Origin of the sequence: Thalassospira sp. HF15 (assembly GCF_011806525.1) — a bacterium.
Lineage (GTDB): Bacteria > Pseudomonadota > Alphaproteobacteria > Rhodospirillales > Thalassospiraceae > Thalassospira.
Window position 1 is genome coordinate 1 of the sequence record NZ_JAAVKI010000006.1, and the last position, 115,343, is coordinate 115,343.

A 115,343-nucleotide genomic window follows, 5' to 3' on the forward strand; every position below is an offset into this window, starting at 1 on the left:
GCACCGATGGCCATGGAGGCAGCATCGTCGCGGGCCGAAACAACACGGGTACCAGAAGACAGTTTGGAAAGGGAACGAGTCGCCATCTCATCGGATGCCGACAAGTTACGGTGCGCAACGTTCGCTGCATAGTTGGAAATAATATTAAGAGCCAAGATTTTTCTCCTACATGGATACTTCAGCAGGGGGTGCCTGCTGATTTGTTCCCGACTAAATGTCGGCAACTTCTCTACGAGCACTTTGATCGCAAAGAAAGTCGGATTATAACCTGCACCGTAGGTTGGGTATTGTCCAGAAAAAAATTAACTGATTGTTAATTGGTGATTTCAACATCTTGTCTGATCTTTTTGAAAGACGTTTGACGATTACTATCGTTTTCCGGGTGACGAATTACATAGTTCAAAGATTAGAAGCGCTAAATTTCGGATGATATGCAGGAATGATTCCCGCGATAAAAAAAGAGGGCGATCCAAAGATCGCCCTCGTAAAATTCCCCAAAATGAGAAATTCTTACCCTTGTAGCAGACGCAGCAGGTTCTGCGGCATCTGGTTTGCCTGTGCCAGCATGGCGACACCCGACTGAACGAGAATCTGCTTTGACGTAAAGTTCGTCATCTCAGAGGCAACATCCAAATCAAGCAGTGTGGAGCGTGCGGATTCTGTGTTTTCCTGGGTGGAGGCGAGGTTCTGAGCCGCAAAATCCAAACGGTTCTGATAGGTGCCGATGTTGGCACGCGAACGCTGGAGATCGTCAATTGCACGTGAAACCACCTCAACCGCACTCTGGGCGTTTGCGGCAGTATCAATGGCATTGTCGGTTAGGTCGGCGATACTCGTCTCTGTGCCTGCTGAACCACCACCCAGCGTGTCAGAGTCAACTGCTGTAAATGAGATGGCGAGGCGGTCATTTGCGGTGTTTCCTGCCCCAACCTGGAAGTCGACTGTTTGCTGCAATTGCTGCCCGTTATCGGCTGCCATGGTGACGATGTTACCGGTCGCCGAGTTAAGGCCGCTACCATTAAAGTCAGTTGCGGTGCCGAAGTCGGATGCACCGGTGTTGTCACCGCGGACGGTAGCAACCGAGGCCGAGAAGTTGGTGTTGACCGTAAAGGTCAGACCCAGTTCATCGAAATTCAAGGTGGCATTGTCGCCAGCACTGATTGCCGTGGTGCCGCCTGTGCGGTAATCGGTGATATCAATCGACTGGGTACGGTCAGCTGCGCCATCAATGGTGCTGGTAACGGTCATGATGACCTGATCACCTGCGGCGTAATTGATGTTCACTTCAAAACTGTTATCGGTAACTGTGTTCGTGTTGGTGTCAGTTGCCCAGTAGTTGTTGTCAGTTATGTTGAAGTTGTCAAAACCGTTGACTGGAACAAGAGCTTCACCAGAGCCGGCAGCAGCTAGATCACCAAAATCAAGGGCAACGTCGCCACCATCACCGAGCAGCTGAATCCCGTTGAAGTTGGTCGAAGAAGCGATACGGTCAATTTCTTCGCGAAGCTGAACAAACTCGTCGTTCAGGAAGCCGCGTTCAGTATCGGACAGGTTGCCCGAGGAGGCCTGAACGGCCAATGTTTTCATGCGGACCAGAATGTTATCAATGGTTGCCATGCCACCATCGGCAATCTGGAGCATCGAGTTGGCCTGGTTAACGTTAACCGTTGCGGTTTTAAGAGATTCTGTCGTTGCATTCAGACGTGCACCGATGGCCATGGATGCAGCATCATCACGTGCCGAAACAACGCGGGTACCAGAAGAAAGTTTTGCAAGCGATCGCGTCGCCATCGTGTCCGAAGCAGTCAGGTTTCGATGGGCGACGTTCGCTGCATAGTTGGAAATAATATTAAGAGCCATTTTATTCCTCCTACACGGATAAGATAGAATGGCTCAGGCCATTCAATCTTTCGGCGACATTGCCTTGCGGAACGTTAAAGCAATGCGCGTGCCAAGCTACTAGGCAAAAATTACAGGTCATGCTGCACAGAGTATTTTTCGTTGGGTAAGATGTGCTGCCAGGCTACCTGCCGTGCAGTGTCAACAAGAATGGGTGCGCGCAAATTGGTCGACATCGTAATGCCCTGACCACCGGGAGCGCTACGAATGGTGACAACCATAAGGATCGCCATATCCGCACTTTCGATGGCCAAGCTTTTTTGCGCAGCCAGCAAGTCCTTTTCTGCGTAAACGCCACTTTCCATATTGTACGGCGCAACGATGAAAGACAGGCTTGCATCTGTCAGGCTTTGATAAAGCTTGAACTGATCGAGCGATGTGTTGGGGATGTTTGCCAGTCCGAAGACATGGTGTTCCGGAAAGCCGAGAAGACCGACAGGCATGTAAATGCCTTTATCCCAGCTGAACTCGATGTCGCCGAAGCGTGTTTCCACGACAACGGATTCTGGTGTTTCATTCTCGGCGACGTTTTCGGTTTCCATTCCCGCAATTCTCCGACGGTCGAAAGGTTCTGTCGTGCATACTACTTAAAGTATCACCCTGACAAAACAGTTAATGACGCAATACTATCTATATCACAATCAACGCAAATAGTTAGCCAAAGATAAATCTGCGGCGCGCGAGATGGAAATAAAGCTTGCTTGCAAGGCTGTCTCGTATTGGCCCAGTTCCGCAAGTGTCAGAGGAACGTCAACGGTTTCGATATCGCTGATTGCTTGTGCAGCAAAAACCTTGAAGTCCTGGTGGCGTTCTTCGAAGCGCTCCACATTTGCGATATCAAGGCCGATCTGTCCCTGAACGTTCGGGAGGTCATTAATTGCGTCGTTAATAAAACCAAGTGCAGTCGAAAGTGCATCCTGATTTTCGGTGCTTGCAGCAATACCAAGACCCTGGACCAGTTTCTGGAATGCCGGATTATCAGCCAGAATACCATAGGAAACGTCATACTGCTCGTCGACACGCAGCTCCATGATCTGATGATCACCGCTATAGTAATCTGCGTCAGGACGCGGATTACCGATTTTCTCCATGCCAAGTGTGGAGAGCAAATCGCCTGCACCGGTTTCAGTAATGGTAATCGAGCCATTGCCGACATTTTCGATATTCAAAAGTGGCGTGCCTTCACCGCCAAGACCGCGCAGAGTTGCAATCGCGCGGTTGGTCGTGACGTTGTTAATGGCGTCCATGATGTCGCCAATATCGTCGGTTGCCGCGTTATAGTTGACGGTCGAGGTCGAGCTATTGCCATCAATATCGGTGCTGACGATCTGGATCTGACCAGTCGTGACACCAAGTGATGCCAAGGTCGTCGTTGTCGTCAACGCTCTATCAAGATCACTTAGATAATTGTCCGGTGCGCCAATCTTTTCGATATCAACAGCCGGTTCTTCGGAGCGTCCACCAGCAAACAGGTACCGTCCATCAAGGTTGGTATTGAGCAAATTGGCAATCTGTTGCAATGCCTGATCAGCTTCATTGCGGATGTTGACATCATCGGCCTGCTGAGCGGAGCTTGCCTGAATCAGCAGCGTTTTCATCTCCGTCGCAATGGTCAGCATGCTGTCGACAGCCGTTTCCATGCTTTGCAGGCGCAATTTGCCCTGCGTCGTATTGCGAAGATACTGTTCCGTGCGGGAATACTCGCCCTCAAGATTGAGCAAGCGCTGTGTACTTTCTGCGATACCGGCGTAGTTTCGAGACTTATAGCCGCTCGACGCCTGGTTCTGAAGGTCAGTTACACGCGATGCGTTTCGGAGCGCAAGGTCCGAGAGCAATGTGTGGTTCGTATAGGTCGCGACACGAGTTACCATGACAGCCTCACTTTACAAGCGTGCAGTTTAAACTGCATTGAGCAATGCATCAAACATTTCATCAACCGTGGAGATCACCCGCGCGGTTGCCGTGTATGCACGCTGAAAAACAACCAGATCAGACATTTCCTCATCAAGGTTGACGCCAGCCTCGTTCTGGATACGGGTGTTGAGGTCAACGACAAGGTTGTCCTGGAAATCAAACGAACTTTCAGCAACACGGGCCTTGGTCGCCGCCGTTGCGACGATACCTGCGGCATAATCGGTCAGGGATGTACGCTCGCCTGACAAACCGTCGGTTGCTTCAAAGTCGATATCGCTACGCTCGAAAGCGTTACTGATCGAGTTTGCAGCAGAGTTGTCGCCCTCGTGGACACCAAAATTGATGCCAAGACCCAGAACAGTCGTAAGAGCGTCCGCATTTGGAAGTCCGTCATCAGAGAAATAGAACGGATCGCCATCAGCGTCGATCACATGCAGTTTATACCCACCAAGCTGACTGTCGAATTTTACTTCAGCAGTGATGTTGTTGTCGGTCAGAGTGGCGCTGTTGTTGATCGCATCTGCAATATCCTGCAGCGACGTGTTGGTGTCATAGTTGATATTAACGTCGGTAAAATTGCCACTTACGGTCAACGTATAGTTAAGCGGTGGCGGAACAGTTGGGCCTATGCCGTTAATCGCTGCATCCGGGTCAACGACAGCGTTCGAAGTATTATAAGTATCCGCGTTCATCTGTCCGCGCACGATGCGGGACGGATCATTCTTGATCGATGCTGCAACGTCCATGTTCCCTGAAAGCGAAGGGCGATCTTCGGTGAAACCGATTTTTGAAGACATCGTCCCGGAGTCAGTGACAGTCATGTTCGCATTGTATTCGATAACAAGACGATAGCGGTCACCGTCTTCGACAATGAAGGCTGCTTCTTCTGAGGCGGCCGCTGTCATGCCTGCCCCCTGAAGGGCAGTACGAATGCTGTCACGGACGTCTTCAAGTGAGTCTGTTGCGGTGTAGTTAACCGTGATGCCAGCACCGGCCAGAACGCCGGTACCTGCTGTTAGTGTAAATGAACTGGCCGTTACGCCGAGCGCATCGGTCGAACTGCTTTGCGCTGCAGACGTAATCGCGTCCGAGCGTTTGGTGGTCGCAATAAAATCATTCAGGCCAAAATAGTGCGATGCGCCCTGTTGGCGACCATCGCTTAGCGTGATCTGGCTGTCCATCTCGTTGATAGCGACCCGATTGCCATCTTGGCCCTCAATGACCAATCGATTGTCAACCAGGGATGCTGTCAGATAGGCGCTTGCATCCGATGCGTTAATCGCATCAACAATGCCCTGAACCGTTGCCGGTGTTGTCGGCAGGTCAATATCAGCCCAACTGTCACTGGCAACAAGGTCACCATTCTGATCAAGGGCGGCAACGCGAAAGGCCCCGGTTGCGGTCAGCGGGTCGCTGCCGTCAACTGTACGTGTACCCGAAAGGTTGGCGGGTGGCGGGAAGGAGGTGCCTTTGTTGTGTTCCTGATTGATGGCATCGCGCAGTTCACCTGCCAGCTCGTTGATCTGATCATTCAGAGCCGGAATTTCGGAATCTCGCATCTCAAACAGGCCCTTGAGGGTCCCGGTACGCAGCGTGTCAGTGATGTCTTCACCGTCAAGCGAAACGCCTGAACCACCCGTGCCGGGTTCAAACCCGGCGGTCTGGGTAAAGGTAAGTTCGTTGGGGGCACGATCCAGAAGCGTGTTTGCGCCTGCTGCTGAATAGACAACGATCGAACCGTCGCTACGGCTGAAGGTCGTAATGTCGATAATTTTGGCAAGCTGATTCAGTTTCTGATCACGCTGATCTTCAAGTTCTGTGGTCGGCTGTCCAAGGTTGTTCAGACGGATAATGCCGCTATTGAGCTCAGAAATCTGGTTGAGCAACGTGTTTGCCGAATTTACTTCATCGGTGATCTGATCATCAATGTCATCACGCAGATCCTGAAGCTGGCTTGAGAGCTTCTCGAATGATTCCATGACCTGGATCGCGCTTTCGATGGCTTCGATGCGCGGAGAATTCTGATCTGGCGTAACGCCCAGTTGCTCAAAGGCATCGGCCAAATTGTTGATGCGTTGACTGATCGCAGCGTCAGACTGGGTGGTGCCAAAAAGGGTCTGGACGCGCATGAAGAATTCGTAGCGGGCTTCTTCGCGACCGGCTTTACCCAGTTCGCCGCGCATTTCACGTACCAGGCCTTCATTGACGTTTCGATAGATGTCCGCAACCTGAGAGCCGGCACCGATACCGTCAAGTGTCAGGGTTTCCTGACCGGCGATCTTCTTGGAATAGCCTTCGGTATTCACGTTCGAGATGTTCGAAGACGTGATCGCAATACGGGCTTGTGCCGTGTTAAGGCCGGAGATCGCAGTATTAAGTGCCTGAGTAAGTGACATGATACTTGCCTTTACCCTTAAAGCGTTTCGTTGACGCTATAGGCGCCACCAGATTTGTTTATCGTACGACCATACCCCCCCAGCGAAGCCTTGCTGGTCGTTGCCGAGCGGTTATAGGTCGTGCACTCTTCCTTGGACTTTTCATTGACCGCGCGCACGATCGCCTGGACCACGCGTTCGTTGGTTTCCTTGGCAGCCTGCAGGGTCGTCATGTTGCGCCGTGCGGCTTCCTGGAATTCGGCCTGCAGTTCACGCAGTTCTTCGCGTTCGTCTTCGGACAGGGCGCGAAGTTCCTTGCCACGGCTGCGCAGTTTGACAACCAGTTGTTCATACTGCATCGACAGGGCAGATTTTTCCGACAGGAACTGCTCATATTCGTTTGATGTCAGGCTGCGCAGCTCGTTTGACTCGCGCTCCAACAGGGACAGAAGGTCATATGTGACGCTTTTAAGTTGGGTAACCAGCTCTTCGGTGGTCATTTTCATCCCTCCTGGACTTTGAGGATTTCACGTGTAACGGCATCTGCAATTCCGATGCCACCCGCACGGGTCATTTCTTTGGCGTATTCATCAACCAGCATGGAGCGCATCATCGTCTCGCCATGCCCGCCGCCAAACATTTCGTTGGTTTCAATCCCGGAAAACATGTGGCTGAGCATCTGGCCAAGGAACATGGATTCAAATTCCTCGCCGGCCTTGCGTGCCTCTGCTTCGGTCTTGATATGCCCGTCGGTCAGTGAGTTCATCCGGGCGGCGATGTTGTTTTGTTTGCCGTACTGTGCGCTGGCCTGCGCCTGCGCCATGATTGCGGCAGATCCGTCGGTCATCATTACATCACCTCGATTTCAGCCTGAAGTGCACCAGACGTCTTGATGGCCTGAAGAATGGTGATCATGTCGCGCGGACCAACGCCAAGGCTGTTAAGACCGTTCACCAGTTCCTGAAGGCTGACACCACCATCCATGATACCAAGCTGGTTGTCTTCGCCTTGATCAACCTCAATGTTGGTTCGATCAACCGTTTGGGTCGTGCCCGCCTGCGCAAACGGTGAAGGCTGCGATACCTGCGGGGTTTCCGTTACACGAATTGTCAGGTTGCCTTGGGCAATCGCTACACGGTTGATGCGGACATTTTCGCCCATAACAATCGTGCCGGTGTTTTCATCAATCACGACACGGGCGATCTGATCTGGTTCGACACGAAGCTGTTCGATATCGGTCAAAAGGGCGACGATATTTTGGTCATAGCGGTCCGGGATGTTCAGGCGCACCGTGCCAGGATCGCTTGCGCGGGCCGCAACTTCGCCAAGATAGGCATTAATTGCATCGGAGACGCGGCGTGCGGTGGTGAAGTCCGGGTTGCGCAAAACAACCGACATGTCCTGCATTGAATTCAGGTTAAAGTCGATTTCGCGTTCAACAATGCCGCCATTGGCAATACGTGCCGAGGTCGGGACACCCTTGACGATGGTTTCGGCATTACCGCCGGCCGAGAAGCCACCAACCGCCAAATTCCCTTGCGCAACCGCATAAACTTCGCCGTCGGCACCGACCATCGGGGTGACAAGCAGTGTGCCGCCCTGAAGGCTTTCGGCAGTGCCAATCGCACTGATATTGACGTCGATGCGCGATCCCTGGCGCGAAAATGGCGGCAGGGTTGCGGTTGCCATAACTGCTGCGATGTTATCGGATTCAAGATCTTCGATCTGGTCGCGCACGTTAATGCCAAGGCGTTCAAGCATCGCCACCATGCTTTGACGGGTAAATTCTGCATCACCCAGATCATCGCCGGTACCATTCAAGCCAACCACAAGACCATAGCCAACCAGCATGTTGTCACGTACGCCCTCGAAATCGGCGATGTCCTTGATACGTGATTGTGCATGTGCAGGGGTAAGCTGCATCAGGGCAAGCATTCCCAGCGCGAGCGTTGCGAGCGCATTGCGTGCTATTTTGCCAAGACCTGTGATCATACTCTTACTTCCGCTTTTACGTTGAATGCATGGCATCCGGTAAATGAGGCGATTGATCGGATTAATCGCGTTTGCAAACTTATTTGCGAAAACCGTGCCAACTGAGGCTTTCTGCAGGTACAAAGCTACGAGAGCCGCAGGACCGCAGAAATCTGGTCCTTTTTTGAGGGGGCGCAGTAGTTTTCGGGATGCAATCGAGACAACCCGGCATTTTTTTCCCGTTGCGCCTCCAGCGCGATTGAGGGAGACTCTCGTCTGAAAGTCATGTTGATGGTGTTCCATCAATGCCTTTTATGGCTGACGCCAGCATGTAATATATGCCCTGCATATGTTCATTGAACGCGTCTACAACAACTGAGCGGAAACGGATCATGAAGGTTAGCGGTTCCAAGGCGACTGGAGCGGGGGCAACTTCCCGCAAAAAATCTTCCGGTACGTCTGGCGGAAGCGGTTTTGCCGATGCCATGCGTTCGCTCGACTCTTCTGGTGATGCAGGTGGGGCGGCTGGTGTTCACAGTAGCGGGTCTGTCAGTGCGCTTGATGCGTTGCTTGCGCTTCAGCAAAGTGGGGATGCGCTGGATTCGCCAAAAAAGACGGCGATGCTTCGCGCCAAAAGCATGCTGGAACAGCTGGAAGCCGTGCGCGACGGTTTGCTATGTGGTCAGCTATCACCTGCACGCTTGCAGCAACTGGTTGGTTTGCTTGATCAGCAGCGTGAAACGATTGATGATCCGGAACTTACTGCTGTTCTGGACGAGATTGATCTGCGCGCCCGGGTCGAGCTGGCGAAACTGGAAGTTTCCGGCCTGATCTGACTGTTAAATTTACAGTGTTATTTTCTGAAAAATCGCAGATTTCTGCGGTGTTGAGGGGTGATTGACAATTATTTGTTCAATCGGCTTGCACCGTTGGCGTGCGCCATCTATATTGCCGCGCGATCGATGAGTCCTGTATAGAGGGCATACATGACTATCACTTTACCACCAGACTATCGTCCTGCTGAGGACGAAGAGTTCATGAACCCGCGTCAGCGGGAATATTTCCGGCAGAAACTTCTGACCTGGCGGGCAGAACTTCTGCACGAATCTTCGGAAACATTAGCGAACCTGCAGGATGGCGGGCTTCAGGAACCGGACCTTACCGACCGCGCGTCGGCCGAAACGGACCGGGCACTTGAACTTCGTACTCGTGACAGGGCGCGCAAGCTTATTTCAAAAATTGATGCTGCTTTGCGTCGAATTGAAGACGGATCATACGGTTACTGTGAAGAAACCGACGAGCCGATCAGCTTGAAAAGACTTGAAGCTCGTCCGATTGCGACCCTGAGCATCGAAGCCCAGGAACGCCACGAACGGATGGAGCGCACACGTCGCGACGATTGATCGCGCCGGGTGGAAAAAAATACTTTGGATCTGGCTTGGCCGGTCCACGTCATGCAACGACATGACATTGTGGGAGATTACTGGTTAGGGATAACCAAAATCAAAAAAGCCCGGCCTTCTGGCCGGGCTTTTTCCTTTGGGGCTGTCAATTTACGTCAAAGGCCACCCGAAGGTGGCCTTTGACTGACGTTGCGTGAGGTCAACCGGAACCCGGAAAACGGGATTGAACCACACTGCTTCGCTCGATTTAGAACGGCAGAATAATGTCGAGAACTTCGCTGCCATAGCGCGGTTGCTGAACATCGGAAATGGTTCCGCGGCCGCCGTATGAAATACGAGCCTCAGCAATCTTGTCATAGTCAACCTCGTTAGCCGAGCTGATGTCGGCTGCACGAATGACGCCGGCAATTTGAACTTCGCGGATCTCGCTGTTTACACGAATTTCCTGACGACCATGAATGACATAGTTTCCGTTTGGTAGAACCTGAATAACGATGGCCGCAACCCGAAGGCTAATTGCCTCGGTGCGATCAAGCGTGCCATTGCCGCGGTTTGACGTGTTGCTAGACATATTAAACGCATTGGTCGGATCAATGCCTTCTGGCAGAACTTTTGTTAGTTCTGACTCCAATCCAAACAAGTTCGGCACGCCGAGGTCTTCAGTGTTGGTACGTGCTCGCAGAGTATTGTTAGACAGATTGGCGTTGTCTGACATTTCGACGACGACAGTGAGGATATCACCAACCTGGTTGGCACGCTGATCCTTGAAGAAAGATCGGGCACCAGCACGCCACAGCGAATTCGGGTTGCGCTCTGCGACCTGCGGGGCAGGCATCGGCAAGCTCACCGGGCGATAGGATTCTGACTGGGTCGGGTTGTCTATGCTTGAAAGCTTCGGTGGTTCACCGACTTCGGAAAGTCGTTTCATTGCGTTGCAGCCTGACAGCAGTGCAGTGGCACCGATAAGGGTGCTGACAAGCGCGAAGCGCCGCCATGATATCTGTACATTTTTACCGGGCATGAATTCCTCCTGGGTTCCTAACCGTTATTAACGCAAGGACCGTGCCAGTTATGAGGCGGTAAAAGAGGAAAAGCTTGCCGGGTTGTGTCGAGTTTCGTCGTGCAGATTATTGTGACATGGCGGGCAGGGCGCGGACTTCATTTTCGGCAACGACTTCGACCTGAATGGTCTTGTTGCTGGACTGGTTGACGACGCGGATGACGTCACCCAATGATCCGTCTTCCATGGCCTTGCCACGCGCTGTTAGCGACATGTTCGCTGTAACCAGACGAATGATCACAAGTGATCCACGCCGGACCAGAATGGGGTTGCTCAAATCCCTGAACATCAGCGGCTCGTTGGGGTTGCTGGGTCGTGTGACTTCCTTGCCAATGACATCATTGATGTCACGAATGGCCCCGGCCGGTACCCGTTCAGATCGAAAATCGCGATATTCAACCTGATCGGCACGAATGACAGATCCGCGTGATACCGGTTCGACCAATACCGGCACACTTGTCAGCGGGTAATATTTGCCGCTGATCCGATAGGTACGCTGTTGGGCCGTTTGAGCGCCGGTGGTGACACTGGCGACAAAGCGCTGGGTGCGTGAATTGATTTCAAGCGCACTTATATCAACGCTATTGCGTGCATCGACGGGGAGATGGATCTGAAAATTGTCACTCGACAGGTCGACCGTGAACGGGCGCTGAATACCGTGATCCACCAGTGAAACTTCGACTGCATCGCGGATTTCATCAATGGTAATAACCTGACTGGCCCTGGTAACCAGAACCTGATCTGCGGTGGTGCGCGGTCGCCATTCAATATTGTGACGCTGCGCAATGCCGTAAAGCCAGCGATAATCAAGAATGGTCTGTCGCCCGGGCTGGGGCGCATGCGCCACGGCAATATCTTGCTGTTGGGGATCAATACCGGAAAACAGATCGCCCAAGGTCACATACTGACCTTCGACCAAGGCATCCGGTTTGAGGAAGATAGAAGAAGTCGTCTGCTGATTGTTTGGCAGGTTGCTGCCTTGCGATGATTGCGCCTGAGCGCTCTCTGACAAAAGGGGCAGAGATGCAAGTGCGGGCAATATCGCGAGCGCAAGGATTATGTTCTTTATCTTCATCCGCCTACTATACCACGGAACGGTATACATCGCGTAAATACAGTTTGCGCAAGTTCGCGTGTCATCGAACCGCGACTTGCGCAAACGAAAAGCCTTTTCACACGCTGCTATTAACGCAGGTTGCTGACGGCGCTCATCATTTCATCCGTCGTCGAGATGGATTTGGAGTTCATTTCATAGGCACGTTGTGCCTTGATCAGGTTGGTGATTTCCTGAACCACGTTGACGTTAGAGGATTCAAGATATCCCTGCTGAACCGTGCCATAGCCGACATCGCCCGGAGCGCCGACATTGGCCTGGCCGGATGCTTCGGTTTCAAGGAACAGGTTGTCGCCCAGCGCATTCAGGCCGGGCGGATTGATAAAGGTCGCAAGCTGGATCTGGCCCAGGTTCTGAAGGGCAACCTGACCATCAATCTCGGCAAAAACTTCACCGTTGGCGTTGATTGTGACCGAGCGGGCATTGTTCGGAACCGTGATGCCCGGTTGAACAGCAAAGCCATCCTTGGTTACCAATGCGCCGTTGGCATCAAGTTTGAGCGTCCCGTCTCGGCTATATGCCGTCTCACCGCTTGGCAGGTCAATCTGAAGGTAGCCGCGGCCCTGAATGGCGATATCAAGCTCGTTCTCGGTCATGGTCAGCGACCCCTGACCCATGTAGCGACCAATCGCGGCGGTTTTAACACCAAGGCCAACCTGAACACCGGTCGGGACAATGGTGCCGGTATCGGAGGACGGCGAACCTGCACGGCGCAGATCCTGATACAGCAGATCCTGGAATTCTGCGCGCTGACGCTTGTAGCCGGTGGTGGTCATGTTGGCGATGTTGTGGGAGGTAACGTCCACGTTGGTGGACTGTGCCTGCATGCCCAAAGCGCCGATATCAAGTGACCGCATCTGTCTTCTCCTTCGATTGCGCTAATGCTGCGCGAATATTCCGTGTTATCTGCTGGGCCGCTGCCGTTTAGGCGCGGACGTCACCAAGTTTGTTGATCATGTTGCGCATACGCTCGTTCTCGCTTTCAAGGGAACGGCTGACCGATTGGTATGTGCGCAGAACGTCAATCATCTGCGTCATCGCGCTGATAGGGTTGACGTTGGATTTTTCAAGCGCCCCCTGGACGATGCCCGGGTTTTCAACCAGTTCGACCAGGTCCTGATTGTTTTCGTCTTCCGGAGCCTGATACAGGGTGTTGCCGGTCACGGTCATTTCCTGAACGTTCTCGACAGTGACCACCTGCAGTTTGCCAATCTGACCAATATCGGTGGATATGGTGCCATCACCCTTGATCTCGATCTGGCCGTCTGCCTCGTTGAAGAACAGCGGCTGACCGGCGTCGCTGAGAACAGGATAGCCATCATTGGTGATCAGTTGGCCGCCCGGATCGAGTGAAAAGTTGCCCGAACGGGTATATTGAACACCTGTCGGGGTTTCGATCGCAAAGAACATGTCCGGCCGGCTCAGAGCCACATCAAGCGGACGGTCGGTATGTTCGATGGTGCCGACGGTGGTATTGCGATACTGGGAGATGTCCTGAACCAGGGAGATTTCGCGTTCACCACGGAACGGCGCATCCTTGTTCTTGGCAATCCAGTCGGTGAACATCATGCGCTGTTCTTTGTAGCCGGTCGTATTCATGTTTGCCATGTTCTGCGACAGGTTATTCATCATGCTGCGCAGCGTCTTTTGACGGGACAGTGCAATATATGAAACGTTTTCCATGGTCGAATTTCCCTTTCAGGACTGTAACTTGACCCAAAGGAATGCGATCTGCGTGCCAGTTTTGTTAAACAATTGATTTTAATAGGGTAAAATGATGTTCGGCATTTGTTGCCGGGCGTATTTTCAAGCGAATTGGTAGAAAGTGCCGCAAAAACGACAAAGCGCCGGAAAAGGATTGCCGGGATGGTTGGACAGGATACCGCTATCAGGCAATTTATTCCGGTTGGGATGGTGCGGGCTGTTGTTTTAAGCCGTGGGGCTAAACATATGGCGCAAATATGCGAAAATTTCCGCCTGCCGCAAATCGCCAGTGGACGGAAACGCAACAGATTTTTAACGTGATAGCGTTATGGCTTTTAATCCGGCACAGTGTTTGCTGGATCAGGAAGACAGAACTTTAACCGCAGGAATTCGCGAAGCGATGGGTGACGACGTCGACGAAATAGAAATGGACGAAGGTGGCGGTGGCGGTCGCAGCAAGAAAATGCTGATCGTGGTCATTCTGCTTGTGCTGCTTTTACTGGGTGGCGCTGCTGCAGCGTATTTCACAGGCTTGCTTCAGCCGGTGATTGACATGCTAACCGGAGGCGGTGGCGCGCAGACCGAAGAGGTCATCACCGAAGATTCCATCGAAGATGCACCGGGTGTTCCGGAAAATGTCGGTTTCGTGGATCTGCCGGAGATTCTGGTCAATCTGAATACGGGCGGAGGAAAGCAGAGCTACCTTAAAATCCGGGTTAGTCTTGAAGTTGCCGATCAGGCAATGCTGCCGCAGGTCGAACAGATGATGCCGCGCATTGTCGACAACTTTCAGGTCTATCTTCGTGAACTGCGTCCCGAGGATCTTTCAGGCTCCGAAGGGATGTTCAGACTGCGTGAAGAACTTTTGATCCGGGTGAGTGCTGCGGCAGAGCCCGCAAAAATAAACGACGTTTTGTTCAAGGAAATGCTGGTACAATAAGCTTGTAGCAGCCCGAATGCCAAATTCAGGAAGCAATCGCTGATGGCTGATGATGAAGATGATGATGCTCTCGCCGCTGAATGGGAAGCCATGGCGGGCGGCGATGACGAGGATGGAGACGACGGCGGCGAGGACATGGCCGCCGAATGGGAATCTATGCTCGGCGATGATGATGATGGCGACGAAGGTGGTGACGGCGGCGATGATATGGCCGAAGCCATGGGCGGCGGTACATCTGCGCGCGTTCTGAATCAGGACGAAATTGACAGTCTGCTTGGCTTTGATGACGGTTCGGGTGCCGGAGATCAGTCTGGCATCCAGGCGATCATCAACTCGTCAATGGTGGCCTATGAACGACTTCCGATGCTTGAAGTCGTCTTTGACCGCCTTGTGCGCATGATGTCGACGTCCTTGCGTAACTTTACCTCTGACAACGTCGAAGTCTCGCTTGATAACATCCTGTCTTTGCGTTTTGGCGATTACCTGAACTCGATCCCGCTGCCGGCAATGCTTGGCGTTTTCAAGGCAGAGGAATGGGATAACTACGGGCTGCTGACAGTTGACTCAGCGCTGATTTATTCCATCGTGGACGTTCTGTTGGGCGGGCGACGTGGTACGGCGGCAATGCGTATCGAAGGCCGTCCCTACACGACGATTGAACGGAACCTTGTTGAACGCATGATCCATGTGGTTCTGGGTGACCTTTCCGCGGCGTTTGACCCGCTGAGCCCGGTGACCTTCCGGTTTGAGCGCCTTGAAACCAACCCGCGTTTCGCCACCATTGCCCGTCACGCCAACGCCGCCATCGTTGCCAAGTTGCGCATCGATATGGAAGACCGCGGTGGGCGGCTTGAGCTGCTGATCCCATATGCAACGCTCGAACCGGTTCGTGAACTTCTGCTGCAGATGTTCATGGGTGAGAAGTTTGGTCGTGACTCTATTTGGGAAAACCACCTCGCAAACGAACTTTGGCAGACCCATGTTAATCTATTGGCTGTCCTTGACGAGCAGATCATGGCACTGGGTGATGTCATCAACCTTGAAGTTGGTAACCGACTGGTTCTTAATACTGGTCCGACCTCGCCGGTCGAGGTTCGCTGCGGGGATGTGCCGTTGTTTAAGGGGTTGATGGGCCGCAAGGGTGACAGGATCGCCATTCAGGTTCGTGATCGTGCGCGCATAAACGAGGAAGATAGCTGATGGACTTTGCGTTCTATCTGGATCTTGTGATGATTGTTTTGCTGGTGGCAACGATCATCTATGCGATCATACTGAACCGCAAGCTGGCGGCCTTCCGGCGTAGCCGCGAGGATATGCAGAACTTCCTGACCGCTTTCAATGCGGCCAATGAACGCGCGGAAACCTCGATCACGGCGCTTAAGGAAATGGCTGAGCAATCTGGCGAAAAGCTGCGCGAGGATATTGAAAAGGCTGGCGCGCTGAACGAAGACCTCAGCTTTATGGTTGATCGCGGCGAAAGCATTGCCAATCGCCTTGAAAAGGCGGCGCGCGATGCCAATTCGGCACGCCGCACATCCGGAACGGCAGGTGGGGACGTACAACCGTCCTCGTCTGCCGCAGACAGTGCAAAATCTGCAGGTGGTGCCAGTGCCGGTCTTGGTCGCATGATGGGTGCTAAGAACCGTGATGACGTAATTGATGATCGCGACCGTGTCGGTGTTGAAACCCGGGCCGAAGAACTCGCAGCCAGAATGGTCGGTGAGATCGAACGCGGATCAAGCGGACCGGTTGATGACGGATATGAACGCGACGAACCTGCGCGCAATGGTGGCGCACAGGGCAGCCGGGCAGATGTATCTGATCCCTATGATCAGGACGAGGATGCCGGGCGTTCGGAAGCAGAGCGTGAATTGCTGGCTGCACTTCGGTCGGTTCGATAAGAAGTCGGAAACGGTGCCTTTTGCATCGCTTCCGGCCTTGAGATTATGAGTTTTCTTTTTATCTAAAGGGCAGGACCCCGTTCTGTCGGAATGGAAAGAAATCAATCGTGAAGGAGCATGGGCACTTTGTGCCGACATGCTTGGGTGTGTGAATGTCAGGTGTGCGTATTCTGCCGTTGGTCGTGCTGGTCGGCGTGATGGTGCTGTCGATGCGGGTGGTCAACCTGTTTTCGTACGATTCCGCCGAAACGGAATCTGTCGAACAGACAGGTGTGAGCATGGTGCAGATGGCCCAGGCCCAGGCACCTGAACCGGCGGCTGATCCTGCTGCAGAGCAGGCCGCGACACCTGAAAATGGCGATCCGGGGCTCGATAGCCCGGAAGGGCTCACCATGGAAGGGGAGCCGATTGATGGTGTCACTGGTGACTCCGATGTGCCGCCGATGCTTGGCGGTGATCCCACCCTGTTTACCCAGGAAGAAATTGACCTGTTGCAGAACCTGTCGGTGCGTCGCGGCGAGCTGGACCGCAAGGAACAGCGCCTTGATGAGCGTGAAAGCCTGATTGCCGCAGCCGAAGCGCGCATTGATGCCAAGATTGAGGAAATGAAATCCCTTAAATCGGCGATCGAAGGTCTGGTTGAAACCAAGGAAGCGCAGGAAGACGATCGCATCAAAAAGCTGATCAGCGTCTATGAAAAAATGAAACCGAAAGATGCCGCGCGCATCTGGAACGACCTTGATATGGATATCCTTTTGCAGGTTGCCCTTGGCATGCGCGAAGCAAACACGGCGGCGGTTCTGTCTGAAATGACACCAGACCGTGCACGTGCGCTGACATCCGAGTTGGCTTACAAGCAGGATATCAATATGTTGCCGCTGCAATAAGGGGCATAGTGCAATAGATTGACCGCGCGGTTCATATAGGAAAAAGTGAACTTTGGCGGAAAATTTTGTGAGAAGACAACGTGGTGGCGAATTTAATCTTGGGTTAAACGTCTTGATTAACCAATATTAAATATGTACATCACGATTATTAGGGGCCTTGTCACTATGCGGAAGTATGGTAGGCAAGGGTGGGAGATCAGATAGCTGATGGAGTTGTGAATGGCCGTCGATCCGAATATGCCGATCCTGATTGTGGATGATTACAAAACCATGTTGCGTATCATCCGTAACCTTTTGCGGCAGCTCAACTTTACGAATATCGAAGAAGCGACCGATGGTAGCATGGCGCTTCGCAAGCTGCGTGAGGCTCCTTTCAGCCTTGTGATTTCTGACTGGAACATGGAGCCGATGACTGGTCTCCAGCTTCTGAAAGAAGTGCGCGCAGATGCCAAACTGAAGGATATGCCCTTCATTATGATCACCGCAGAAGCCAAGACCGAAAACGTTGTCATGGCGAAAAAGGCAGGCGTTTCCAACTATATCGTCAAGCCGTTCAACGCAGAGACGTTGAAAGGCAAGATGAAGACTGTCATTGGTGATTTCTGATCAGGAGCGCGGGGCATGTGTCCCGCGATACCGCTATGTCTAAGGCGTCCAAGGACGAACTCCGGCAGTTGTTGAATGATCTTCGGGCACGCCTTGACGGTGACGACCTGAAGGTCGAGCAATTGTCCGAGCTGATGGATCAGCTGTCGCGTTTCATGGGCGACAAGCCATCCGAAGATCAGCAACGTCTGTTTGGCGAACTTGATGAACTTTCCGGCATCATTCGCAAGATGAAATCGGAAATCGCATCGCTCCGTCCAGACGATATCAAGGCCGAATACATTCCCAACGCCACCGACGAGCTCGACGCGATTGTTGATGCAACGGCGGGGGCAACCCACGAAATCCTTGATGCCATGGACGCGCTTGAGGAATTCGCCACGACCTTGCCGCCTGAACAGGCTGAAATCGTGACGGGCGCAACCATGCGCGTTTACGAGGCGTGTAACTTCCAGGATATCACTGGCCAGCGCACCACCAAGGTGATCAAGGCTCTGAAATCCATCGAAGAACGTGTCGAAGGGCTCGTAACGGCGTTTGGCGACGAGATTGCCAAATATGCTGCTGCCAACCCGCGACAGAAAAAGGAAGCCGAAGGCGAGGATGCCTTGCTGAACGGCCCGCAGCTTGAAGGAAAAGGCGTAACGCAGGCCGACATCGACGCGATGTTTAACTAAGTGGCGTTATCATGGCGGAGATAGAGGAAGACGGACCAACACCACCATCCCCCCCTGCGAACGGGGCCGTGGCGTTGTTTCTGGCGCTCTATCTTCTGCTGCTTGCCTTCTTTATTCTGCTCAATACCATTTCGACCTTTGAAGAGGTCAAAACCCGCGAAGTGCAGGAAAGCCTGTCCTCGGCATTTGCGGCCATTCTTCCCCCGACGACCAGTCTTCAGACCGTAACCTCCATCGAAGGTCCGACAGTTTCCGCCCAGGAAACCCAGGCCAAGCTGGGGCACCTTTTTGAAACCGCCATCAAGGTGGTCCGGGTCGAGGTCATTCAGCCGGGCAAGCTGATGGAAGTCATCATGCATGTCGATCAGTTGTTTGATAACAACTCTATTCTGATCCGTGAACGCCAGGCCGATTTCATGCGTCAACTGGCCGAAGTGCTTGCCGATGACGAGGGTTATGCCTCCTATGATATGGAAATGGTCATGGGCAGCCAGATCGAAGACAAAGGCACGATCCAGATCGAAAACAATCTTCAGATCGCGCAGGCCGGATCATTTGCCCGCGAACTGATTGATGCCGGGGCGCCCGAGGACCATTTCTTCGTCGGGATTGACCCGGGTGCAGATCCGTTCATCGTGACATTCCGCTTCTTCTGGAATTTTGGGCCCAAGGAACCGCCGCAGCCGATTGAGCGCAATGGCACTGAAACGCCGTCTGCGACGCCTACATCGACACCGCCGGCATCGGATGGCAATGGCGGGGCAAGTTCCGGTCAGACCGGGGCGGTTGCACCCCAGCAGTTCATGATTCCGCCAGCAGCGGGCAGTGGCCAGCCAGCCGTTTCCCAGCCGATCCCGCTTGGACCCCAAGCATCGGGAGGTGGCGGATGAGCGACGACGCACCACGCAAGGAAGAACACAAGGGGCCACCGCCCTGGATGCTTAGTCTGGCGGATCTGATTTCCCTGCTGCTGACGTTTTTCGTGATGCTGTTTGCCATGTCCAAGGTCAAGATCGACCGCTGGGACGAGGTGGTGGATGCGCTGTCGCAATCGATCACACCATCGCCGGTCGAAGATACCGACGAGCCGATGGCGAACATGAACATTCCGCGTGTTTATCGCAAACCGGCGATGAACCTTGATTATCTCAGTGCGGTGATTGACGACGCCATTGATGACAACCCGGTTCTGGGTGATGCACGCATGTCGCGTGAAGCAGACAAGCTTGTGATTTCCCTGCCGGGCGATCTTTTGTTTGTGGCGGGCAGTTCGGACATGACACCCAAGGCAAAGCAGGCGCTGTTCGTGCTTGGCGGGGGGTTGCGTAACATCGGTAACCGTATCGGTGTTCAGGGGCATACCGATCCGCGTCCGCTGAGTGGTCGCGGACAATACGCATCTAACTGGGAACTTTCGCTGGCGCGTGCAGGGGCTGTTGCCAACGAGTTAAAACAATCCGGTTACACAGATTACATAAATATTTACGGATTTGCGGCATCAAGGTACGACCAGCTTCCCAAACTATTGGATGAGGAGGCGCGATTTGCGATGGCGCGCCGGGTCGACATTGTGATCGAGCCTCATGGGGGAAGCGGGATCGGAGGCACGTAAGTATGGCGAAACTTGCCGTGCGCATCCTGCTGGCGGTCGTGATTGCGACCACCACGGCAATGTTCTTGCCCATAAGCGGAATGCGTCCTGCAATTGCCCAGGTAGCGGACCCTGTCATAATTCGCTCCGGGCTTCATAACGGTTATGGACGAATTGTTCTGCAATGGAACGAACCGGTCGATTACACCGCCGAAATCATCGGCGACCAATTGGTCGTGCGTTTTGATCAGCCGTTGGTTGCCTCTTTGCGAGGCGTTCTGACGCCGGTTTCGCGTTATATCTCCGATGCGTTTTTTGATCCTGATGGTCGCACTGTCGCCTTTGTCCTGAGTGACAACTTTGAAGTGCGCGCGTTTAATGTCGGCAGCAATGTCGTGCTTGATATTCTCGACAAGCCCGAAGCCCAACCGGCCCCGGCAGCTGTCCCGACACCACCCGTCCGCCCGGCACAAAGTGACCAGAACCCTCAAATAACGCCTGCTCCAACCACACCTGTTGAAACAGTTGCGGATGAGGGCGCTGGGTTGGCCGAACTTGATGTGCGTGTCGGTCGTCACCCGACATTCTATCGGCTGGTCTTTGATTGGCCGAACCGCACTGATTACACGCTTGAAGGTGCGCAAGGATCGCAAACCATCGCCTTTGGCGCACCTGCGCGGATCAATGCCACCGATATTTCGCGCCGCTTGCCACAAGGGGTGCGGGTGCGTCAGGACGGTACCAATCCGCTTGATGTGGTTGTTGAAACCACACCCGCGCGGCAATTGCGGCATTTCCGATCCGGTAACAAGGTTGTGGTCGACATCATGGGCGTGCAACGCGCGCCGGCAACCACCACCGCGCAGACACGCCCGGCGGAGACGCCCGATGCAGAGGCCGCGCCTGCACCACCTGCACCTGCTGCCCCCGCGGCAACGGCGCAGACAGGACAGGCTGATGATGCCCCCGCAGATGCTGCGACAGAGGCTGCAAACGCAGATACCCCGGCAGCAGAAGATGGTGAACTTGATCCAAACTCGCCAGAGGCACTTGCCCTGGCAGCACAGAACACAGAAAACACCGTTCGCACCAACGGGCAGGCACCGATCGAACGCGAAAGCATTGGTGACCTTGTTGTCACCGTTGATCAGACTGCAACGGAATTGTCGCTTGATTTCCCGTTCGGCCAACCCGGTGGGGCTGCTGTTTGGTCGCGCGCCGGATTTTTGTGGTTAGCCTTTGATGTTCGCGCCAATCTCAATCTTGATAGCGTGCGTCAGCAAGCGGCCCAGATCATCGGTGTGGTCGAACAGATCGAAAGCCCCTATGCGACGATTGTGCGCATGACCATCCCCGAGGGGATTGGCCTGTATACGACGCAAAGCGATAACGGCGACTGGCGCGTCACGATGCAGCAGGGCATCATGCAGCCGGTGGAAAAACTGGGGCCGTCAATCGAGCTTGATGAGCAGACGAGGGCGCGGCTGATTGTGCCGTTGGGCGATGTCGGTCCGATCATTCCGATTGAAGATCCGGAAGTTGGCGATACCTTGCGCGTGACGACAACAACCCAGAACGGCTATGGCATCGAGGTGGCGCTGCGCTATCCGGAATTTGAAGTTCTGCCATCCGTTCAGGGCGTGGTTGTTGCGCCGATGAATGACAGCGTTCAGGTCGCCGGGCGCGATGATGGCCGGGCTGTGATCGTCACTGCCGAGGACGGATTGAACATCTCGCCCGAAGGGGCGCGTTTGCTGGCGTCGGCCACGGGGGTGCGAGATGGAACCGGAGAAGGGCGCGAAGGCCTGATTTTCGAACTTGATGACTGGCGGCGGGGCGGACTTGATAACTACAACAAGGTTATCCGTGGCCTGCGCCGCAAGGTTGCTGAAAGTGGCGATGAGCATCGTAACAAGGCACGCCTCGATCTGGCTCAGTATTATTTGGCAAACGGTCTGGGACCAGAAGCAGATGCCGTCATCACCGCGATGGAGCACGATGATCCACTGATCGCGCAACGTTTGCAGTTCCGCGCGCTTAAGGCAGCGGTCAAGTTCCTGAACCGGGATTACGAAGAAGCCGAACGGCTGCTTGAAGATGAACGACTGCGTGAAATTCCCGAGATGCAGCTTTGGCGGGCGGTGACGCTTGCTGCACGCGGGCGTCCGAACGAGGGCGCGCGTGACCTTCTTGAAAGTGTTCATATCCTTGATTACTACCCGCCGGAACTGCTATCGCGCATCGTACCGATCGCGACCGAGCAGGCGTTGATTGTCGGCAACCCAGAAGCCGGGATGGATATGATCGAAAAGATGCTGGTGACCCCGGGTCTTTCCGAAAGCAAGATCATGGATATCCAGTATCTGAAAGGCATTTTCGAGGAGGAGGCCGGCGAACTTGAACAGGCGGTAGCGACCTGGGATCAGGTCGCCGAAGGCGAAAACCGCAAAGCCCGGGCACACGCGATCTTTGATCGGACTGAACTTCTGATGCGCTTGGAGCGCCTTACGGTCGAAGATGCGATTGAGCAACTTCAGAAACTTCGCTTTGCATGGCGCGGTGACGCCTTCGAGATGGCGCTGCTAAAACGCATTGGCGAACTGCAGATCGAAAACAAGGATTTCCGTGACGGGCTCAACACGCTGCGTCAGGTGGCAATCTTCTTCCCGAACATGCCGGTGGCAACCGAAGCAACCGACATGATGCACAAGACCTTTGAGAACCTCTATCTTGGCGACGAGATCAACAATATCTCGGCGATCAAGGCGGTCGCGCTCTATGACGAGTTCCGCGAACTCACCCCGGCGGGTGAAAAGGGTGATGAGCTTATTCGTCGTCTGGCAGACCGGATGGTCGATGTCGAACTGTTCGAACGTGCCGAGGAGCTTCTCGAACATCAGGTGAACTTCCGTTTGTCAGGCGTCGAGAAGGCCCGTGTCGGGGCGCGACTGGCGCTGGTTTATCTTCTTGATAGCAAGCCCGAAGAAACCATCCGGACGATTGACGAGACGGAAGAGCCCGGAATTTCCGATGAACTCGCCACCCAGCGCAGACATCTTCGGGCGCGGGCCCTGCTTGATACGGATCGTGGTGCTGAGGCGGTTGCATCCCTTGAAGGTGACTATTCGCGCAATGCCGAACTGCTGCGGATCGATCATTATCGCAATAAACGCGACTACATGTCGGCTGCCGAGACGTTCCAGCGTTTGGTCGGGGACGAACCATTTGATGAAAACGGCGTCTCTGATGAGCGTGGCCGGTATATGCTTAACTGGGCGGTCAATCTGGCGATGGCCGGACAGGAACGCACCCTTAACATGCTTAAACGGCGCTATGGCGAAGTCATGGCCCAAAGCCCCTATGCCGAGGCTTTCAGCCTGATTACATCTTCGCCGACGCAGGGCTTGATCGACTATCGCACGCTTTCTGATCGTGTCGACGAAGTAGAGGAATTCAAGGGGTTCTTGGCAACTTATCGAGACCAGTTGGAAAAGTCTCAGCTTAGTGCTATAAATTAACGTTCGATAAATATATCGTGGCGCCCAATTCGCCCGGACTGGGTGGAAGTGCCATGATTTTACTGGCTTTTTTTGAACGGTGACGAGTGTAGTGCTGTGATGGATCGTGCACTTAAAATGGTCTATTACGACGAGGCGAATGTCGAAAAGGACATTTTCGCCCAGCTTTCGCTTGCCCAAAAGCATTATCTGGGCGACGGGATGCCGCGTGATGAGTCCGCGACCCGCCGCATTCTTGACCAGATTCACCGTCAAAGCCGGGCGTTTGCGGCTGTTTGCTATGGCTATATGCGCAGCAAGGGACTCGGCGTTGCCGAGGATCTTGGCGAAGGTCAGCAATGGTATCGCGAAGCCGCTTACTGGTTTAACGAAGAAGCCGCTGCTGGTGGCCCGGTCTCGGCCAATAACCTTGGCTACCTCTATGCCAAGGGCCTGGGTGTCCAGGAAAATGCCGAAACGGCCGCGCACTGGTTTGAGGAAGCGATTGAGTTTGGCTCTGTCGCTGCCCTTTATAACCTTGGTGTGTGCTATTTGAACGGCTGGGGTGTTGCGCAGGACGACGAAAAGGCTGTTGCCTATTTCGAACGCGCCAGCGAACTCAATGACCCGTCCGCAGCCAGTGTATTGGCATACCTTTATCTCGAAGGGCGCGGTGTTCGTCGCGATCCGTCGAAATCATTTGAATTCAATATGCGTGCGGCCCGTGCTGGCAGTGTTGAAGCCGCGTCTGCGCTTGGTTATGCCCTTGGTGTCGGACTTGGTGCGGAACGTAATATTGCGGAAAGCATCAGTTGGTTTGAACTCGCCGCAAGCGAGGGGGATGCCTATGCGCAGGCCAACCTTGCGATGTATTTCTGTCATTCATCGGATCTGAAGCTGTTTAATCGCGGCTGGAAGATGCTGAGCCATGCGGTTGATCAGGGGGATGCATCTGCGAAATACCAGATGACCCAGATACAGATTTTCGGTGTGCCGCACCGTGAACCTGATTATGCCAATGCGCTTGATCTTGCCATGGATCTGGCGGAGCTCGGCCATCCGGGCGGGTATCACCTGATTGGTGTGATGTACGAGCATGGCCTTGGCGTGCCCGTCGATATGCTGCGTGCGGCAACCTGGTACGAACGCGCGGCCCGCAAGGGATCGGCAAACGGGCAGGCGGCCCTTGGGCGTCTTTATGCGATTGGCAGCGGCGTCGATCAGGACAATATTCTGGCCTATTACTGGCTGAAAATGTCGGCACCGACCGAAGGCAGTCAGGCACAGCGCGAAATGGGGGCGATCCACGCCCGCATGAGCGAAAAGGAACGTCAGGTGGCAGAAAAGTATGTGGCCGATAATCCCGGTCCGCGCCGGGGCAGTTTCGGCCTCAAGCCGCTTGAACAGGATGTTTTCAAAGCCGGCCGCCGCAACGGTTAGGGCCGGATGTTCGTTGGGTATCAAAGCCCAAGTCCAGGGAATACCAAAAGCCGTCCTGCAGTGCAGACGGCTTTTTTATTTGTTCTGCCGACTTCTCTGCCGTTGCTTTTGCAGTTGCACCCTTGTCAGCATACAGGAATGTATTGATATCTTGGAATTCTGGGCTAAGGTTTTAAAATCAAACTGTTAATTCCCAGCATTATTGTCTTGAGCCGTAAGGCCCAGCCACCGAGGTCCCAATGAAAGATGATTTGACATCGCTGTGGGAAGCCACCGCAAGTGATGCCCCCGAAACCGTATCGCCCAAGGGGGAACATGTTTGTGATGTCATGATTATTGGTGGCGGGTTCACCGGCATGTCATGCGCGCTTCAACTTGCCAAGGGCGGGGCATCAGTGATTGTTGTTGATGCCGTGCGGCCGGGCTTTGGTGCATCAGGCCGCAATGGCGGGCAGGTTATACCGGGGCTTAAACATGACCCCGACACGTTAGATCAGCTTTACGGTGAATACACGACCGAGTTTGTGGGTAAGACTGCCGAGACAACCTTTGATTTGATCAAGCAGCACGGCATTGACTGCGATGCCACGCCAAGCGGCTGGATACAGGGTTCGGTAAAGCGCGACCATCTTGGCTGGCTTGAGACCCGTATGCGCGAATGGCAATCGCGCGGGGCGGATGTCAGGATGCTCGACACCACAGAAATTCAGTCTCTGACGGGAAGTGAACGCCTTGTTGGTGGCTGGTTTGACAACCGTGCCGGTCAGCTCCACCCGCTGAAATATATCCGTGGGCTGACCCGTGCTGCACAGGGGGCAGGATGTCAGGTGTTTGCACCGGCAGTGGTACAGCGTGTCAAAAGCGTCTCGGGGAAATGGCATGCCGAGATTGCTGATACCAATGCATCGATCAAAAGCGACCATCTGGTGGTTGCGACAAACGGGTATTCCGGCGATCTGTTCCCGAAACTGCGTAAAAGCCTGATTCCGGTAAACAGTTTTCAGGTGGCAACCGCACCTCTTGGCGAAGAACAGCTTGCGAAAGTACTACCAACCAAAACGCCTGTTTCTGACAGCCGGCGTATAGGCAATTATTTTCGCATCGGCCCGGGCGGGCGGCTGATGATCGGGGGACGTGGCACCTTTACTGATCCTGTCAGTCGTGCTGCATTCCAGGAGATCATCTCGGAGCTTCACGCCTACTACCCGTGGGTGAAGTCAGTACCGCTTGAGTTTTACTGGGCGGGCAGGCTTGCCATGACCTATGACCATTTTCCTCATCTGCATCGACCGGTCGAGAATATGACAATGGCGGTGGGGTATAACGGTCGTGGTGTGGCTCTGTCGACGTCGCTTGGCAAGGCGATTGCCGATAACCTCTTGGCACCGGATACGCCTTTGCCGCTGCGGTTTCGTGACATCAGCCCATTGATTGCACATGACATGCACCGCGCCTATGCCACGATTGCGATCTGGTACTATCGCCTGCGAGATTATCTCGAAAGCTGAGACAGGCTGCTTTTTCTGTTGGTCCGGGATGTAACGTTTTTGGCCCGCCGACCTATCCACCGAAACTCTCGACCAGAGAACCTGCAATCAGATACCAGCCATCCACCATCACAAAGAAGATGAGCTTGAATGGCAGGGAAATGATGACCGGTGGCAGCATCATCATACCCATCGACATCAGGATACTGGCGACGACCATGTCGATGATCAGGAACGGGATAAACAACAGGAAGCCGATTTCGAACGCACGGCGCAATTCACTGATCATGAATGCCGGGATCAGGGAACGCAGCGGGATATCCTCGGGCGCGGTGACTTGTTCGATGCCAGCCAGATTGACGAAAAGCTGAAGGTCGCGCTCGCGCACCTGGGTCATCATGAAGTCATGGACAGGTTGGACGGATCGTTCAAAGCCCTCGAATTCATCAATATTGCCGTTGATCATCGGCTGCAGACCTTCGTCCCAAACCCGTTCAAGTGTCGGCATCATGATAAACAGGGTCAGGAACATCGCCAGGCTGATCAGGACCTGGTTTGGTGGTGACTGCTGAATACCAAGGGCAGTTCGAAGCAGGCTGAGGACTACGATGATACGGGTAAAGGACGTCACCATCATCAGGATGGCGGGCGCGATGCTCAGGACCGTAATCAGGCCGATCAACTGGATCAGACGACCAGATGACGTCACCCCGGGCCCATCGCCCAGATCAAAATTGAATGTCTGTGCCTGCACGGTATCGCCGCCCGCCATGATGGCGATCAGCGGGATCAGGGACCAGATCGCACAGAGCGTCAACCAGCGCGGGGCACGCCAGCCGGTCTTCGCCGGTTTCACATACGGTGTGCGGGCTGATGGGGTATCATGGTTCATGCAGGCGCATTCCTGTCAGTCGGATCGACGTCCTTTGGGGCGTCGGTGGCAATTTCGCTGCCTTCAGGCGATATGGTTTCGTCTGACGGGCCCTGATTGCCAAGTATTTCACTGAAATGGGTGCCGATATTGCGTTCGACCACGGTATCGCCGTTCGGGCCCAGCATCACCAGATGTTCGGTATCATCGCGTTTGAGCAAAACCAGACGGCGTTTGGTATCCACCGGAACAACTTCAACAACCGACAACCGGCGTTTCAAACCACGTCGGTTGATATTGCGCGCACCGGGAACAAACCGCCGGGCCAGAAGCGCAAAGACGCCAATAATCCCCAGCACAAAAAGCAGGGCGGCGACAAACCGGAAATAGGCGCTCAGTTCCATTAGGCAGTTTTCCCCGTCTACAACCTGTGACGCTCAGGTGGCAGGTCCATCACCGCAGTGATTACCCGTCTTCGTGTTTCTGTTTACCGTGCCGCACAAGGTCAGGCAAGGCAGCATCCAGATGCCTTGTTCCCAAAGGCCGGTTTAAACTAAGCACCTTGGGTGATTTTCCTATTTGGTGCGAGCAGCCTGTGCATAGGCATTTGTTGCCTGTGCGGTATTGCTGATGCCGCGTAATTGGCGCTGGATGTCGCTATATTCCTTCTCCATCCGGGCTTCAAACTGTCCGAGTTCCTCGGTCAGTGCGGCAAGCAGCGGGGCGACTTCCTTGCGCTGGTCCGGGGCCAGCGTGTGGGCCTGTTCGCACAGATCGGCAATGCGGCTTTCAAGGGCCGAAAGCTCAACCACTTTCCCGTCTTCAAGATACCGCTGTCCGGTCCGGATCAATGACAGGACACGTTTCAGGTCGTTCTTGAACTGATCGGGCTTGTACTGTTCTGGGCTCATGATCGGCCTTCCCCGTTTACGTCATCTTTTGGTGTGGCCAAGATCTGATCTTCAGGATCGGACTGGCTGCGTGACGGACCACCATAAATGCGATTGATCCGGTATATATAGTTCAAAATCTCGGCGACGGCTGCAAAGGCTTCGAGCGGGATTTCACTTTCGACATCCACAGCCATCAGAATTTCGGCAAGGTCGCTATCCTTGCGGACCTTGATGCCGTTGGCAAACGCCACCTGCAATATCTGTTCCGCGACGCTACCTTCGCCCTTTGCACTTAGCGTCGGGGCGTTATCCCGCCCATGCCGGTACCGCAGCGCGACCGCCTTTTGGTCATGCGCACCCGGCGCGGCAAGATTTTCCGTCTTGCTTACCGGTTGGTCGGTGATGTCATAGGTGGGCTTTTTCCCGTTCATACGGTCCTTCAATTCAGGACGGTTTGCCGCGTCTGCCAGCGCATGCGCCCCAGACAGGTTCGACCATAGACCCGAGATGGTCAACAAATCGTTGTCGAGACAAACGTGACGATCTTGAACAAGGAAAAGCAACTGAAAGCAAACGTGCCAAAAGTCCTGCACGCGTGTGTTGGTTGCTCTGCAGAAAGGTTTAAGGTGTTCAGCTGTGCTGGGGTGGCACAAATGACCTAGTCGTCGCTGGAATCGTCCTTGGCATCCGCATCAGCTTTTTTGTCAGAAGCCGCTTTGTCGGACGGGCCAACAGTACCGAGGTGGCGAATAAGGTCTTCGCTGACTGCGGCCGAACGGTTTTCTTCCTGAATGCGGTCATAGAGTTCGCGACGCAGGACCTGCACGTCCTCGGGGAAGGTGAAGCCAAGCTTCACGGTCTTGCCACGGACCTCAACGACAGTGACTTCAATATTGTCATCAATGACAACGGAGTCGCCGACTTTTCGTGTGAGATAGAGCATGCAAGTTCCCGGTTTTGATAGATTGATGACAAATATTCATCAGACGCGCCCAATATGCCCGGTTTCATAGGCGGGGTCTAGTGCTCGCAGTGATTAGACCTATTTACGGGCGATTTCAACGCTGTTTTTGGTTTTGGCACGCTACGTGCATTTGTGTTTGCAGGATTTATCGGGGCGGCAAAAACGGCCCTTCGGAAAATCCCGGTCCGATCAGGGCGCAATGTTAACTTCGGCTTTACCCGCGCACTTAATACTCGAACCCGCGCAGACAAGGAGCAGGAAATGGATATCGGCAAACTTGGCATGTTCGCCAATCTCAAAGAGAAGATGGACTGGCTGACACAGCGTCAGGAAGTCATCGCGCAGAATATTGCCAACTCCGATACGCCAAACTATCGCGCCAACGATCTCAAGGAATTCGACCCGAAGAATATCGGCCGCGACCGCCAGTTCATCCTTGCGATGCAGGCGACCACGCCGGGCCATAGTCAGGGTCTTAACAAACCGCAGAACTTCAAGGACGAGGAAGTGCGCAAGAACTATGAAGTCGCACCGGGCAAAAACGCCGTCATCCTTGAAGAACAGATGGTCAAGATGAACGAAAATCAGGTCGATTATCAGACCATGACCCGTCTGTATGCCAAACAGAAAACGATGTTCATTTCGGCCCTTGGCCGCTAACCGGTAGAGAGTAAGAACCATGGAACTTTACAAGGCTTTTAAAATCTCTGCTGCTGGCATGCGCGCACAGGGTACCCGTCTTCGGGTTGCAGCAGAAAACGTTGCCAACGCAGACAGTCTGCCGACGGGCCCGAACCAGGATCCGTATCGCCGCAAGCTCCTGACTTTCAAGAATGTCATGGACCGCGAAGTCGGGGTCGAGATGGTCAAGGTCAATAAGGTAATGCTTGATCGTTCCGATTTTGGTATGAAGTACGAACCAAGTCATCCGGCTGCGAACGATCAGGGTTATGTCCAGACCCCGAACGTTGAAAGACTGGTCGAAATGATGGATATGCGCGAAGCACAGCGTTCCTATGAGGCCAACCTCAATGTGATCCAGTCGTCGCGCAGCATGTTGCTCAAGACCCTTGATATCCTGCAGTAAGCAGCCGATATAGTCGGGCAAGAACACGTTTAAGGATTGATACCCATGGTCGGAAGCTTCAACGATGCCATTTCTGCCTACCGCAATGCGGCGGCCGGCAAGACCAATACCGTTACGGAAACCGTGACTGGTACCGGGCAATCCGTGAACCCGGGGGAAAGTTTTGCCGACATGGTCAAGGGCGCGGCATACGATGCCCGCGACACCATGGCCATGAGCGAGGAAATGACCCAGAAGGCTGTTACCGGCGATGCCGAACTTCACGAAGTCGTCACGGCCGTTTCTGCTGCCGAAGTAACCCTGCGTACCGTGGTTTCGGTGCGTGACAAGGCCGTCGAAGCTTATCAGAGCATCCTGAACATGCCGGTCTGATCGGCAGTTGCAGACATGAGTGATAAAGCCGCGCGTTCATTCGTGCGGTTTTTTGTTCTTTTGGGCCGATCCACAACGAAGCGATTGATAAGACAGGAAATCATGGCAAAACCCGTGATAAATCCTGTATGAAGGATAAAGGCCCGATGTGGCCCGCATGACAAGACGGCGAAACAGGAAGACCCGATGGATCAAGCTGAAATCATGGATGTGGCCTATGACGCGGTGTGGACACTGCTGAAAGTCACCACGCCGTTGATGCTGATTGCATTGGGGGTTGGCCTGATCATCGCCCTGTTTCAGGCCCTCACACAGATTCAGGAAATGACACTGACCTTCGTGCCAAAGATTCTGGTGATCTTTGTTGCCCTGCTGGTCTTGTTGCCATGGATGATGACCGAGATGATAGAATTCATGGGCCGGATGGTTGACCACTTTATCGGGTTGCCCAATTAGCGCTAAACCCGCCGCACGCCAGCGTGGATTTGCCAGCGTGAACTTGTAAGGCAGTCGAAGACACATGGATCTTCAAGAACTTCTTACGCTGAATGTTTACGTCGTCCTGATGACTTTCGCCAGGGTGGGGGCGGCCTTTGCCTTTATGCCGGGAATTGGTTCGCGCGCGGTGCCGCCACGTGCCCGGCTTTTATTCGCTTTTTGGGTGGCGGTGGTGATTTCACCACTGGCTGGGCCACTTTTCCCGCCGCAACCGGCTGATGCCGCGTCTCTACTGGTCGGGATCGGCTATGAGGTCACCGTCGGACTGTTCTTTGCCCTGTTTGCGCAGGTTATGATGGCGGGCTTGCAGACTGCCGGCTCGATTATTGCGTACCTCTCATCGATGGCGAACGCCTTCACTGCAGATCCGCTATCTGGGGCGCAAAGTGCTGTGACCGGCAATTTACTGCTGCAGATCGGCCTCGTGCTGTTGTTTGCAACCGGGATGGATCATCTGATGATCCAGGCAGTGTTTGAAAGCTATACTTTGTTTCCGCCCGGTGGAGTCTTGCCGGTCGGTGATATGAGCGAGTTTTTTGCCAATGCGCTCAACAACAGTTTCGTCATCGCCGCGCAGTTGTCAGCACCGTTCCTTGTGGTGGCGATTTGCTTGCAGATCGCACTTGGCCTCCTAAATAAACTGATGCCGCAATTGCCGGTGTTCTTTGTCGCAATGCCCATACAGATTGCGATTGCACTGCTTTTATTGACCTTGGCCCTGCCATCCATGATGATGGTTTATCTTGCATATTTCGAGAACGGGCTTGAGGCGTTTCTTAGTCCGTAAGGCCGTGACGGGCAGATGTTTGCCCGGTATTGCCAAGCATGGGTGTGCCGATGGCAGAAGAAGACGACAGCCAAAAGACAGAAGACCCCACAAGTAAAAAGCTTGAGGACGCGCGAAAAAAAGGTCAGGTGGCGGTTTCCAAGGAAGTCGGTAACTTCATGATCTTGTTCGGCGGTGGTCTTGTCATGACCATGCTGGGCCCGACTATGGCAGCCGAGGTGCGTGATCTGGCCGTCGGTTTTCTTGCGCATCCTCACACATTTGATGTCTCGCAGGCGGGATTCCCTGACCTGTTTCAGGGCGTCATTTTGGGCATGCTCTGGGTGCTGGGTATTCCGTTTGTCCTGTTGATGTTTTTTGCCGCCGCCGGGCATGTCATTCAAAACGGGATTGTTGTTGCGCTCGAACGCATCGAGCCAAAGCCAGACAAGCTCAATCCGCTTAGCGGACTTAAAAACCTCTTTTCGATGAAAAGTCTGGTCGAGTTCGTCAAGAATGTCAGCAAGATCATCCTGGTCGCTGTCGTGCTGACACTGGTAATTATGCCCGAACTTTTCGATGTGGAGCTGTATCCACAGCAGTCGCTCGGTCTGACGCTTGAACGTCTTTATGACATGATCATTATTCTGCTGATCGCGACGGTCTCTTTGACCGCCGTGATTGCCGGGCTCGACTTCGCCTATCAGAAGTACGAGTTCAACGAGAAAATGAAAATGTCGAAGCAGGAGATCAAGGACGAGTTCAAGCAGACGGAAGGTAGCCCGGAGATCAAGGCGAAGGTCCGCCAGATCAGGATGGAGCGTGCCCAGCAGCGCATGATGTCAAACGTGCCAAAGGCCGACGTCGTCATCACCAACCCGACGCACTTCGCCGTCGCCCTGCAATATGACATCGATACCATGGGTGCCCCGATGTGCATCGCCAAGGGCCAGGACAATGTCGCCCTCAAGATCCGCGAAGTCGCCGAGGAACACGACATCACCATCATGGAAAACCCGCCAGTCGCCCGTGCCTTGTTTGCGACCGTTGAGATTGATCAGGAAATTCCGCCTGAACATTACAAGGCCGTCGCCGAGATCATCTCGTTCGTTTTCCGTCAACGCGGCAAGAAGCTTGGATAGTCAGCTTCTTAGGGGCGTCTGATCTATAAAAATTACTTTCTGTAATACTATAATACCTTTTGCTTGCAACGATTTGCCGCGATCGGTAATTGCCGCATAGGTGGTAGAAGCAAATTAGTGGTTCCCATTGCGTGTTTTTGACACTATACGGTCGGCTATAAATGCCTAATCCAGTGCAAAAATATGTGCCTTTTCTAACGGGAATGTCTTTATGAAATTGAGGATTGCCGGGCAGATAGCCCTGTCGAACGCGATTATCGTCGTCATGCTGATCGCGGTAGCTTTTGGTATAGGTATAGTCAACAGCGAGAGCCGTCGTGCGACCCATGAAGCTGCCGATATTGGTGTGGTTGTCAGTACGGATGTTCCAAGCCTGATTAAGGCGATTGAGGGCGCGCGCTTTAATGTTGTTCAGGTTCAGCAATGGTTGACCGATATTTCTGCGACCCGTGGGCTTGATGGCCTCAATGACGGCTTTGACGAGGCCGAAATCGCTGCACAGGCATTGGCAGAAAACTTGGCAAAAGCAAAAGCTCTGGCTGAAAAGCTGGGGCAGGATGAGTTGCTAGCATCCCTTGAACAGGTCGAGGCCGCGTTTCCGGCTTATTATGCCGCTGGCAAGGAAATGGCGCAGGGCTATATCAACGGTGGTCCTGAAGTTGGCAACAAGATGATGGGCAACTTTGATGATGCTGCGGCAAACCTTGCTGCGGCGCTTGAAGTTGCTGTCGAGTACACCGATACCTATAGTATCTCAATCGAACAAGCCCTGGTCGACAAGCTTCAGGGTCTTGAACGCAATGTTGAGTTTGTTTTCGTTCTGACAACTGCAGTGACCATTGCATCGATCATTGTTTGTGCATTGATTGCCTGGGTCATGCATCGCCGCATTTCAGCACCGGTCGCCGAAAGCGTGACCACGCTGGCGCAACTGGCTGATGGCAAATATGACGTCAAACTCACCGAAACCAAGCGTAGTGACGAAGTCGGCGATCTGGTTCGGGTTATGCACGTTTTCCGCGAAACTGGTTTGAACAACCTTAAAATGCGCGAACAGCAAGAAGCTGATCGCTTGGAATCCGAAAAGCAGCGCCGCCAGTCTCTGATGGAAATGGCCGAGCGGGTTGAAAATGAAACCCGCCGTGTGGTCGAAACCATTTCCGGACAGACCGGCGAACTGGCCGAGGCGGCCCATCGCATGTCGAGTTCTGCCGACCTTGTTCAGGGCAATTCCCAGACCGTTGCTGCGGCCTCTGAACAGGCACTGGCGACGGTAGAAGCGGTTGCCGGTGCCGGTGAAGAACTGAACTCTTCGCTGGGCGAAATCAATGGTCAGATTTCACGTGCCAATCGGGTCAGTGAAGACGCTGTTGAGGCCAGCCGCACGACAGAAGCAACTGTCTCGCAGCTGGCAGACAGCGTGCGTGGTATTGGCGAGGTAGTGGAGTTGATCTCCGGCATTGCCGAGCAGACCAACCTTCTTGCCTTGAATGCCACCATCGAGGCCGCCCGTGCCGGTGATGCAGGCAAGGGCTTCGCCGTGGTTGCGCAGGAAGTCAAGAATCTGGCAACGCAGACCAGCCGTTCGACCGATGAAATTACCCGTCAAATTGCGGAAATTCAGGCGGTGACGGATTCCGCCGTTACCGCAGTGGCAACCATCGCCGAGAAAATCCACGAAATGGATGAAGTTTCGACCGCGATTGCGGCTGCCGTCGAGGAACAGAGTGCTGCAACATCGGAAATCGCACGTAATGTAAACGAAACCGCTGATGCATCCCGTGAAGTTTCGAGTCGGATCAATGAGGTTTCCGAAGAAGCATCGGGCACGGGGCGACTTGCCGCCGAGGTTGGCGCTCTTTCCGAGAAGGTCGCACATGCTGTGCGAGATCTTCGCAATGTGCTCGTCGAAGTTGTCCGGACTTCGACCTCTGATGTTGATCGTCGCTCTTCGACCCGTCATCGCGCCTCGAAGGATGTGACTATCAGCTTTGGCGGTAAGGCATCGAAGGCGCGGCTTGAAAACATCTCCGAACGCGGGGCGAAGCTCTCGTGCAATGAGAGAATTGCTTCGGGCACCAAGGTCGAAGTTGAACTTCCTGGTTTGAACAAACCTGTAAGTGCCATCGTACGCAATGTAAGCGACGAGGGAGTTAGCGTTGAATTCGACGGCATCAAACTCGATGAAGCGCAGGTTAAGCGTCTGAGCCGCTAGGTATTGATCACAGCAAAATCGTGACCTGAAACCGCGGGATTGTAATCTTCGAAAGGCAGGACCATTCTTGGTTCCTGCCTTTCGCATATTTTGCGGGCGTTGCGTTCGGTTTGGGTGATTGCCGGGCTGTGTGATGGACGACAAACTTGTCGGTAGCCAGTTGGGCGATAAGCAGCTAAAAGTATAGACTATTTTGTTAAGTTATTGTCGTTAAAGGCGGTCGCGTGCTGTTTCGGGGACTTATCCTTGCTGTAAGTGTCGCATTTGTTGCGTTTGTCTTCGTCCTGATGGACGTGTTGGCAAAGGCGGGTCTTGATGCGCGCCTGATGTGGATTATCGGGGCGATGGTCACCGGTGTCGCTGTTGTGGCGGTTGCGTCGCTGTCCCTGTCGGCAAAGCTGCGCAATGGCGGGCATGATGGCCTTGGGCCGCTGATTTCCGGTTTTGCGAAATCCGACATCGGCGTTGCGTTGATTGATGCCTATGGCAAGACGCTTTATGCCAACCCGGCCTTTTCATCCAAGCTCGGCATTGATGCGGGGTCGGACATGTTGTCCGCGCTTGAGGCACGTCTGTCCTTCCTCGGGATTGGCAGTGACGAACTTGCAGAGCTCCGTACGCGCGCCATGCGCGGCGAAGGCGGACAGATGTTTGTCGATCTTTCGCGCTCCGAAAAACTTCAATCAGACAACGCTGCCTCGGATAAGGATGGCGGCGAAAACGCCGATGATGGCGAACAGGATGACAGCAAGCCTGATAAGTCCAAATCGCCTGCCGGTGCGTGTCTGCGCATTTCGGTGACTGCGGCGAATGCGCGTGCCGGCCAGATGCTGTGGACCGTCGACGGTGTGGATAGTGTCGTTCTCGCCGATAGCGATGCGTCCTTGCTCCTGCCGCCCTCAGACCCCCAGAAGAGCTTTGCCCTCTCAGCACCTCAGGCCACCGAAATGGCGGCCAACCTGCCGGTTGCAGCGGCGCAAAGCGGCTTTGAGCATGCCGATCAGATGATCGAACGTTTGCCGGTCGGGGTGTGCGGGCTGGATGAAGAAGGCCGCATTCTGTACCTCAACCGCCGTCTGGCAAGCTGGCTTGGCGGGGAGCCCGAAGACTTTAACAATGGTTCCGTCGAACTTGCCGATCTGATCGTTGGCGACGGGGTCAATGGCGAGGTCAAGTTCAAGGTGGCCGGTGGCGAGCCCATTCGCTGCTTTGTGACCCATTCGATCAATGCGCCGGGCACCGGTCCGGTACGCAGTCAGGCCGTGATCTTCCCCGATCCGATGCCTGCCCATGAATGGGAACACGCGCTGGCCGAAACCGAACGCCGGGTGCGCTGGTTCTTTGATGAAAGCCCGCTTTCGATTGTTCTGGCTGATATGTCGGGCACGGTGACCGATGCCAACCGGTCCTTCATTGTCACGGCCGGACAAAATCATGACAAGGTTGTCGGGCGCTCCATCCTTGAGTTGATCCTGCCTGAAGACCGCGACGAAGTGGCGCGCTATTTGTCGAAGGCCGTGATGGGCATGGGCAAGGGCGGACAGATCGAAGCCCGCCTTGCCGGTTCACGCGGGGTTGCCGCGCAGATCTATCTGCAACGTGTCGCAGGCCGTTCGGGTGAAGCCGGTGCGTTGCTTTTGAACTTCCTTGATACGACCGAACAGAAGAACCTTGAGGAACAATTTGCCCAGTCCCAGAAAATGCAGGCTGTTGGACAGCTTGCCGGTGGGGTGGCGCACGACTTCAATAACCTTCTGACCGCAATGATCGGGTTCTGTGATCTGTTGCTGTCGCGGCATGGGCCGGGCGATCCGAGCTTTGCCGATATCATGCAGATCAAGCAGAATGCCAACCGTGCTGCCAACCTTGTCCGGCAGCTTCTGGCGTTCTCGCGCCGTCAGACCTTGCAGCCGAAAATCATCAATATCACTGATGCCCTGGCCGAGATGTCCAATCTTCTGCGCCGCCTGATTGGCGAGAAGATCGATCTGAAGGTCAGCCATGGCCGCGATATTGGCTTGGTCAAAGTTGATCCGGGCCAGCTTGATCAGGTGATCATCAACCTTGTCGTCAATGCGCGTGATGCCATGGCGGGCGAGGGTGGAACGCTGACCGTTCAGACCAGCACCGAAATCATCGACGAGCCGACCGCAACCGGGACCGAGGTCATACCACCGGGCGACTATATCGGCATCAAGGTTACCGATACCGGGATCGGCATTCCAAAAGAAAACCTCACCCGCATTTTCGAGCCCTTCTTCTCGACCAAGGAGCGCGGCGAGGGCACCGGTCTTGGCCTTTCGACGGTTTATGGCATCGTCAAACAGACCGGCGGCTTCATTGCGGTCAACAGCGAGGAAGGCAAGGGTACAACCTTTACCATCTATCTGCCGCGTTATGAGGCCTCCGAAGAAGAGCTTGCTGAAACGCAGGCGGTGATCGAGGAAACCCCGTCACGCGATCTGACCGGGACGGGTGCGATCCTTCTGGTCGAGGATGAGGATGCAGTCCGAACATTCGGTGCCAGGGCCCTGCGCAGCAAGGGCTATGACGTGCTTGAAGCCAATAATGGCGACAACGCGCTTGAGGTGCTGAACAACACCGACAAGGTGATTGATCTGGTGATTTCGGACGTTGTCATGCCGGGCATTGACGGCCCGACCCTGATCCGCATGCTGCGCGAACAAAAGCCGGAACTGAAAGTCATCTTTATCTCGGGCTACGCCGAAGATACCTACCGCGATGAGCTTGATGAAGAAAACGGTGTGCACTTCCTGCCCAAGCCGTTCTCTCTCAAAGACCTCGCGACCAAGGTCAAGGAAGTGCTCTAGCCGCGCGGGCGTCGCGGAATACGGAAACAAACAAGGCGTCTGTTGTTCAGACGCCTTGTTTTTTTTGCTTACGCTGCAATGTTTTCGTCGGTGGGGCCGAAGAACTCGTAATGGATGCGGTTGGTTGCAACACCGCGTTGTGCAAGTGCAGTTACCATTGTGCGCAGGAACGGTTTGGGGCCACACAGGAAAAAGTCGGCAGTGTGAAGCGGGGTGTTGGCCGAGAGCCAGTCTGGTGAAATATATCCATCCTGATCATGCGTTTTCCCGCAGACATCATCGTTCGTCGGTTCGCTGTAGAACGTCATGACAGACATCTTTCCATGCTGTTGGGCGATCTGACGGACATGTTTGTCCATCGCATGGGTTCGGCTGTTAAGTGCGCCATGGACATAATAGGCCTCGATATCCGGGTAATGCGCGCCGATGGTTTCTGCAATACTGACCATCGGCGTCAGGCCGACACCAGCCGACAGCAGCACAACAGGACGTTCAGGTTCATCAGGCAGGAAGAAATCACCCGCGGGCGGGGTCAATTCGATGACATCGCCAATCTTTGCTGTTTCATGCAAAAAGCGCGATCCGCCTTGGCCGTTTGGTTCGAGTTTGACCGAAATGCGATAGTGGTCGTTATTCGGCGCGCAGGATATCGAATAGTTGCGCTTTATCGAGCGTTCATCCTTAAGGGTAAGCCGCAGCGTCAGATACTGTCCCGGACGATGGGCCAGAACGGGCAAGCCATCGACAGGCGACAGCGTAAAGGACGTGATCACGTCACTTTCCTGCTGCTTGCTCGATATGGTGAATTCGCGCCATCCATTCCAACCACCCTTGCTGCTTTCAAGTGTTTTGCGAATGTCTGCTTCGCGATTGATCAGGATGTCGGCCAGAAACCAATACGCTTCTCCCCAAGCCGCAAGAACTTCCTGGGAGATATCCGGTGCAAGGACTTCTTCAATGGCAGCAAGAAGCGCGCGGGCAACATATTCGTAATGTTCGGGCAAAATGTGATAGCCGATATGCTTATGGGAGATGCGCTCAACAACCGGGACCACTGCATCCAGATTGTCGATATTCTGTGCATAGGCGATCAGCGCAGCAGACAGGGCATGGACCTGTGATCCGTTTTTACCTCGGTTCGAGTGATTGAAAAGCGCACGGATATGATCATCCTGGAACAGTTTTCCATACATCACTGTCGTAATGTCGCTGCCCCGTGCGGAAAGCACAGGGACGGTTGATTTTACCAATTCAATGGTGCGTGCAGAGAGGGCGTTTGACATTGCAAAAACTCTTTCAGGCTATGGTTGAAGACAGGGGTGACGGTTCGGCGCTTTGCGAAAAGAGCCGGGACATCTGAAAACTTGATGGAAGCAAGCGAAGTTAGGCACCTTGCCGGAGCGCTTGCGGTGATGTGTTAGGGATGAATGTCGACATGCTGGTGTCCGTGACACGGTTCATACATGACGGCCTTTAGCCGGGACGAAATGCGCTGGGCCTTTGTCTGCATGATCATGGCAATGTCTGGTGACAGCATTTCGTTCGTGGTGGCTGTCCATATTTCAAGCCAGCGATCAAACATTTTTGCGGTAATTCGATCAGAATGCAGCGTATGCATGACAAGCGGATTTCCCTTGTAGCGACCCGATGCCAGCATCAGTGACGACCAGAAATCTTCCAGACGGGCGAGGTGTTCGGTCCAATCTTCGACAATGTCGTTAAAGACCGGTCCAAGTTCGGGGTCCTTGCGCACGCGCCCATAGAATACCGACAGCAGCTCTGTGATTCTTTGCGGGGGTATTTCATCAACAGTTTTCATGGCGACCTCTTAATAAGTATTCTAAATGCATATATTACTGTAAATGCGCATTGTAAATACCAATTTTACGGTGTCGCACTTTTAACTGAGTGGATTCAGTCTAATGGTCTGAGATAAAATGATTTATTCGGCGTTCATGCTAAGCAAAAGATCGAACATGCCGCTCTGACGTTTTAAAACATCTGCAAGTGTGACCTGATCGAGCGTCTTGAAAAACGACTCTTCTGCGTCTTTAAGAACGACCGCAAGGCCACAGGCAGCAGCCAGCCGACAGTTGCCACGATCTTCGCGCATACATTCAACAAGGGCAGTCTGGCTTTCAAGTTTGCGCACGAGCGTTCCGATGCAAATCTGATCAGGTTGCCGTGCCAGTGCGATCCCGCCACTGCGCCCGCGGATTGTCTCAATATAACCTTCATTCGCCAGCCACTGGGTGACCTTTGCAAGATGGTTGTATTTGGCGTCATGGATGGCGGCAATTTCGCGTGTCGACATCAGGCGACCATTAGCGGTTGCCAGATGCATCATGACTCTCAGCGCATAATCAGTGAAACGGTTTAACTGCATGAATTCATTCTACAGATAAAAATGCGCATTTGAAATGCAAATAATGGTACGCTGATCAGCGGGTGACGTAGGTCGAGACGGTTAACGCTTTATCGCTTACCCCGCCAAATAGAATGCGGATCCCCCATAAAGTGCCAGCATCGCGACACTTTCCCAGCCGATATTGCCAATGCCTTGCCGTTCGCGGTTCAGCATGCCGAGCAACAATACCCCGCTCATCAGAATGACCAGTGCGATGGTAAACAGGTGCTGGTCGGTAAAGGCGGCGTAGATCGATCCATCGCGATAGGCGAAGTCGGATGCCGCCAGGAACAGCACGTCAAAGGCATTGCCACCAATGATGTCACCAACCGCCAGATTGACCGCCCCCATGCGCACTGCTGCAATGGCCGATACGAATTCCGGGAAGGATGTTGAAATCGCGGTCAGGAATGTGCCGACGGCAGTTTCACTGATGCCGGTTTTATCGACAATCGCAAGTCCGGCCTGACCGATGACGTGACCGGCAATGGCAGTCAGAAGGGCGAAGGCAAGAAACTCCCCCCACAGCCGTGCGGAGCTTTCCGGATGGCTGTCGGCCCCGTCATGTTTGGCGTCTTCTTCGGTCAGGTCGGTTTTCTTGGGGTGCCACATCGGTTCATCGCGGATTTCCGACAAAAGGCTTAGACCAAACCCGTAAATGACAAACAGTAGGATGGAGGCCGGGTGGATATGAAAGATCATCCATTCCGGCCCGGCATAGGCCAGGATCGGTATCGAAAGCATGCTGACAAGCAAGGTTGTCTGGGCAAGTCCGGTCGCGCTGGCTGCGGCATGTTCCAGATTGCCCTTGCGATACACCAGATCGGCAATCGCCAGAAAGGTTGTCTGCGCGGCAATCCCGCCAAGTGCATTGCCGATCGCAAGATCGGTATGCCCCTGCCACGCGGTGGTGACAGACAGAACACTTCCCGGCAGGCTGGTGGACATGCCAACAAACAGCGCACCGGCGATGATTTGCCCCATACCTGTGCGCTCGGCCAATTTAACGGCAATGCCGGCAAGGCGCGTTCCGGCAAACCCGATAATCAGTGTGCAGATTGCAAAGGTCACTATGATGATGCCAAGCGACTGCTGGCCGAGGTCAAAGGGCATGCACTGCTTTCCATGATCAGAGAAGACTACTTTGTGTAACTTCTGGCAGCCGTGCTTGTTCCCTTCGTTTGCTACGGGGGGACGAAAGCCTGTTTACAACATGTCGGTTATCAGAGTCCCCGGTTTGCAAGTTGCGGTAGTTTCAGTTGCAAAAATATCTCACTGAACTGGGTAAAACGGGCTGTTCGCACTGGTCAACGTGCGTGATCCAACCTATCTTTTAGCATAAGAGGTCAACAAGGCCTGAACCAAGTTCCCGACCGAATGCCGTTAAAGCCGTCGGATGCGGCAACAAAGCAAAAATTCAAACGCCGTGGGGGTATGTATGGCGTGCTATTCAAAGCACAGATTTGCCAAAACCTGTGCTTTTGCAACGATTTGTTTTGTTGCCCTTTTGCTGTCTTTCCGCCTGTTGCCATCTGCCAGTGCGGATCCGAATTGCCTTCGGATCGCTTTGCCGGAAATCGACATTAGCCAGCAAAAACTCGACCTGTATCAGCAAGTGATGAGGAATGCAGGGCTGTGTGTTTACCCACAGGCCATGCCGCAAATTCGCGCACTTTCCGCACTGAGATCGGGCCGGATTGATGGCGTTTTTGCCGCGCGTGAAGATTTGCCCCGATTGGTCAACATGCCAATGGTTCCCGGTGATGTTCTTCTTGGTACTCTGGCCGGATATCTGATTGTGCGTGAAGGCCCGGTTGAGAGTGTGGCTGATCTAAGCGACCAGATCCTTGGCGTTCCATTGGGGGCGACATGGTGCACCAAACTTGTTGATGACTATGACAATGTTGTCAAAGTGCCACGCGGAACAAAAATGTTACAGCAGATGCTGGCCGAAGGCCGCATTGATGCAATGCTGGCGGATGCCTATTCCCTTGGACTTTCCGGTGGTGTGCCCGCGGGCTACAAAGCCGTCACGGTTGCTGAGTTTGAAGTGCATAGCTGGCTGAAGGCAGAGTTTGCTGACTTGAAGCCGCAGTTTGATCAAGGGACCAGCGATTATCTCAGCGCACTGCAGAATTAACATTGCGCGCAGCGGTTCTATTGGATGGATATCGTGGGATCCATGCAAAGCTGGCACTTGGTGCTAGGTGATTGACGGACTTCAATATATTCTTCTTTTCAAAGGATCACGAAGATCCGCATGACACGACTTGTGATCCAAGCACAAGCCGAACTTCCCGGGATACGGTCGTTCAACAGTTAGTTGGTGCCGTGGGAGCCTACAATGATGTGTCTTCAATTACGCCGGTTTGTAAGAACCTCTGTTTTTTCGACGATAAGCTTCGTTGCGCTTTTTCTTTATTTTGCATTTTTGCCAAATGCAAAGGCGGAGCAGACCTGTCTTCGAATTGCTTTTCCTGAAGCTGCCATCGACCCGGCCGGAGCGGAACTTTATCGGACAATAATGCGCGAGGCGGGACTGTGTGTGGACCCCGTCCCAATGCCCAATGCACGGGCTTTCATGGCCATGCGCCATCATCAGGTTGATGGCGTGTTTGCCATGCTTAAACAGTTCGAGCGGAAGCTGGGGGTACCTGTTATCCATGGGACAGTTCTTGTGGCTGAGCAGGAGGGTTTTTTGGTGGTTAAAGAGGATGGGCCGCACACTATTTCGGAATTGACCACCGAAGACATTGGTGTCTGGCTTGGTGCCTCTTGGTCAGAAGACTTGCTCGCAGATTACGATCATATCGTGCGTGTGCCGAGGGGACCGACAATGATGAACAAGATGCTCGAGAAAGGGCGTATTGATGGCATGCTGTTGAATGGTTTCTCAATCGACGTTCTCGGTGGCGTGCCTGACGGTTTTGTTCAGGTGCCCGTAACCAAGCTTTCGGTTTATAGCTGGCTTCATGCAGAACATGCCGATCTTCTGGCAAAATTTGACGCTGGTACGGCTAAGTATCGTGACCGAATGATAGCTTGGTACAGTCAGAAAACGTAAATACTTAAATTTTTCGGTCGGCTTTGTCTGCGTTGCCTTGTTTTTCCGCATCGCGATGCATGGCCCCTAGCAACACCAATGCATGAAATGACGTTCGCGTTCGGCACACCAGAATCTTGTGCCGATACCTATACGTTTGAATTGTATTTGGCAGGAAGGCGCGCTTGCAGGGGCTTTGCAATTGCGCTTATAGTTTTCCCATAACGGCAAAAGCCGAAATCAAGAACCAATGAAAATGATCCGACCGCACTCAGTGACGGCGGGCACACAGGAAGGTTAAGCAACATGTCTCGCAACGACGGGACAAATGTTGCCTTGGGGGTGATACCATGGCGCTTCGTAAGCCCACTGCGATCATTCGGTCGTGCATGTATGCTGTCATCTTGCTGGCAGCCGTAATCCTTTCCTTTGAATTGCTGCCATCGGCAAAGGCAGAGGACGACGTCTGTCTCAAAATCGCCTTGCCGGAAATGGCTGATCATGTTCGCTCTGCCGAACGTTATCGCGCGGCGATGGCCGAGGCCGGATTGTGCGTGCAACCGGTCTGGTTGCCCAATAAGCGCACGGCTATCTCGCTTAAACGCGGCGAAATTGACGGTGTTTTTGCCAGTGGCGACACCATTCAAAAGTCGGCCGGCGTGCCGCTTGTTGCCGGTGGTGTCGTTGTTGGTCGTCCGAAAAGTCTTCTGGTTACTGCGGATGAAACCGTGCAGGCGCTGAGTGATCTCAAGGACAAGGAGATCGGCGTCTGGCTCGGTGATGAGCGTGGAGAACAGGAACTGGTCGGACTTGCCCACATTATGACGGTGCCGGGGGGCGCGGGCATGATGTTGCGTATGCTGCGTCATGGTCGGTTGGATGGTTTGTTGATTGACGATTTCTCGCTCAGTCAGACCGGAGGCGTCCCGGAAGGCTATCGCACCATCGAGCTTGAGACGCTCACGACCTATAGCTGGCTGCGCAAGGAATATGAGGCCCTGTTGCCGAAGTTCAATCGCGGTACGGATATCTTTCGTGCGTCCCTTGATCTCAACAGACCGGAAAACAAATCCTGACGACCATGCGTAGCGGGCGACGTCAAACAGCGTGCCTCTGCAAAGCAGGTTTGCCATCATCCGCAGTTCGACCAAGGGCACGCCATGCAATAATAGCCATTGCAAATCATCCCGAATTTGCGCTGTATGAGTGAAAGGGTCGATCCACCACGACCCTGAAACCCAACCGGCCCTGAGGCCGGACAGATAAACTGTTTTGGAAACGCGCCCCATGATCCCCCTGTTTGGCGAGGCTGCTGCCTTTACGGCGGCGCTCTGCTGGGCCAGTTCCAGCATGATTTTTTCCAATGTCGGCGGCAAGGCAGGGGCTCAGACGGTCAATCGCGGGCGTCTGGCCTGCTCGATCTTTTGTCTGACGGTGCTGCATTGGATCCTCGAAGGGCAACCCTGGCCCAATTCCGTGACATGGGAACAGCTTGGCTGGTTGTCGCTTTCCTCGGTGTTGGGGCTGGTGATCGGCGATGCCCTGTTGTTTCAAGCCTTTGTGATGATCGGGGCGCGGCTATCGATGCTTCTGATGTCGACCGTGCCAATCATGGGCACGGTTTTGGCGTGGCTGTTGTTTGATGAAACCCTGCGTCCTGTCGAGATTACCGGGATTGCCTGTGGTGTTGGCGGCATCCTGATTGTCATTTTGGGTAAAAAGGGACGTCCGGTCGGGCTGGTCGGCCGCGATTACGCGGTGGGTATTCTGTTTGGTCTTGGTGGTGCGATCGGGCAGGTGGCCAATTTGATCACCGCAAAATATGCCCTGATCGACGGATATTCCGCCCTGTCGGCCAGCTGGATCCGAACGTTGGTCGCGGTCATCGCGATGTGGGGGCTTGCGGTCATTCTCGGGCGGGTTCGGCGCACGGTCACGGCCTGTATCGCGCCAGATGTGGGCAAGTGGCTTCTGCTTGGTGCGTTTATCGGGCCCGCAGTCGGGGTTTGGTTGTCGATGCTGGCGGTGCAAAACGCCAATGTCGGCATTGCCTCAACCCTGATGGCCCTGCCGCCCGTGCTGCTGATTGTCTATGAAGGCCTGATCTTGCGCAAACCGGTTGGTGTGCAGGCGGTGGCGGGCACGTGCCTTGCGTTCGTTGGCGTGGCCTTGCTGTTCATGCCCTGATCAGTTCGAAGCTTTTCGTGCCATCTGGCGGCGCTGCCAGATTAAAAGTCCCCCGAACAGGTTTAGCAGAAGGCTGCAGCCAAACAGGATGCTGGCCCAAATTGGCAGATCAAGCAGTGCCGGTGTTCCTTGCATGGTGGTTGGCGAGGGTGTTGCAGAGCCTTGTTGCCCACCAGCCGCGCTGTTCGGTTGATAGGTCAATTGCACAACATGACCCATGCCATCGGCCACCTTGATATCAAGATCGGGTTTGGGGTCTTTTAGAGCGGGAAGGTTACCCAGCCCGATGGAAAATTGGCCAACCCGATCCGTGCGCGCCTTTTGCCAGACCTTGCCGTCCTTGGTTGTCACAACAACCTCTGCAAAGGCCATGGGGGAGCCGTCGGTATATCCAAAGCGATAGGTTTTGGTGTTGCCGGTATCTTCAACCTGCCAACCGGCACCATGTGCATTGGCCGGGGCGGGTGCGACCAATGGCCCTGCAAACAGCAGGGCCATCAGAACTGACAATCGGGAAAAAGCGATCCGTGCCATCATTATTCGTCGACGGCAAAGGACAGGGTGGCGCGAATGTTATGACCATTAACGCCTTCCTCGGCATCGGGGACGTCGGTCGCAACACGCACGATCCACAGGCCGGGGGCGGAAACCCGGACCTTCGCAATGCCGCTGCCATTTTCAGTATTCAGCGTTTCGGTCGCATAGGCCCAGGAGGCCGGCGTTTCGGTAAATCCGGCATAGGTCGCCAGAACCGAAGTTGTCAAAGGCTGACCATTGAGAAGAATCTGGAATTCGGCATCTTCGCCAACCTTGGTGTCACGCGGATCGCGAAGCGGGACGATTTCAAGTGTGTCGCCAATCGGTTGGGTGACCAATTCGTTTGCGTCTTGGCCACCGGTCAGAAGCTTGGCAAACTTTTCATAACGTTTCGATGTAACGGCATCAGGATGCTCGTCTGCGCCACCTGCTTGCCAACCATCCGGGGTTTGTGACCAGACAACACCCAAACGATGGGCAGAAATCCAGCCAGCGTTTTTCGGGATGTCAAACGTGCCGATCAGATTGGGGGCATCGTCATTGACCGAAATCGCAATGTCGTTCTTGCCATCCGTGGTAATCAACGTGGCGCGGACATCTTTTTTGCCTTCTGCTTCTTCGGGAAGGCCAAACTGATGGGTCGAATCAAGGGCAAGTGTCGCAGTCTCGCCCGGTTTCGCATTTGCCGGTGTGTGGCTTGCGATGAATTCATGGGCGTTTGCCGACATACCGATCAGGAGCGTTACCGCACCAATCACCATGCTGGTTGCGAACTTTGGTTGAAACATTTGCGATCCTTTGGGAAATTGGTTTAATGGAAAAACAATGTCGGTATGAACTTTTCAAAAAAGATCATACTCGTCAAGCCGTTAGTTGTGAAAGGTAGTCAACATGACCCGTGTGACCGTATCGATTGAAGACGATCTGATGGAGGCGTTTGACACTTTTCTTGATCACCGCGGCTATACCAACCGCTCAGAGGGCTTTCGTGATCTGATCCGCGAGAAGCTTCAGAATACCAAGCTGGAAGACAATGCTGACGGGGTTGGTATCGCTGTTCTGAACTATGTCTATGATCACGAAGAACGCATGCTGGCATCCCGTCTGATGAGCACCCAGCATGAACATCACAACCTTACGGTCTCGACCGTGCATTTCCATGTTGATCACGATACGTGCCTTGAAAGCGTGACCTTGCGCGGACGGCTGTCGGAAATCCGTGCCTTTGCCGACAAGGTGCTGGCACAGCCCGGCGTGCGCCACGGGCAGCTTTATACCGTTCCCGGTGAATTGCATGTCGAAAGCCATCATCACGGTCATGATCATCATGGACATGCCCACAAGCACGAACATCTGAAAATCACCACCTGATAGCACGCTGTGACCGGGCCGAATTAAGGGCGTTATGGCATGGGGAAATCCCAATGTCGGGAGGGAGCTGTTCGATCACCGTGCGACGGCTCTTAAAATCGCAAGGCAGTTGACAACTGCACCTCCCATCCCCTGAGGGATACGCGTTTGGGACGCGATGCAAGAAGCATATAGCCTGCCCGCTGGAATACAATGTGCTCAGAATCCAAATAAATGTGCAGGACGTCCAATTATGTCCGTTCCGCCTGTCCTTTCGGGCTGTCATCTTACGCCATTGGTATCGCTTTGATCTGGTGCCCCTCATCCATTCATTCGGGCTTCAATCATCCTCATTAACGCAGTGCGTGGCGAACGTGCGATTAAACAACTCTCCGCAGTGAGAGGCACATAAATGAGAACAAACTTGCAACATCTGAATTTTTGTGAGAATGTTCGCATTATGTTCTCAACTGTTTTGTCGGCAGGAACACAGTGGCAGGCTGTGAAACAGGCAAAACATTCTAGCGGTGGCGTTCCGCATTTAGGTCCGGGGAACCGCCTGCGTTGCATCCAACCCGGCCCTGTGGAATAAGAGAGTTCGAGCAATGATTCAGACCGCGCTGCATTTGGTGGATAAGGATACTATGGATAAGCAGAAGGCACTCGAAGCCGCCCTTGGGCAGATCGAACGGGCATTTGGCAAAGGTTCGATTATGAAGCTGGGTCAGCGGGAAAGCGCCGTTGATATCTCCGCAATTTCAACCGGTTCGCTCGGTCTTGATATCGGGCTTGGTATCGGTGGTTTGCCGCGTGGCCGTATCGTCGAAATCTACGGTCCGGAAAGTTCGGGTAAAACCACACTTGCCCTCCATACCGTTGCAGAGGCGCAAAAACTTGGCGGTACCTGCGCCTTTGTTGATGCCGAGCATGCCCTGGATCCGGGATATGCCCGCAAACTGGGCGTAAATACCGACGAACTCCTGATTTCTCAGCCCGATGCCGGTGAGCAGGCGCTTGAAATCGCCGATACGCTTGTGCGTTCCGGTGCAATTGATGTTCTGGTCGTCGATTCGGTTGCTGCCCTTGTACCGCGTGCCGAACTCGAAGGCGAAATGGGTGATACCCATGTTGGCCTTCAGGCCCGCCTGATGAGCCAGGCACTGCGTAAACTGACCAGTTCGGTCTCGCGGTCGAACTGCATGGTCATCTTCATCAACCAGATCCGCATGAAGATCGGTGTGATGTTTGGCAGCCCGGAAACCACCACCGGTGGTAACGCGCTTAAATTCTATGCGTCGGTTCGTCTTGATATCCGCCGTATCGGTCAGATCAAGGACCGTGACGAGGTCGTCGGCAACCAGACGCGCGTCAAGGTCGTCAAAAACAAGATGGCCCCGCCGTTCAAGCAGGTTGAGTTTGACATCATGTATGGCGAAGGCGTCTCCAAGATGGGTGAAATCCTTGATCTTGGCGTCAAGGCTGGCATCGTCGAGAAATCGGGTTCCTGGTTCTCATATAACTCGACCCGTATCGGTCAGGGCCGCGAGAATGCCAAAAGCTTCCTGCGTGAAAATCCGGAAATGACCAAGGAGATCGAAACCAGCATTCGCGAAAGTGCCGGTCTGATCGCCGAAGCCATGACCAATATGAGCGAAGAGGACCCGGTCAACGACGATTGATCCGATCCATCTTGCGACATGATTTCAAAGGGGCGGGGTGCAGACGTATCCCGCCTTTTTTGTTCGCATTCCTTCTGACGGAGCTCCGCCTATGGTCACGTGCTATCTGAAATACATTATCGACAGCCACAAAATCCCTGAATTCGAAACCTATGCCAAACGATGGATCCCGATCGTCAATCGCATGGGCGGGACCCATCATGGCTACTTCTTGCCCCATGAAGGGGCCAGCAACGTCGCCTATGCACTGTTTAGCTTTCCTAGCCTCGCAGATTATGAGGATTACCGCGAACGCATGGCCAAGGATGCGGAATGCCAAGACGTCTTTGAGATGGAGGCGCGCAATCGCAGCATCATTTCGTATGAGCGCAGCTTCATGCGCCCGGTTCTAGATTGACTTTGAAGTCTACCTCAATCGGCTGGTTTCGAACGGCTTATCGAGTTTAGCGCGTGGTAACTGTTTGCTTTTGCCATTGGCTGGGCGTTTTGCCGGTGATGCGCAAGAATTCCCGATTGAAGTTCGATTTGGTGTTAAAGCCGCTGCCCAACATGGTGTCGGTGACATTTTCCCCGGCTTCCAGTGCGCGACAGGCATGCTCGATACGGTGTTTGTTGATATAGCGCGACACGTTTTCACCGGTCTGTGCGTTGATTGCGGTTGAAACCTGTTTTAGCGGATATCCCAGCCGCCGTGCGATGCGCGCCAGTGTCAAATCCGGATCAAGATACAGCTTTTCGCGCCCAACCAGTTCTTCAAGCTGTGCCATGATCTCTGCCACCGGAATGTCGGGATCTGCTTTCGGTTCTTCCCGATCAGTGCTTTGGACTTCCACTGCTTCGTCGCCATCACGCGCCATGGCAATGGCAGGTGACAGGGCAAGAAAGCCGATGGCCAGCAGGGCCAGCGATGAAAAGATGCTAAGGATGATGCCCGGTGCGCGTTCTGCCCCCAATTGCAGTGCCGCCGAAATCAGCGCGTCACTCAGCGCCGAGACGATCAGGGCAATGGCAATCACCCGCCAGATCAAGGCAGGTACCGGGCCAGATGCCAGACGCATATGGGCCAGATCATTACCCTGGCGATGCAGGGCCAGCAGAATGGCAAGCCCGTAACCAACAAACAATCCGCCCAGCAGCGCATCAATCAGGATTGGGACGAGGACCACCACACCCGCCATAACAACCGGTGCGGCAAGATGAAAGATGTCGCTGAATTGAAGACGCGGGCGTACCCCGCCTTCAAGAAAGGCGACCCATGCCAGTGCGGGTATCAAGGATGCGGTGACCGGCTGCACAAGCCGTAAATCCATGACGCCGTAGTAATGCACCAGCGACACCACAATGCTTTGAACAGCACAGGCCAGCAAAAGTGCGCCTAAAAGGCGCGATGTCTTTTCAAACAACACGGCCCGGACAAACAAAAAGCCCAGCAGCAGGGCAACAATCAACGGAACGGGTAAGGCAATCATGGTGGCGGCACTATCCAGACGGGCGTTATCCGGGCGGGCATGTCCCAAAACCGGTTTTGCACGTCCTTAAACCGGTTCGAGGACGCCAGAAACCGCAAAGCACATGCAATTTGATGTCCGTGAAACTTAGAACACGGATTGAAATCATGAAACACGTAACTTCTGCACTGACCCTTGCCATTGGCCTTTTTGCAACCCTGGCGTCCAACCCGGCCCATGCCGGTAAAGACCTTGCGGGCTATGATCGATTTGATGTTGATGCAGCCCATCGGTCGCGACCAATTGCGGCCTCAATCTGGTATCCGGCCGATACATTTATCTATCGCGCGCCGGTCAACAAAAGCGCGCTTTGGCAAAGCATCGATGCCTATATCGGGGCGGCGGTGCAACCGGGCAAGCACCCGTTGATTTTGCTCTCGCACGGCTCGGGCGGGAACATGGATGCGATTGGCTGGTTATCGTCTGAGCTGGCGCTGCGCGGGGCGATGGTGCTCGCGGTCAATCATCCCGGAAGCACATCGGGCGACTCATCCCCGCGCCGCCTGGCTGATCTTGGCCTGCGTGCCAAGGACATGCATGCTGCCCTTGATCAGGTCCTCGCCAGTCCGGAGTTCGAACCCTATATCGATACGGACCGCATATCGGCAGCGGGTTTTTCGCTGGGTGGTGCGACAGTGCTTAATCTTGCCGGGTTGCGCTTTGACCGCGATGCCTATCGCGATTACTGCCTGAAGTTTGGCAATGAGGTTCAGGATTGTGCGTTCCTGCAAAAAGGCGGCGTGCATCTCGATCAACTCTCCAAGGATTTTGAAACTGGATCAAAAGACACCCGCATTTCGCAGTTCGTTGCCATAGAGCCCGGCATGACGTTTGCGGTCAATGATGCCAGCCTTGCCGATGTTGATCCCGATTTACTGTTTATCCGTTTGGGGCGCGAACATGGTTGGAAGGCCGCGGATCTGACAGATACGGGAAGTGGCCTTTTGGGGAAACTCGATAACCCGTCCTATGCCGTTTTTGCCCCGGCCGATCATCTGACTTTCCTGGGGGAATGTGTCCCGGGTGCTGCCGAACTTCTGGCCGAGATGGATGACGATCCGATCTGCTCTGACCCGGAAGGCACGGATCGTGCCCTGATCCACCAGCAGATTATTGATGAAATCAGTCAGTATCTCTCCTTGAGTTCAGAAGCTTCCTGAACCGGCCTGATAATGCATGATTAAGCGCGCGGGGATCGCTTTTGATTCCCGCTTTCGCCAAGTGCCTCAAAATGATCATGATTGCGCAAGGCATTGGAAAACTGTGCGTTTCCAATGCCTTTTTATCTTCAAAACGAAGTGATGAACGGTGTTGTTGGGAACAATCGATGGTTGTCATCGTTAGAATTCCTGTGAGCATCGAAAAGAGTAAACAGGAGAAAGATCATGTCGAATACGATGAAAAAACTTTTCGCGATCCTGATGATTTCGGGCATGGGCCTTGGCCTTGCTGCCTGTGAAACCGCCGAAGGCTTTGGCGAAGATGTCGAAGATGCCGGTGAAGCCATTCAGGACGAAGCTGATTGATTGATAAGTTTGTCCTTACTTGTGTCGCTGACGGACCATTTGGCAGCGTCTGAATAAAGCGCGCCGATGGTCTGTCGGCACAAACCGACAAAGGAGATAAAAACATGTTAGGTTGGGCAGTATTTTGTTTGATTTTGGCACTGATCGCCGCCGTTCTCGGCTTTGGCGGACTTGCCGGTGCCTTCGTTGGCTTTGCAAAGATTCTGTTCTTTGTCTTTATCGCGCTGTTTGTGATTTCCCTTGTGGTCAACGCATTCCGCGGCCGTCGTCCGCCGGTCTGATTTAGACACTTGCATATCTGCGATACGAGCAACGCACCTAGAATGAGGACGCCATTTCGGCGTCCTTTTCGCGTTCCGACCAAAACCAGCCATCGCGATAACAGTTGCACGCAGAGATGCAGCACGCCAAACTGTCGCGATAAACAAAAAGACGGGTGAAATGCCCGTTAGTCGGACTTGAATGTGGAGCATCCTGAAAAGATGGAAACGATCACGAAGCGTCTTCTGGCCATCCTGATGGTTCTTGGCTTTGGTCTTGCCCTTGGTGCCTGTGAAACCGCCGAAGGGTTCGGTCGCGATATGGAAAACCTTGGTAAAACGATCCAGGAAAGTGCAGACGATTAGTCCGGGCACAAGCCGCCTTTACACCGAGCGTCTTGAACTCTCTGTGCCACGGCGGGCTGACATCCCTGATCTTTATGCTTTCCTTGGTGATCGTATTGCGATGCGCTTCACCCATTTTGATGAAAGCTTGCGTGCCTGTCGCAAGCGGGTGCTGGTGCATGAATGGTTCCGGCGCCGCGACGGGTTTGCGCCATGGGTTGTCAGGATACGCGAAACCGGCACCATCATCGGTTGGGGTGGGCTTTATACCGATCCGTTCGATCCCGGATGGGGACCTGAACTTGGCTATTACTTCGCCCCGACCGCTTGGGGGCAGGGCTTTGGCCGTGAATTGGCTGTTGCTGCACTTGAGCATGCCCGTGAAGCGACCACAATCAAGCAACTGACAGCTTTTGCCCATCCTGAAAACGTCGCATCGCGTAAACTGTTGCAGGGGCTTGGGTTCGAGGCTGTCGGGTTTGTTGAGGCGATGAACCGTGACCGATTCACATTTTTGCTTTGATCACGCTGAATTTTGCCTGTGCAAAAGCGGTTTGAAAGCCATCTGATCCCTTATTTTCGGAAAACTTGCGGCAAATGCCCCGGACTCCTTTCGCCTGACTGGACAGGTCAGGGCCGAGCCGCTAAATAGGGCAGTCCGTTCGCCAGCATGGCGGGCGCAGTTGTTCCGCGTTTTCCGGGTTGGAGAGATATGCAGACCGTTAACGATATCCGCACCACGTTTCTGGAGTTCTTCCGCAAGAACGGCCACGAAGTCGTTTCCTCCAGCCCGCTGGTGCCGCGCAATGACCCTACCCTGATGTTCACCAACGCCGGGATGGTCCAGTTCAAGAACGTTTTCACCGGCCAGGAACACCGCGATTATTCGCGTGCCGCGACCTCGCAGAAATGCGTGCGCGCCGGGGGCAAGCATAACGACCTTGAAAATGTCGGTCATACTGCGCGTCATCACACCTTCTTTGAAATGCTCGGCAACTTCTCGTTTGGCGACTATTTCAAGGAAAACGCGATTGAATTCGCCTGGAACCTGATCACGAAAGAATACGGTCTTCCGGCTGACAAGCTTCTGGTTACGGTTTATCACACCGATGACGAGGCACATGGTCTTTGGAAAAAGATCGCCGGGCTGACCGATGATCGCATCATTCGTATCCCGACCTCGGACAACTTCTGGTCGATGGGCGATACCGGCCCGTGTGGTCCGTGCTCGGAAATCTTCTTTGATCATGGCGATCACATCTGGGGTGGCCCTCCGGGCAGCCCGGAAGAAGACGGCGACCGTTTCATTGAAATCTGGAACCTCGTCTTTATGCAGTACGAGCAGATGGCAAATGGCGAACGTGTCGACCTGCCAAAACCATCCATTGATACCGGCATGGGTCTGGAACGTATTGCGGCTGTTCTGCAGGGCAAGCACGACAACTACGACATCGATCTGATGCGTGCGCTGATCGAAGCATCGGCGGATGCCACCAACACCGACCCGGATGGCCCGAACAATGTGTCGCACCGCGTGGTTGCCGACCATCTGCGTTCGACCAGCTTCCTGATTGCCGATGGTGTTCTGCCGTCCAATGCCGGTCGTGGTAACGTTCTGCGCCGTATCATGCGCCGTGCGATGCGCCATCTGCACATGATCGGAACGCAAGATCCGGTGATGCATGAACTGGTCCCGGCACTGGTCCGCAAAATGGGCGGGGCTTTCCCGGAACTGGTCCGTGCACAGGCCTTGATCGAAGAAACGCTGAAGCTTGAAGAGCAGGGCTTTAAAACCATGCTTGATCGCGGTCTCAAGATGCTTGATGACGCGACCGATGGCATGGATGCTGGCGCAACCCTTTCGGGCGAAGTTGCGTTCAAGCTTTATGACACTTATGGCTTCCCGCTTGATCTGACCGCCGATGCGCTTAAAGAACGCAAAATCGGTATTGATGAAGACGGCTTCACCACCGCCATGGAAGAACAGAAAGCCAAGGCCCGTGCGGCCTGGTCCGGTTCGGGCGAAGCGGCGACCGAGGAAGTCTGGTTTGACATCAATGACCGTGATGGCGCGACCGAGTTCCTGGGCTATGAAACCGAAACCGCCGAAGGCGTGATCACCGCCCTGATCAAGGATGGTGCCGAAGTCAAAACCGCATCGAAGGGTGACGAAGTCGCTGTCCTTGCCAACCAGACCACCTTCTTTGGTGAGTCTGGCGGTCAGCAGGGCGATGCCGGTGTGATCAAAACCGAAAACGGCGCAATCATCGAAATCAGCGATACCCAGAAAAAACTGGGTGCCCTGCATGTGCATCTGGGCAAAGTGACCGAAGGCGACGTTAAGGTTGGCGATGCGGCGGAATTCCGCGTTGATCATACCCGTCGTTCAAGCCTGCGTGCCAACCACTCTGCCACCCACTTGCTGCATGCGGTTCTGCGCAAGCATCTTGGCGATCACGTGACCCAGAAGGGGTCGTTGGTTGCAGCGGATCGTCTGCGTTTCGATATCTCGCATCCGAAGGCCGTCACGGCCGAGGAAGCCGCAGTGATTGAGGCCGACGTTAACAGCCTGATCCGCGAAAACAGCGAAGTCACCACCCGTCTGATGACCCCGGACGAGGCGATTGAACTCGGCGCGATGGCGCTGTTTGGCGAGAAATACGGCGATGAAGTCCGCGTTGTGTCGATGGGCGAACCGGTTGCCAATGAACATGCCTATTCGCTTGAGCTTTGCGGCGGTACGCATGTCAAACGCACTGGCGATATCGGCATGTTCAAAATCGTCTCCGAAGGGGCGGTTTCAAGTGGTGTGCGTCGTATCGAAGCACTGACCGGTGCCGATGCGGCGAAATACATGTCGGCCCGTGAAAACGTTCTGACTTCTGTCGCGGCTGACCTTAAGGCTGTGCCGGAAGATGTCCCGGCCCGCGTCAAGGCGCTGCAGGAAGAACGTCGTCGTCTGGAACGCGAAGTGTCTGATTTGCGCAAGAAGCTGGCAACGGCTGGTTCCGGTGCAGCTTCGGGCGGCGATGCGTTCAAGGAAGTCAATGGCGTTAAAATGGCGCTGCGGTCGCTTGAAGGTATTCCGGCCAAGGAACTCAAAGGCATGGTTGACGAGCTCCGCGATCAGATGGGTTCGGGCATTGTCGCACTCGTTTCGGGTGACGGTGGCAAGGCGTCCATCGTTGTCGGCCTGACCGAAGACCTCAAAGACACATACAGCGCAGTCGATCTTGTGCGCATCGGTGTTGAAAAACTCGGCGGCAAGGGTGGCGGTGGCCGCCCGGACATGGCGCAGGGCGGCGGTTCTGATCCGTCACAAGCCGACGCCGCACTGGCCGCGATCGAGGCACATATCGCTGGCTAAGCGATCCCGACGATCAAAAGTCTGATGAATAGAAAGGGCCCCAACCGGGGCCCTTTTTTATGGTGTTTCGAACTACATCGCGCCCCAAAAACTTATCTTTGGGTTGCATGACCAGCGCTCTGAGAGATAACCTTGGGTTGTGTCTAAGGGGGGTAAAAATGAAGCCGGATTATTTGTCACAAGGCGAAGCTGCTCGTCTGTTTCCTGTACTAGCCACTACTTCGAAAGAGGGAAGAACAACTGCCGTTGTTCTAAGTTGCCTGACGAGCATTCATGAACTTGGGCGAAGTCTTTTGAAGTCTGTCAATCTGCGCGTCGGAAAGACGTCATCTGTTGAAGCCTTTACCGAGATCGTTTTTGCAGGAGACAAGACTGCTTCAAAGGACAGACCAGACGGCTTGCTGATTGTGCGAACAGGTAAACGCGAGTGGCGCGCTCTTATCGAGACAAAGGTGGGCTCGAATTTGCTTGATGACGACCAAGTGGACCGTTATCGCAATTTGGCAAAACTCCACGGCGTGGATTGTGTAATAACAGTTTCAAACCAATTCACATCTCGCCCTGAGAACCACCCTTTGCAATCGGTAAGGAAAAGTCGTTCGAGAATTCCCGTTTACCATTGGTCTTGGATGTTCATTCTTACTACTGCTGACCTGTTGATCAGCAACGATGAGATCGCTGATCCCGATCAGCTTTATCTGCTAAATGAGCTTAAGCGGTTTTTGACCCATGAAAGTACGGGCATCAAAGGCTTTGATAGAATGCCGCCAGAGTGGACAGAGTTGAATAAGTTGGTGTCTGCATCAGAAGCCATTCCCGCTAAGTCTGAAGCAGCATTGGCGGTTCTGGAAGCTTGGCATCAAGAAACGCGAGACCTATCCTTAATATTGACCCGTAAAACAGAGGCCTTGGTACGCGAAAAGCTACCTCGCAAGCATCTTGATGATCCCAATTTGAGACTTAAGGAAGAGTTCGCAAGTCTGAGAGAAACAAAGCGTCTCGGCGCAGTTTTGAATGTGCCTGACGCAGCATCTCCGGTGGAGATTTATGCGAACTTGATGACACGCACTATCTCGGTTGAGATGTTCCTGAGGGCACCGGAAGACAAAAAGTCGACTAAGGCCAGAGTTAACTGGCTATTGAGGCAACTAAAAACAGTTAGCACGCCAGACATACATATTCGCCTGATGTGGCCAGGTAGCAGTGAGTCGACACTTTACCCGCTTGAAGAGCTTAGAGAAGATGCTGCGATTTCTGAAACTGGGAAAGAGGGGATGCAAGTCCTTGGTTTCCATATCCTGCTATCGCGCAGAGTTGGTGCCAAATTTACTCAGCAGACTAATTTCATCGCACTGTTGGAGCAGATTGTTCCTGAGTTTTATCAAGAGGTTGGACAGAATCTTGTCGCTTGGAGAAAATCTGCTCCGAAGATTAAGCCTAACCGTGAGGGTTCAACCGATGTGAGTGTGGATGCTCTCGAAGAAGAGGCGGAAGAGATGGCTCTGGACAATTAAGCTAACAAACGTCTGATGAATAGAAAGGGCCCCAATAGGGGCCCTTTTGTTTTGTCTGAGGATTGCGTGCTAGGCCAGCGGCAAAAGGATATCCGTGATTGCCTCGTGTTCGGCGACGTCGGGATAAAATGCGATCCGTTGGAAGATCAATGGGAAGTCACCCGGCGTTTCTCCGCTTTGCGGTAGCCAGTCGCGATAAAGTGCCAATGCGCTGTCGCCAAGTGTCTGATCGCTGCCGGTATGGCGCAATTTGGCGTAACGTCCGGCGGGCAAGGTTATGTTGGTCAGGCCCATTTCGCGGTCTTCGTTTGTCAGGTCCTGATCGGTCGCAACCGCAAGGCCCATGCGGAAGGCGTCGGCTGGGGTATCTTCGGGATTGCACCAGACGATGTTGAATGTTGCATGTTTTGACGGATGTAAATGATGCGCCTTGCGCCAGGCAATAAACCGCTGAATGGTTTCACCAATCCGGGCTGGCGGGCCAATATGATCCATGCAGGCTGTTCGGGTTTCCGGGAATTCGATGATGGTGACGTTGTCAGATTCCGTGCCGGTCATCGTGTTCCTCCGAATATGTTGAAGTTTCTCATACGGGGCTTGCCAGTTATCCCAATCGGGATGGCTGCGAAAGTCTGACGGGCTTTGATCATGGAGCTTTCGAAAGGCGCGCGAAAAGGATTCCGCGTTCTCGAACCCGGCGTCAAAGGCGATATCCGTGATCGACGTATTTTTGCGAAACAACAGGCTGTGCGCCGCACGCCGCATCCGGACCAGTCGCATATACCGGGTTGCGGTCATGTCAAACAGGGCGGCGAATTGACGATGAAAATGAAAGGGTGAATAGGCCGCAATCCCGGCCAGTTCAGTCAAGTCCATCTGGCGATCTGCATTTGCATCGATATGGGCGATGACACGGGCAAACCGGGTTTGCAGGGGATCTTGCGGGCAGTCGGTCATTGGCATGGCTTTCGGGCGGGCTTGGGTGCTGATGTGATTTCATCAGTGTGCCCGGAAATACAAAACATTGCCTGACCATTCTTGCGGTTTATGCGCTGTCTTCGCCGTCGGGATTTTTCGTTGGTTCCTGATGATGCAGAACACGGGTGGCGGCCCGAACGACGGTTTTTCGGTCGTTTTCTTCGGGGATGTCACGTTCGGCGGCACTGGCGATCATGCGGGCGTGGGTGCGCAAGACTTCGCGCTGATTTTCAGTGTGCGCCAGTCGGATCAGGCTTTCCAGGATTTCCACCATCGGCAGCAATACATCGGGCTTGCCGGTGGCAGATTGGCGGATCTGGTCATAGGCAGCGCCCAGCATACCTTCGAAATCCGACATCAGCGCCTGCAGGCGGACTTCGTTCGCATCATCGCGCCAGATGCCGACCGGATAGCGAAACTGCATGGCATGGGGCAGCGCTTCGCCCAGACGATAGATCGCGGCAATTGCGGTAAATGGATCATTGATGCCCGGCGACAGGGCGCGCAAGGCCACTTCAACGATCTGGCGCAGGGCGAACTCGACATCAAGCATGGCCGTGCGATGCGATCCGATCATGATCGCTTCAAGAATGTCATCATGGCATTGCTTGATGCTGTCTTTTGCGTCGTTGGAAAGCTCATTGTTCAGGGGCATGATGTGTCCGACGACATCGCCGACAAGCACATGCTGCCCGGCGCGAATGACAAGCGAGATACGGGTATCGGTTCCCTTGGCGATTTCGCAGAGTTTTTCATAGTCGACACCCTGCACATATCCCGATGACCCGATGGAAATAGCCTGATCCTGCGGAATGTCTTGTGGATCGGGCAGGGTGGTCTTGGCTTTTTCCGCAGCCGTAATCGGATCGGTCAGGGTGGTGCAGGCCGATTGAATGGTTTCTTCAAGGTTTCTGCCGACACGCTGAATGACCTCGTCGGCAACGATCGAGCGGCCAAGGTGGTGCACAAACAGGATCAGGACAAAAACACTGATGACAAACAGCGCGATACCGACCGTGACAGCCAGATGCGGTACCGGCGCAGATTCCGGTTTTTCCCCCATCAGCATCAGGGAGGTGATCAAAAACAGAATGCTGCCGACAAAGATGCCAAGGGCATTCTGGGTTTTGTTATCGCCCATGAAGTTGCGGATCATGCGTGGCCCAAGCGAGCCTGCCGCAAGGGTCAGGACAACCATCGTGATCGAAAGTGCAAAGGTTGTCAGGGTGACCAGCGTACCCAGCAGTGTTTCAAGCAAACCCCGCACGGCCTTGATTTCAGTAAAACCGGGCAAAAGGCCGGGAAACAGGTCGCGCAACAAGTCCTGTGGCAGCGCCATGACACCAATCGCAAAAGCCGCACCGCCCAATGCAAACAGCAACGGCGATACCCAAAGGCTATAGGCCAGAAACTCCCAGACGCGGATCAGGCGCTGAACCATGATGCAAACACCCCTTTAGGGTCAAAGATTGTCGCGTGATCCGGACCGGGGAAAACGCATGGACATCATATGATTAAACGCCGATTAGTGCATGCAGTTCCCGCGCGAACTGTTTTATGCGCAGAAAGTCAGGCCAAACCGATCAAATGTCGATGTCTTCGAACGCGGCCCGGCTGATCAGGGCATCTGCCTCGGCCGTGCCTTTGCGTGCCGCGTCGGGCAGTTTGGCAAGCTGGTCCGCCTGCGCACGGGTCTCGTCAAGCCCGTCAATCTCGTCGCAAACTTCCATCACCCGGTTCCAGATCGCGTCGTGATCCATTCCGCCCATAACGGTCAGCGTAATGGCACGATTAAGTGTTGCCTGCGGATGTTCGGCATTTTGCGACAGGATTTGTTCAAACGCCTCAAAGGCCGCGATCAAATGGCCTTCGCGCAGATTGATCACACCCAGATCGTTTGATGCAGCAAGCGAGGACGGATTGATCCGCAGCAACTGTTCAACCGCACGCCTTTCACTTTCAAAATCCTCGTTGGCGCGATGGCATTTGGCGATCAGGCGGTGGATGGTTTCAGAACCGGGATTATGATGGGATGCCGATTGTAGGGCTGAAAGGGCTGCGTCATAGCGTTCCAGCGCGATCAGTGCCTGCGCACGCAGTGCCAGCATGTCAGGATCAGTCGGTTTGCCACGCAGAACAATATCAATGTGGTTTAACGCCGAACGCGGATCACCGTTTTCAAGCAGGGCGCGTGCAATGTGATGCAGGCAGTCTTCATGACCCCCATCAGATTGCAGCACCGTGCGATACTCACCGATTGCTTCGATGATCGAACCTTTTTCGTGCAGGGCGCGCGCCAGTCCGAACCGGGCATCAAGGTTATCCATATCTTCGCCAAGTGCCTGACGCAGCATATTGATTGCGGCGTCATACTGTCGCTGCTTCAAGGCTGCAAGCCCCATATCAGAAAAGGACATTGCATTCATAGGAGGTCTCCCAATCCAATCGCAATCCGTTGTCCGGATCGCTGAATTTATCGATTAACGATGGGATTATAGTGCGCAAGCCGATCATTACCAGCCCTATGTCATAACGAATTCATGACGCCTGACCCGTGGCGGTTACGAGGCCCAAAACAACAAAGGCCCCGGAACGTGCCGGGGCCTTGATATGATCATGATATGTCTGGCTTAAAGCTTATGGATCATCTTGATTTCCATGAAGTCTTCAAGGCCAAATAGCCCGCCTTCGCGGCCATTGCCCGATTGCTTGTAGCCGCCAAACGGACTGCCCGCCAGCGGGGAGGAGCCATTAAGCAGCACCATGCCCGCCTTGAGCTTGCGCGCAACCCGGTCGGCCTTTTGGGCATCCGGGGTCTGCACGTAGGCCGCAAGGCCATACGGTGTGTCATTGGCGATCTCAATTGCCTCTTCTTCGGTGTCGAACGGGATCATCGACACTACCGGGCCAAAGATTTCCTCACGCGCGATGCGCATGTCGTTGTTCACATCAGCAAAGATGGTCGGTTTGACAAAGTAGCCCTCGTTGGTGCCATCGGGTTTGCCAGCACCGCCGACCAGAACGGTTGCCCCTTCATCGATGCCCGCCTGAATAAGCGTCTGAACCCGGTCAAACTGGATGTGGCTGACCAGCGGGCCGATGTGATCGCCTTCCTTGGTCGGATCGCCAACCGATGCCTCTTCGCCAACGCGTTTGGCAACCTTGAGCGCATCGTCATAGATCGAACGTTGCACCAGCATGCGGGTCGGCGCATCGCAGGTCTGGCCGGAATTGTTAAAGACGGCATTCACACTCCAGGCGATGCGGTCTTCGATATCGACATCGTCAAACACGATGTTGGGTGATTTGCCGCCCAGTTCCAGCGTGACGCGCTTGATGTTTTCCGACGCATCCTTGGTGATCGCCTTGCCCGCCCGGGTCGATCCGGTAAAGGACATCATGGTGATATCGGGATGGCGCGAAAGGGTCGCACCGGCGACCGGGCCTGCTCCCTGCACCATGTTAAACGCACCTGCCGGGAAGCCCGCCTCGTGGATCATTTCGGCATAGAGCATCGCATTGAGCGGGGTAAATTCAGATGGCTTGAGCACACAGGTGCAGCCCGTAGCGAGGGCCGGGATGACCTTGAGCACGATCTGGTTGATCGGCCAGTTCCATGGCGTGATCAGGCCGCAAACCCCGATGGGTTCGCGCAGAAGATGTTCGCCGTTATAAAGCGTTTCTTCGGTTTTAAGCTTTTTAAGCGCGACGATGAAATCTTCGAGATGCGCGGTGCCAGCGGCGGCCTGCTGTTCATGCGACATGGTTTTCGGCGCGCCGAGTTCGGAAGTGATGGTATCGGCGACTTCGCTGTAGCGGCGCTTATAGATCGCAAGCAGGTTTTCAAGCCAGCCAAGACGCTGTTCAACCGTTGTCTGGCTATAGTTTTCAAAGGCGTTTTTGGCACTGGCGACGGCGAGATTCACGTCCTCTTCGCTGGCCAGCGTGATTTGGGTGATGACTTCTTCGGTGGCCGGGTTAATCACGTCCATCTTTTCAGAAGAGATCGGGTCAACCCATTTGCCGTTGATGTAAAATTTGCCTGCGTTATCCATAGGAAGCCTTCCTGATCGTTTGGTTGTGTCAGCCCGGAACATTGATGCCCCGGCACGGGTGACGCTGGTTGCGCGGTTCTCAGGTTCGTTCCCTCAGCCAGTTTTTTATGATTTCGCGATGGCGTTCGCCGCCGTAACTGGCAAAATGTCCACCATGCACGACCCTGACCGGCAAATCGTAAAGCCGTTTCATGGACTGCACATAGTCAGCTGCATTTGCATGATAAGTGTCTTCGATCAAAGGTCCATCATAAACAATGTCGCCGGAAAACAGAATGCCGGTCGCCTTTTCCCAAAGCGCAATGCCGCCCGGTGAATGCCCCGGCGTATGGATCACTTCAAAATGGCGGTCGCCGAGATCAATCACATCGCCATCTTCGACAATCCGGGTGGCCGGTGCCGCCTTGACGGCATAAGTGGTTGAGGAATAGGGAAGCGGCGGCAGTTTTGTGAAAATCTCGTCGGTTACATAGGGATCGGCCAATGTGTTCTTGCGCGTTGGCGCTGCCAGAAGATCGGCCTCGCACCGGTGGCAGACACGGTTTTCGAATTCATGATGGCAGCCGATATGATCAAAATGGGTGTGGCTGGCAACCGCCTGAACGCTGCGTTCAGTCACCAGCGGCACCCATTCGCTCAGCGATACAACCCCCATGCCGCTATCAACCAGCATATCCCCATCGCGTCCGCGCACATGCCAGATGTTGCAGCGGTAAAATTCTTCGATAAACGGTTCGCCGATATAGGTTACGTCGTCACCGACGATTTTGGTGCTGTACCAGTCTTCGGGTTTGGCGCGGTCGATCGTCATAGGGTCGCACTTTCTTGTGTCGGGCGGGGCGGATGACCATGCAACAGCACGACCGTGGTCGGATCAAGGGTCAGTTCAACCCATGCACCGGGTTCAATGATCGCGGATTGCGGCATGTGGGCGGTGATCGTCATGTTGGGGTAGTCAAGCGGGCTTAGATGCGCGCGATGATGGGTGCCGAAGAACGATCCGTCTTCAACCTTGGCCTTGCCCAGCGTAATGCGTGGCCCGGTTCCGGTGCTCGCGCGGAAATGTTCCGGGCGAATGGCAAGGGTCACTGATGCGCCGGGGGCAAAGCCGCTGCATTCGAATTCGGGCAGTTCGACAGAGCCAAGCGGTGTTTTGACGGAAATGGTGCGTTCGGTCGCACTTTCAAACGTGCCGGGGATGAAATTGACTTCCCCCATGAAGCTTGCCGTGAAAATCGTTTTGGGGTGCATATAGATGGTTTCGGGGCTGCCGACATCTTCGATCCTGCCGGCATTCATCACCACGATACGATCGGCAATCGCCATGGCTTCTTCCTGATCGTGGGTGACATGAACGAACGTGGTGCCAACCCGTTTCTGAATGGCCTTGAGTTCGTCCTGCATCTGACGACGCAATTTAAGATCCAGCGCGCCAAGCGGTTCATCGAGCAACAAGACATCGGGTTCAACCGCAAGCGCACGCGCAAGGGCAACGCGTTGACGCTGTCCGCCAGAAAGTTCGTGCGGTTTCTTGTTGGCTGATGTTTTCAGACCGACCATATCAAGCAGTTCTTCGGCCTTGGCGTGGCGTTCGGATTTGCCGACCTTGCGCATCTTAAGACCAAAGGCGACATTGTCGCGGAGCGTCATATGCGGGAACAGGGCATAATCCTGAAACATCGTGGTGGTCGGGCGTTTGGCCGGTGCGACATCACCCATATCCGTGCCATTGATTTCAATCGCGCCACTGGTCGGCGACAGAAAACCGCCCAGAAGAGACAGCAAGGTGGTCTTGCCACAGCCCGACGGACCCAGCAGAACGATGAATTCCCCGGCGGCGATTTCAAGGTTGATATCGTCAAGGGCGGTAAAGTCACCAAAGATTTTGGAGACATTGCGAATGGAGACTGGGGCGGTCATTTCTTTGCCGTCCTTCTAAAGACAATCAGTTCAAGAATAAGCAGCAGCGCAACCGATACAAGGAAGACAACACTTCCGACCGCGTTGGTTTTCGGGTTCAGGCCCGAACGCAGCATGCTCCAGATTTCGACCGGCAGGGTGACGTCAAAGCGCGACAGCAGGAAGGCGATGATGAATTCATCCCAACTGAACGTCACCGACAGGAAAAAGGCCGCAAGGATCGATGGCATCAACATCGGGGCGGATACCTGTGTCATCACCTGCCACTCTGCAGCGCCAAGATCACGGGCCGCGCGTTCGATATTTTTCTGATGATCCCCCATCGAGGCATAGATAATCGCAAAGCAAAGCGGCAGATTTATCACCACATGACCAATGCCAACCGTCCAAAGCGACAGGGAAACGCCAATCCAGTTAAACGTGGTGAGCAATCCAAGCGCGATAATGAGGTAACTCACCGTCATTGGCGAAATCAGAAGGCCACGTTGCAACCGTGATGCTGGCAGGACAAAGCGCGCCAACGCGTAGGCTGCGCAGAAACCAAGGACGCAGGCAACCGTGGCCGATCCGATGGCGACGATCAAAGAGTTGCCAAGGGCTGACATCAGGCGGCTATCTGCAAACACCTCGCCATACCATTTAAGGGTTGCGCCGTTGAATGGCGGAACGGGCAGACGGCCATCCTGAAACGAAAACAGCACAAGGACTGCCACGGGCAAAAAGATAAAGCCGTACAGCGCGATCAGATAGGACCAGGACAGCAGTTTGGCAAAGCGTGAAGAGATCATTTTACGTTCTCTCCATCTTCAGCCAGCGCGCGCAGGCGATGTAGGCCAGGGTGACAACCCCCATCAGAATGATCGAAAGGGTCGCTGCCATCGGGAAATCGGCCCGGCGGCCCAGTTGCAGCATGATGACCTGTGGCAGGGCCAGTTCATTGTTGCCGCCAAGGATTTGTGGGGTGATGTAATCGCCGATGCAAAGCACAAAGGTCAGGAACGCACCGACCATGATGCCCGGCAATGTTAGCGGTAACACAACATGCCAGAAGACCTGAAAACCGTTGGCGCCAAGATCGGCCGCGGCCCGGCGATAGTTTGGCGGCATCTGCACCAGATTGGCATAGATCGTCAGGGTCAAAAGCATGACAAAGAAATGCACGAACCCGATCACGGCAGCCGTGCGCGTGCTGGCCAGTTCTAATGGTTCGGAAATCACACCCAGATAGGTCAGGGTGTTATTGATCACCCCGTTTTGCGCCAGCACCAGAAGCCACGAATAGGATCGCACCACATAGCTTGTCCAAAACGGCAGGATCGCCATGATCAGTGCCATGCGTTGCCATTTTTGCGGCACCCGTTCGGCAATGATCCAGGCCAGCGGATAGGCAAGAATCACCGAGATGATCGTGACGGTGAAGGTGATTTCAAGCGAGACGAAAAGACCCTTAAGCAAATGGGCCTTTTCAAAAAATTCGATGTAATTGTCGAAATTCCACGCCATGACGATTTCGCGCCCCTTGCGGGTCGCAAGGCTGATCGCGGCCATGACGATAAACGGAATAACGAAAAACGCGACGGTCCACAGCAGGGCCGGGGTGACAAAGCCCCATGCGCGGCGATTTTCGCGTTGTTCAAGGCTGGCAGTGGCCATAACGGTATCCTTTTCGCAATCGGCCTGGTGGCGCTGATTGCTTGTAACGCGCTTGGGATGAGGGGCGCCGTTTGGCTGAGTTTAGCGTAAGTTGGAACCGATGCCCCGCAAAAAGCGGGACATCGGCAGGTGGCAGTAGACAAGGGATTGCTTACTGCTGGAGCATCTCGACCCAGGCATCCTGCATCTCGGCATCGAGATCGGCATCCGGGATCGGGTAAAGCTGAGAGTTCTTGAGATAGCCTTCCTGATCATCCCAGCGCAGTGCTGCTTTCTGGGCATCGGTCAGGTTCTCGCCTGCCTTGGCGTTGGCCGGCATCCCCCAGAAGCACGAAGATGTCGCAAGACGCGCCTGGCCTTCGGGGCTCATGATGTACTGAACGAATTTCAGCGCAAGATCAGGCTTTTCAGAATCCTTCATCACCCCGATCGACTGCGCCCAGCGAAGACCACCCTGTTTGGGGATGATCCAGTCAAGATTGGGTTTTTCTTCCGAAAGGACGGCGGTGATCCATTCACCACCACCGACAAGGATATCGACCTCGCCGGTTGCAAGCGCGGTTTGCGAGGAAACAACTTCGCCAACCTGTTTGGAAACCTTTTTCATGGCAAACAGCTTTTCCTTGATCGCGGGCATGTCGTCCGCGCCAAGATCTGCTGTGTCAATGCCAAGACCCAGCCCAACAAGGCCGATCACCGGCAGGTAATAGTCATAAACGGCAATGCGTCCGGCGTATTTGTCCGACCAGATTACCGACATGTCTTCCATGTCTTTGGGGTCAACCTTGGTCTTGTCGAACGAAATGGTGTTGTAGCCAAACTTTTCGGTGACGGCATAGGTCTTGCCATCCACCACATTGTTGTCGGCCATCACGACTTCAGGGAAAATATCGGACGTCGGCAGGGCATCGGCCGGGATTTCCCCTAAAACGCCCATTTCAACTGCGCGGTGGACATCCACCCCATCAATCACAAACACATCCCAGTCACCCGGACGGGATTGTTCAATGATCGAAAGACCGGCACCCGTACCTTCATATTCCTTGAGATTGACTTTGACGTCGTATTTTTCCTCGAACGGCTCAATCAAGGCCGGATCGGTATGATCGCACCAGACAAGCGCATTGAGCTCTTCAGTTGCCTGTGCGCTGTGCGACATGGCAACCGCGCCCAGAATGAAGGTCGCAGTGGTGCTCAGAAACTTATTGCGGGTCTTCCCCGTGGAAACGTGACGAGACATAGGCTCTCCCTGATTTCATATTTGAGGCCTCCCTTGGATTGGGTGTTCGGTACTCGTTCCGGCACCGTTGAAAAAATATTGAACGTGTTCATTTTTTGAGTCAATGTAAATTTTGAACCCGTTCAGTTTTTCTGGAGTGACGATGACAGGACTGCGCGCCCAAAAGAAAGCCGACAAAAACCGCCGTATTCTTGAGGCGGCAACGACCCTGTTTCGCAAAGTCGGTTATGACAGTGCGCGCATCGAAGACATCGCTGAAATGGCTGGCGTGTCTGTCGGGACGTTCTATAACTACTTCAAGAACAAGGGCGATATGCTGATGGCCACGGTCTCGATGGAGGTCGAGGAAGTCTTGGCCGCCGGGGACGCCATCATCGCGCGCGACCATGAAGGAGTGGCTCCTGCCCTGTCAGAACTGATCGCGGAATATTACGATCATTCCCTGACATATCTCTCCAAGGAGATGTGGCGCACGGCAATGTCGCTGTCGATTGCCCAACCCGAAACGCCGTTTTCAAAGCGCTATACCGCCCTTGATCATCGTCTGTCCAAACAGGTCTGTGACCTGATTCGCGCGCTTCAGAAGCGCGGCGTCGTCCGGGGCGAGGTTGATTGCGATGCGGTGGGCGAACTTCTTTTTAACAACGTCAATATGATGTTCATTGAGTTCGTCAAGGACGAGAACATGGATGTTGATGGCCTTAAGGAAGCCGTATCAAAGCAGAATGCCCCGCTGGCATCCATGATGTCTCGTGGCGCTGACTGAAGATTGCCAGCCCAAGTTAAAAACAACCTTCTGATCTTGGATCGTGGGTTAATTGCACACGCTGTTAAGTGCGGAGGGTGTTGGGCTTGACGTGCGCGCTGTCACAGACAACCCGTTGATGTCATGATATCAAACACAAAATACTGTCGGCTATTCTGACGAACAGCACCATCGACAGATACACAAAAATAGCAGAATGGGCACAGCATGCAGGAGACCGGTCAGAGCACGGATGAAGTGTTCGACATGTTTTCGGATCAGGAAGGCGAAGGCGGTATCGGTGAGCTGCGGCTTGCGGATGGGGATCTGTTTGAATTGCCCGGTGCTAGTGGTCGGCTGGAGCGCATTGATTTTGGCAACGGGATCTGTCTGCACCGTGCCGAATTGAATGTGCGTGAAGATTCCCGTTTTGATGTCCAGAATGCCCTGCCACCAGGGTGGTTTTGCGGCTTTGTCAATCTGCTGGGGTGCCTTGATCTGAAATGTCCTAAGGGCTTGCATCACAGAATGTCGCCCGAAACCGGTTTTGCGATGCGCATTGATCAGCCCGGGACACGCTTTTTCATGCCAAAAGGGCAACTGATCCGCCATGTTGGCGTGACGATTGAACTTGAAGCCTTGTATCAGCGTTTTGACAACGAAGTTCCCGATGGGCTGGAGCCGTTTTTCACCGACGAACAGGATCTGGTTGAGATCCGCCCATTGCCGATCAATCACAAAATCCGGCGTCTTGTCAGCACAATGTTCTCACCCCAGGTGACCGGACCCGGGCGAAAACTCAGACTTGAAGGTTTGTCGGCGCTGTTTCTGACCGAGGTGATCGATGCCTATTGTCAGCGCAATCTGGAAGTGGAAACCACACTTGCACCAACGGTTCTGGAACAAACGCTGATCGCGGAAACCATTGCAAAAATCACAGCCCAGCTTGCTCAGCCCTTGTCCGTGCTGCAATTGGCTGATGATGCGGGCATGGCCGAAACCCGGTTGAACAATCTGATGAAGCATGAAACCGGGAAAACCTGTGCAGAATTCATCCGTACCGAGCGAATGGCGCGGGCTCGCGCGTTGTTGGCATCGGGCGAGGCCACTGTAAAACAGGTGGCAACAGAAGTCGGGTTCAACCACGTCAGCAACTTTTCACGGTCTTATCGCGACTGGTATGGGGAAAGTCCGGCTCAGGCTCTGAAGCGTAATAACGCCTGATTTGCGAAGCTGATGTCGCATGAAGCCATGCGCCGCCGGCCCAATCGATCTCCGTGGACACCGATGGGCGCTGCGTGCGCAAAAGGATTGTACGGTTGACGGAACGCGGGTCGTGCGCCTCGTCACAGACAACATGTTGATATCTCGATCATTATGGAAAAGAATTCTGGACGTACAGGTCGTTGGGCCAGAATAAAACTGCAAGAATAATCAAACGAGCAAATCATGCAGGAAACCGGGCAAAGCGCGGACGATGCGTTTGGAAGGCTTTCGGATGAAAATCACGAGGGCAGTATTGGCGAGGTAAGGCTTGCCGATGGCGAACTGTTTGATATTCCGGGGGTGCAGGGACGCCTTGAGCGGCTTGATTTCGGCAATGGTATGATTTTGCATCGTGCTGAATTGAGAGTGCGCGAAAATTCCCTGTTTGATGTCCGTAATTCGTTGCCGCCGGGGTGGCTCGGCGGATCGGCGGTTGTCATGGGCAAAATTGAAATCGAATGTCCGCACGGCAGACGGTATCAAATGACACCCGATGTCGGATTGATCAAGCGGGTCGATCCTTTTGGAACCCGCTATTTTCTGCCGAAAGATCAGATGCTTCGTCATGTTGGTGTGGCGATTCCGCTCGAACCTTTGAAGCAGCGTTTCGCTGATGAGCTGCCCGAAAGCCTGGAACCGTTCTTGTCGGATCGTCAGGATATTGTGGATATACGTCCACTTGCAGTGAACAGCCGCATTCGATCCATCGTTAGCGCCATGTTCTCCGGTCATGTCTCCGGGGTGGGGAGGCACTTGAAGCTTGACGGTTTGGCGAGCCTTTTTTTGGCCGAGATCATTGATCTTCACGCTCAGCAGGCAAAAGAGATCAGCTCGTCATCCGAGTTAACCCAGCTTGAAAAAGCCGTTGTCGGTACCGTGATCGCGATGGTGTCTGAGAACCCTGCTGCGCCAATCTCAATCGAGCAGTTGGCTGCAGACAATCACATGACGCGAAGCCGACTGAACAGCCTGTTTCGTCAGGAAACCGGCAAAAGTTGTTCGGAGTTCATCCGGTCCCAACGCATGATGCATGCCCGTGAATTGCTGGCGTCCGGGGGGGTAACTGTCAAACAGGTGGCCGCTGCCGTCGGGTTCAATCACGTCAGCAACTTTTCACGGTCCTATCGTGACTGGTATGGGGAAAGTCCGGCACAGGCCCAAAAGGGAACCGGTACGTAAGTTGTGACTGTTTGTGCCCTTGCTCAAACCTTTGCGACGTCCTAGGTTAACGCAAACGTCAACTTGTGTTGCAGGGCAAAAATGAAGTTTCAGGGTACGGAAAATTACGTCGCGACCGAAGATCTGATGGTGGCGGTCAATGCCGCGATCACATTGCAGCGACCGCTTCTGGTCAAGGGGGAGCCGGGCACCGGCAAGACCGTTCTGGCCGAGGAAATTGCCAAATCGCTTGGCAAGAAACTGATTACCTGGTCGATCAAATCCACCACGCGCGCCCAGCAAGGTCTTTATGAATATGATGCGGTATCGCGCCTGCGTGATAGCCAATTGGGTGACGAGCGCGTTCACGACATCGGCAACTACATCGTCAAGGGCAAGCTATGGGAAGCCTTCGAGGCGGACGGCGAAGCGCCGGTTCTTCTGATTGACGAAATCGACAAGGCCGATATCGAGTTCCCCAATGACTTGCTTCAGGAACTCGATCGCATGGAATTCTTTGTCTATGAGACACAGCAGACCGTGAAAGCGACCAACCGCCCGATTGTGATCATCACGTCAAACAATGAGAAGGAGCTGCCTGATGCGTTCCTGCGTCGTTGTTTCTTCCACTACATCCGCTTCCCCGACGCTGACACCATGGCCGAGATCATCGAGGTGCATTATCCCGGCATCCAGAAACGTCTGGTATCCGAGGCATTGAACCTTTTCTACGACATGCGTGACGTGTCGGGCCTGAAGAAAAAGCCTTCGACCTCTGAACTTCTCGATTGGCTGAAGCTTCTGATGGCCGAAGACTTGCCGCCCGAAGCACTGCGCGCCAAGGATGCCAAGACGGCCGTTCCGCCGATGCATGGCGCGTTGCTTAAAAACGAGCAGGACGTGCATCTGTTTGAACGCCTTGCCTTCATGGCGCGGCGCGAAGGGCGCTAATCCCGATGTTCACCGGCTTTTTCTATAAGCTGAAAGATGCCCGCGTGCCGGTCAGCCTGCGCGAATACCTGACATTGCTTGAGGCGGTGGAAAAGGGACTGGCGGGCTATTCGGTTGAGGATTTCTATTATCTGGCGCGATCCGCCCTGGTGAAGGACGAACGCCACCTTGATAAGTTCGACCGCGTGTTCTCCGAACACTTCAAAGGTGTGATCGACCTTGCTGAGGGCATGGACGAGGTTGAAAAAACTGAAATTCCCGAGGAATGGCTTAAAAAGCTTGCCGAGAAATTCCTGACCGATGAAGAAAAGGCCGAGATCGAAGCGCTTGGTGGCTGGGAAAAGCTGATGGAGACGTTAAAGCAGCGTCTTGAAGAGCAAAAGGGCCGCCATCAGGGCGGTAATAAATGGATCGGCACGGCCGGGACATCGCCGTTTGGCGCTTATGGTTATAACCCCGAAGGGGTACGGATCGGGCAGGACAAATCCCGCCATCGGCGTGCAGTCAAAGTCTGGGACAAGCGCGAATTCAAGAACCTTGATGACAGCGTCGAAATCGGCACGCGTAACATCAAGGTGGCACTCCGGCGTCTGCGCAAATGGGCCCGCACCGGCGCGGCGGACGAGCTTGATTTGCCCGGTACGATTACATCCACTGCCCGTCAGGGCTGGCTGGATGTCCAGATGCGCCCGGAACGCCATAACGCGGTCAAGGTCTTGATGCTGTTTGATATCGGCGGATCAATGGATGATCACATCAAGGTCTGCGAAGAACTGTTTTCAGCGGTCAAAACCGAGTTCAAGCATCTGGAATACTATTATTTCCATAATTGCCCGTATGAAGGGCTTTGGAAGGATAATGCGCGGCGTTGGAACGAACAGGTTTCGACATGGGATGTGATCAATACCTATGGCGCGGATTACAAGCTGGTGATTGTCGGTGATGCGACCATGAGCCCCTATGAAATCACCTATCCCGGCGGGGCGGTAGAATATTGGAATGCCGAGGCCGGGGCCGTGTGGATGCAGCGATTACTGGATCATTTCGAACATGCCGCCTGGATCAACCCGCAACCGGAAAACTGGTGGCGGCATCATCAATCGATCCAGATCATGCATAAATTGATGGAAGGCCGGATGTTCCCGCTTACCCTTGACGGGCTTGATCGCATGACCGGGGAACTTAACCGTTAGACCGGCGTTCTTGCTGTAACAGTTTGATGAAGATTGCGCGCAAGATGTGGTGACGCTTTCTGTGCTGCCAATCCGCGCCTATAGTCCTCTGCTTAAAAAGGACACTGGATAAGGATACCCGGATGCTGTTACGTAACATGATCAAGTCCACCTTGTTGGCAATCGGCGGGCTTGCGTCGGCAATGCTCCTCCCTATGACGGTTGGGGCGAACAATGCCAATGCACAGGCACTTGATCAGGAAATGGTGGTGATCGCGCATCGCGGGGCGTCGGGTTATTTGCCTGAACATACCCTCCCGGCCAAGGCGTTGGCCTATGGCATGGGGGCGGATTACATTGAACAGGATGTGGTTCTGTCCAAGGATGGCGTGCCGGTCATCCTGCATGACATTCACATCGATACCACCACCGATGTCACGAACAAGTTCCCGGATCGCAAACGCGAAGACGGGCGTTATTATGCGATTGATTTTACGCTGGCCGAGCTCAAAACACTCAATGTGACCGAACGGTTCAAGGCCGATAGCGGTAAACAGGTTTACGCGGATCGTTTCCCCGGTGAATTCGGGATCTTCAAAATTCCGACCCTGGAAGAGGAAATCAAGCTCATTCAGGGACTGAACCATTCCACCGGGCGTGATGTGGGTATCTATCCGGAAATCAAGGATCCGTCTTTCCACCACGATGAAGGGCAGGACATCACCAAAACCGTCATCACAGTGATGGAAAAATGGGGCTACAACAATCCTGACTCAAATGCCTTTGTGCAGTGCTTTGACTGGACTGAAACCAAACGCATCCGGGAAGAGCTGAATTATCAGGGCAAGCTGGTGCAGCTTCTGGGCGAAAACCGCTGGGGCCCGCCCGCAGGCACGGATTACGATTATCTGAAATCCGAAGACGGTATCCTTGAGATGGCCCGTGTGGTCGACGGCATTGGCCCGTGGCTGCCGCAGGTGATTGAGGGCCTCAGTGAAAATGGCACCGCAATCATGACACCAACCCTGATCGCGGCCCAGCGTGCGCAATTGAAAGTGCATCCCTACACGCTGCGTGCCGATCAGTTGCCGAAATGGGCCGGTGATATGAAGATCGCGCTCAAGGCCATATTCGACGATGCCGGGATTGATGGCATCTTTACCGATTTCCCTGATCAGGTCGTGCAGTATCTCGCACGTAATCCGGATGCCTGACGGCGTTCGCATCCGATAACGAACAGACTGTTTCCAAGCTGGCCGTTATCAGCGAAGCGCTTCTAAGTCACTATCGTAGCCGATAAAATTCAACCAAGGAGGATGATGTGGCTAAAGTACTGGTTCTTTATTATTCGATGTATGGACATATCGAAACCATGGCCAACGCTGTTGCCGAAGGTGCACGTGGCGTTGCCGGGACACATGTTGATGTCAAACGCGTCCCCGAAACCATGCCCGAAGATGTCGCCAAAGGCGCAGGTGCGAAGCTTGATCAGGCCGCCCCGGTTGCAGAGGTTTCCGACCTTCCGGAATATGACGCGATCATCTTTGGTGTGCCGACGCGCTTTGGCAACATGCCAGGCCAGATGCGCACCTTCCTTGACCAGACCGGTGGTCTTTGGGCCGAAGGCAAACTGATCGGCAAGATCGGTTCTGTTTTCACCTCGACCGGCACCCAGCATGGTGGCCATGAAACCACCATCACTTCGACCCATACCACCTTGCTTCATCAGGGCATGGTGATTGTCGGTGTGCCTTATAGCTGCTCGGGCCTGACCAATATGGACGAGATCACTGGTGGTTCGCCGTATGGTGCAGGCACGCTTGCCGGTGCCGATGGTTCGCGTACACCCTCCGAGAACGAACTGGATATCGCCAAGTTCCAGGGCAAGCACGTGGCTGAACTTGCTGCCAAACTTGCTGGCTGATTCCAACAGTCGATTGATGCGATCAAGGCAGTGCAGGGTTCCTGCACTGCCTTTTTTGTTTCGATTTGATAAACAATCAGGTGCCTGATTGGGTCTTGTTTGGCGACAGTTTTGTGCGACCATGCGTGTCATGAAAATTTGTCCGGCAACGTTGCCGACAGGCAGAGGAGTTTTGAGATGTCTGAGTCTGTAAAGAACGCACGTGGTGTTGAGCGGGTCTTGCGCGCAATGGATACGTCCGATGGTGCGGGCGTGTCGCTGCGACGGTCCATTGGCACGCCACAGCTTGATATGCTTGATCCGTTCCTGATGCTTGATTCACTTTCGACCGATAACCCGGACGAGTATATCGCAGGCTTCCCGGAACATCCCCATCGCGGCTTTGAAACCGTGACCTATATGGTCGAAGGGGCGATGCGCCATCAGGACAGCATGGGCAATGAGGGCGTATTGCGTTCGGGCGGTGGTCAATGGATGACGGCCGGAAGCGGCATTGTCCATTCGGAGACGCCAGAACAGGAAAACGGTCTTTTGCAGGGCTTCCAGCTTTGGATCAATCTGCCGGCCAAGGACAAGATGATCGACCCGCGCTACCAGAATATGGAGCCCGATGAATTGCCGGAAATCTCGCCGGTGGATGGTGCGCAATTGCGCCTTCTGGCCGGTTCAATGCATGGTGCCACCGGCCCGATCAACGGCATTTCGACCGATCCGGTCTTTGTCGATGCCAAACTTGATGCCGGGGCGGAGCTTACGGTTCCGTTGCCAGAAGGGCATACGGCGGTGGTTTATGTCTTTATCGGCGATGCGGTTGTTGGCGGCACAGATGTCCCGACCCATCATCTGGCGATTTTGAAGGACGGTGATGGCGTGACCCTCAAAGGTGGCGCTGAGGGCGGTCGCATGCTGGTGATTGCTGCACGTCCGATCCATGAGCAGGTGGTGCGGTATGGACCGTTCGTCATGAGCAGCAAACAGGAACTGATGCAGGCGTTTGACGATTACCAGAACGGCAATTTCGTCCGCAAGGCCGCGTCCTGACGCCGCAGATATTACAAAATACCATCTGCCAAAACGCCCTGAGCAAAATGATCGTTCAGGGCGTTTTTCATTCTAATTTTCGGTGAACGGGGTGTGACTGAAACCTAGTCTTTGGCGCGTTTAACGTCGGTACCGGAACTGTTATTCGTGATCCAGGGACGGCCATCTGACAACACATCGACCATGTTGGCAGTTACGTTGTTCACCTTGTCAAACGAACCGTTTGTCGCATTCCATTTTTTCAAAACGTACGCATTGTTTTCGTACAGGGTGACATAGACACTGCCATCCGTCCCGGCACCTATATCTTCCACAGTTACACTTTGACCCAACGGGCGGTTTTCAAATCGTGTTCCGGTGAATTGCTGAACAATGTTGTTGGCGTCCGCGATCCACAAATCACCTGCACGGCCAACAGCCACCTTGCGCACGTCGTCATTGCTGAATTTGGTAAAGGCATTGGTTCCGGGTTTAAGGTGATAAAGCTTGCCGCTGATGACGACATAAACCGTGCCATCCGGACCAATCGATATATTTTGAATGTTGCCCGATGCCACCGAGTAGGTCCGCTGGATCGTGCCCGTTGATGACAGCTTATAGATCGAGTTCGAACTGTTTCCGTTTGTCCAGATGCTGCCATCAGTCGCAACATCAAACTTCTCGACATTCTGGTTAAAGGACAAGGATACTTGTTCGAGCTTCTTTGTCTTGGTGTTGAACTTCTGGAACTCGTTTGCTCCCTGATTTAAGGGCGTGCCATACAGGTAGAAACCATCATCTTGTCCGACGGCAATCTCATCGATTGAATTGAGGTCCGCGGTAAATGTTTCAAAAGTTATGTTTTTTGAAAACGTAAAGGCACTTGGGGATGTAACATTGACCACGGCGGCGGTGGCGCCGGTGCCGGTCGTATCCCCGCCGGTTGATGCCGCGACGAGACGGTCAATCAGCTCATCACGCTCAAAGAACTTTGATGCGAGCACAACAGTGTCATTTGTAATAACCCAGGGAAAGCCATTGGGGCCGACCGCGACGCTTTCCGGGGTGTGCCCCGGTGTTTGAACGACTTCAAAGGTTTTGCCATCCGCACCCAAACGCATCAGGAATTGATTGGCGGAAACGACATAGACGCTGCCATCCGGACCGATAGAGATGCTTTTGGCCTTTTGCGATAAAACCTCGCATGGTGATTTTTCGCATCGCTGGACAAGGTTGTCAGAACGAATTGTCCAGGGGGTTCCTTCCGGGTCGACGGCAACCAAGATGCCCTGACCGGGAATGCGATCAAACCGCGTCATGGCGTCATTAAGCTTGGATAGGCTTCCGCTGGCATCGGCAATGACAACCGATCCATCCCCGCCAATGGCAATGTCTGAACCGGTTGCACCCGGGATTTGCTTCCATAGTTTTCCGGTGTGACGGAATACCCGGCCCAAGGTGGAAATTCCCCACGGGTCGCCATTTGCATCGACTGCCAAACGCACCAGTGTTCCCGGAAAATCTTCAAGCCGTTTGCGGCTGTTGGACCAGCGAAAAACACTTCCGGCCGCGTTCAAAGCAAACACACTGCCATCCCGGCCGATTGCCAAAGCCGTGGCGTTCTCGCGGGTGTTGGTAAAGGTAATGTCCTCGGTCGTTGTTACCGTCGTCGGATCAAGACCGGGATCGTTCCCGGTTGACGGGGCAACGGTTCGACTGGTGCCTTGCGCACCTGCACCTGCACCTGCACCTGCACTTGGTGTAACCGGTGATGCTGCTGCGCCAGTTGCCACCGCGACTGGTGCCATTGACGGTGCTGCTTGTGCCGCGGGTGGTGCAACAACTGCTGCTGGTGGCAGGGGCGGTGCTGTAACATCCGGGGCAATTGCCGCGGGCGCACTATCAACAGGGGCGACGGCATCGGGCGCACGAATTTCAGGTGCTCGCCCTTCTTCGGTTTTGATTTTTTCCGGTGCAACCAGCAATGTCGTTGCCATGATGTCGCCACCGGCGATAACTGCCCACGGCCCGCCATCGGGTGTGGCTGCGATGGCTGTCGCACCACTGATACCGGCGACAATACGCCAACTGCGCCCTGTTTCATTCCAGGTCCTGATCTGACCTTCGGCATCGACAATTACAACCGTATCGTTACCGGCAATCGCAATGTCGAGGGCACGGCCAGGCATGCTTGTCCAGGTCTTTCCGTCATAGGACCGAATGCCGCCATCGCGCGCTACCGCCCATGGATTTCCCGTCCTGTCGAGTGCAATGCGATACGCACTGCCGTCGATTGGTCGCCATTCGCTGCGCAACGGATACCATTTTTTGATTTCGCCACTGACTTTGGCAATGAAGACATTGCCCAGCGTATCGGCAGCAACATCTACAACGTCGGTGTCTTTGTTTTCCCACCACAGCCCGTTATAGCGATAAACCACGCCGTCGGCGCTGATTGCCCAGGGGCGATTTCCCTCGGCTGCGGAAATGCGCACAAAATTGCCCGACATTTTGCGCCAACGCTGTTCTATCGCATCCCAGCGCCACGGCGTGCCATCTGGTGCAACGGCATAGGCCTGCCCGTCACTGTTGATCGATATGTCAACGGCCTTACCGGGCAGTCGGGTCCAGTTTGGGGATGCAGGAGTATCTTGTGCATGCACGCCGTGTATCGGATGAATTGTCGCAAAGCCGATAAAAAGCAGAACAAGACAAGACCGCATGATCAGCAGCGTCATTGGATGACCTCGCATCACAGTTTTTGAAAATAAAATGCTAACTGCCAAGCAATCGGTTCCGCACCATCGCTATATGTTGCTGGCCATTCTCGTCGTTCTGCCAGGACTGAATTTTCACATCTCCATTCCTGAACTCTTCGAAGAATTCGCGCCCCTGAAGCTTTTTAATGACTTCGCTAAAGGTTGCGCGCGGGGTAAACCAATCCTTGTGACGGTTTTCCAGACGTTCGATGTCCCGTTCAAGATCCGACATTTCTTCGATCATGGTGTCACGGTCTTCCTGAGCCCGACGGGCATAAAGCGGACGGCGTGGCGTCATCAGGATCAATACAGATCGTTCGAACTGGCGTTCAATGCGCTGTGAGAACAACAAATTGACAATCGGTATATCCATCAATCCCGGTACACCATCGGCTGATTTGGATGTTTCGCGTTCACTGAGGCCACCCAAAACAAGCGTCTCGCCAAACTTCATGGTGACGGTCGAATTGACATTGGTTTTGGTGGTATCGAGACGGAACTCAAACACAACCGAATTCGACGGATCGGTCAGGAAGGTACGTTCTGCGACCACATGCAAGCGGATCATGTCATCGGGCAGTATTTCCGGCGTAACCGCCAGCTTGACGCCAACCTCCTTTTGCACCGAAACACTGTCGCCATTGCCGCCAGAAACGGCAGCGGCCAAGATTTCAGTCCCCGAGAAGAATTCCGACGTTTGCCCGGTCTGGGCCACCAAGCTCGGTTTGGCCAGGACTTGATTGTCGGCATCGGCGGAGTTGGCAATATTGAGCGAGTACGTCACCGCAGGAATACTGATTGCGCGGGTGATTGTTTGCGTACTTTGTTCCAAGCCGGTGTTCAGATAATCCTTGGTCCGTGTGGATTCATAGCCAAATCCGGACGTCCCGGTCAGCGGATCCCCGAACTGCAACTGCAGCCCGTTCAACAGGTTGATGCCGCGCGAATTGCGGACATCTTCCTGTGTGCCGATCAGGACCACATCCACGACCACCATGCCGGTATCTGCAAAACCCTGTTGTGCAGGGTTTGCCGCACCATACGGGTCCTGCTGCTGAGCGGCATAGGGATCTGGTGCTGCGCCGTAAGGATTGCTGGAACCATAAGGATCTGGGGAACCATATGGATTTGCCGAGCCATAAGGATCACTGCTGCCATAGGGATCATTTCCATACTGCGCCAGCATGACCTTGGCATCACTGTCATAAAACGACTGCCACCCCTGGACGCGGCGTTCGAGATATTTGATGTTTTCCGGTCCCAGAACCGCCTTGCGATAGGCTAGCAAAAATGCCGATGCGCCTGTTCGGTCATCCATTGCCGCCAAAGACAATGCCGCAGCTTTGAGCACTTCGGGCTGTTGTTTGGCCTCGGGTGCCACATCCATCAAACGTTTTAATGCGGCTTCCGCCGTTAGGGGATCACGCGCGTAGTAAGACGCCGAAGCCAGACTATACAGTACTGCTGGGTCGTCATCACGATGAAGGGCGACCGCGGCAAAATAGGCCTGCGCAAGGCCATAGCGCCGTTGGTCCATATACAAAAGGCCCAGTTGGTAACTGGCCGACAGGTTACCCGGATCGAATTTAAGCGCCTGTTTGTAGCCTTGCTCTGCCAGATCAAACTTGCTGGCGTCGCCCTGCACCCCCATCAGGTGGTAGGTCAAGCCATTGAGAAACTGCAAATCCGGGTTGGTGACATCAAGCTTCAAGGCCAGATTGATCAAGCGTGATGCTTCATCCATCTTCTGGGCTTCCAGGGCCAAATTACTTGCGTGCACCAATTCCGAAACAGCATCCGCTTCGACCCCGGAATTAACAACAAACTGATTGCCTAGCTTTGTCTGTGCGTTGTTTAAACCCACCGTCTGGCACCCGGCCATAGTTACCAAGGCACAAACCGCAACCGTGCTGCGAAGAGACGTCATAAACAATCGCATCAAATACCTATTCCTGATGTTTCTTGTGCACGCTAGGTGCATAAAGTCGGCGTGCGTGCGGGTTGGAGCCTCAATGAGCCCCAACCCGTGACCGACTACTGCATTTGATAGATTTTATTGTTTTTGGTCAGCCGCCATACCTGACCATCGCCAGCACCAATCGCACTAGAGTCCGTTTCGTCTACAATCGGATCCCAGTCTTTCTTGGCCGCATTAAACAGGTAGGTTTTACCGTCCGTGCCAATGATCAACGCTGCACCCGGGATATCGACCGCGATATCGACGGCCTCGCCCGGAAGCTTTTGCCACTTCTTGTTATTGTCATGGACAAAGATATCGCCATTTTTGTTTACGACCCACGGTCGACCATTCCGATCAATGTCGATCCGTTTTGCCGTTCCCGGAAGTTTTTGCCAGCGGTTCCCATTACGGGCATGGATGGTGCCGTCAACGGCGGTGATCCAAACTCCGTTGGCACTGGCGCCAATATCTTGTGCCGCTGGGCCGGGGATTTGCCGCCACTTTGATCCTGATTGGGCAAATATCAGGCCCGCGTCGTTGATGACCCATGCGTCTTTATCTGAAACAGCGACACGGATGGCCGCACCGGCCATTTTGATCCATCTTTTTGCGGTCTTAGCGCGCTTGAAGATTTCATATCCACCGCCAGTTTTGCTTACACCGATGACATAGGTGGTTCCGTCCGTACCGATCGCAACATCGGTGGCGTCTCCCGGGATCAAGTCCCATTTCGTTGCACGACCCGCAGCGCCGACTGTACTGGTCGATTCAATCTGGGTTAACGTGATAGTGTCATTTCTAGTGTTATTTTGACCGCTATCAATAGCAGTATCGATTTCGAAGTTGCCGACAACAACCTTGCCGTTTTCAAACGTCACGCCGCTCTGTGCCTTATCAGACGGCATCAATTGCGCCCAGGTCTGTGTGTTCGGTTTGATCGACTTCTGGGTCATAAGCCCCCAGTTCGTTAATACCTCTGTCCGCCCGTTATCGGTCAATAGAAGGCGGGATAAATTTACGGGCTTTTTCGAGTTCGCCATGGCGTCAGTGATAATGGATGCCTGTTTGATCTGATCCAGGGCGATATCGGTTCCGATGCTGGCGACAATCGAGCTTGCGGTCAAAATAATCATTGTCGGCGCCATAAAGGCCATAGAGGTGGAAGCGATATTACTCGTCGTTGCAACTATTCTCGCTGTTTGTTCAATGCCTTCTATCAGGTGGGGAAAAATTGCTTGGCCAACCGTTCCCACCGCTTTGGCGACGGACGTTGATACAAGCGTTGCGGTCCCAAGCCCTACATATGCGACGACAACCGCAGCACCAGGCGCAAGCAACATGATATCGCCTACCTGGTCTTCCATTTGTGGCGGACGAACACCAATATCATTGGGATTCAATCCGTCTGACATACCTGGACGCACGACCTTCAAGCCGCGCTCCCAGCTTTGCCAGACGCTTTGCATTTCTGTCGCCACCAAAAGCCGGGATTTTTGGACGTACAAGGCCATATAGTTCAACAAATCCCTTTCAGGCTTGGTCTTTGGCCCTCTTTTGATCACGTTGAAAACATGCACATAAACGGCCGCCTTTAGGATCACCGATTCCTCGGGTTTCGTCAGGATCAGGTTCCAAGCTTCGGCTTTTAGCTCGTCTGTTTTGGCTTTATTGAGTCCAGCTGCTGCGATGTAATTGGTGATGCCTTCATCGATCAGCGTACGGTCCTTAATCACCTGGGCAACGATCTCATGGGCGCCAGGCAGACCGAATAACCCATTCGGTGTGCGTTTAGCGGGTTCCCAGCGCATGGTAAGGTATTCACAAGCCTGATTGGTCTTAACGCCATAAACCGACCGGACCGAATTCACCGGACATGACCAGCAGGTTCCCCCGTCGATGAAGTCGAAATGTTCCCCGGCCGGACATGATAAAGAGGCCATTTTGGTAGCCGGCACCAATGATTCATTTCGGAAACACGCTTGGTTTCCTGTTACCGCATTGACGGTGCGGCGGAAACCGTCCGGACAGGTGTAGCAGCTGCCATTGAGATCGGGGAACGACCCTTCGGGGCAAACCCGGTCGATGAATTCGGCCCGGCGCGCATCTTCAAAAATCTTGCCGCAGGCATTCCAGTCATCCACAGAGGACATGGTGCGTCCGAACCCGGTCGGGCAAGCCCAGCACTCGCCGCCGTTGCGACCGTCAAAGAACGACCCTTTGGGACAGGACTTATGCTTGCCAGTTCGCGTCGCGCGTGTGTATTGCGCGGAAATTTGCTTGGAACAGGCTTTCGGCGTATCGACCGCGAAACCGGTTCGATTGTAGCCGTGTGGGCAGGAGAAACAGGACCACGTCCCAATATCAAAGAAAGACCCGCTTGGGCAGCTGCCGACGGCATTACGGGTTTTCGTCGCCTTATCAAAACCACAAGGCGGCATAAGCTTACCCGTCTTCAAATCCATCGCACCGCAAATCACATGGCCTTCCTCTGGGGGCGGTCCGGATATGATGTCCAGTGATTGTGTCTTTGCATCAGATGCATTTGCCAAAGCACCGATAATGAAAACAGTCAGGACAAGTAAAGTTCGCCAGACTGTGTCCGCGGACCGAAAACGGGTTCCCATGGGTCATTCCTCAACCAAAACATGTTGTGTTTTTGCGCTCGAAATTTTGCGATGGATCGAAGATCAAAGCGCAAATGCCACGGGATTTTCCCATGGACTGAATTGAGGATGAGATGAGCCGGGATCCCCCGAAATGATTGCCTGACAACAGTTCAATCCGCGACACACCAAGTCTTTGCAGAGCAAGGCCAACGCGTTGAATGCTGTCAAAGAACAGTCCTGACCAATTTCAGGACTGTCCTTTGAACAAACTATTCCCCCACTATCCGTCACGTCTGAAAACAGTGACATGACGGCCCAATCCCCGCACAGAGAATTGAGCAGCAACCTTGATAAGGAAACATGTAATTGGGAGGTCTGATACGTTTGCTGCGTTTAGCGGATATAAGGTGCGCTTTCCGGATACTGCGCCCGAATTTCAGGTGTGTTTGCGGATGGTTTCAGATGGAAGTTCGCCAAACTCCCGGTAATAGTCCTGTGCAAATCGGCCCATATGGGTGAAACCCCATTTTTGGGCGATTTCAGAGACGGTTTTTCCGTATGGTTCCGACTTCAAAATGGCCCGGACCCGTTTTAACCGCACAGTACGTAAGTACGCCATGGGCGTGGTGCCAAAGGCGTCCATAAACCCTTTTTGCAGTCCACGATATCCGCATCCGGCCGCCGCCGAAATATCGGCAAGTCCCAGTTTCTTGTCCGCATGGGCGTGAATGTAATCGCGTGCCCGTTTAACGTAATAGGGCACAACTGCTGCAATAGAGCGACCATTGATGATGTCCTGATAGCTGTTGGGCAACAGGCTGAGGCATTGGGCGGTCAGGATGTCGTTCATCTGGGTCGTCACAATCGGGTTTTGCATCTCGTGCAAGGGCCCATCGAGCGTTTCGGCGACATAATGAACAGTACTGCGGAAAATGTTCCAGCCCGGTGTCGTTGAAACCATCACAGGATCAAACTCCAATCCCGGTAATTCGATATCTTCGCCAACCACAGAGCGCGCATAGTTTTTCAGCTTTTCCTTGGATAAACGAAGAACAAATGCACCGAAGTTATCTTCCTGGGCGCTTATCGGTTCAGCCAAGTCACGCATGAACCCTTGACCAGATGAGAATGTGAACTCTTCGCCGCAATGTTGGGCAATCCCCGAACCGCTGGTAACCATATATAACAGCAGTCCGTCCGGATCCTGTTCAGAAGAGGTTACACTGAGCCGGGGCACATCGAGAGACACATGCATGAGGCCAAGGTCGCCAGACTCTACTGCGGCAACACGGACATTAAGTTCCGCATTCGGCCCCTTGATATCAAAGTCATGTCGAGAGGCCAAATTCATGATGGACTCCCGGACCTCGTCGAGGTCGCCCGAAGATAGTATCGTGTGATTTTGAAGATAGCTCATTGCAGCTCAAGTTCCCCGACATGCATACTTGGAAAATGCCCACTCCGCAGATTACGAAGGCCCAAAAAAGGCTGTTTCCGATGCATGAATATGAGCCAATGATACGCGTTCGCCGGGGGATAATCTATTCCTGATTGATTGATCTTTCGCACAATCGCCGAAGGCAAAAAGTACCCGTCCGATAAATTCCGGCAGGAAATCTGTGTCGTCACAGTTCTGATTACAATTCAGACGGACTGGTCGACCTTATTGCCGGGCAGGTTCAGACACATCATCTTCCAGAACCCAGCCGTCATCCGTGCGGCAGGCCGATTTGACCTGCTGGCTGGTGCGGTTGCGTGCGGTGAGTTCCTGACGATAGGTCCTGCACCAAACGCCTTTGTCCGTCTGCACGGTTTGAAGCGGGGTGACAGCAATATCAAGTGATCCGAGCCGCGCGGTTTCAGCATCCCCCGATGTGTTGTTTTCCAGGGCGGTTTGCACGGTTGCGGCCAGAAGATCCTGCTGGGCTTGCGGTATTTTGGCGGGGGCGGGGCCAAATGTCAGCAATTCCTCGCTATGATCCTGTCCGGAATTCCATGAACGGTCGCGTTTGACATAAAAGCCGATTTCTGGCGCGTACCACCATTTGGTCGTCTGCATCCACCATTGTTTGTAATAGCGCGAACACTCGATCACATAGGTGTCAAAGGTGCCGGCCGGGACAGTGAGTGTTGCTGTTTCAGGCACTTGGCAGGTCAGCCATTGGTCAAATTCATTGACGTCACCGGTATCGGGATCCACATTTGCTGAACTTGTCGAAATCCGCACATGTGTTCCGTATTTCAACGGCCAGACAGTACCAGAGCCGTCTTTGACAAAAGCGGAGCCGGATCGTTTGCGATCTTCCTGATCCGTATAGGACCATTCAAGGATCGGGCCGGTGAAGTCGCTTGTCATTTCAAAAAGATAATCACCGCCACCATTCCAGACGATGCGGTCGTCCTTGATCTCTTCGACATAAATCGCGCGACCACCATCAAAAACAAACGCATCGCCTTTGCCAAATTCCGGCAGTGGTGCCGGGGGCAGGGTGGGCCCGTTGTTTTCAGGACGGTCGGCATACTGGCCAAGACCGTCATTGAGTTCGTTCAGGGAAGTGCCGATCTGATCAAGGGTTTGGCACGCGGGCAGCGAAAAAAGGCCCAAAACGCAAATAAGCGCCCCAAAATGGCGCACCTGTTTCGGCATATCTATGGTTCTGATCCTGCGCATCTTTTTATTTTGGCCGCATCATCGAGATGCGTCCATGTCTTAATTGTATAACCAGCAATGAAGAATAGCGGTGAAGAGCCTTTCGCCGCCATCCTGACGTTCAAAGTTTCTGTTCTGCGGCCGTGGGGGCTTTGGCGTCTGGCAGAGTTGACCCGGGGATCAATCGATAAACGGTTTCCCATTGCCCTTCGCTAATTCGACATGCCCGGCCATAAAAATTGTCTGCGCCGTTGACTCCTGCAACTGTCGGGAAGGTTACCTGATACTCGCGGCAGAAACGCTCCCCCTGACGGAAGGTCCGAAGCGGCTCGATCGAGATGGCGTCGGATGCTGTGTCTTCAACACCCAGAGACACCTTCCGAATTTCGCCACTTAGCGTCCTTTCGAGTGTAAGGCCGATTTCCCGATCAAGAAGTGGATTGTTTACCGGCGAATAGGATGCCGCGAGTGCGACGCTTGTGCCAATTGATGCGTTGGTCACGCTATCGTCTGACATCTGCGCGTTAAACCAGTTCCCGCCAACAAACGCCAGAAGCACAGCTGCGGCAGCACCGATGCCCGTCCAGACCGGTGTGTTGTTATTGGCACTTGTCCGGGGGCGTGCATCAATATCGCTCTTGCCAACGAAGTGCTTGGCTGGTGTCTTTTTCTGATCGAGAATATCTTCGATGTCCTGGGCCAGTTCGGGATAAACCCGATCTGCCAGAAGGCGTTCGGCCTGATTGCGCAGTACGACGGACTGACCTGCCATAACATTGAATTTCTGTGTCATGGCCGGACATTTGGCAATCCGGTCTTCAAGTTCGCGACATTCTGTAGGTGCCAGTTCGCCGTCAATATATGCCGACAGCAAAACATAGTCCCGATCTTCCATTTCTTTGCTCATGACGAACCTCTTTGAATGCTGTCTTTGTCCGTTGCCCTTCCATCATCGTCGTGAAGGGCGGCAAGTGTTTTTCGGGCTCTGGCGACCCGGCTCATGACCGTGCCGTCTGGCACACCCAGAATTTCCCCGGCTTCGCGATAGCTGTATCCTTCGATCAAAACCAGTGTCAGCGCTGCACGCTGTTCTTCGGCAAGGGACGCGAGGGCAGCCTGTAGAAACATTCTGTCGGTGCCGCCATGGCGTTGACCGGGAAGGGCGCTTTCGCGGGCATCTTCAAAAGACACCACATTTCCATGGCGCTGGTCGCGACGTTTTTCATCAATCCAGCTTGTCTGAATGATCCGGTAAAGCCAGCTGTCCAGTCGGGTGCCTTTTTCAAATTGCGCAATGCGTTCAACGGCTTTCGCGTATGCCGTTTGCACCAGATCTTCTGCAGCGACAGCATCGCGCGTCAGTGATCGCGCAAACCGCAATGCGCGCGGCAGAAGTTCTGCAAGCTCTTTTCTTAAAGCAGTGTCCAAACCAGACGTCCCATTCATGATCGCAGGCGCTATTTTTCGGTCTTCTTGTTCATATAACGATGGGGCCTTGGCGTTTCTTCCCCCAGCAGTTAAAAAAATGTCGCAAAAAATAATTTCGACCGCCGGGAAGAAAAAACGAAGTCCGTGCGTTGTCCTGTCAAATGAACGCGAAATTCACTGCCAAGGAAGTGGAGCTGACGATGTTGACCGTGAAAAAGAAAAGTCTGCGCACCAAGATCACGACAGCGGGCATTCTTGGATTTGGCGCCTTTGCGTTGGCTGTAACACCGCTTTCGTTCGACCTTGCCCAATTTGACCTCACCAGCAAAACCGCCATGGCACAAGGCCAGGGCAACGGTGGTGGCAACGGTGGTGGCAACGGTGGTGGTAACGGAAATGGCGGTGGTAATGGAAATGGTGGCGGCAACGGGAACGGCGGCGGAAACAGCGGCGGTCCCGGTGGTGGCAACGGAAACGGAAATGGCGGCCCCGGTGGTGGAAACGGTGGCGGCAACGGCGGTGGCAACGGCGGCGGGAATGGTCCCGGCGGTCCGGATGGCCCCGGAAACAGTGGCAACGCTGGCGGTGGTAACGGCGGTGGCAAAGGCAATAGTGCCGATGCGCCAGGCAAAGGTGCAGCAGCGCGTTCCAACGCCAAGGGTCTGGGTATGCAGGCCGGGGGCGTTGGGCGCGGCGCATCTGCCGCAGGACGCGGTGTCGCTGGTGAAAAAGGTACGCCACCTGGCATATCAACCGCACCGGGTCTTGCAGGTGCTTTGCCGCCGGGGATCCAGCAGGTCTTTGGCGCGGCAACCGGACCTGATGTTGCGCCGGATGTGGAACGCGAGATTATCACTAAAGGCTGGAAAGATCTGACCGCGCCGGGCGCCGGTGACGATGGCGACACGCCTGATGACGGCGAACCTGATTCAGGTGGCACCGGCGATACGGGTGACGCGGGTGATACCGGCGACACGGGTGATACAGGAGATACAGGAGATACAGGTGACACCGGCGATGCCGGAGATACCGCCTCCTAAGATGTCCCAGTTCAAAGCAGCTGATCCTGCTTTGACCGCCGCGGCCTGAGCCTGGGCCGTAGCAACTCGAAGCCCCGCCTGGCCCCCCGCCGGCGGGGTTCTTTTTGTCCGGCTTTTAATCGTGTCAAAACAAAACCCCTGCCAGTTTCCCGGCAGGGGTCTGTTTGATAGGCAAGACTGCCAGTCTGATCAGATCGATCAGCCCATTGCAGCTTTCAGACCTTCGTCCAGTTTGTCGAGGAACTGGTTGGTGGTCAGCCATTTCTGGTTCGGGCCGATCAGCAGTGCCAGGTCCTTGGTCATGAAGCCGGCTTCGACGGTGTCGACACAGACTTTTTCAAGGGTTTCAGCAAACTTGACGACTTCCGGGGTACCATCGAACTCACCACGGTATTTCAGGCCCTGCGACCAGGCAAAGATCGACGCAATCGGGTTGGTCGAGGTTTCTTTACCCTGCTGGTGCTGACGATAGTGACGGGTCACGGTGCCATGTGCTGCTTCTGCTTCGACGGTCTGCCCATCCGGGGTCATCAGAACAGAGGTCATCAGACCGAGCGAGCCGAAGCCCTGTGCCACGGTGTCAGACTGAACGTCGCCGTCATAGTTCTTACAAGCCCAAACGAAACCACCGTTCCATTTCATCGCACATGCAACCATGTCATCGATCAGGCGGTGTTCGTAGGTGATGCCAGCGGCTTCGAACTTGTCTTTGAATTCTTCCTGGAAGACTTCTTCGAACAGGTCCTTGAAGCGACCGTCATAGGCTTTCATGATGGTGTTCTTGGTCGAGAGGTAGACCGGCCACCCAAGGTTAAGACCGTAGTTCATGCAAGCACGTGCAAAGCCCTTGATGCTGTCATCAAGGTTGTACATCGACATCGCAACGCCCGAGGACGGGAAGTCGAAGACTTCGTGTTCAATGGCTTCACCGCCGTCTGCCGGCTGGAACTTGATGGTCAATTTACCTGCGCCCGGAACCTTGAAGTCGGTCGCGCGGTACTGGTCACCAAATGCGTGACGACCGATAACGATCGGCTGGGTCCAACCCGGAACCAGACGCGGAACGTTCGAACAAATGATCGGCTGACGGAAAACGGTACCGCCAATGATGTTACGGATGGTGCCGTTCGGCGACTTCCACATCTTTTTCAGATCAAATTCTTCAACGCGCTGCTCATCAGGGGTGATGGTTGCGCATTTGACACCAACGCGGTGTTCCTTGATGGCGTTTGCCGCATCAATGGTGATCTGGTCGTCGGTCTCGTCACGTTTCTGAACTGAAAGGTCATAGTATTTCAGGTCAATATCGAGATACGGCAGGATCAGTTTGTTCTTGATGAAGTCCCAGATGATCCGGGTCATCTCATCGCCGTCGAGCTCGACGACTGGATTCTTAACTTTAATCTTGCTCATAGAATACTCCCTTGCTGGCCGCGGCCGACATGCAGCGCGGCTGCCATTCAAGATGGTTAAATCTCTGTCTTCCGGCGCGCGAGGGAGCGCCCTGGCCGCGTCGGGAGCCCGCAACATACAGGAAGCCACCAGAAAATCAAAGAGGGCTGGAATACAACAATGTGATGAGGGCCACGAAACGCAGAATTCCGGGCGTTGCCAACGCAAACTTGAGAAGTTTGGCGTGCAAAAAAGTGCAATGATCCTGATCGCTTAGACGATTTTGGCAAAATGTTCGAAAAAACGGTCTATCGGCTTCACCATGCTGATTTTTATGATCCGGATCAATGAACGGATGGTCAGTTAACCGGTAATGTGATGCTATTGCCGCTGGACGGCGGAGACTCCGTTATCATATGACGCCATCAAAGGGGGACTACCATGAACATGACGACTGAAAACATTGCTGTCCTTGTGATCTGCGTCGTGGGTTTCTGCCTGCTGGCAGTTGGCTTTACCAATCGTGACCGCGACTGGGGTGTCGCCATGATGTGGGTTGGCGTCCTGACCATGCTGGGGCCGGTTGCGTGGCGATTATTGACGCTATTTGGATAAGAGCTTGTGCATAACGCGCCCTGAACGGGGCAGGGGGCGTGAACATGCATGTAACCAGAAAGAATTCAGGCTTGATCTGAGCGCTCAGGACGTCATTTTTTCCGGATCAAGCCCGTGGCCGCGCAGGAACATGTCCACGGCTGCAATCACATGGCTGCGCAGATCCTTTTCCTGTGGTTCCCAGTCGATATAGGACATTTGCCGAATATCGTAGTCCGCCTTGATCAGGCTGGAAAAGAACACGGCGGCTTGCCACGGATTGCCCTTCGGGAAGTTGCCATCAGACATCTGACGTTCGAAATAGGACGCGATATAGCGGCGACCGGTCATCAGTCCGCTTTCATAAAAGACCTTGCCCAGTTTCGGGAAGCGCGGCACCTCGGCCAGAAACAGTCGCATATAGCGAATGGTGTCGGGCATGGTCAGAAGCGTCATCAGTGTTTCGCCGTAATGGATCAGGGCCGCGCGAAGCGGCATATCCGACATTTCAAGATCACTCATGACAGAGGTGATTCGACCCGTGCAGTCGCGAATGACTGCTTCGAACACACCATCCTTGTTGCCAAAAAGTTCATAGATCGTACGACGTGATCCCCCGGCCTCGGCTGTGACCATTTCCAGTGTCGTACCGGCAAGTCCATGTTCGCAAAACAATTCCCGTGCCGCTGCGATGATCGCTTCACGGCGTTTCAGGGTTCTTGGATCTATCTTCTTGGTGTCTGACACAGGGGGATTCCGATTCCGGACTTGACGTTTGGTACTGGATAGTACCATAAATACACAAATGGTACTGATCAATACCAAAAGGAAAAATCAGGCGATGAGTGTGAAAAAGATCATTCTGCCCCTGATCGCAGCGGCGATTATCGGTGGCGGTGGATATTACGGGTACTATTGGGTGACCGAAGGTCAGTACCATGAAAGTACCGACAACGCCTATCTTCAGGCGGATGAAGTCGCCGTGTCTCCCAAGGTATCAGGCTATGTTGGTGAATTGCGGGTTGGGGAAAACCAGCCGGTGCATAAAGGCGACCTTTTGCTGACCATCAAGGATGAGGATTTCCGCCTTGAGTTGGCCAAGGCTAACGCGGCCCTTGAGGCGCGCCGATCCGCTGTTGGTACCATGGAACAACAGATTGCCCTTCAGGATGCCGCGATCAAGCAGGCGCGCGCCAATGTCGATATCGCGCGGGTCGAACTGGAACGCACCAGCGACGATTTCAAACGTTACGAAGATCTGGTCAAAAAGGGTGCGGCCAGCCGTCAGAAATTCGATTACGCCAAGGCCGATCGTCAAACAGCACAGGCAGAGGTCGCGGCCGCCAACGCGACCTTGGCGGTGGAAAAGGGGCGCCTTGGTGTGTTGCGCGCCCAGAAAGTCGAGGCCGAGCGTGCGGTAAGTCAGGCCGAAGCCGCGCGTGATCTGGCGCGACAGGCCCTTGATGATACCAAGATTTATGCGCCGTTTGATGGCGTGGTCGGCAATCGTTCGGTTCAGACCGGCGCACTGGTCCAACCGGGTGAGCAGCTTTTGGTGCTGGTGCCATTGCCGGGTACCTATATCGTCGCGAATTTCAAGGAAACCCAGATCAGCCACATGGCCCCGGGTCAGAAAGTCTCGGTCGAGGTTGATGCCTTTCCGGATGCCGAAATTATCGGCCATGTCGCAAGTTTTGCCCCGGCGACAGGCGCGCAGTTCAGCCTGTTGCCGCCGGAAAACGCCACCGGGAACTTCACCAAAATCACCCAGCGTGTGCCGGTCCGAATTGAGCTTGATAACAGCAAATGGGCCAAGGCATTGCGTCCGGGCCTGTCGGTGGTTGTCAATGTTGATACCCGCAATGCCAACGGCGAGGAAGAAACCGCCGGTATTGGACTTGCACAGGGTGTGGTCCCGATCGCGGAACTCTCGGAGCGCAACTGATGGCAACCGCGTCCGAGGCATCGGTTCATCCGGAAAGTCGGCCCATGGAAACCGCCCAGTTTGTTGGTTGGGTGGCGATGGTGGTCGGCATGTTTCTGGCGATCCTCGATATTCAGATCGTGGCCAGTTCGCTTGAAAACATTCAGGCCGGATTGTCAGCAAGCCCGGATGAGATCGGCTGGGTGCAGACCAGTTACCTGATTGCCGAAGTGGTGATGATTCCGCTTTCCGGGTTTCTGTCCCGCCTGATGTCAACGCGTTGGCTGTTCGTGATTTCGGCCCTTGGCTTTACCGTGATGTCGGTGGCGTCCGCCTTTGCCTGGTCGATTGAAAGCATGATCTGGTTTCGCGCGCTGCAGGGGTTCCTTGGCGGGGCGATGATCCCGACCGTCTTTGCCACCACCTATATCATCTTCCCGCCCGAAAAGCGTAATACAGCCTCGGTCATGACCGGGTTGATTGCCACCCTGGCGCCAACCATCGGCCCGACCCTTGGCGGGTTTTTGACCCAATCATTGTCTTGGCACTGGCTGTTTCTTATCAATGTCATTCCCGGCCTGATGATCGCCGCTGTTGTTGCCATGACCCTGCGCGTGGATCGCGGGGATATCGGGTTGCTTAAGGGGTTTGACCTGCGCGGTCTTTTGTCGATGGCAGTGTTCCTGGGCAGTCTTGAATATGTGCTCGATGAAGGCCCCAAGGATGACTGGTTTGATGAAACCGCGATCATTTACGGCACCATCACCTGCGTAATTGCCGGGATTTATTTCTTCTGGCGGATGTTTACCTATGACAAGCCGATTGTGGATCTGAAATCCTTTGCCGATCGCAATTTCACCATGGGATGTGTGTTCAGCTTTACACTCGGTGTCGGGCTTTATGGCAGTGTCTATCTGATGCCGCTGATGCTGGGCCGCGTGCGGGGGTATGACAGCCTCGAAATCGGGATCGTCATGGCGGTGACCGGTATTACCCAGTTCCTCTCAGCACCGATTGCCGGGAAAATGACCGCGAAATATCCGCCGCGTGTGGTGCTGGGCATCGGACTTGCCCTGTTTGCAGCCGGCCTTGCCATGCATGGCTTCAACACCAGCGAGGTCTCATTTAACGAACTGATCTGGCCGCAGGTCGTGCGTGGGGCGGCATTGATGTTTTGTATGTTGCCCGTGACCAACCTGGCACTTGGCACCTTGCCACCCGAAAAGATCAAAAATGCCAGTGGGCTTTATAACCTGATGCGCAATCTCGGTGGGGCAATTGGCATGGCGGCGATCAATACGCTGCTTGATAAGCGGATCGATTATCATTTCTCGATCTTGTCCGACCACATCAACCCGGCCAGCACGGCCTTCAAGGATTATCTTGCCACACTTACCGCACGGTTTGGTGAAATGGGTCTTGCCGATCCGCATGCAGCGGCAATGAAATTCATCGTCAATATCGTCAACCGTGAAGCGTCGATCATTTCATTTAATGACGTCTATCTGGCGATGGCGGCGGCATTTGTGATGGCCTTTATGTTGCTGCCATTTGCCAAGCCAACACGCGCGACAGCCGGCGGCGGTGGCGCGCATTAAAGGACATCCATCGCATCAGGACAGACGAAACAAGCCGCACATTCATCCCCCCGACCCCGCGAGCTTCCCCTGCTCGAGTGCGGCTTGGCCGACCTCCTTCCCCGGAGGTCGGCTTTTTCTTTTCGGTTTTATGATAGTTCGTCGGTCGCGCCCCAAAACGTGAAACGCCCGGGCTTGTGCACCCGGGCGTTTTTGCCTTTCGGGGGGTACACCGAAAGACGCAGGATGTCGGGGGACATTGTGACTGGGGAGGGTCACATGTTCTCTCCGATGGAGGGGAGAGATGCATCCTGCAGGGAGGCCGTAGTATCTGCTTTCTTACTGTCTTGCTTGGTCAGCTCGCGTTTTGAGCGACCGGGTTGTCTGAAGTCGCCACGCGCAATTTGGTCCTTGCGGCGTGGCGGTATTTTGAAACTGTTATCTGGATAATCCCGATCATCACCAAAAGGGAAGAGATCCAGAACACACTGTCATGGACAGGTGTCGGGGTAAGGTCGAGTTTTGCTGCCAGCATCTCAAGGCCCAAAAGGACAAAGGGCAGGATGCTGGTTGAAAGAATGTATTTCTCAACCCCCGCCGTTTTGATCGAACGCAGTGTCAGAACCATTGCTGGTCCGCGAAGCAGAATGCCGATCAAAAGCCCGGCAAGCAGCGTTTCCGTGCCAAACAATCCAGCGGTCGAGATATAGGGGATCGGAACCGGGCTGATGAAATCGATCACAGGCGGTGCGATCAGGAAAAGCGATGCAGTAATCAAAAGCAAGACGCCGGTAAAACGCAAATGCGCCCAGGCATCCTTGATCTGATTGTTCGGGTGAAGTTCTGCCACAACCGATGACGCAACCGCGGTGACTTCAGATGCCAGCATCAACAGGACTGCCGGGTTGGAAAAACCGCCGGGCAGATGCATGGTCAGCCAAAGAGCACCGCCAATCAAAATCGCATGCCCGAACCACTCGGAACGTCCCGGTGTTCGCCCCAAGATAAAGGTCGCGGCAATGGCGGCCAGTGGCATGCCGGTTTGCGACAAAATGCCACTTTCCGGGGCACTGATATACAAAAGTGCTGCCGTCCAGCTTACGCCGGTAAGCACGCGCAAAAAGCCATACATCCAATTGATCGGAAGTGTGAATTGCTGCCAGGGGATCCTTCGACCCGGCGCAATCAGAATAAGTGCCACGCCGCCAAAGACCAGTTGCCAGCAGGTCATGGCATAGGCGTCAACGGCAAAGCTGGTAAGCGCGATGCGGTTACACACCAGCATCAGGGCCCAGACCGTTGTGGTGCTCAATAACAGGATCAATACAGGCATATGAAGAATTTTTAAAAGTTATGATTATTTGCCATGTTGCATCAAACGCGCACAAAGCGCGACAAGATTTTTTGATCAAGGCTGAAAAATAAGTAACGGAACGGGCTGGGTCCTGACCCTAGCAAACCATGGCCAGTGCAGGATTGGGGAAACGCCGACGCATTGTTACCGCATAGAAGGTTTCAACGATGTCGGGCAGAACAAGGGCTTCGATCAGCTCGCCCCTGGCGATTTCGTCCTTGACCACGATTGGGGGAATAACCGCCAGTCCGGCCCCTTCACGTGTCAGAAGTCGCATCATTGCCATATCGTCAACTTCGGCTGCAATTTGTGGCGAGATTTCCAGACGATCACAGAGCGCATCGAAGTCCATGCGCATGCCGCTTGAAGAAGACGGCAGGATAAGCGGTACCGTGCGCAGCAGGTCTTCAAGCTTGTCATCGGACGTGCAAAGCTTTGGGGTGCCGATCAGACCAACAGGTTGGGTATCAACCGTCTTCACCACAAACCCCGACAGGGCATCAGAGTCAGGCGGCTGGTTGGTCAAAACAACGTCAAGCTGATGGGCGGTCAATGCGTTCAGCAGTTCCGCAGAGCTGCCGGAACGCAAGATAAGTTCGATATCGGTGTTGCCCAGAACGGGTGCCAGAAAAGACAGCTGAAAGTTACGCGACAATGTTGAAATGGCCCCGACCCGCAGTGGGCGGCGAACGACGCCAGACTGTTTCAGGGTGTGGAGCAACTCACGCCCGGTGGCGAAAATTGCGTCTGCATGGTCAAGCGCAATCCGGCCTGCCTCGGTCAGGACCAGGGATCGACCGCGGCGTTCGAACAATTTTTGCCCAAGCCGTTCTTCGAGCTGCTTGATCTGACTGGAAAGTGCGGACTGCGACACATGCAGCTTTTCGGCCGCACGGGTCAGGTGCCCTTCATGCGCAACGACGTGAAAATACCGCAGGTGGTGATAATTGAACTCGGCCATATCGTTCACTTAAACAGAACAAAACAATACAATCTATATATTTTTATTCAGTCTGTGTCTGCCCCTATTGTCTGCTGAACGCGTGCAGAGGGGGGATACCCATTGGATTTGTCATTATTTTTACCTGTTCTGACCATCGCAAGCCTTGTGGCTGCCGGTTTGGTCGGGTTCTGGAATGCAGAGCGGTTATCGCGGGCACATGAGCAAGCGATCAAAGCGCTGGCACTGGTTGGTCTGGCAAGTGCCATCGGAAGCGGGATTGTTCTGGCAATCGGTGGCGAGGCGCGTGCGAGCGTGCCACTGTTTGGCGCGGTTCGTTTCGAGCTGATGATTGATATTGTCAGTGTGACCATGCTGTGCCTGGTGGCATTCCTGGCATGGGTTATTCTGGCATATGCCATCAGCTATCTGCGGGCTGAGCAGGGGCAGGGGAAATTTGTCGGCTATCTCGGTTTGACGCTGGCCAGCGTGACGGCCTTTGTGCAATCGGCAAACCTTGTTCAGCTGGGCATCTTCTGGATCACCACCAGCATTCTTTTGCACCGGTTGCTGTTGTTTTATGGCGATCGGCCTGCGGCGAAGCGTGCACAGCGGAAAAAATTCGTCATCGCCCGGCTTGGCGATATTGCGCTGATTTCGGCGATCACCCTGACATATCTTCAATTTGGCAGCGTGGACATTCCAGCGATCACGCAGGCTGTTCAGGCAACTGGTTTTGACGGTTCTGTCGGGTGGATTGTTGGACTGATTGCCATTGCGGCGGTCATGAAGTCTGCGCAATTCCCGACCCATGGCTGGATCATCGAGGTGATGGAAACCCCGACCCCGGTTTCGGCCCTGCTGCATGCCGGGATTGTCAATGCTGGTGGGTTTCTTTTGATCCGGTTGTCTGATCTGGTTGTGGCGGCCCCGAATGTCATGATCGTTATTGCGATGGTCGGTCTGGTGACGGCCGTCTTTGGCAGTGCGGTGATGATTACCCAGCCTGCGGTGAAAACCCGTCTGGCCTGGTCGACCATTTCACAGATGGGGTTCATGATTCTGCAATGCGGTCTTGGGCTGTTTGCGCTGGCCTTGCTGCATATCGTCGCGCACTCGCTTTATAAGGCATACGCGTTCCTTTCATCCGGCGGGACGGTCGAGAAAATCCACGAAATGCGAAAATGCGGACCGCAGAAGTCGGCAAATATCGGAAAGCTTGCGGTTTCCTTTGCGCTTGGATTGGCTGTCGCAGCCGCTGGTGGCGTCCTGTTTGGCGGTGTTTCGCAACCGGCCCTGATGGCGGTCAGTGTTGTGGCGATCTTTGCCAGCCACCAGTTTGTCTTATCTTCCAGTCGCGACACGACGATTTCCCGTGGTCTTTTGATCGGCGCCCTGAATGCGGTGGTCGTCTGTTTGGCCTATTTCGGTTTCCATGCGCTTGCCCACCACGCAGGCGTCGCAAACTTCCCGGTTTGGCAGGGCAGTGCAGCGGCCCTTTGGGTCGTCAGCATCATCACCATCGTCAGTTTTGCCCTGCTTGGCTTTATGCAGATGTATCTGCTGTCAGGCGCGCAGCCTTCGGCAAGATTGGCCCGGTTTTATGTCCATCTCAGCAACGGCTTTTATATCAACCCGGTCATTGATCGGCTTAGCGGCACATGGCGCATTCCGGGGCGCATTCCCGGGCGCATCACGGCAAATGCCCTTAAATCAGGTGGAGAAAAATCATGAATGTCACGGTAAGCGCCCTTGCGTTTGAACACGACAGCAAAACGCATGCCTCCATCAATGAGGCCATCGAGCGGGCCGTGGGCAATATTGCACCTGCCTGGCCGCTTGAAAGCACTGTTGCGGTTAATCCATTTGTCGGGCAGGCGTCGCAGCGTCTGGCAGAAGTCGCAGCCCTGCATCAGAAGCTGATCGGGACCGATACCCTGCAACCAGCAAATTGGTATCTCGACCAAATCCGGTCCGGCGTGATTTCACAACAGTCGCTTGAGGCGGCACTTGCCAACGCGCCGTATCGCAATAAGCCACACTCGATTACGGCCCTTGAAGATTGTCTGCGTCAGGAACAGAAAAGCGGGCAAAAGGTCCCGACACTGGCCGATCTGGCCCAAGAGGTGACCGGTACCGACTGGCCAACGATTATCGAAGACTGCGTCGGACGCTGGGCTGCGGGCTATTTCGACCGTGGCGGTGCGCTTTGGACGGCGGGCACTCAATCGGCAACCGCGTGGGAGGCCTGGCAGTTCTGGGCCAGCACGGATCGCACCGCCGAGATCCTTGGCCTGACCGATTTTCGCACCATCATCGGCGATCTTCCGAATGATGCCATGTCCGCGATAGAAGAAATCATCGCGACCTTGAACGCGCATCATGTCGGTCTTGATGGCCAGTTGCATCAGGCTTTGCTGTCAATCAATGGCTGGGCGCAGCATGGGCGGTATTTGCGCTGGATCGCCGAGCTTGATGGTCGTTCGGATGACACGATCATTGATCTTCTTGCGGTACGGCTGAGCTGGGATTTCGCGCTTTATCAGGCGTTCCAGTCGGGGACTGAGGCCGCTTGGCGGGCGGCGTTGGCCGACCTTGCAAAACCAAATGACCCGTCAACGTTCGATATTGCGCGCGAGATTGCACAGGAAGCCTACGAACGGTCGCTTCAGGGCAAACTTGCCAACCAGCTTGTCGGTTTGGATGAAGGCGCGTCCAAGGATACATTGCCATCCATTCAGGCCGCCTTTTGCATTGATGTCCGGTCCGAGGTATTTCGGCGGTCGCTTGAGTCAGTGTCAGGCGACATCAAGACCCTTGGCTTTGCCGGGTTCTTTGGCCTGCCGGTTGCCCATGGGGCCGCGCATTCGGCCCTGACCGAGGGGCGCTTGCCGGTTCTTTTGTCCCCCGGGTTGCAGACATGTACCTATGGCAAAAAAGATGGGGACGGGATTGTTGAGACGCTGGCCCACAAGGCCACGCGCCCCTGGCATCATGTCCGGACAGCGGCCTTGACATCCTTTGCCTATGTTGATGCGATTGGCCCGACATACATCTGGCAGCTGGCAAAACGCACGCTTGGTTTGGCGGGCGCGAAAAAGGGGACGGAAAATTCGTCAAAGCCCGTCATCAAGGAGGCCCTTGATGACGGCGCAAAGTGCGACATTGCCGAAAAGGTGTTGCGGGCCATGTCATTTACCGATGGGTTCGCAAAAACCGTCCTTTTGGCCGGTCACGGCGCGAATGTGACCAACAACCCGCATAAAAGTGCGCTTCATTGCGGGGCATGCGGTGGTCATGCGGGCGATGTGAATGCGCGGCTGCTCGCCAATCTGCTCAATGAGCAGATTGTGCGTGACGGCCTTGCCGAGCGCGGCATCGTCATCCCGGATGAGACCGTCTTTGTCGCGGGTCTGCATGACACAACAACCGATAGCGTGACGCTTTACACTGCCGATATTGATCGCGCGGTTGACCAGGCGCAGCTTGAGCGGTTGTCAGAAGTCGTTGCACAGGCAGGCGCCCTTGCACGGACAGAGCGGCAAGCGCGCCTGCCCGGTGCACAGTCCGAGCGCGACGTGATCGCACGGGCGGCCAACTGGGCGGAAACGCGGCCGGAATGGGGGCTTGCCGGGTGCAAATATTTCATCGCAGCCCCGCGGAGCTATAGTGCCCATACCAGTCTGGCGGGGGAGAGCTTCCTGCACGACTATGATCACCGGGCAGATCAGGCCAATGACTATCCCGTGCTGGAACTGATCCTGACGGCACCTGTGGTCGTGGCAAGCTGGATCAGCCTGCAATATTACGCTTCAACCGTGGCGCCGGAGCTTTATGGATCGGGCAACAAGTTGCTGCATAACGTTGTTGGCGGGATCGGTGTCTATGAAGGCAATGGTGGGCAGCTTAGAACCGGCTTGCCAATCCAGTCAGTGTCAAACGGGGATGCGTTTGGGCATGAAGCGGCACGGTTGACGGTGTGCATCGATGCACCGACTTCGGCCATCAGTGACGTGCTTGCAAACCATCCCGATGTGCGCGCGCTTTTTGACAATGGTTGGCTTCATTTGCTTGCCTTTGGCGAAAACGGCAAGCTTTCCCAACGTTACGTGGGAAATCTGGGCTGGGAAAGCATCCCTGCGAACACGGGCATCTGACAGGGTCTTGTCAGATGCCCGCGCGGAGCACGACCTGTTAGCTTGGAATATATTCCTCGCTCCAAGACTCACTGAGTTGGCCTGATTTAAGCATCGCCTCAATTGCCTGATCGGCATAGCCCAGTTCCTTCAGAATTGTGCGCGTCGAGGTACCGAACTTTTCCGAGGGTGCAAGGGCGACTACTTTTGAGCGTGTCGTGCGCACGGCATAGGGGTCAAGCTGGATGACCTCATGCCCGCTGGGATGATCGGGATAGACCGAGAAGGAATAGCTTCCCCGATCAGTACCCGGTGTGCCATCCGCTTCACGTGTGTTTTCAGCGCGCAACGCATCAATGTTATCGCATATCGCGGCACCAATATCGGCCGCATGCAGACGTTCAACCCACTCGTTTGCGGTCGTGGTCTGGAATGCTGTTGCAAGATAGACCGCGCGTTCTTCCGGCGGAACATCGGGCAGATCCTCAAGCCCTTCGACCGCGCGGAAACGTGGAAGATCGTCTTCATAGGCGCTCAGCAACACATAGGTGCCCGATGCCGTGCTGTAGAAGCGATTAAGATCATCATTGCCGTTGGTTTCCGGGCCGGACGGCTCGTCAAACAGTCCGCGTCCCCGGTAATCATAGGCAAACGGTATCTGCAAAAGGCCGCTATTGGCGGTCAGTGACGTCCGGCCACGCCCGATCCGGCCAAACCGGTATTTCTGATACAGGGCTGCGGCAACTGCCAATGCACCGCCAAAGCCGCACATGACATCAATCGTCCCGACATGGGCATGTTCTTCGGGGCGGTCCATGGCGCCGCCAAATCGCAACATAATGCCCGTGGCGGCCTGCACCAGATCGTCATAGCCGATATAGTCGGTTCGCACACCACGGTTAACGCCACTGAAACAATCAAGTTTGCAGAAAATGGCGTTGGGGTTGAGTTTGCGCAGGTTTTCCGCATCAAGCCCCATCCGCTTGATCTGGCTGTCTGGTGCGTTCCAGATGATGACATCAACCGATTTCACCAGATCTTCGAACACCTTGCGCCCGTGTTCGGACTTGATGTCGGCCAGGATCGACTTTTTGCCGCGCATCTGTGACAGGCCGTAAATGACAGTATTCCAGCTGTCATAAAGCGGCACGGACGGGTCGAGCTTGATGACCTCGGCACCAAACCGTGCGAGGTAGCAGGCCGAATGCGGCCCGGCAATGACATTGCAAAGATCAAGGATCTTGACCCCGGAAAGCCAGCCTTCCTGCTCAATCGCGTCCTCCGGGTCGGGAATCTCGGTCCGATGTTTCTTGAGGATTTTAAGCGCCTCGTTGAAATCTACCCAGCGGCGCGGTTGGGGTTTAAGGGCCTCTTCACCGCTTTCTTCCATCCAGACAACCGGGCCGGGTGTGGTCATTTCGCCATATTCCGGATCCCATGTATCGATCATCAGGCCGGATCCTTCGGCATATTCGTCATGGATCCATTCCTGCAGCCAGCGTTGCGGCGCGCCCGGAATGCCGCCACGGCCAAACATCTTTTTCCATTCATGCGATGTCCGGGTCATGAAGACTTCCTTCATGCGCGCGGCAATCCTGTCAGCCCATTCCTTGGGCATCGGATAGACGCCAAGGGATGTTTCTGACTCCCATTCGCTTTGTGGCTTATAGGTGTCGTCTTCCGATGTCAGGCCTTCCTCGACCAGCTCATCATAGATCCCCAGAACTTCGAGGCAGCGCTTGGCGTGATGTTTGTGGCTTGGACATACCACATAGAACATTCGGCCATCCTTGCACATGTAGCTTCGGAAAAATGGATCAAGAAGTTCCTGCAATTCTTCGTAGCTGACATTCATCGGCAGACCTTCGATACGTCTGCGTTCGATCTCAAGCTCGCGCTGGGTCAGATAACGTCTGGGAATGTCCGATATCTTGATCGAGTTATAGCAAAGCCCCTCCATGATGGCGGCGGCAAGCGGTACCTCTATCTGATCGCCAAGGCCAGTCAGTTGGCGTGATTGCAATGCCAGAACGACGGACGATGCCGCAATTTGCGACGCATAGGCCGAGGAAAGCGGCAAGGGTGAAAAGGACGGATTCAGCCCCATCAGAACCCGGTTCAACCCCATATCGGTGAACACGCCGGAGCTGGCGGCGACGATGCTTTCAAAGGCACGTTGTTCGCGGCGCTCCGCGTCGTTCGATGCAAATCCGGGGATCGAAAGTGTAATCAGTTCCGGGCGCTCTTTGCGCATTTCTGCGAAGTCAAAGCCAAGCTTGGCAAATTTTCCCGGACGGAAGTTTTCGATGATGATGTCGGCTTCCGCACAGAGTGCGTGCGCCTGTTCCCGGCCTTTTTCTGTTTTAAGGTCGAGATTGATGATCATCTTGTTGCGATTAAGCGTCGCATTTGCCGGACTGTCCCACATCGGCCCGCCGGGGGGATCAATATGAATAACCGTCGCGCCAAGATCGCCAAGCAACATCGCAACAGCGGGGCCGGCAATATATTGACCGAAATCGATAACCTTGACGCCAGTCAGAGGGAGTTGGGAAAACCGGGTGTACATTTTTCCTCCGGGGTCTGCATGTATTTTGGAGCAGGGAGACGCAGATCGCGATTACTGGCCAGACAGGATCCAGCCAGCGGCTTTTTCCGCAATCATCAGGGTCGGGGAATTGGTGTTGCCGCTGGTGATTTCCGGCATCACAGACGCATCGACAACGCGAAGTCCGCTTACGCCCTTAAGGCGAAGATGCGGGTCGAGCACGGCTGATACATCGTCCGCATGCCCCATTTTAACCGTCCCGACGGGGTGGAAGATCGTTGTGGCGATGTCGCCTGCCAGTTTGGCAAGTTCTTCATCGCTTTGATATTGCACGCCGGGCTTGAATTCATCGGGCTGATACTTGGCCATGGCCGGTTTTGACATGATGTCACGGACCTGGCGCAGGCTATCGGCAGCGACTTTACGGTCTTCGTCGGTATCAAGGTAATTGGGCGCGATTTGCGGCGCGTCGCGGAAGTCGCCGGACTTGATGTTAATCGTGCCGCGGCTGGTCGGGTTCAGGTTGCAGACCGAAACCGTGACCGCCGGAAAATCATGAAGATCCCCGCCAAACGCCTCAAGGCTGAGGGGTTGAACGTGATATTCAAGATTTGAATATTGCCGCGACGGATCGGACTTCGTGAAGGCCCCCAACTGGCTTGGTGCCATGCTCATCGGGCCAGAACGGTTCAGCAGATACTCAAGGCCAATCTTCGCCTTGCCAACCAAGCTGTTGGCAAGCGTGTTGAGCGTTTTGGCGCCCTGTACCTTATAGACAGCACGGATTTGCAAGTGATCTTGCAAGTTCTGTCCGACACCCGGTGCGTCCAGCACAACATCAATGCCATGCTGTTTCAGGAGATCTGCTGGGCCGACGCCGGAAATCTGCAAAATGTGGGGCGAGTTGACCGCACCGGCACACAGAAGTGTTTCCTTGCGCGCCGTGACCGTTTGCGAGGTGCCCGCCCGGTTGATGACCGCACCGGTACAGATCTTTTGGCCGTTTGCATCGGTCCCAAAGGTCAGTTTTTCGACCTGTGATTCGGTCCAGACCGTCAGGTTGCTGCGCGATTTGACCGGGCGAATGAAGGCCTTTGACGTGTTCCAGCGCCATCCGGACTTTTGATTGACTTCAAAATAGCCGATGCCGCTATTGTCACCGTCATTGAAATCATCGGTTGGTTCAATGCCGTTTTCACCCGCAGCCTTGATGAAGCTATCAAGTACGTCCCAGCGCAGCCGTTGCTTTTCAACACGCCATTCACCACCACTGCCGTGAATGTCGGAAAATGGTTTTCCATTGCTTGTCTGTGCGGTCGCACCGCCATCAAGCTTGTAGTGGTTTTCATGGCGCTTGAAATCGGTCAGCGAGTTCTGCCAGTTCCAGGCATCCTCACCAGTCAGCTTTGCCCAATTATCATAATCGCGGGCCTGACCACGCATATAGATCATGCCGTTGATGGATGAACACCCGCCAAGCGCCTTGCCGCGGGGATACCGTAAAACACGGCCATTCAGGCCCTTGTCGGGTTCGGTTTCATACATCCAGTCGGTGCGCGGATTGCCAATGCAATACAGATAGCCCACCGGAATATGGATCCATGGGTAATTGTCGGCCTTGCCCGCTTCAAGCAGAAGCACATTGTTGTTGGGATCCGCACTTAGCCGGTTTGCAAGCAGACTGCCTGCTGTACCAGCCCCGATCACGATATAATCGAACGTTGGAATGGTTGCGGTCATTACAATGTGCCTCCCTCTCGTCGCCTTTTATCGGTCGGGCTGTTCGCACAAATAAGCCGTCAAACACAGAGTTCGAAACGGCTGTTCTGATGGTCGCCAGACCTGTTTGGTATCAAATGGTTCTCAGCCAATTTAGATACCGAACGTTGATTAAGACGCGAAGCAATGCAGAAATCTAATGACAAAATGCGAATAGCAATATTAGTGTTTTTTATATGACCCGGTTTTCGAACATCAACATGCTGTTGGCTTTTGTCACCGTCGCGCGCGAAGGCAGTGTTTCGCGCGCCGCGTCGGTGCTTAATCTGACGCAACCTGCCATCAGTCATCAGATCAAACGCCTTGGCGAGGAAACCGGGATTACCCTGTTCAAGCGCACGGCAACAGGTTTGCAGATCACAGCCGATGGCCAGGCCATGCTGACCAAGGCCGAGCAGGTAATTGACGCCATGGACGAATTTCGGCGCAGCGCGCGTCAACGTGCCGGGCGTGTCAGCGGCAAACTCAGAATTGGCACGATCGTGGACCCGGAATTCATCCGCCTTGGCCGCATGTTAAGCCAGTTGCGCACCGACTACCCCGATATTGAGACCGAACTGGCCCACGGTGTGAGCGGTGACATGTTGGCAGGCGTACTGCGCAATCAGATTGATGCCGGGTTTTATCTGAGCGGCCCGGACGTTGCCGGTGATATTGCCGCCGAGACATCGGAAGCCATTCACGCCATAAAGCTTGCCGATTTCAATTATCGGGTGATTGCCCCGGTCGGCTGGGAAAGCCGGGTCGAGAACGCCGATTGGGCGTCATTGTTAAAATTGCCGTGGATTGGCACGACACCGGCATCGGTTCATTCCCGGCTGCTCAAACGCATTTTTGATGAGTTCGAATGCACGCAAAACTCGGTCGCCCTGGTGGATCAGGAAGCATCCATGCTTGAAATGGTCCGATCTGGTGTGGGCTTGAGTTTGTGTCGTGACTCCGTTGCCTTGCATGAAAAGCAAACCTTTGGTCTTGCCGTTTGTAATTCGGTTTCCATCCCCGCCTGTCTCAGTCTGATCACAACCGAGCGACGCCGGGAAACACCAACAATAGCGGCCCTTTTCGAAGTGCTGGATGCAACATGGTAAAGCGTCTCTTTCACATCCCTAGAGCAGTTTCCGTTTAGATCGAAGCGTTTTGTTCGTGTTTGGCGAGTTGTTTGGCAAGGCACAGCGCGCAAGGGCGATGCGGGGCATCGTTCAAGCGGTGTAACGCCGCAAAACATCGCCAAACCGAACCCTGCGGGCCGGGACATTCTTCTGCCCCGCAGCGTCAAGGATCTTGACCGTAGCACCGCTACGCTCGGTGATCCTCTCCTTGCAGGAAAGAAGAATGCCTCCGGTAAAACGTTTCGATCTAAACGGAAACTGCTCTAGCGGATACCGGCGCGCAAAAATGCCTGAATAAACTGGCGCTGGAAGATCAGGAACGCCATTAAAAGTGGCGCGATGGTCATGATGGTTGCGGCACTGATGACTGAAATATCGACCCCGGTTTCAGGTGCACCAAAAAGTGACAAACCAACGGTTAGCGGCCGAGTATCGGGCGAGTTGGTGACAATCAATGGCCACAGGAAATTGTTCCAGTGCGTGGCAATCGACACCAGCGCATAGGCCAGATAAACCGGCTTGGCGGCAGGCATATAGACCTTCCACAGAACGCCCATCCAACTGCACCCTTCGATCCGCGCTGCTTCTTCGAGCTCAATGGGCACGGATTTGAATGCCTGCCTGAGTAGGAAAATGCCAAACGCACTGGCCATATAAGGCAGGCCAATGCCAAGGGCGGTGTCAAACAGGCCAAGTTTGGAAATGATGGCGTAGTTTTCAACAATCAGCACTTCGGGCAGGATGAAAAGCTGCAACAGCACTAGGATAAAGAGAGTGTCGCGCCCCTTGAATTCAAACCGGGCAAAAGCAAACCCGGCAAGGGTACAGAGCACCAGTTGCCCGGCCAGGATGAGAGTCACCAGAATCACGGTATTGGCAAAATACCCGCCCCACGGTACCGCCCCCCAGACATAGGTGAAATTCTCAAACGTCAGCGGGCTGGAAAAATCCAGACCAAGGGCGGTGCCCGATGGCTGCAACGCCGCCCAAGCGGCAAACAGCAAAGGTGAAATCCAGACAATCGCCAGAACCCATGCGCCAAGTGTATCAAGCACCTTGTCAAAATCGGGCAGGGTGCGTTTGTTTGAGACGGCAGTCATCGCATTATTCATCGGTAGTGGGTCCATTTTTCAACCAGTCGGAACTGCGCGACAGCAACAAGGCCAAGCACCAGAAGGACAAGAATGGTCATGGCAGCGGCATGCGGGCTGTCGAAATAGGCAAATGCCATTTCCCAAATCCAGTACAGGATCAGTTTGGAGGCATTGTTTGGACCGCCCTTGGTCAGGATGAACAAATGATCGATCAGCTTGACCGAATTGATCATCGCGTTAACAAAGACAAAGATCGTGGTCGGCATCAAAAGCGGCAACAACACGCGCCGCGTATAGGTCCAACGACCGGCCCCCTCAATCCGGGCGGCTTCGCGCAGATCTGGCGGGATGGTCTGAAGGGCTGCGAGGTAAAAGATCATGAAGAACCCGGCCTCTTTCCAGATCGTCACGATGATGACGGACGCCAGTGCGGTTTCGGGCTGCCCCAGCCAGTTGGTCGGTGAGGCCCCGAAAAAGCCGGTAATCTGATCAATCACGCCAAGGTCCGGGGTGTAGAAAAACAGCCACAGATTGGCCGCGGCAATCATCGGCAGGATGGTCGGCGTGAAATAGGCGCTGCGAACAAACGACCGGGCCGGGATATGCGCATTGGCCCAAAGCGCCATGATCAGCGCAAAGATGATCGAAACCGGGATGGTGACACCGGCGTAAATCAGGTTGTTGGTCGCCACCGTCCAGAAGGTCGGATCCGCAAACAGGTCGCCATAATTTTCAAACCCGGCAAAGATCGACGGGCGGCGCGATGTGCCACGGGTAAACAGGCTGTGCCAGAAGGTCGCGATGGCCGGGTAAAAGGCAAACAAACTCATCAGCGCCAATGCCGGTGCCGCCAGCATCCAGCCATAAAGCGCTAACCTGCGTTGTTGAAGTCGGGCCATTTCGTTCATGGTCGGCACGTCCTGCAAAGAAATTAATTAATCAAATTAATGGGTCCTGACCCTAAACAAAGGTGCCGAAGCGGGGATGTATCCCGCTTCGGCGTGCAGATCGGGCAGTCTTACTGGAAGGCCCGCAGAAGACGCTTGGCTTCGGCCTGGGCATCGCCAAGGGCTTCTTTTGGTGTTTTTTCACCGGTCAGGGCTGCCTGAATGGCGTTGTTCAAACCTTCGCGGACGCGTGCTGTGTCATAGGTCGAGAACTCGGCAACCGAAACTTCAAGCTGATCACGGGCGACAAGTGCCGGCGGGAAGTCTGCCGCGTATGATTTCAGCGCATCGGTTTCATAAGCCGCCGGGGTAACGCCGACATAACCGGTCGCGATTGACCATTCTGCGGCACGTTCCGGTGCCGTCATGTATTTAATCAGCGCCAGCGATGCTTCTTTCTGTTCGTCAGTGGAATCCTTGAACAGATAGAAGTTGCCGCCACCGGTCGGTGAGCCCGGCTGTTTGTGTTTGGGCAGCATGGCAACGCCAAAATCAAATTTGGCTTCGCGTTTAACCGCCGACAGGTTGCCGGTCGAATGCCACATCATTGCGGTCTGGCCCTGCACAAAGGCCTGACGGAGCGTGCCCCATTCAATGGTGCCTTCGGGCATGATTTTTTCTTCGGTCGCCATGTCGCGCCAGAATTCAAGCGCTTCGACAACGGCGGGATCATCGAAATACGTCTCGGTGCCATCACCGCTCATTAGTTCCTTACCATTCTGGATGGTAAAGCACTGGAACATCCAGTACGGATAGCCGGTGGATGGCACCATCAGGCCCCATTTGCCGTCTTTCGAAAGCGCCTTGCCGGTGGAGACAAGTTCTTCCCAGGTTTGCGGCGGCATTTCCGGATCAAGGCCAGCTTCGCGGAACATGTCCTTGTTGTAGTACATGACGATGGTCGAACGCTGGAACGGGATGCCCCAGGTTTTGCCATCAACATCGCCATTGGCCATCAGCGCCGGGTAGAAGCTGTTGAGCCATTCCTTGTCTTCTGCAGTTTTGACAACGTCATCAAACGGGACAATCAGGTCCTGTTCGATCAGATCGTAAACGTCGATCGAGAACATGACCGAAAGCTGTGCCGGATCGCCGCTTTTGATGGCGGACACAGCGCGCAGACGGGTATCGTCATAGTTGCCAGCATAGATGGCATTGACTTTGACATCCGGGTTTTCGGCTTCAAACCCGTCGATCATGCCGTCAATGACCTCGGTCAGCGGGCCGCCAACAGCGACGGGATAGTACATGGTCAGTTCGGTGGCAGCAAAGGCAGGGGTGGCTGCCGTTGCCATCAGTCCGGCTGCAAGCGCAGCACTGGTTACGATGTTACGCATGAACAAAAATTCCCTGTTAAAGTATCGAAGTTGCAGTGTCAGGTTGAGAGGTGATCTTGGTATCTTGCGCTGGTGTGGACGGCCCTGTCGGAGTCAGACGATGACCATCTTCGCCATCAAACCAGTGGGCCGCAGCGCCGGCCCAACTGAGCGAGACTTCCGTCCCGGGCGAAATTTCAACGCGACCGGGCAGGCGGGCGGTGGCCCCATCGGTGCCCGGGATCGCAACAAATACAAATGTCTCCGCACCAAGAAATTCATTGCCCGTGACCGTGGCGGGAATGCCCCATGGCTGATCTTTATGCTCGGTCGAAAGAATCAAATCTTCAGGACGGATGCCAAAGGTCAGGATGTTGGTATTAACCCCGTCTGGGATGACCGATGCGGGCAGGGCGTTTGCCGGGATCAGGGTCATGGGCGGGCTTCCGACAAAACCGGCGGCAAAGGCGGTGGCGGGTTTTAGGTAAAGGTCTGCCGGGTTGCCGATCTGTTCGATCCGACCATCCTTCATCAGAATAACGATGTCGGCCATGCTCATGGCTTCGGTCTGATCGTGGGTGACATAAACAACCGTGATGCCAAGGCGCTGTTGTAGGTCGCGGATATCCTTGCGCACGGCATGGCGCAGCTTGGCATCCAGGTTTGAAAGTGGCTCGTCCATCAGGCACAGCGGATGGCCGGCAACAATCGCGCGTGCCAGTGCGACCCGTTGGCGTTGCCCCCCCGAAAGCTGGGCGGGTTTGCGATCCTCGTATCCTTCGAGGCCGGTAACACGCAGGGCATCATCAAGACGGGTTTTGATCTCGTCCTTTTTGGTTTTGCGCACCTTAAGGCCAAAGACGATGTTTTCAGCGACACTCAGGTGCGGGAACAGGGCATAGGATTGAAACACCATCGACAGGCCGCGCTTGGATGGCGGCGCGCTGGTGACATCCTTGCCGTCAATTTCAATGGTGCCGTGATCCGCTGTTTCCAGACCTGCAATCAAACGCAAGGTCGTCGATTTTCCGCATCCCGACGGGCCGAGCAGGACGACAAAACTGCCACGCGGAATTTCAAGCGACAGGTCATGCACGCCATTGCCGCCGTTAAACACGCGCGACACGGAATTGATGCGAATAAAGGGAGGCTGGCTAGTCATTCGTAACCTTCGCTTTTGGCAATTTGCAGGCGCGCGCGAACGTTCTCGCGGTTAAATAACGGATCGAAAACACCACCGGGCACGCCATCGACCACGATCAAGTCGGGGTCGGTGATATGACCGCCCTTGGCGGGGGCCGGACGGCCGAATTTCGATTGATCGGCAACAAGGATGGAATTGCGGCAATTGGCGGCAATCGCCTGACGCAGCAACACTTCTCGATGGTCAAAATCGGTCAGGGTTCCATCGGGCTCGATGCCGCCGACGCCAAACAGGCCGTAATCGACCTTGTATTTGTTAAACATCATTTCGGCTTCGGGGCTGATGACGTCGCGATCAGGCAGGCGCAACGTGCCGCCGGGAATGACAATCCGGTTGCCGGTATTGTTACCCAGCGCCATGGCGGCATTCATGTTGTTGGTAATCACGGTCAAATGGCGATGATCGACAAGATTGAGCGCCACAAGTTCAAGGGTGCTGCCAATCCCGATCAGGATCGATGCCCCGTCGGGGATCAGGCTTGCGACATGCAGGGATATGGCATGCTTGGCGGCGATATTGGTGACCTGACGGCTGTCATAGGACAGGTTCATGCCAGGCTCGCCAGCATATTCAACCCCGCCATGGCGACGGCGCACCAGATTGGCGTCGCTCAGCATATTGACGTCCCGGCGCACGGTTTGCGGGGTAACGTCAAAATGCTCGGCCAGCTTGTCGATTGAGACAAAGCTGTCACGGCGCAGGATATCGATAATGTCGCGTTGTCGCGCAGATATATTCATATGATCGTTCAATTTGTTGTTTTGAACATGAAAACGATCATAGGAGGCTTCGTTGTCACTACGGTTTCAGGTAAGTGACATTCGTGTGAATGTTCCCAAGGATGTGAATGGTTTGGGAAACTGCGGGTTTTCCGGGAATGTGCGAACAAACGTCGTAGAAAAATTCGTTAAGGCTATGACGGGGCTTCAACAAAAAAACGCCGCCCAATGTGTAAGGACGGCGTCTTGATGTTTGATTATCGCGTTGTGTGTCGATCAGAACAGCTTTTCGCGCGGATCGAATTTCGGGGCCGGTTCGGCGGCAAGCTGTTCGAAAACTTCATCAAGCGTATTGGCAACCGTATAGAGGTTCTTGTGGCTTGGCCGGGCAAAGCCTTCGTCGATGATGGCGTCAATCATGTCGAAGCACTTGTCCCAGTAGCCAAGCGCGTTGAGGAACACCATCGGCTTGTCGTGAATGCCAAGCTGGCGCAGTGTCATCGCCTCGAACGCTTCGTCGAGGCTGCCAAGACCGCCAGCAAGGGTGACAAACGCATCGGAGCGTTTAAACATCTCGACCTTGCGTTCGTGCATGGATTTGCAAACGATCAGTTCGGAAAGCCCGGTATGGCCGACCTCGATATCATCAAGATGGGCCGGAATGATGCCAACAACCGTTCCGCCATTTTGCATGACGCCATCTGCAACAGCCCCCATCAGACCGATGCGTCCCCCGCCATAGACCAGCGTGATGTCGCGTTCGGCCATCATTTTGCCAAAGGCGATGGCGTTTTCCATGTGTTGCGGGTTCTTGCCATCCGAAGCACCGCAAAAGACACAGATTGATTTTACTTTTGTCATGGCGACCTGCCTTTTGTTTCTTGTTTCGCAGGTAGCGGGACAGCGCATCTGACGCGCAAGGTCCCGTACGGAAAGCGACCATAACCGATCAGATCGTTCTTGTGGCAGTAATTTCCGCATAGCAGCATCTGAAATAACCGTTTGAGTGCCAAAGCGATATCACCGTGCCATGATTTGATCGCCTTTGGCCGCAATATTGCCAATCAGCTGTGGCAGGTATCGGCAAGCTTTGTCTACCCGCAGAGCGCGCGCCTTTTTGGCGCAGGGTTAACAAGTTCTGAACCTGATTGTGGGATGGGTAAATCTCACAGCAGGAAACTGCACCCAAGGGAACCATAAGAAGAAGGCAGGACCGCCCAACGTGTTTGTCGACAGTCCATTTATTCTCGCCATCGTGATATCGGGCATCATCGCCGCTGTTTTGATGCTGGCCTTGTGGCTGGGGTTGGAACGCTCAGCCGCGCGTCGCCTTGTTTTGGGTGCGGTCATTCCGGCCGTTGCCGTGGCGGTGCCTGCGGCCATCGGGCTGCCTGAAACCGCGCGTGGGGGTGTTGGCGCCGCACTTTTGATGCTGGTGCTGGGCGGCGTTTGCGGCGCAATCATGGATTTTTCCAGACTGTCCGAACGCGTGTCCTTGGGCGTCGCCGGGATGATTTTACTGCTTGGTGCCTGGCTGGTTCTTGCCGCCCCGATCAGTGGCCTGTCCTATCATCCCGCTGTGATCCAGATTGTTGCGTGGTTGGTATTCCTGAGTGTCGGGGGCTGCTTCCTGTGGGTGACCCGCCCGGATTTCTCCGAAGATGACGCTGAAAGCACCAAGCCTACCAAGGGCAGAAAGGCCAAGGGTAGCAAGACAAAGACAACCAAGGCCTCGGCAGCGGATGCTGCGATTGATGCTGAAAACTTTGCCAAGCCCGGGCCGGTTGCAGTTCTGATGACACTGTCATTGGGGCAGGGGATCATCGTTTATCTGTTTGGTTTGACCGATTATGTTGTCTTGCAGGCCGCGTTGACGGTGGCACTGATTGTTGCCCTGATTTCGGAAAAGGCAGCCCCGCAATATCGTGTGGCGGTCTGGCTTGGCGTTGTTGGGGCCCTGATGGCGGGGGCGGCCAGTGCGATGATCATGGTTCCGGCTTCCTGCCTGGCATTTGCGGTATTGCTGCTGGTGGTGTCTGGTCGTCAGGCTTCCGTCAGATTGGCCGCGCATTTGCCCGATGACAATCCCGCACAGGCGGTCCTTTTGGGCAGTGTCGTAAAGGTCGGTGTTCTGGCCTTGCCGCTGATCATGGCGGCCTTGGTTGCCTATGTCGGTGCCGAAATGGCTGCCAAAGCACTTTGAGGCAAAGGTTGACTTGGGGCGAGTGGACTGATTCTCTTCATCTTTGCCTAACGGTTGCGCTGTATCGTTTATTCGTTACGTTATGGAAACTGCGCACTGAAAGTAGTACAAGTTTCTAATTAACGTGCTCGGCCGAATTGTTTGAGGGGAATATGGCAAGCAATTTCAGTGGTTTGAGCGCGACCGTTAAAAACATAAACATCGTTCAAGGATATTTCCGGTGAAGCGACCCTATATCCTCGTCATAGTCGGCGTTGTACTGATCGTTGCAGCAATTGCGCTGAATTACATGCTGACCAAAAGTGCGGATGAAGAGACCGCACCGGCTGTAACGCAGACGCCTGCAGTAACCACTGAAACGACGCCAAACGAGCCGGAATCAGAACCGGACACCGCAGCACCCGAAATCACCAATCCAAGCTTTGATGTCGTGCGCATTGGTCCGGACGGAAATGCCGTCATTGCAGGCCGCGCCGAACCCAACAGCACCGTGCGCATCCGCGAAGGTGAAGAGGTGATTGGTGAAGCCACCGCTGACGAGCGCGGCGAATGGGTTGTCTTGCCAAACAAACCTTTGGCAAGCGGTGATCGCGAATTGTCGCTTGAGGCTGAAGACGCCACTGGCAATGTGGCGAAGGCAGAAGACAAGGTCGTTGTCCTGATCCCTGAGGAAGAGGCACCGGCACAGGCTGCAGAAACCGCAACCGCTGATGCAAGCGCTACCACCGAGAGCGCAGCGACAGAGGCTGATAATGCTGCCATTGAACCCAATGAACCGGCCGAAAAAAAGCAGCCGATTATCGCGCTTAAGGTCCCGGCCGAAGGCGATGGTGCGGCAACCGTGATGCAGGGACCGGCCCCAGAGGCCGCCCCGGCACAGGACGATGGCGAGACCCAGGATGCAAGCCTGCCGCGCCTGTCGATTGATATTGTCGATTACGATACCGAAGGTCGCGTCGCGATGTCGGGCAAGGCAGACCTTGATCACACGGTTCGGGTCTATCTTGATAACAAGCATGTTGGCACGGCCCCGGCCGATGAAAACGGCAACTGGGCCCTGACCATTGGGGAGCCGATCGAGCCGGGCAACTACACGTTGCGCGCCGATCAGCTTGATAGCTCTGGCACGGTAACCGCGCGTGTTGAAATTCCGTTTGAACGGGCCCGTCCTGATCAAATTCTTGAGCCGGGATCACGTTATGTCGTTCAGCCGGGCAACAGCTTGTGGCGCATTGCACGCAGCACCTATGGCGAAGGCCTGAAATACTGGGTGATCTATCATCAGAACCGCAACCAGATCCGCGATCCTGATCTGATTTACCCGGGGCAGATTTTTGCACTGCCGAACGAAGAAATTCCGCAATAAGCATCACTTTTCTTTGCGAGGGGCAAAGCACATGGTAAGTGTGTTTTGCCCCTTTTAAGTTTGGGGCCAAACAGTTGAACGCGGGTTGCGTTGCCCATTGTCATCACTAGATGCTAGGTAAGCGCCCGCCCGGTACCAATAGTACCGAATTGAGATGCCCAACCATGGCAACCAGGGAATTAAGACTTTGAAATCCGTTCTTGTGCCGATCAATCCGGAAGGCTGGAAATTCGTTGCGATCTTTGCAGCGATCACTGTGGGCTTGTTCCTGATTGCGGAACCGCTGGGTTGGATCGGCGTGATCCTGACACTTTGGTGCGCGTACTTCTTCCGCGACCCGGATCGTATTACTCCGACCGATGAAAATCTGGTGATTTCCCCGGCAGATGGCCGTGTTTGCATGATTTCGCAGGCACCGCTGCCCAAGGAACTTGAGCTTGACGACAAAACCCCGCGCACGCGTGTGTCGATCTTCATGAATGTGTTCAACGTTCATGTGAACCGCTGCCCGGTCAATGGCGAGATCGTTGGCGAGGCCTATGTGCCCGGCAAGTTCGTCAATGCCGAACTCGACAAGGCATCGGAAAACAACGAACGCCAGATCCTGCTGGTACGCGACAAGGAAGGCCGTGAATTCGGTGTTGTCCAGATCGCCGGTCTGGTGGCGCGTCGCATTCTGTGTGACGTCGGCACGGGGTCGCAGCTGAAAGCTGGTGAGCGTTTCGGTCTGATCCGCTTTGGATCGCGTGTGGATGTCTATCTGCCCGAAGGCGTTTCGCCGAATGTAA

The 115,343-nt window shown here is 54.4% G+C and carries 104 protein-coding genes and 1 pseudogene (1 of these 105 running past the window's edge); 53 read left to right on the forward strand and 52 right to left on the reverse strand.

Going from position 1 to position 115,343, the window contains the following annotated elements; translation table 11 throughout:
- From HED22_RS19810 to HED22_RS14085, 8 genes and pseudogenes are all read right to left on the reverse strand, one after another.
- Positions 1 to 239, reverse strand: a pseudogene (locus tag HED22_RS19810) (hypothetical protein); the annotation flags it as partial.
- Between the two features lie 271 nt (positions 240 to 510).
- Positions 511 to 1,860 (reverse strand): flagellin, encoded by a 1,350-nt coding sequence (locus tag HED22_RS14055; protein ID WP_167723321.1) that lies wholly within the window; start codon positions 1,858 to 1,860, stop codon positions 511 to 513.
- 110 nt (positions 1,861 to 1,970) lie between these two features.
- Complete coding sequence (gene fliW / locus HED22_RS14060) at positions 1,971 to 2,441, reverse strand: flagellar assembly protein FliW (protein ID WP_167723323.1); 471 nt, start codon at positions 2,439 to 2,441, stop codon at positions 1,971 to 1,973.
- 99 nt (positions 2,442 to 2,540) lie between these two features.
- A complete protein-coding gene (locus HED22_RS14065; protein ID WP_167723325.1) occupies positions 2,541 to 3,770 on the reverse strand; it encodes a flagellin in 1,230 nt (409 codons plus the stop codon).
- Positions 3,771 to 3,797: 27 nt separating this feature from the next.
- The gene (flgK, locus tag HED22_RS14070; protein ID WP_167723327.1) at positions 3,798 to 6,209 is read right to left on the reverse strand and encodes a flagellar hook-associated protein FlgK; all 2,412 of its coding nucleotides are present in this window, start codon (positions 6,207 to 6,209) and stop codon (positions 3,798 to 3,800) included.
- Between the two features lie 17 nt (positions 6,210 to 6,226).
- Entirely contained in the window at positions 6,227 to 6,688 is a 462-nt protein-coding gene (locus HED22_RS14075; protein ID WP_167723329.1) for a hypothetical protein, read from the reverse strand.
- A gap of 2 nt (positions 6,689 to 6,690) precedes the next feature.
- Positions 6,691 to 7,035 carry a rod-binding protein gene (locus tag HED22_RS14080; protein ID WP_254870061.1) on the reverse strand — a complete coding sequence of 115 codons (345 nt, stop codon included), beginning with the start codon at positions 7,033 to 7,035 and terminating at the stop codon, positions 6,691 to 6,693.
- Between the two features lie 2 nt (positions 7,036 to 7,037).
- Positions 7,038 to 8,180, reverse strand: a complete 1,143-nt coding sequence (locus HED22_RS14085; protein WP_167723333.1) for a flagellar basal body P-ring protein FlgI — start codon at positions 8,178 to 8,180, stop codon at positions 7,038 to 7,040.
- Between the two features lie 371 nt (positions 8,181 to 8,551).
- Here HED22_RS14085 and HED22_RS14090 point away from each other — a divergent pair, with 371 nt between their 5' ends.
- Positions 8,552 to 8,995 carry a flagellar assembly protein FliX gene (locus tag HED22_RS14090; RefSeq protein WP_167723335.1) on the forward strand — a complete coding sequence of 148 codons (444 nt, stop codon included), beginning with the start codon at positions 8,552 to 8,554 and terminating at the stop codon, positions 8,993 to 8,995.
- Between the two features lie 150 nt (positions 8,996 to 9,145).
- Positions 9,146 to 9,562 (forward strand): RNA polymerase-binding protein DksA, encoded by a 417-nt coding sequence (gene dksA, locus HED22_RS14095; protein WP_008890403.1) that lies wholly within the window; start codon positions 9,146 to 9,148, stop codon positions 9,560 to 9,562.
- 247 nt (positions 9,563 to 9,809) lie between these two features.
- Here dksA and flgH read toward each other — a convergent pair whose 3' ends face one another.
- From flgH to HED22_RS14115, 4 genes are all read right to left on the reverse strand, one after another.
- Entirely contained in the window at positions 9,810 to 10,583 is a 774-nt protein-coding gene (gene flgH / locus HED22_RS14100; protein ID WP_167723337.1) for a flagellar basal body L-ring protein FlgH, read from the reverse strand.
- 106 nt (positions 10,584 to 10,689) lie between these two features.
- Positions 10,690 to 11,634 carry a flagellar basal body P-ring formation chaperone FlgA gene (gene flgA / locus HED22_RS14105; protein ID WP_167723339.1) on the reverse strand — a complete coding sequence of 315 codons (945 nt, stop codon included), beginning with the start codon at positions 11,632 to 11,634 and terminating at the stop codon, positions 10,690 to 10,692.
- Between the two features lie 173 nt (positions 11,635 to 11,807).
- Positions 11,808 to 12,593, reverse strand: coding sequence for a flagellar basal-body rod protein FlgG (gene flgG, locus HED22_RS14110; RefSeq protein ID WP_167723341.1), 786 nt, complete (start codon positions 12,591 to 12,593; stop codon positions 11,808 to 11,810).
- A gap of 67 nt (positions 12,594 to 12,660) precedes the next feature.
- The gene (locus HED22_RS14115) at positions 12,661 to 13,419 is read right to left on the reverse strand and encodes a flagellar hook-basal body complex protein (protein ID WP_167723343.1); all 759 of its coding nucleotides are present in this window, start codon (positions 13,417 to 13,419) and stop codon (positions 12,661 to 12,663) included.
- Positions 13,420 to 13,768: 349 nt separating this feature from the next.
- Between HED22_RS14115 and HED22_RS14120 the strand changes: the two genes are divergently transcribed.
- From HED22_RS14120 to HED22_RS14170, 11 genes are all read left to right on the forward strand, one after another.
- Positions 13,769 to 14,380, forward strand: a complete 612-nt coding sequence (locus HED22_RS14120; RefSeq protein ID WP_368484508.1) for a flagellar basal body-associated FliL family protein — start codon at positions 13,769 to 13,771, stop codon at positions 14,378 to 14,380.
- A gap of 42 nt (positions 14,381 to 14,422) precedes the next feature.
- Positions 14,423 to 15,580 carry a flagellar motor switch protein FliM gene (fliM, locus tag HED22_RS14125; RefSeq protein ID WP_167723345.1) on the forward strand — a complete coding sequence of 386 codons (1,158 nt, stop codon included), beginning with the start codon at positions 14,423 to 14,425 and terminating at the stop codon, positions 15,578 to 15,580.
- A complete protein-coding gene (locus tag HED22_RS14130; protein WP_167723348.1) occupies positions 15,580 to 16,281 on the forward strand; it encodes a DUF6468 domain-containing protein in 702 nt (233 codons plus the stop codon). Before fliM ends, HED22_RS14130 begins: the two co-directional genes overlap by 1 nt.
- Before the next feature lie 152 nt (positions 16,282 to 16,433).
- The gene (locus tag HED22_RS14135) at positions 16,434 to 17,168 is read left to right on the forward strand and encodes a MotE family protein (RefSeq protein ID WP_167723350.1); all 735 of its coding nucleotides are present in this window, start codon (positions 16,434 to 16,436) and stop codon (positions 17,166 to 17,168) included.
- 219 nt (positions 17,169 to 17,387) lie between these two features.
- Positions 17,388 to 17,774 carry a response regulator gene (locus HED22_RS14140; RefSeq protein WP_008890394.1) on the forward strand — a complete coding sequence of 129 codons (387 nt, stop codon included), beginning with the start codon at positions 17,388 to 17,390 and terminating at the stop codon, positions 17,772 to 17,774.
- Between the two features lie 35 nt (positions 17,775 to 17,809).
- Positions 17,810 to 18,451: a protein phosphatase CheZ gene (locus HED22_RS14145; protein ID WP_062955478.1), complete on the forward strand. Its 642-nt coding sequence runs from the start codon at positions 17,810 to 17,812 to the stop codon at positions 18,449 to 18,451.
- An 11-nt stretch (positions 18,452 to 18,462) separates the two neighbouring features.
- Positions 18,463 to 19,341, forward strand: a complete 879-nt coding sequence (locus HED22_RS14150; protein ID WP_254870062.1) for a flagellar motor protein MotB — start codon at positions 18,463 to 18,465, stop codon at positions 19,339 to 19,341.
- Complete coding sequence (locus HED22_RS14155; protein WP_167723351.1) at positions 19,338 to 20,063, forward strand: flagellar motor protein MotB; 726 nt, start codon at positions 19,338 to 19,340, stop codon at positions 20,061 to 20,063. Before HED22_RS14150 ends, HED22_RS14155 begins: the two co-directional genes overlap by 4 nt.
- 2 nt (positions 20,064 to 20,065) lie before the next feature.
- Positions 20,066 to 23,560, forward strand: a complete 3,495-nt coding sequence (locus HED22_RS14160) for a tetratricopeptide repeat protein (RefSeq protein ID WP_167723353.1) — start codon at positions 20,066 to 20,068, stop codon at positions 23,558 to 23,560.
- Positions 23,561 to 23,659: 99 nt separating this feature from the next.
- Positions 23,660 to 24,979 (forward strand): SEL1-like repeat protein, encoded by a 1,320-nt coding sequence (locus HED22_RS14165; protein WP_167723355.1) that lies wholly within the window; start codon positions 23,660 to 23,662, stop codon positions 24,977 to 24,979.
- Positions 24,980 to 25,218: 239 nt separating this feature from the next.
- A complete protein-coding gene (locus tag HED22_RS14170) occupies positions 25,219 to 26,487 on the forward strand; it encodes an FAD-binding oxidoreductase (RefSeq protein WP_167723357.1) in 1,269 nt (422 codons plus the stop codon).
- A gap of 52 nt (positions 26,488 to 26,539) precedes the next feature.
- Here HED22_RS14170 and fliP read toward each other — a convergent pair whose 3' ends face one another.
- The 5 genes from fliP to csrA form a co-directional block, all read right to left on the reverse strand.
- Positions 26,540 to 27,358 carry a flagellar type III secretion system pore protein FliP gene (fliP, locus tag HED22_RS14175; protein WP_175581257.1) on the reverse strand — a complete coding sequence of 273 codons (819 nt, stop codon included), beginning with the start codon at positions 27,356 to 27,358 and terminating at the stop codon, positions 26,540 to 26,542.
- Entirely contained in the window at positions 27,355 to 27,741 is a 387-nt protein-coding gene (locus HED22_RS14180) for a flagellar biosynthetic protein FliO (protein ID WP_167723359.1), read from the reverse strand. Before HED22_RS14180 ends, fliP begins: the two co-directional genes overlap by 4 nt.
- Before the next feature lie 171 nt (positions 27,742 to 27,912).
- Complete coding sequence (locus HED22_RS14185; RefSeq protein WP_167723361.1) at positions 27,913 to 28,248, reverse strand: hypothetical protein; 336 nt, start codon at positions 28,246 to 28,248, stop codon at positions 27,913 to 27,915.
- Positions 28,245 to 28,661: an EscU/YscU/HrcU family type III secretion system export apparatus switch protein gene (locus HED22_RS14190; RefSeq protein ID WP_167723363.1), complete on the reverse strand. Its 417-nt coding sequence runs from the start codon at positions 28,659 to 28,661 to the stop codon at positions 28,245 to 28,247. Before HED22_RS14190 ends, HED22_RS14185 begins: the two co-directional genes overlap by 4 nt.
- 227 nt (positions 28,662 to 28,888) lie before the next feature.
- On the reverse strand, positions 28,889 to 29,173 hold the full coding sequence (csrA, locus tag HED22_RS14195) for a carbon storage regulator CsrA (protein WP_167723365.1): 285 nt from the start codon (positions 29,171 to 29,173) through the stop codon (positions 28,889 to 28,891).
- Between the two features lie 282 nt (positions 29,174 to 29,455).
- On the opposite strand from csrA, the gene flgB reads away from it, so the two are divergent.
- The 8 genes from flgB to HED22_RS14235 all read left to right on the forward strand — a co-directional run bounded on the left by flgB (position 29,456) and on the right by HED22_RS14235 (position 38,105).
- Entirely contained in the window at positions 29,456 to 29,854 is a 399-nt protein-coding gene (gene flgB, locus HED22_RS14200; protein WP_044829526.1) for a flagellar basal body rod protein FlgB, read from the forward strand.
- Positions 29,855 to 29,873: 19 nt separating this feature from the next.
- Positions 29,874 to 30,281 (forward strand): flagellar basal body rod protein FlgC, encoded by a 408-nt coding sequence (flgC, locus tag HED22_RS14205; RefSeq protein WP_167723368.1) that lies wholly within the window; start codon positions 29,874 to 29,876, stop codon positions 30,279 to 30,281.
- A 45-nt stretch (positions 30,282 to 30,326) separates the two neighbouring features.
- Positions 30,327 to 30,653, forward strand: coding sequence for a flagellar hook-basal body complex protein FliE (gene fliE, locus HED22_RS14210; RefSeq protein ID WP_167723370.1), 327 nt, complete (start codon positions 30,327 to 30,329; stop codon positions 30,651 to 30,653).
- A 186-nt stretch (positions 30,654 to 30,839) separates the two neighbouring features.
- On the forward strand, positions 30,840 to 31,109 hold the full coding sequence (gene fliQ, locus HED22_RS14215; RefSeq protein ID WP_062955487.1) for a flagellar biosynthesis protein FliQ: 270 nt from the start codon (positions 30,840 to 30,842) through the stop codon (positions 31,107 to 31,109).
- 64 nt (positions 31,110 to 31,173) lie between these two features.
- On the forward strand, positions 31,174 to 31,938 hold the full coding sequence (gene fliR, locus HED22_RS14220) for a flagellar biosynthetic protein FliR (RefSeq protein WP_167723372.1): 765 nt from the start codon (positions 31,174 to 31,176) through the stop codon (positions 31,936 to 31,938).
- Between the two features lie 50 nt (positions 31,939 to 31,988).
- Entirely contained in the window at positions 31,989 to 33,059 is a 1,071-nt protein-coding gene (flhB, locus tag HED22_RS14225; protein ID WP_167723374.1) for a flagellar biosynthesis protein FlhB, read from the forward strand.
- 211 nt (positions 33,060 to 33,270) lie between these two features.
- The gene (locus HED22_RS14230; RefSeq protein WP_167723376.1) at positions 33,271 to 35,274 is read left to right on the forward strand and encodes a methyl-accepting chemotaxis protein; all 2,004 of its coding nucleotides are present in this window, start codon (positions 33,271 to 33,273) and stop codon (positions 35,272 to 35,274) included.
- Between the two features lie 224 nt (positions 35,275 to 35,498).
- Positions 35,499 to 38,105, forward strand: coding sequence for a PAS domain-containing sensor histidine kinase (locus tag HED22_RS14235; RefSeq protein WP_167723378.1), 2,607 nt, complete (start codon positions 35,499 to 35,501; stop codon positions 38,103 to 38,105).
- Between the two features lie 68 nt (positions 38,106 to 38,173).
- Here HED22_RS14235 and hmpA read toward each other — a convergent pair whose 3' ends face one another.
- The 4 genes from hmpA to HED22_RS14255 all read right to left on the reverse strand — a co-directional run bounded on the left by hmpA (position 38,174) and on the right by HED22_RS14255 (position 41,625).
- Positions 38,174 to 39,388 (reverse strand): NO-inducible flavohemoprotein, encoded by a 1,215-nt coding sequence (hmpA, locus tag HED22_RS14240; protein WP_167723381.1) that lies wholly within the window; start codon positions 39,386 to 39,388, stop codon positions 38,174 to 38,176.
- 134 nt (positions 39,389 to 39,522) lie between these two features.
- Positions 39,523 to 39,924 carry a group III truncated hemoglobin gene (locus HED22_RS14245; RefSeq protein ID WP_167723383.1) on the reverse strand — a complete coding sequence of 134 codons (402 nt, stop codon included), beginning with the start codon at positions 39,922 to 39,924 and terminating at the stop codon, positions 39,523 to 39,525.
- Positions 39,925 to 40,047: 123 nt separating this feature from the next.
- The gene (locus tag HED22_RS14250; RefSeq protein ID WP_167723385.1) at positions 40,048 to 40,491 is read right to left on the reverse strand and encodes an Rrf2 family transcriptional regulator; all 444 of its coding nucleotides are present in this window, start codon (positions 40,489 to 40,491) and stop codon (positions 40,048 to 40,050) included.
- A gap of 96 nt (positions 40,492 to 40,587) precedes the next feature.
- Entirely contained in the window at positions 40,588 to 41,625 is a 1,038-nt protein-coding gene (locus tag HED22_RS14255; RefSeq protein WP_167723387.1) for a sodium:calcium antiporter, read from the reverse strand.
- 325 nt (positions 41,626 to 41,950) lie between these two features.
- Between HED22_RS14255 and HED22_RS14260 the strand changes: the two genes are divergently transcribed.
- The 4 genes from HED22_RS14260 (at position 41,951) to HED22_RS14275 (ending at position 45,742) form a co-directional block, all read left to right on the forward strand.
- On the forward strand, positions 41,951 to 42,652 hold the full coding sequence (locus HED22_RS14260; RefSeq protein ID WP_167723389.1) for a hypothetical protein: 702 nt from the start codon (positions 41,951 to 41,953) through the stop codon (positions 42,650 to 42,652).
- Between the two features lie 204 nt (positions 42,653 to 42,856).
- The gene (locus HED22_RS14265; protein ID WP_167723391.1) at positions 42,857 to 43,576 is read left to right on the forward strand and encodes a transporter substrate-binding domain-containing protein; all 720 of its coding nucleotides are present in this window, start codon (positions 42,857 to 42,859) and stop codon (positions 43,574 to 43,576) included.
- Between the two features lie 329 nt (positions 43,577 to 43,905).
- Complete coding sequence (locus tag HED22_RS14270; RefSeq protein ID WP_167723393.1) at positions 43,906 to 44,631, forward strand: hypothetical protein; 726 nt, start codon at positions 43,906 to 43,908, stop codon at positions 44,629 to 44,631.
- A gap of 211 nt (positions 44,632 to 44,842) precedes the next feature.
- Complete coding sequence (locus HED22_RS14275) at positions 44,843 to 45,742, forward strand: DMT family transporter (RefSeq protein WP_167723395.1); 900 nt, start codon at positions 44,843 to 44,845, stop codon at positions 45,740 to 45,742.
- On the opposite strand, the gene HED22_RS14280 is transcribed toward HED22_RS14275, so the two are convergent.
- Both HED22_RS14280 and HED22_RS14285 read right to left on the reverse strand, forming a co-directional pair.
- The gene (locus HED22_RS14280) at positions 45,743 to 46,276 is read right to left on the reverse strand and encodes a hypothetical protein (protein WP_167723397.1); all 534 of its coding nucleotides are present in this window, start codon (positions 46,274 to 46,276) and stop codon (positions 45,743 to 45,745) included.
- A gap of 2 nt (positions 46,277 to 46,278) precedes the next feature.
- Positions 46,279 to 47,067: a DUF4198 domain-containing protein gene (locus HED22_RS14285; protein ID WP_167723399.1), complete on the reverse strand. Its 789-nt coding sequence runs from the start codon at positions 47,065 to 47,067 to the stop codon at positions 46,279 to 46,281.
- A 103-nt stretch (positions 47,068 to 47,170) separates the two neighbouring features.
- On the opposite strand from HED22_RS14285, the gene nikR reads away from it, so the two are divergent.
- The 3 genes from nikR (at position 47,171) to HED22_RS14300 (ending at position 49,705) form a co-directional block, all read left to right on the forward strand.
- The gene (gene nikR / locus HED22_RS14290; protein ID WP_167723401.1) at positions 47,171 to 47,650 is read left to right on the forward strand and encodes a nickel-responsive transcriptional regulator NikR; all 480 of its coding nucleotides are present in this window, start codon (positions 47,171 to 47,173) and stop codon (positions 47,648 to 47,650) included.
- Positions 47,651 to 48,234: 584 nt separating this feature from the next.
- The gene (gene recA / locus HED22_RS14295; RefSeq protein ID WP_167723403.1) at positions 48,235 to 49,308 is read left to right on the forward strand and encodes a recombinase RecA; all 1,074 of its coding nucleotides are present in this window, start codon (positions 48,235 to 48,237) and stop codon (positions 49,306 to 49,308) included.
- Between the two features lie 91 nt (positions 49,309 to 49,399).
- Complete coding sequence (locus HED22_RS14300; RefSeq protein ID WP_167723405.1) at positions 49,400 to 49,705, forward strand: NIPSNAP family protein; 306 nt, start codon at positions 49,400 to 49,402, stop codon at positions 49,703 to 49,705.
- Positions 49,706 to 49,751: 46 nt separating this feature from the next.
- On the opposite strand, the gene HED22_RS14305 is transcribed toward HED22_RS14300, so the two are convergent.
- Positions 49,752 to 50,825 carry an AraC family transcriptional regulator gene (locus HED22_RS14305; RefSeq protein ID WP_254870063.1) on the reverse strand — a complete coding sequence of 358 codons (1,074 nt, stop codon included), beginning with the start codon at positions 50,823 to 50,825 and terminating at the stop codon, positions 49,752 to 49,754.
- A gap of 98 nt (positions 50,826 to 50,923) precedes the next feature.
- Here HED22_RS14305 and HED22_RS14310 point away from each other — a divergent pair, with 98 nt between their 5' ends.
- The 7 genes from HED22_RS14310 to HED22_RS14340 all read left to right on the forward strand — a co-directional run bounded on the left by HED22_RS14310 (position 50,924) and on the right by HED22_RS14340 (position 57,828).
- Positions 50,924 to 51,976 (forward strand): hypothetical protein, encoded by a 1,053-nt coding sequence (locus HED22_RS14310; protein WP_167723407.1) that lies wholly within the window; start codon positions 50,924 to 50,926, stop codon positions 51,974 to 51,976.
- Positions 51,977 to 52,201: 225 nt separating this feature from the next.
- Positions 52,202 to 52,342, forward strand: coding sequence for an entericidin A/B family lipoprotein (locus HED22_RS14315; RefSeq protein WP_167723408.1), 141 nt, complete (start codon positions 52,202 to 52,204; stop codon positions 52,340 to 52,342).
- A gap of 104 nt (positions 52,343 to 52,446) precedes the next feature.
- On the forward strand, positions 52,447 to 52,623 hold the full coding sequence (locus HED22_RS14320; protein ID WP_167723410.1) for a DUF1328 domain-containing protein: 177 nt from the start codon (positions 52,447 to 52,449) through the stop codon (positions 52,621 to 52,623).
- Between the two features lie 201 nt (positions 52,624 to 52,824).
- Positions 52,825 to 52,968, forward strand: coding sequence for an entericidin A/B family lipoprotein (locus HED22_RS14325; RefSeq protein ID WP_167723412.1), 144 nt, complete (start codon positions 52,825 to 52,827; stop codon positions 52,966 to 52,968).
- Entirely contained in the window at positions 52,955 to 53,470 is a 516-nt protein-coding gene (locus HED22_RS14330) for a GNAT family N-acetyltransferase (RefSeq protein ID WP_167723414.1), read from the forward strand. The genes HED22_RS14325 and HED22_RS14330 overlap by 14 nt, the downstream gene beginning before the upstream one ends.
- Before the next feature lie 189 nt (positions 53,471 to 53,659).
- Positions 53,660 to 56,314 (forward strand): alanine--tRNA ligase, encoded by a 2,655-nt coding sequence (gene alaS / locus HED22_RS14335; protein ID WP_167723416.1) that lies wholly within the window; start codon positions 53,660 to 53,662, stop codon positions 56,312 to 56,314.
- A 158-nt stretch (positions 56,315 to 56,472) separates the two neighbouring features.
- Positions 56,473 to 57,828, forward strand: a complete 1,356-nt coding sequence (locus tag HED22_RS14340; RefSeq protein ID WP_167723419.1) for a hypothetical protein — start codon at positions 56,473 to 56,475, stop codon at positions 57,826 to 57,828.
- Between the two features lie 69 nt (positions 57,829 to 57,897).
- On the opposite strand, the gene HED22_RS14345 is transcribed toward HED22_RS14340, so the two are convergent.
- The 9 genes from HED22_RS14345 to HED22_RS14385 all read right to left on the reverse strand — a co-directional run bounded on the left by HED22_RS14345 (position 57,898) and on the right by HED22_RS14385 (position 67,674).
- A complete protein-coding gene (locus tag HED22_RS14345) occupies positions 57,898 to 58,785 on the reverse strand; it encodes a GyrI-like domain-containing protein (RefSeq protein WP_167723421.1) in 888 nt (295 codons plus the stop codon).
- A gap of 88 nt (positions 58,786 to 58,873) precedes the next feature.
- Positions 58,874 to 60,247 (reverse strand): DUF2254 domain-containing protein, encoded by a 1,374-nt coding sequence (locus HED22_RS14350; RefSeq protein WP_167723423.1) that lies wholly within the window; start codon positions 60,245 to 60,247, stop codon positions 58,874 to 58,876.
- Between the two features lie 142 nt (positions 60,248 to 60,389).
- Positions 60,390 to 61,232, reverse strand: a complete 843-nt coding sequence (locus tag HED22_RS14355; protein ID WP_167723425.1) for a lipopolysaccharide assembly protein LapB — start codon at positions 61,230 to 61,232, stop codon at positions 60,390 to 60,392.
- Between the two features lie 204 nt (positions 61,233 to 61,436).
- The gene (locus tag HED22_RS14360; protein WP_167723428.1) at positions 61,437 to 62,861 is read right to left on the reverse strand and encodes an aldehyde dehydrogenase family protein; all 1,425 of its coding nucleotides are present in this window, start codon (positions 62,859 to 62,861) and stop codon (positions 61,437 to 61,439) included.
- Positions 62,862 to 62,940: 79 nt separating this feature from the next.
- Positions 62,941 to 63,672, reverse strand: a complete 732-nt coding sequence (locus tag HED22_RS14365) for an MBL fold metallo-hydrolase (RefSeq protein ID WP_167723430.1) — start codon at positions 63,670 to 63,672, stop codon at positions 62,941 to 62,943.
- Positions 63,669 to 64,781, reverse strand: a complete 1,113-nt coding sequence (locus HED22_RS19815) for an ABC transporter ATP-binding protein (protein WP_167723433.1) — start codon at positions 64,779 to 64,781, stop codon at positions 63,669 to 63,671. Before HED22_RS19815 ends, HED22_RS14365 begins: the two co-directional genes overlap by 4 nt.
- Complete coding sequence (locus tag HED22_RS14375) at positions 64,778 to 65,569, reverse strand: ABC transporter permease (protein ID WP_167723434.1); 792 nt, start codon at positions 65,567 to 65,569, stop codon at positions 64,778 to 64,780. Before HED22_RS14375 ends, HED22_RS19815 begins: the two co-directional genes overlap by 4 nt.
- Before the next feature lies 1 nt (position 65,570).
- A complete protein-coding gene (locus HED22_RS14380; protein WP_167723436.1) occupies positions 65,571 to 66,434 on the reverse strand; it encodes an ABC transporter permease in 864 nt (287 codons plus the stop codon).
- A 151-nt stretch (positions 66,435 to 66,585) separates the two neighbouring features.
- On the reverse strand, positions 66,586 to 67,674 hold the full coding sequence (locus HED22_RS14385) for a PotD/PotF family extracellular solute-binding protein (RefSeq protein WP_167723438.1): 1,089 nt from the start codon (positions 67,672 to 67,674) through the stop codon (positions 66,586 to 66,588).
- A 142-nt stretch (positions 67,675 to 67,816) separates the two neighbouring features.
- On the opposite strand from HED22_RS14385, the gene HED22_RS14390 reads away from it, so the two are divergent.
- The 8 genes from HED22_RS14390 (at position 67,817) to HED22_RS14425 (ending at position 75,931) form a co-directional block, all read left to right on the forward strand.
- Positions 67,817 to 68,440, forward strand: a complete 624-nt coding sequence (locus tag HED22_RS14390; RefSeq protein ID WP_167723439.1) for a TetR/AcrR family transcriptional regulator — start codon at positions 67,817 to 67,819, stop codon at positions 68,438 to 68,440.
- Positions 68,441 to 68,647: 207 nt separating this feature from the next.
- Positions 68,648 to 69,643 (forward strand): AraC family transcriptional regulator, encoded by a 996-nt coding sequence (locus HED22_RS14395; protein ID WP_167723441.1) that lies wholly within the window; start codon positions 68,648 to 68,650, stop codon positions 69,641 to 69,643.
- 225 nt (positions 69,644 to 69,868) lie between these two features.
- Entirely contained in the window at positions 69,869 to 70,864 is a 996-nt protein-coding gene (locus tag HED22_RS14400; RefSeq protein WP_167723443.1) for a helix-turn-helix transcriptional regulator, read from the forward strand.
- Between the two features lie 81 nt (positions 70,865 to 70,945).
- Positions 70,946 to 71,794, forward strand: coding sequence for a MoxR family ATPase (locus HED22_RS14405; RefSeq protein WP_167723445.1), 849 nt, complete (start codon positions 70,946 to 70,948; stop codon positions 71,792 to 71,794).
- 5 nt (positions 71,795 to 71,799) lie between these two features.
- Entirely contained in the window at positions 71,800 to 72,987 is a 1,188-nt protein-coding gene (locus HED22_RS14410) for a VWA domain-containing protein (protein ID WP_167723447.1), read from the forward strand.
- A gap of 122 nt (positions 72,988 to 73,109) precedes the next feature.
- The gene (glpQ, locus tag HED22_RS14415) at positions 73,110 to 74,180 is read left to right on the forward strand and encodes a glycerophosphodiester phosphodiesterase (RefSeq protein ID WP_167723449.1); all 1,071 of its coding nucleotides are present in this window, start codon (positions 73,110 to 73,112) and stop codon (positions 74,178 to 74,180) included.
- 107 nt (positions 74,181 to 74,287) lie between these two features.
- Positions 74,288 to 74,890, forward strand: a complete 603-nt coding sequence (gene wrbA, locus HED22_RS14420; protein ID WP_167723450.1) for an NAD(P)H:quinone oxidoreductase — start codon at positions 74,288 to 74,290, stop codon at positions 74,888 to 74,890.
- A 177-nt stretch (positions 74,891 to 75,067) separates the two neighbouring features.
- Entirely contained in the window at positions 75,068 to 75,931 is an 864-nt protein-coding gene (locus tag HED22_RS14425; protein ID WP_167723453.1) for a pirin family protein, read from the forward strand.
- Between the two features lie 104 nt (positions 75,932 to 76,035).
- Here the strand turns inward: HED22_RS14425 and HED22_RS14430 are convergent, their stop codons facing one another.
- The 7 genes from HED22_RS14430 to HED22_RS14460 all read right to left on the reverse strand — a co-directional run bounded on the left by HED22_RS14430 (position 76,036) and on the right by HED22_RS14460 (position 87,313).
- Positions 76,036 to 78,648, reverse strand: coding sequence for a tectonin domain-containing protein (locus HED22_RS14430; protein WP_167723455.1), 2,613 nt, complete (start codon positions 78,646 to 78,648; stop codon positions 76,036 to 76,038).
- Between the two features lie 37 nt (positions 78,649 to 78,685).
- Entirely contained in the window at positions 78,686 to 80,413 is a 1,728-nt protein-coding gene (locus tag HED22_RS14435) for a hypothetical protein (protein ID WP_167723457.1), read from the reverse strand.
- Positions 80,414 to 80,703: 290 nt separating this feature from the next.
- On the reverse strand, positions 80,704 to 83,253 hold the full coding sequence (locus tag HED22_RS14440) for a tectonin domain-containing protein (RefSeq protein WP_167723459.1): 2,550 nt from the start codon (positions 83,251 to 83,253) through the stop codon (positions 80,704 to 80,706).
- 418 nt (positions 83,254 to 83,671) lie between these two features.
- Complete coding sequence (locus HED22_RS14445; RefSeq protein ID WP_167723461.1) at positions 83,672 to 84,652, reverse strand: helix-turn-helix transcriptional regulator; 981 nt, start codon at positions 84,650 to 84,652, stop codon at positions 83,672 to 83,674.
- A 246-nt stretch (positions 84,653 to 84,898) separates the two neighbouring features.
- Positions 84,899 to 85,882: a hypothetical protein gene (locus tag HED22_RS14450; protein ID WP_167723462.1), complete on the reverse strand. Its 984-nt coding sequence runs from the start codon at positions 85,880 to 85,882 to the stop codon at positions 84,899 to 84,901.
- A 124-nt stretch (positions 85,883 to 86,006) separates the two neighbouring features.
- Entirely contained in the window at positions 86,007 to 86,792 is a 786-nt protein-coding gene (locus HED22_RS14455) for a zf-HC2 domain-containing protein (RefSeq protein WP_167723464.1), read from the reverse strand.
- Complete coding sequence (locus HED22_RS14460) at positions 86,789 to 87,313, reverse strand: sigma-70 family RNA polymerase sigma factor (protein ID WP_254870064.1); 525 nt, start codon at positions 87,311 to 87,313, stop codon at positions 86,789 to 86,791. Before HED22_RS14460 ends, HED22_RS14455 begins: the two co-directional genes overlap by 4 nt.
- A gap of 200 nt (positions 87,314 to 87,513) precedes the next feature.
- Between HED22_RS14460 and HED22_RS14465 the strand changes: the two genes are divergently transcribed.
- Positions 87,514 to 88,353, forward strand: coding sequence for a hypothetical protein (locus HED22_RS14465; protein ID WP_167723468.1), 840 nt, complete (start codon positions 87,514 to 87,516; stop codon positions 88,351 to 88,353).
- A 198-nt stretch (positions 88,354 to 88,551) separates the two neighbouring features.
- On the opposite strand, the gene HED22_RS14470 is transcribed toward HED22_RS14465, so the two are convergent.
- Positions 88,552 to 89,766: an NADP-dependent isocitrate dehydrogenase gene (locus HED22_RS14470; protein WP_167723470.1), complete on the reverse strand. Its 1,215-nt coding sequence runs from the start codon at positions 89,764 to 89,766 to the stop codon at positions 88,552 to 88,554.
- Between the two features lie 420 nt (positions 89,767 to 90,186).
- On the opposite strand from HED22_RS14470, the gene HED22_RS14475 reads away from it, so the two are divergent.
- The gene (locus tag HED22_RS14475) at positions 90,187 to 90,360 is read left to right on the forward strand and encodes a hypothetical protein (RefSeq protein WP_167723473.1); all 174 of its coding nucleotides are present in this window, start codon (positions 90,187 to 90,189) and stop codon (positions 90,358 to 90,360) included.
- Between the two features lie 84 nt (positions 90,361 to 90,444).
- Here the strand turns inward: HED22_RS14475 and HED22_RS14480 are convergent, their stop codons facing one another.
- On the reverse strand, positions 90,445 to 91,086 hold the full coding sequence (locus HED22_RS14480) for a TetR/AcrR family transcriptional regulator (RefSeq protein WP_167723475.1): 642 nt from the start codon (positions 91,084 to 91,086) through the stop codon (positions 90,445 to 90,447).
- Between the two features lie 94 nt (positions 91,087 to 91,180).
- Between HED22_RS14480 and HED22_RS14485 the strand changes: the two genes are divergently transcribed.
- Positions 91,181 to 92,284, forward strand: coding sequence for an HlyD family secretion protein (locus HED22_RS14485; protein ID WP_167723477.1), 1,104 nt, complete (start codon positions 91,181 to 91,183; stop codon positions 92,282 to 92,284).
- Positions 92,284 to 93,861: a DHA2 family efflux MFS transporter permease subunit gene (locus tag HED22_RS14490; protein WP_167723479.1), complete on the forward strand. Its 1,578-nt coding sequence runs from the start codon at positions 92,284 to 92,286 to the stop codon at positions 93,859 to 93,861. The genes HED22_RS14485 and HED22_RS14490 overlap by 1 nt, the downstream gene beginning before the upstream one ends.
- A gap of 334 nt (positions 93,862 to 94,195) precedes the next feature.
- On the opposite strand, the gene HED22_RS14495 is transcribed toward HED22_RS14490, so the two are convergent.
- Together HED22_RS14495 and HED22_RS14500 are read right to left on the reverse strand one after the other, a co-directional pair.
- Positions 94,196 to 95,173, reverse strand: a complete 978-nt coding sequence (locus HED22_RS14495; protein WP_167723481.1) for a DMT family transporter — start codon at positions 95,171 to 95,173, stop codon at positions 94,196 to 94,198.
- A 118-nt stretch (positions 95,174 to 95,291) separates the two neighbouring features.
- Positions 95,292 to 96,155 (reverse strand): LysR family transcriptional regulator, encoded by an 864-nt coding sequence (locus tag HED22_RS14500; protein WP_167723483.1) that lies wholly within the window; start codon positions 96,153 to 96,155, stop codon positions 95,292 to 95,294.
- 102 nt (positions 96,156 to 96,257) lie between these two features.
- Here HED22_RS14500 and HED22_RS14505 point away from each other — a divergent pair, with 102 nt between their 5' ends.
- Both HED22_RS14505 and HED22_RS14510 read left to right on the forward strand, forming a co-directional pair.
- Positions 96,258 to 97,868: a proton-conducting transporter membrane subunit gene (locus tag HED22_RS14505; RefSeq protein WP_167723485.1), complete on the forward strand. Its 1,611-nt coding sequence runs from the start codon at positions 96,258 to 96,260 to the stop codon at positions 97,866 to 97,868.
- Positions 97,865 to 100,291, forward strand: a complete 2,427-nt coding sequence (locus tag HED22_RS14510; RefSeq protein ID WP_167723487.1) for a YbcC family protein — start codon at positions 97,865 to 97,867, stop codon at positions 100,289 to 100,291. Before HED22_RS14505 ends, HED22_RS14510 begins: the two co-directional genes overlap by 4 nt.
- Before the next feature lie 37 nt (positions 100,292 to 100,328).
- Here the strand turns inward: HED22_RS14510 and HED22_RS14515 are convergent, their stop codons facing one another.
- A complete protein-coding gene (locus HED22_RS14515; RefSeq protein ID WP_167723489.1) occupies positions 100,329 to 102,839 on the reverse strand; it encodes a CoA transferase in 2,511 nt (836 codons plus the stop codon).
- Between the two features lie 51 nt (positions 102,840 to 102,890).
- On the reverse strand, positions 102,891 to 104,558 hold the full coding sequence (locus tag HED22_RS14520) for a GMC family oxidoreductase (RefSeq protein ID WP_167723491.1): 1,668 nt from the start codon (positions 104,556 to 104,558) through the stop codon (positions 102,891 to 102,893).
- Between the two features lie 215 nt (positions 104,559 to 104,773).
- Here HED22_RS14520 and HED22_RS14525 point away from each other — a divergent pair, with 215 nt between their 5' ends.
- Entirely contained in the window at positions 104,774 to 105,685 is a 912-nt protein-coding gene (locus tag HED22_RS14525; protein ID WP_167723493.1) for a LysR family transcriptional regulator, read from the forward strand.
- A gap of 284 nt (positions 105,686 to 105,969) precedes the next feature.
- On the opposite strand, the gene HED22_RS14530 is transcribed toward HED22_RS14525, so the two are convergent.
- From HED22_RS14530 to HED22_RS14555, 6 genes are all read right to left on the reverse strand, one after another.
- Positions 105,970 to 106,806 carry a carbohydrate ABC transporter permease gene (locus HED22_RS14530; RefSeq protein WP_167723494.1) on the reverse strand — a complete coding sequence of 279 codons (837 nt, stop codon included), beginning with the start codon at positions 106,804 to 106,806 and terminating at the stop codon, positions 105,970 to 105,972.
- Between the two features lie 8 nt (positions 106,807 to 106,814).
- Positions 106,815 to 107,708, reverse strand: coding sequence for a carbohydrate ABC transporter permease (locus tag HED22_RS14535; RefSeq protein ID WP_167723497.1), 894 nt, complete (start codon positions 107,706 to 107,708; stop codon positions 106,815 to 106,817).
- Positions 107,709 to 107,818: 110 nt separating this feature from the next.
- Entirely contained in the window at positions 107,819 to 109,084 is a 1,266-nt protein-coding gene (locus tag HED22_RS14540) for an ABC transporter substrate-binding protein (RefSeq protein WP_167723499.1), read from the reverse strand.
- A 16-nt stretch (positions 109,085 to 109,100) separates the two neighbouring features.
- Positions 109,101 to 110,225 carry an ABC transporter ATP-binding protein gene (locus HED22_RS14545; RefSeq protein WP_167723501.1) on the reverse strand — a complete coding sequence of 375 codons (1,125 nt, stop codon included), beginning with the start codon at positions 110,223 to 110,225 and terminating at the stop codon, positions 109,101 to 109,103.
- On the reverse strand, positions 110,222 to 111,007 hold the full coding sequence (locus tag HED22_RS14550) for a DeoR/GlpR family DNA-binding transcription regulator (protein ID WP_167723503.1): 786 nt from the start codon (positions 111,005 to 111,007) through the stop codon (positions 110,222 to 110,224). Before HED22_RS14550 ends, HED22_RS14545 begins: the two co-directional genes overlap by 4 nt.
- 255 nt (positions 111,008 to 111,262) lie before the next feature.
- Positions 111,263 to 111,847 (reverse strand): TIGR00730 family Rossman fold protein, encoded by a 585-nt coding sequence (locus HED22_RS14555; RefSeq protein ID WP_167723505.1) that lies wholly within the window; start codon positions 111,845 to 111,847, stop codon positions 111,263 to 111,265.
- A 361-nt stretch (positions 111,848 to 112,208) separates the two neighbouring features.
- Between HED22_RS14555 and HED22_RS14560 the strand changes: the two genes are divergently transcribed.
- The 3 genes from HED22_RS14560 to HED22_RS14570 all read left to right on the forward strand — a co-directional run.
- Positions 112,209 to 113,189, forward strand: a complete 981-nt coding sequence (locus HED22_RS14560; RefSeq protein ID WP_167723508.1) for a hypothetical protein — start codon at positions 112,209 to 112,211, stop codon at positions 113,187 to 113,189.
- A 220-nt stretch (positions 113,190 to 113,409) separates the two neighbouring features.
- Positions 113,410 to 114,555 (forward strand): Ig-like domain-containing protein, encoded by a 1,146-nt coding sequence (locus HED22_RS14565; RefSeq protein WP_167723510.1) that lies wholly within the window; start codon positions 113,410 to 113,412, stop codon positions 114,553 to 114,555.
- A 154-nt stretch (positions 114,556 to 114,709) separates the two neighbouring features.
- A protein-coding gene (locus HED22_RS14570) for a phosphatidylserine decarboxylase (RefSeq protein ID WP_167723512.1) crosses the window boundary here: on the forward strand, positions 114,710 to 115,343 show its 5' portion. It continues 89 nt past the right edge of the window; only the first 634 of its 723 coding nucleotides appear in the window; the start codon lies at positions 114,710 to 114,712; the stop codon falls past the right edge of the window.

Bases quoted from the DNA above. Each gene is read 5' to 3' on its own strand.
- HED22_RS14140 (WP_008890394.1), top strand. From the start codon at position 17,388: ATGGCCGTCGATCCGAATATGCCGATCCTGATTGTGGATGATTACAAA.
- HED22_RS14410 (WP_167723447.1), top strand. From the start codon at position 71,800: ATGTTCACCGGCTTTTTCTATAAGCTGAAAGATGCCCGCGTGCCGGTC.
- fliM (WP_167723345.1), top strand. From the start codon at position 14,423: ATGGCTGATGATGAAGATGATGATGCTCTCGCCGCTGAATGGGAAGCC.
- HED22_RS14520 (WP_167723491.1), bottom strand. From the start codon at position 104,558: ATGACCGCAACCATTCCAACGTTCGATTATATCGTGATCGGGGCTGGT.
- fliR (WP_167723372.1), top strand. From the start codon at position 31,174: ATGGATCTTCAAGAACTTCTTACGCTGAATGTTTACGTCGTCCTGATG.
- HED22_RS14130 (WP_167723348.1), top strand. From the start codon at position 15,580: ATGGACTTTGCGTTCTATCTGGATCTTGTGATGATTGTTTTGCTGGTG.
- HED22_RS14450 (WP_167723462.1), bottom strand. From the start codon at position 85,882: ATGCCGAAACAGGTGCGCCATTTTGGGGCGCTTATTTGCGTTTTGGGC.
- fliQ (WP_062955487.1), top strand. From the start codon at position 30,840: ATGGATCAAGCTGAAATCATGGATGTGGCCTATGACGCGGTGTGGACA.
- HED22_RS14495 (WP_167723481.1), bottom strand. From the start codon at position 95,173: ATGCCTGTATTGATCCTGTTATTGAGCACCACAACGGTCTGGGCCCTG.
- flgH (WP_167723337.1), bottom strand. From the start codon at position 10,583: ATGCCCGGTAAAAATGTACAGATATCATGGCGGCGCTTCGCGCTTGTC.
- HED22_RS14530 (WP_167723494.1), bottom strand. From the start codon at position 106,806: ATGACTGCCGTCTCAAACAAACGCACCCTGCCCGATTTTGACAAGGTG.
- HED22_RS14425 (WP_167723453.1), top strand. From the start codon at position 75,068: ATGTCTGAGTCTGTAAAGAACGCACGTGGTGTTGAGCGGGTCTTGCGC.
- recA (WP_167723403.1), top strand. From the start codon at position 48,235: ATGATTCAGACCGCGCTGCATTTGGTGGATAAGGATACTATGGATAAG.
- flgC (WP_167723368.1), top strand. From the start codon at position 29,874: ATGGAACTTTACAAGGCTTTTAAAATCTCTGCTGCTGGCATGCGCGCA.
- csrA (WP_167723365.1), bottom strand. From the start codon at position 29,173: ATGCTCTATCTCACACGAAAAGTCGGCGACTCCGTTGTCATTGATGAC.
- HED22_RS14170 (WP_167723357.1), top strand. From the start codon at position 25,219: ATGAAAGATGATTTGACATCGCTGTGGGAAGCCACCGCAAGTGATGCC.
- HED22_RS14430 (WP_167723455.1), bottom strand. From the start codon at position 78,648: ATGACGCTGCTGATCATGCGGTCTTGTCTTGTTCTGCTTTTTATCGGC.
- HED22_RS14265 (WP_167723391.1), top strand. From the start codon at position 42,857: ATGATGTGTCTTCAATTACGCCGGTTTGTAAGAACCTCTGTTTTTTCG.
- dksA (WP_008890403.1), top strand. From the start codon at position 9,146: ATGACTATCACTTTACCACCAGACTATCGTCCTGCTGAGGACGAAGAG.
- HED22_RS14190 (WP_167723363.1), bottom strand. From the start codon at position 28,661: ATGAACGGGAAAAAGCCCACCTATGACATCACCGACCAACCGGTAAGC.
- glpQ (WP_167723449.1), top strand. From the start codon at position 73,110: ATGCTGTTACGTAACATGATCAAGTCCACCTTGTTGGCAATCGGCGGG.
- HED22_RS14385 (WP_167723438.1), bottom strand. From the start codon at position 67,674: ATGTCTCGTCACGTTTCCACGGGGAAGACCCGCAATAAGTTTCTGAGC.
- fliP (WP_175581257.1), bottom strand. From the start codon at position 27,358: ATGAACCATGATACCCCATCAGCCCGCACACCGTATGTGAAACCGGCG.
- HED22_RS14285 (WP_167723399.1), bottom strand. From the start codon at position 47,067: ATGTTTCAACCAAAGTTCGCAACCAGCATGGTGATTGGTGCGGTAACG.
- HED22_RS14255 (WP_167723387.1), bottom strand. From the start codon at position 41,625: ATGCCCTTTGACCTCGGCCAGCAGTCGCTTGGCATCATCATAGTGACC.
- HED22_RS14355 (WP_167723425.1), bottom strand. From the start codon at position 61,232: ATGAATGCAATGTCCTTTTCTGATATGGGGCTTGCAGCCTTGAAGCAG.
- HED22_RS14180 (WP_167723359.1), bottom strand. From the start codon at position 27,741: ATGGAACTGAGCGCCTATTTCCGGTTTGTCGCCGCCCTGCTTTTTGTG.
- flhB (WP_167723374.1), top strand. From the start codon at position 31,989: ATGGCAGAAGAAGACGACAGCCAAAAGACAGAAGACCCCACAAGTAAA.
- flgK (WP_167723327.1), bottom strand. From the start codon at position 6,209: ATGTCACTTACTCAGGCACTTAATACTGCGATCTCCGGCCTTAACACG.
- HED22_RS14435 (WP_167723457.1), bottom strand. From the start codon at position 80,413: ATGGATGAAGCATCACGCTTGATCAATCTGGCCTTGAAGCTTGATGTC.
- HED22_RS19815 (WP_167723433.1), bottom strand. From the start codon at position 64,781: ATGACCGCCCCAGTCTCCATTCGCAATGTCTCCAAAATCTTTGGTGAC.
- HED22_RS14120 (WP_368484508.1), top strand. From the start codon at position 13,769: ATGGCTTTTAATCCGGCACAGTGTTTGCTGGATCAGGAAGACAGAACT.
- HED22_RS14080 (WP_254870061.1), bottom strand. From the start codon at position 7,035: ATGACCGACGGATCTGCCGCAATCATGGCGCAGGCGCAGGCCAGCGCA.
- HED22_RS14500 (WP_167723483.1), bottom strand. From the start codon at position 96,155: ATGGCCGAGTTCAATTATCACCACCTGCGGTATTTTCACGTCGTTGCG.
- HED22_RS14345 (WP_167723421.1), bottom strand. From the start codon at position 58,785: ATGACCGACTGCCCGCAAGATCCCCTGCAAACCCGGTTTGCCCGTGTC.
- HED22_RS14230 (WP_167723376.1), top strand. From the start codon at position 33,271: ATGAAATTGAGGATTGCCGGGCAGATAGCCCTGTCGAACGCGATTATC.
- HED22_RS14065 (WP_167723325.1), bottom strand. From the start codon at position 3,770: ATGGTAACTCGTGTCGCGACCTATACGAACCACACATTGCTCTCGGAC.
- nikR (WP_167723401.1), top strand. From the start codon at position 47,171: ATGACCCGTGTGACCGTATCGATTGAAGACGATCTGATGGAGGCGTTT.
- HED22_RS14325 (WP_167723412.1), top strand. From the start codon at position 52,825: ATGGAAACGATCACGAAGCGTCTTCTGGCCATCCTGATGGTTCTTGGC.
- HED22_RS14555 (WP_167723505.1), bottom strand. From the start codon at position 111,847: ATGACAAAAGTAAAATCAATCTGTGTCTTTTGCGGTGCTTCGGATGGC.
- HED22_RS14275 (WP_167723395.1), top strand. From the start codon at position 44,843: ATGATCCCCCTGTTTGGCGAGGCTGCTGCCTTTACGGCGGCGCTCTGC.
- HED22_RS14250 (WP_167723385.1), bottom strand. From the start codon at position 40,491: ATGCAGTTAAACCGTTTCACTGATTATGCGCTGAGAGTCATGATGCAT.
- HED22_RS14350 (WP_167723423.1), bottom strand. From the start codon at position 60,247: ATGGTTCAGCGCCTGATCCGCGTCTGGGAGTTTCTGGCCTATAGCCTT.
- HED22_RS14440 (WP_167723459.1), bottom strand. From the start codon at position 83,253: ATGGGAACCCGTTTTCGGTCCGCGGACACAGTCTGGCGAACTTTACTT.
- HED22_RS14115 (WP_167723343.1), bottom strand. From the start codon at position 13,419: ATGGAAAACGTTTCATATATTGCACTGTCCCGTCAAAAGACGCTGCGC.
- HED22_RS14145 (WP_062955478.1), top strand. From the start codon at position 17,810: ATGTCTAAGGCGTCCAAGGACGAACTCCGGCAGTTGTTGAATGATCTT.
- HED22_RS14155 (WP_167723351.1), top strand. From the start codon at position 19,338: ATGAGCGACGACGCACCACGCAAGGAAGAACACAAGGGGCCACCGCCC.
- HED22_RS14260 (WP_167723389.1), top strand. From the start codon at position 41,951: ATGGCGTGCTATTCAAAGCACAGATTTGCCAAAACCTGTGCTTTTGCA.
- HED22_RS14300 (WP_167723405.1), top strand. From the start codon at position 49,400: ATGGTCACGTGCTATCTGAAATACATTATCGACAGCCACAAAATCCCT.
- HED22_RS14270 (WP_167723393.1), top strand. From the start codon at position 43,906: ATGGCGCTTCGTAAGCCCACTGCGATCATTCGGTCGTGCATGTATGCT.
- fliE (WP_167723370.1), top strand. From the start codon at position 30,327: ATGGTCGGAAGCTTCAACGATGCCATTTCTGCCTACCGCAATGCGGCG.
- HED22_RS14380 (WP_167723436.1), bottom strand. From the start codon at position 66,434: ATGGCCACTGCCAGCCTTGAACAACGCGAAAATCGCCGCGCATGGGGC.
- HED22_RS14475 (WP_167723473.1), top strand. From the start codon at position 90,187: ATGAACATGACGACTGAAAACATTGCTGTCCTTGTGATCTGCGTCGTG.
- HED22_RS14540 (WP_167723499.1), bottom strand. From the start codon at position 109,084: ATGCGTAACATCGTAACCAGTGCTGCGCTTGCAGCCGGACTGATGGCA.
- HED22_RS14515 (WP_167723489.1), bottom strand. From the start codon at position 102,839: ATGTACACCCGGTTTTCCCAACTCCCTCTGACTGGCGTCAAGGTTATC.
- HED22_RS14535 (WP_167723497.1), bottom strand. From the start codon at position 107,708: ATGAACGAAATGGCCCGACTTCAACAACGCAGGTTAGCGCTTTATGGC.
- HED22_RS14360 (WP_167723428.1), bottom strand. From the start codon at position 62,861: ATGGATAACGCAGGCAAATTTTACATCAACGGCAAATGGGTTGACCCG.
- HED22_RS14525 (WP_167723493.1), top strand. From the start codon at position 104,774: ATGACCCGGTTTTCGAACATCAACATGCTGTTGGCTTTTGTCACCGTC.
- HED22_RS14485 (WP_167723477.1), top strand. From the start codon at position 91,181: ATGAGTGTGAAAAAGATCATTCTGCCCCTGATCGCAGCGGCGATTATC.
- HED22_RS14320 (WP_167723410.1), top strand. From the start codon at position 52,447: ATGTTAGGTTGGGCAGTATTTTGTTTGATTTTGGCACTGATCGCCGCC.
- HED22_RS14055 (WP_167723321.1), bottom strand. From the start codon at position 1,860: ATGGCTCTTAATATTATTTCCAACTATGCAGCGAACGTCGCCCATCGA.
- HED22_RS14085 (WP_167723333.1), bottom strand. From the start codon at position 8,180: ATGATCACAGGTCTTGGCAAAATAGCACGCAATGCGCTCGCAACGCTC.
- HED22_RS14465 (WP_167723468.1), top strand. From the start codon at position 87,514: ATGTTGACCGTGAAAAAGAAAAGTCTGCGCACCAAGATCACGACAGCG.
- HED22_RS14245 (WP_167723383.1), bottom strand. From the start codon at position 39,924: ATGAAAACTGTTGATGAAATACCCCCGCAAAGAATCACAGAGCTGCTG.
- HED22_RS14490 (WP_167723479.1), top strand. From the start codon at position 92,284: ATGGCAACCGCGTCCGAGGCATCGGTTCATCCGGAAAGTCGGCCCATG.
- HED22_RS14400 (WP_167723443.1), top strand. From the start codon at position 69,869: ATGCAGGAAACCGGGCAAAGCGCGGACGATGCGTTTGGAAGGCTTTCG.
- flgB (WP_044829526.1), top strand. From the start codon at position 29,456: ATGGATATCGGCAAACTTGGCATGTTCGCCAATCTCAAAGAGAAGATG.
- HED22_RS14135 (WP_167723350.1), top strand. From the start codon at position 16,434: ATGTCAGGTGTGCGTATTCTGCCGTTGGTCGTGCTGGTCGGCGTGATG.
- HED22_RS14160 (WP_167723353.1), top strand. From the start codon at position 20,066: ATGGCGAAACTTGCCGTGCGCATCCTGCTGGCGGTCGTGATTGCGACC.
- HED22_RS14365 (WP_167723430.1), bottom strand. From the start codon at position 63,672: ATGACGATCGACCGCGCCAAACCCGAAGACTGGTACAGCACCAAAATC.
- HED22_RS14150 (WP_254870062.1), top strand. From the start codon at position 18,463: ATGGCGGAGATAGAGGAAGACGGACCAACACCACCATCCCCCCCTGCG.
- HED22_RS14310 (WP_167723407.1), top strand. From the start codon at position 50,924: ATGAAACACGTAACTTCTGCACTGACCCTTGCCATTGGCCTTTTTGCA.
- HED22_RS14550 (WP_167723503.1), bottom strand. From the start codon at position 111,007: ATGAATATATCTGCGCGACAACGCGACATTATCGATATCCTGCGCCGT.
- HED22_RS14315 (WP_167723408.1), top strand. From the start codon at position 52,202: ATGTCGAATACGATGAAAAAACTTTTCGCGATCCTGATGATTTCGGGC.
- HED22_RS14375 (WP_167723434.1), bottom strand. From the start codon at position 65,569: ATGATCTCTTCACGCTTTGCCAAACTGCTGTCCTGGTCCTATCTGATC.
- HED22_RS14090 (WP_167723335.1), top strand. From the start codon at position 8,552: ATGAAGGTTAGCGGTTCCAAGGCGACTGGAGCGGGGGCAACTTCCCGC.
- HED22_RS14455 (WP_167723464.1), bottom strand. From the start codon at position 86,792: ATGAGCAAAGAAATGGAAGATCGGGACTATGTTTTGCTGTCGGCATAT.
- HED22_RS14340 (WP_167723419.1), top strand. From the start codon at position 56,473: ATGAAGCCGGATTATTTGTCACAAGGCGAAGCTGCTCGTCTGTTTCCT.
- HED22_RS14165 (WP_167723355.1), top strand. From the start codon at position 23,660: ATGGATCGTGCACTTAAAATGGTCTATTACGACGAGGCGAATGTCGAA.
- HED22_RS14395 (WP_167723441.1), top strand. From the start codon at position 68,648: ATGCAGGAGACCGGTCAGAGCACGGATGAAGTGTTCGACATGTTTTCG.
- HED22_RS14185 (WP_167723361.1), bottom strand. From the start codon at position 28,248: ATGAGCCCAGAACAGTACAAGCCCGATCAGTTCAAGAACGACCTGAAA.
- fliW (WP_167723323.1), bottom strand. From the start codon at position 2,441: ATGGAAACCGAAAACGTCGCCGAGAATGAAACACCAGAATCCGTTGTC.
- HED22_RS14445 (WP_167723461.1), bottom strand. From the start codon at position 84,652: ATGAGCTATCTTCAAAATCACACGATACTATCTTCGGGCGACCTCGAC.
- flgG (WP_167723341.1), bottom strand. From the start codon at position 12,593: ATGCGGTCACTTGATATCGGCGCTTTGGGCATGCAGGCACAGTCCACC.
- HED22_RS14405 (WP_167723445.1), top strand. From the start codon at position 70,946: ATGAAGTTTCAGGGTACGGAAAATTACGTCGCGACCGAAGATCTGATG.
- HED22_RS14390 (WP_167723439.1), top strand. From the start codon at position 67,817: ATGACAGGACTGCGCGCCCAAAAGAAAGCCGACAAAAACCGCCGTATT.
- HED22_RS14470 (WP_167723470.1), bottom strand. From the start codon at position 89,766: ATGAGCAAGATTAAAGTTAAGAATCCAGTCGTCGAGCTCGACGGCGAT.
- alaS (WP_167723416.1), top strand. From the start codon at position 53,660: ATGCAGACCGTTAACGATATCCGCACCACGTTTCTGGAGTTCTTCCGC.
- HED22_RS14075 (WP_167723329.1), bottom strand. From the start codon at position 6,688: ATGACCACCGAAGAGCTGGTTACCCAACTTAAAAGCGTCACATATGAC.
- HED22_RS14510 (WP_167723487.1), top strand. From the start codon at position 97,865: ATGAATGTCACGGTAAGCGCCCTTGCGTTTGAACACGACAGCAAAACG.
- hmpA (WP_167723381.1), bottom strand. From the start codon at position 39,388: ATGTCAAACGCCCTCTCTGCACGCACCATTGAATTGGTAAAATCAACC.
- HED22_RS14280 (WP_167723397.1), bottom strand. From the start codon at position 46,276: ATGGCACGGATCGCTTTTTCCCGATTGTCAGTTCTGATGGCCCTGCTG.
- HED22_RS14545 (WP_167723501.1), bottom strand. From the start codon at position 110,225: ATGACTAGCCAGCCTCCCTTTATTCGCATCAATTCCGTGTCGCGCGTG.